A 115,343-nucleotide genomic window follows, 5' to 3' on the forward strand; every position below is an offset into this window, starting at 1 on the left:
GGAGGGCACAATGAAGGTGACCACCTCTCCGGCACCGCTGAGGAGCGATCCCTATGCCAACGCCTCACGCAACACCGACCGCTCTGACCGGGATCGGCGTGAGCCCTGGGCTGGCGGCCGGGCCCGTCGCCCGGATGGCTCCCGGCATCCAGGAGCCTGCTATCGAGACCCTGGACCCCGGCCGCCAGACCGAGCACGAGTGCGAGCGCGTCGCCGAGGCTGCCCAGACCGTCAAGGCCGGTCTGGAGGCCTCCGCGGCCGAGGCCAAGGGTGAGGCACGCACCTTGCTGGAGATGACGGCGCAGATGGCGGCCGACCCCACCCTGACCTCAACCGCCCAGGCGCTCATCCGTGAGCGCCAGCTGGTACCCGAGCGCGCCGTGTGGGAGGCCGCGGGGACGCTCTCAGACATGCTGGAGTCCCTGGGCGGCTACATGGCCGAGCGCACGCGGGACGTCGCCGACGTACGGGACCGTATCGTCGCGGTCCTGACCGGCTCCCCCGTGCCCGGTGTCCCACGCCTGCCCGAGCCCTTCGTCCTGGTCGCCGAGGACCTGGCCCCGGCGGACACAGCGCTGCTGGACCCCGAGAAGGTCGTCGCCTTCATCACCTCCGAGGGAGGCCCGACCTCCCACACCGCCATTCTCGCCCGCGCGCTGGGTATCCCCGCGATCGTGGGGACCGGCACCCAGGTGACTGACGCCCTGACGGAGGGAGCCACGGTCCTGGTGGACGGCACCAAGGGCACCATCACGATCTCCCCCAGCCAGGACGAGCTCGACCGTGCCCGGGAGCTGGCGAGCCGCGTACGCGAGTTCAAGGGCGACGGCGCCACCAAGGACGGTCACGAGGTCCAGCTCCTGGCCAACGTCGGCGACGCCGCCGGAGCCCGTGCCGCAGCCGAGGCCGGAGCCATGGGGATCGGGCTGTTCCGCACCGAGTTCTGCTTCCTGGACCAGCCTGAGGAACCCACCGTCGACGCCCAGGTGGAGGCCTACCGCGGGGTGCTGGAGGCCTTCCCGGGCAAGAAGGTCGTGGTACGCACCCTGGACGCGGGAGCGGACAAGCCCCTGCCCTTCCTCACCGACGCCACGGAGGCCAACCCGGCGCTGGGCGTACGCGCCTACCGCACGACCCGCCGCGACCCCGAGGTGCTCGACCACCAGCTGGAGGCCCTGGCCAAGGCTGAGGCCCTGACCGAGGCCAAGGTCTGGGTCATGGCACCGATGATCTCGACCGCCCAGGAGGCCAGGGCCTTCACGGACAAGGCACGGTCCTACGGCCTGAGGACCGCAGGCATGATGATCGAGGTCCCCTCGGCCGCCCTCATGGCGGACAAGATGTTCGAGCACGCTGACTTCGCCTCGGTGGGCACGAACGACCTCACCCAGTACGTCATGGCAGCCGACCGCCTCCTGTCCTCCCTGGCGGACCTGTCCACGGCCTGGCAGCCCGCGGTCCTGCGGCTGATCGCCACCGCCTGCCAGGGAGCCGAGCCCCACGGCCGCCCCGTAGGCGTGTGCGGCGAGGCGGCAGCCGACCCGGCCCTCGCCGTCGTGCTCGTGGGCCTGGGCGTTGCCAGCCTGTCCATGACGGCACGCGCGCTGCCGGACGTCGACGCCGTCCTGAAGTCCGTCACCCTGGCTGAGTGCCAGCGCGTCGCGTCCCTCGCCGTCGGCTCAGCCACTGCCGAGCAGGCGCGCGAGGCGGTACGCGCTGAGCTGCCCGTCCTGGAGGAGCTGGGTCTGTGACTCACTCGCGCCCACAGCCTGGAACCTGCCCCGTGACCTCCCCCTACCCGGTACCGCCAGCCGCCGAGGAGCCGCTGGGGTCAGTCACGCGCGTGCTGGCGCTCAGCCCCGTCCCCGCCGCCAGCGAGGACCAGGAGAGGGCTGACGCCTTTACCGCGGGCTCGCTGCCCCAGCTGTCGGGGAGGGTGTACGGAGGCCAGGTCGTGGCGCAGGGGCTGCTGGCCGCTGCGGCGACCGTGGTCCCTGACGAGGACGGCCCGCGCCTGCCGCACTCGGTCCACGCCTCCTTCATGCGCGGGGGCCAGCCGGACGAGCCCATCCGCTTCGAGGTCGAGCGCCTGCGCGACGGTCGCTCCTTCACTCAGCGCCGCACTACCGCCCTCCAGCAGGGCAAGGCCATCCTGTCCATGATCACCTCCTTCCAGGAGACCCAGCCCGGCACCGCGGTCCAGCTGGAGGCCCCCGAGGTCCCAGGCCCCGAGGAGCTGCGTAGCGCCCTGGAGATCTTCCGGACCATCAACCACCCGGTCGCCAAGTTCCTGGGGCGCACCGCAGCCTTCGACCTGCGCCACGTGGAGGACAACCTCTACCTGCGCCCGGCCGCCGAGCGCTCGGGGCGCCAGCACCTGTGGGCCCGCGCCCGCGGCACGGTTCCCTCCAGCGCCTCACAGACCGTCCACCGCGCTCTGCTGGCCTACATGTGCGACCAGATCATGCTGGAGCCGGCGCTGCGCAGCCAGGGCCTGTGCTGGCAGACCCCGCAGATGAGCCTGGCGACCCTCGACCACGCCCAGTGGTTCCACCGCGACGTCGACGTCAACGACTGGCTGCTCTTCGTCCAGGACTCTCCCACCTCCCAGGGTGGGCGGGCCATGGCCCGGGCCGAGGTCTTCAGCTCCACGGGGCAGCTGGTCTCCACCATCGCCCAGGAGGGCATGATCCGCACCCCTGGCCCCGAGGCCACGGACCAGGCCGGTCACGGCCGCTGGGCGATCCGCCTGGACGACGGCGCTGGCGCAGACCCTCACGTAGGCTAGGCAGCGGAACCGCACCCGAGGACGCAGCCTGCGCTGCGCCGTCGGAACGCGCGCGAGGCACGCCGCTGCCTCGACCCCGCAACGACACGAAAGGCGTACCTCCCCCGTGGCTGAGTACATCTACCAGATGATCCGGGCCCGCAAGGCCCACGGAGACAAGGTCATCCTCGACGACGTCTCCATGTCCTTCTTCCCCGGCGCCAAGATCGGCATGGTCGGCCCCAACGGTGCCGGTAAGTCCTCGATCCTCAAGATCATGGCCGGCCTGGACCAGCCGTCCAACGGTGAGGCCCGACTGACCCCGGGCTACACGGTGGGCATCCTCCTCCAGGAGCCACCGCTCAACGAGGACAAGACCGTGCTGGGCAACGTCGAGGAGGGCGTGGCCGAGATCAAGGGCAAGCTCGACCGCTTCAACGAGATCTCCGCCCAGATGGCCGATCCCGACGCAGACTTCGACGCCCTCATGGAGGAGATGGGCAGGCTCCAGACCGAGATCGACGCCGCGAACGCCTGGGACCTGGACTCCCAGCTCGAGCAGGCCATGGACGCCCTGCGCTGCCCGCCGCCGGACGCCGAGGTCAAGCACCTGTCCGGTGGTGAGCGCCGCCGCGTGGCCCTGTGCAAGCTGCTGCTGGAGGCCCCGGACCTGCTGCTGCTGGACGAGCCCACCAACCACCTGGACGCCGAGAGCGTGCTGTGGCTGGAGCAGCACCTGTCCACCTACAAGGGCGCCGTCATCGCCGTCACCCACGACCGCTACTTCCTCGACCACGTGGCCGAGTGGATCGCCGAGGTCGACCGCGGTCACCTCTACCCCTACGAGGGCAACTACTCCACCTACCTGGAGACCAAGGAGAAGCGCCTGGAGGTCCAGGGCAAGAAGGACGCCAAGCTCGCCAAGCGCCTCAAGGAGGAGCTGGAGTGGGTACGTTCGTCCGCCAAGGGACGTCAGGCCAAGTCCAAGGCACGTCTGGCCCGCTACGAGGAGATGGCGGCCGAGGCCGAGCGCACCCGCAAGCTCGACTTCGAGGAGATCCAGATCCCGCCGGGCCCGCGCCTGGGCAACATGGTGCTGGAGGCCAAGCACATCTCCAAGGGCTTCGACGGGCGCACGCTCATCGACGACCTGTCCTTCACGCTGCCGCGTAACGGTATCGTGGGCATCGTCGGTCCTAACGGCGTGGGTAAGACGACCCTGTTCAAGACCATCGTGGGCCTGGAGCCGCTGGACGAGGGTGAGCTGAAGATCGGGCAGACGGTCAAGCTCTCCTACGTCGACCAGAACCGCGCCGGAATCGACCCCAGGAAGACTCTGTGGGAGGTCGTCTCCGACGGTCTGGACTACATCCAGGTCGGCAACGTGGAGATGCCCTCACGCGCCTACGTGGCCTCCTTCGGCTTCAAGGGCGCCGACCAGCAGAAGCCTGCCGGCGTGCTCTCCGGCGGTGAGCGCAACCGCCTCAACCTGGCACTGACCCTCAAGCAGGGCGGCAACCTCATCCTCCTGGACGAGCCGACCAACGACCTGGACGTCGAGACGCTCTCCAGCCTGGAGAACGCTCTGCTGGAGTTCCCTGGCTGTGCCGTCGTCATCACCCACGACCGCTGGTTCCTCGACCGCGTGGCGACCCACATCCTGGCCTGGGAGGGTACTGAGGAGAACCCGGCCTCCTGGTACTGGTTCGAGGGCAACTTCGCCTCCTACGAGGAGAACAAGGTGTCGCGCCTGGGCGCTGACGCCGCTCGCCCGCACCGGGTCACCTACCGGAAGCTGACGAGGGACTGAGGCCTCCCCGGACAGTCATGACGACGGCGCCGCCCACCTTTGCTGGAAGGTGAGCGGCGCCGTCGTCGTAGGACTCTGCGTCGCTCTCGCTCGTGAACAGTCGCCCTAGGTGCTGCCCGCGTGGAAAGCGACGGTTGAGGCGCGAGAGCGACGCCCGGCCGGTCGTGACCGACCGGGCGGGAGGGCTCAGTCCTCCTCAGCCTGCTCCTGCTGCTTGCGCCAGCGGATGCCGGCGTCGATGAAGCCGTCGATGTCGCCGTCAAAGACCGAGTCCGGGTTGCCGACCTCATAGCTGGTCCGCAGGTCCTTGACCATCTGGTAGGGGTTGAGCACGTAGGAGCGCATCTGGTCCCCCCACGAGGCCTTGACGTCCCCGGCCAGCTCCTTCTTCTTGGCGTCCTCCTCCTGCTGCTTGAGCAGCAGCAGGCGCGACTGCAGCACGCGCATGGCGGCGGCGCGGTTCTGGATCTGGGACTTCTCGTCCTGCATCGAGACCACCAGGCCTGTGGGCAGGTGGGTGATGCGCACGGCCGAGTCGGTAGTATTGACGGACTGGCCTCCGGGTCCGGAGGAACGGAAGACGTCGATACGGATGTCAGTCTCTGGGACCTCGATGTGGTCCGTGGACTCGATGAGCGGGATCACCTCGACCGCAGCGAAGGAGGTCTGGCGCCGTCCCTGGTTGTCGAAGGGGCTGATGCGTACCAGGCGGTGGGTCCCGCCCTCCACGCTGAGCGTGCCGTAGGCGTAGGGGGCGTGGACCTCGAAGGTCACCGACTTCAGGCCTGCCTCCTCGGCGTAGGAGGTGTCCAGGACCTTGGTGGCGTAGTCGTGACGCTCGGCCCAGCGCAGGTACATGCGTAGCAGCATCTCCGCGAAGTCCGCGGCGTCCACACCACCCGCACCCGAGCGGATGGTGACGACGGCGTCGCGCTGGTCGTACTCGCCGCTCAGCAGCGTGCGGATCTCCAGCTCAGACAGGTCCTTGGAGATCGCGTCCAGGTCCGACTCCGCCTCGGCCAGCAGCTCGGCGGCGTCATCGCCCTCCTCCTCCCCAGCCATCTCGACCATGGCCTCAAGGTCGTCGATACGCGAGCCAAGGTCCTCCACGCGCTTGAGGTCCGCCTGGGCGTGGGACAGGTTGGAGGTCACCACCTGGGCGGCGTCAGGGTCGTCCCACAGGTCCGGTGCCGCCGCCTGCTCGGAGAGCTCGGCAATGCGTGCGCGCAGCGCCTGCGGGTCAGTCACCGCCTCGATAGAGGCGTGAGTGTGTCGGAGTCGCTCGATCTCTGCAGGAAAGTCTGTGGCCACGGAGCCGAGTCTACGGCAGAGCAGTACGACGCCGTCTCCCAGGCCCTCGTACCCGTTCTAGCCCAGTTCCAGCGCCTGGGCCTGGGCGAGCAGAAGGTCAAGGACCGCACGGGTAGCGGCGCTGGGATCGGTTCTCGTGGAGCGGTGGCGCACCACGAGCTGACGCGTGCCCAGCCCAGGCAGACGCACCACGCTCACGCCCTCGGGAACCTGGCCGGACATGACCGCCAGCTCAGGAAGGAGCGCGTAACCGAGCCCGAAGCTGACCATCGCCAGGACGACGTCGTAGTCGTACCCGACGTGATGGGTGCTCAGCGGCGTCCCCAGCTGACGCGACAGACGCACCAGCGCCTCAGCACCGGCAGTAGCGGGGTCCAGGTCGATCCAGGTCGCCCGCACCAGGTCCGACAGCGTCGAGGGCGCGGGCTGCTCCGGAGGCACGACGACGAGCCAGGACTCGTCCAGCAACGGCACGTCCGTCATCGCCCTGGGGGCGCTGGCCAGCGACTGGACATCACGCTCAAGCAGGACCAGGTCGAGCTCACCGCGTCGCAGCCGCGCCAGTCCCGCCCGCTCCTCGGTCTCCTCGATCGTGAGGTGGAGTCCGGGGTGGCTGGCCACGACCTGGCCGGCCATAGGCAGAAGGAGGGCCCGGATCGCCGTGGCGAAGGAACCGATGCGCACCCGACCGGTCGGCGTGGACTCGTCCAGCTCCGCCAGCTCGCGGCGCGCCGAGGCGAGCTCGTCCTCAAGACGCTCCGCCGTCTCCGCCAGGATGCGTCCCGCCTCGGTCAGGACCGAGCCGGAAGGTGTGCGATCCAGCACATGCGTTCCGACCTCCTTCTCCAGCAGCTTGATCTGCTGACTGACGGCCGAAGGTGACAAGTGTTGAGATTCCGCGGCTGCCACGATGCCGCCGGAGCGATGGACGGCCAGCAGGAGGGCCAGTCGGTGCGCAGAGAGGTCCACAGCAGCCTCGCTTCAGTTCTACTTCATGCCGGATACAAATACCTTAGATTGAACTGTAGTCATTCGCAGGACAGGATCATCCTGTGACTGACGTGATCCCCACCCTGATCGCCGTCGGCGGCTGGATCGGTGCCGCCGAGTTCCTCCTGGCCTACTTCATGGTCTCCAAGGGACGCATCGCCGGCGACTCCCTGAGGTACCAGGCCCTCAACCTCTCCGCCTCGGTGCTGCTGCTCATCAACTGCGCACACACCGGCGCCTGGCCCAGCGCCATCGCCAACGTCTTCTACGTCTTCGTCGGTATCAACATCCTCCTGACCGTCAAGCGTGCCTACATCGCCCAGCTCGCTCGACAGCACAGCGACGACCTGCGCGCACGCCTGCACCGCCGCGAGCACAGCGACCTCAGCCTCCGCCAGGCCTAGTCCCAGGGAGGCGCTCGCACGCAGTCACCCTCAGCCTCCCGCCCCACCTCCCCACCAGCCCGCCGCTGACGTGTCAAGCAGCCAGAGCAGCACCGTCACAGCCAGCAGCGCCGTGCGACGCTCCCGCTCACGCAGGTCCGCTGCCTCCGGCCAGCGCGTCACCGACGACGCGCAGCGCTCCTCCCCTACGGTGGGGGTATGTCGACCACGCCTAACGACCCCACCCAGCCGTCTCGCGAGGCAGCACCTGAGCCACCCCAGGACTCCTCGGACGAGAAGGCCTCTGCCGGGCGTCCTCAGGCAACGGCTCCTAGCGCCCCGCAGGGCTCCGACGCCACCGGCGTCATGAGCCCGAGACCCGCCCTGACCTTGGCCGCCATGGCCGCCGTCGCGGTACCTGGTCTGGACCCCGCGCGCCTGGCGCTGCCTCAGAAGACCACCTCCTCCCTGCACACCGTCGGCGTCGTCGACTCACGTGGCCGCCACTGGGAGGTCGTGCAGGCACTGTCAGACGCAGCCGGCGCCTCCCTCGACGCCGAGGCCGAGGTACTGCGACGAGTCGCACGCAGCCACGACGCCGGCGCCGTCTCCTTCGACGTCTCCCGGCCGGCCGGCTCGTTACGTCGCGAGGGCCTGCACGTCCAGGTCCGCTCCCACATCGAGGGCAGGCCCATCGCCGTCGACTCCCTGCGTCCGGGCCCTGGCCTGTCGGCGGGACTAGGCAAGGCCCTGGGCGAGATCCACGAGCTGGAGACCACCGTGGTCTCCGAGGCGGGACTTCCGGTGTACGACGCTGAGGAGGTTCGCTCCACCTGGCTCACCCTCCTCGACGACGTGGCCGCCACCGGAAAGGTCCCGTCCCCGCTGCTCTCTCGGTGGGAGCAGGTCCTTGACGACACCGCTCTGTGGCGGTTCCGCCCGACCGTGGTCCACGGAGACCTGGCTGAGGAGAACGTGCTCACAGCCGGTGGCGCCGTCGTGGCGGTCCAGGGGCTGTCCCAGATCCACGTCGGCGACCCGGCGGAGGACCTGGCGTGGGTGTACTCCACCGCCCCGGTGGACTGTCTGGACTCGATCGAGGCCGCCTACGACCTGGCACGTACCGAGGGCGTGGACAAGCACCTGCGCGACCGGGCTGAGCTGGTCAGTGAGATGAGCCTGGCCAAGTGGCTGCTGCACGGTGTACGCAGCCAGAGCCAGGACATCATCGATGACGCTGTCTCCATGCTTGCCGACCTGCTGGACCAGGTCGGTGACGAGCCACTGGTCGAGCCCCATGAGCCGGTCCTGGCCTCGGTACCCGGCGCCCGCACGAGCGCAGGACCAGATGAGGCGACCAGCGAGATCACGATGGTCTCCTCTCCCTCTTCGGCTACGAGCCCGGACAGTCCGGACCTGGACGCTCTGCCTGGGGTCGGGGCGTCACCTGCCCCCGAGGCAGACAGGGCTGTGAACGCGGACCAGACCCCGACCACGGACATGGCCGCGGTGGTGCCGCTCACTGGCCGAGAGACTGCTCAAGACTGAGCGCCTGAGTCAGCGTCTCCATCGTCAGCAGCTCCTGGGAGCTGAGCTCGTCCACCTGCCCCCCGGGGAAGTCGACATAGGCATAGGCGGCCCTCACCGAGCTGGCGTCGATACCGTGCGAGGCGGCCCACACGTGCACGTAGACACTGAGCTGGTCCACGGGCACGTGGTGCCGCCCTGTCTTCCAGTCCACGATGAGCCAGGCACCCGGTTCGTCATCGCGTGCTCCCTCCTTGTGGAAGACGGCGTCGATCCGACAGCGCAGCGTCACTCCAGCGACGACCAGCTCCCGCTCAACCTCCGTGTCGCAGAGGGTGTATCCCTCCAGCAGCGGCAGGTTCTCGGCCGTCATGAGCCAGCGCTCCAGCTTCTGGCGGTCCTGGGGGGAGACGGTGTCCGGGACGCCTGCTTCCTCCAGGGAGAACAACGCCGAGCTGCGGGACAGACGCTGGGCCACGGCGTCGTGGAAGACCGTGCCCAGTCGCGCTGACGGGCTTGGCCGCGGTGGCAGAGGCCTGCGCAGGTGCACGGCCAGCTGCTGGGGGTCCCGCCTCAGCGTGTCAAGCTGGGTGGCTGCAAGGTGCGCAGGCAAGCGCAGCTGACGAGGACTGACGGCGTTCCTGTCCCGCTCGGCCAGAAGAAGCTGTGCCTCCTGCTGCCAGCGCGCGACAAGCGCCGCCACGGACTCGGCCGGTGCAGCTCCCGGTGCGGCCGGCGGCGCCGAAGCCGGCTCCGGTACGGCAGCACCTGCCACGGGGCCGGGTGGTGACCCGGCACGGCCCGACGCGACTGGCCTGGCCGAGGAGGTCACCGACTCCTGCGGCGCCGTCGGCCACACGACCCGTGAGGTGGCAGTGAGCAGCCCGTTACCTCGACTCGTATCACGCTCGGTCCATCCCGGTCCGTAGGGCGTCACCAGCTCGCGCCTGCGCAGCTCGGCGAGGAAGCGACTCATGGGACGAGGGGTCGTGGAGGTCTTGGACACGTGCGAGCCGGTGAGAAGGAGGTCGTGACGGGCACGTGTCAGCGCCACGTACGCCAGTCGGCGTTCCTCCGCCACCGCGTAGCGCCCCAGCGCCAGGCAGTACCCGTCAATCATCTCCTTCACCTCGGTCTTGTCCACCTCAGGTGGCTCCAGCCTCGCCAAGGTGAAGGGCGGCAGGGTCGCGGCGTCCATGCGCAGCGGGTGGGGAAACTCGTCTGCCGCCGCCATCCAGGACTTGGAGCGCACCGAGAGGTCGTCACGTGGCTGTGTCGAGTAGAGAGGAAAGCCCTTCTCGTTCAGGCCGATGACAGCCACATGGTCCCACTCCAGCCCTTTGGAGGCGTGAACAGTCATGAGCTGGACCGCCCCAGGTTCCGGCTCGACCTCAGGTGCTGACAGTGCTCGCTCATGGGCCTCGGCCGCGTCCAGCCACTCCAGGAAGCTGGCCAGGGTCGGGGAGTCCAGGTCCCTGGAGAACTGCTCGGCGACCTCACGCAGGGCGTCCAGGCCCCGGCGCCCACGACGGTCCCCCACCCTGGCCGCTACCTCGATGTCCAGGTCGAGCGTCTGCTCCGCCAGGGTCACCAGCTCGGCCAGAGGAAGGCGAAGCGCGCGGCGCACCCGTCTGAGCTGTCTGGCCAGGCGATCAGCCAGACGGGTCCCAGCAGGACTGAGCCCGGCCACCGTGACTCCCTCCACCCCCTGTGGGTGCCTGTCCGCGCTGCGTGCTACCGCCTCCAGGGCCTCAGCGAGCACGGGCTGGTCCGTGTCCTGAGCAGAGTCAGAGTCCACGGAGCCATCTGGGAGCACGGCGTCGCCCTGGGACGACCGGGTCTGGCGACGCGCGTAACGGTAGAGGGCAGCCAGGTCCCTCGCCCCGATGCCACCGGCAGTCAGCAGCCGCACCAACCAGTCACCACGTTCTGGGTCTGCGGCCACGGTGAGCAGCGCTCGGACGTCCGCGACCTCCGGAATCATGAGCATCCCGCCGATGCCTACGACCTCGTACGGAATCGACCGGTCCCGCAGGGCCTGCGCCACCGGCGCGAGCGCGTCCCGGGTACGACTGAGTACCGCCAGCTGCGCCTGAGGGTTCCATCGTTGCTCCAGGAAGTCTGCGACGACCTCTGCCTCCTCCAACGGGTCGGCAAGGTAGGCCCCCAGGACCGAGCCCGGAGCCAGGCCTGCCTCGGCAGGCCGGGGCCGGAGCTGGGCGACCGGGATCTGCGGGCCAGGTCCGTCACCAGGCTGCGGCGTGTGAGAGCGCAGAGGACCCGACAGCACGTTGGCAGCCTCCAGCACGGTGCGGTCGTTGCGCCATGCCGTCGACAGCGGCAGGACCGGAGCGGCTTTCCTGCGGTCCGCACCTGCCTGTACGGCTGCGCAGCCCGCCGGGTTGAAGGCGAGGTGGAACTCGTCCAGAGCGGCAGCACTGGCACCTCGCCAACCGTAGATGGCCTGGTTGGGGTCTCCGACGGCGGTCACCCCACCTCCTGCGAAAAGACGGGACAGCAACCGGACCTGTGCCGTGGACGTGTCCTGGAACTCATCCAGCAGCACCGCCCGGTACTGCTGGGACAGGGCCTGCACCACCTCCTGCGACCCCGGGGCCGTCAGTACCTTGTAGGCAAGGACGATCTGGTCGCCAAAGGTCAGCAGCCCCTGAGAGCTCTTGGTGTCCCGGTACTCCTGGACCAGGTCCAGCAGCGCCACACGCGTCTTCATCGCCGTGTCGAATCCCTTGAGCGCCGTCTTGAGACCACGTACCTGAGCCAGCGACTCGAAGAGCTGGTCCAGGTCGTGCATCTGCTCACGCGCCTGCTCCACCTCCAGGAGGTTCTCGCACAACGCGGAGTCAAGCCCTAGCACGAGCTCGGTGACCCGTGCGGGAGAGTCCAGCGGGAGAGGCTCCGTGCGCCGCTCGACGATACCGGCGACCACCTGCCATGCCCGTGCCTCCGTGATCAGGGTGGCGTCCGGGTCCACACCGATGCGCAGTCCGTGGTCACGCACGATCGTGCCTGCGAAGGAGTTGTAGGTTGCGATCGTCGGCTCCGCACCGTCCTCCTGGGGGCCGGCGATCCCCGAGCCCGCCAAGGAGCCTAGGCGCGTGCTGATGCGCTGAGCCAGCTCGCCTGCTGCCTTACGCGTGAAGGTCAGACCAAGCACCTCGTGGGGCTCCACCTGACCGCTGGCGACGAGGTAGACCACTCGCTGGCTCATCGTTGCGGTCTTGCCGCTCCCTGCCCCTGCGACCACCAGCAACGGCGACAGGGGGTGGGCAATGACCTCAGCCTGCTCTGCAGTGGGTTCGTCGATGCCCAGGGCCTGGGCGAGTGACACCGGGGTCAGTGCCGGCAAGGTCTGGGCCTGCCCGGTAGCTTCAGGGGTCATCATGCGAGGTTCCTCCGTCCCTCAGGTACCGCGGGGCACGCGCTCTTGACCGAGCAGAAACGACAGTGAGCGCCGACGCGCGCCTCAAAGTGGCTGCCGGAGGCGTCACGAGCAGCGCAGGCCACCAGCTCCGCGGCCCAGTCCTCGCCGCTCTCAGGGTCAGGAGACGCCGCGAGCGCCGCTCCGGCGGGATAGACGCGGGTGTCACCGTAGCGATCCGCTTCCTCACCCAGGACGACCAGCCCGGCGCCCGTCACCTCGTACCCGAGTGCGGCCAGCGCCATGCGGTAGGTGGCCAGCTGGGCGTTGCGTGCCGCCTCCCCCGCTGGCCTGCGCCCGGTCTTGAGGTCCATGACGCGCACACGGGTGCCGTGCGCCGGTGGCAGGAGCTCGGGCGCGTCAGGAGCGCACAGGGACGAGTCCTCACCGTCGTCCAGCTCAATCCTGTCGACTCGTCCCACCAGACGCACGCCGATCTCGGACTGGCCACGAGCAGCACCCTCCTGCGGCCCACCCGCGCCCGGATCCGTAGGCAGAGGAAGATCAAGCTCGACGTCAACACGCTTCTCTACCGCAACCGGTCCCGGCACCGTACCGAGATAGGCGTCCAGACGGTCGATCACGTCATGGGCGCGGCGGGCCTGGAGCTGTTCCAGCCAGGTCAACGGCTCGGCCAGCTGTGGCATCTGCTCCGTGAGGAGGTCGTGGAGCACCTGCCCGCGCAAGCCCTCTCGCTGAGCCCGCTCAGCGACTGCGTGGACGATCGTTCCCAGGGCCTGCTGGCTGGAGGCTCCGTTGTCCCCGCCGTGACGCTGGAGGAACCAGCGCAAGGGACAGGTCGCTACGTTGTCGACGTCAGAAGGACTGACCCTCACCCGTTGACCCGTTGCGACCAACGGGTCCACCGAGGTTACCGGCGCACCTGACCACCACTGGGAGTCCGCCTGCACCACACCGGCCTGCGCCAGCTGGTTAAGAATCTCGCCAGCCACGCACCCGGCCTGGCGCTGCTCAGCAGTGGCCTGAGGCAGGCCGCCAGCCGTCACCGCGTGCCGCAGCTCGCCGGTCAGTCCACGCAGGGTCAGCTCACCTACGTCCGGGCTGGTGAGGACCTCCCCGTCTGCGTTCGCAACCTGCGCCCCTGCGCTACGAGCAACTTCCAGGAAGAAGGAGGAGGGCGAGTGCTCCTCGTCCTGGCAGGACGTGACGAGGAGACGACGCGTCGCGCGCGTCAGCGACGCCAGGAGCATCCGTCTCTCGTCACCACGCACCTGTGCCCGAGCCGCCACCGTGTCCGCCTGGGCCACGCGCAGGCCCTCAGGGTCACGCGGAAGCCGGTCCGTCACCGCCTCGACCAGAAGACCCGCACGCGTCAGGGAGTCACGTAACCGAAGATCCGGCCACTGGTCCCGGTTCAGCCCCGTGACCGCCACGACCTCCCACTCTCGTCCCGCGGCGGCTGCCGGTGTCAGCACGCTCACGCCCTCGGGCCTGACACCTGTAGGAGCCACGGAGTCCGACGGGACGACCTCGCTGGCGAGCTCGCGAAGGAACACCGACGCGTCCTGGCCGGGATGGCGTTCAGCCCATACCTCAGCACGCTTGAACAGTGCCGTCACGACGTCGAGATCGTGCTCCGCAGCCTCGGCCAGCACCGCTTCCCCCGCCCCTTCAGAGGAACCCAGAGCCACCTCACGCCACCGCTGGGCACAGCCTGAGGCCTCCCACGCCGCCCACAACAGCTCTTCCACGTCGACCCTCGGCAGGTCAAGGCCCTCCAGGTCAAGGCCTTCGTCCGTGGCTGCAGGATCCTTGTCCTCCTGCCCTGCGCCGGTCTGCGCGCCCTCAACGACCGCACGAGCCGCCTCGACGACACGAGCAGCCCTCTCGATGCTCCGAGCCGGACCAGCCAGGGCCTCCTGCGCGAGCTCCTGGCTCAGTACCCGTGCCTCCTCAGTGCTGGTGACGAGGGACAGGAGAGACTCCTCTGCGTCGCGTCGCGGGAAGGCTGCCCGCAGACGCCGACGCACACGACGCAGGTCCAACGCGCTCAGGCCGATCAACGGGCTGGTCAGCAGCGCCAGGACTGCCTCCCGCTGGGCGGGCTGGCTCCGGTCCCCCAACCGGCCGGCCAGTGCCGCCTCAGCCACGCCCAGGAGCGCAGCCGCTGCCGGTTCGGCACGTAGCAGCACCGCTGGCGTGGATGCCGACAGCGGCACACCGCGTCGGCGCAGCTCACGCGCCACGGACTGCGCGGCACCGCTGGAACGGACGATCACGGCCATCTGCTCCCAGCCGGTGGCGTGCAGGACGTGCTCCGCCCTCAGCAGGCGGGCTACGTGTGCCGTCTCCTGGGAGACCGAGGAGGCTATGAGCGCCGTCACCCCACTGACGGCGGCCTCAGCCTGAGACGACGTCCTCGTCTGCCCCACTCCCTGGGAGGTGGCCCCTGCCTGCTGCGGACGACGGTGGGCAGGAGCGCCGACGACCGGCACCCGGTCCGCCTGGTCCTGCCACACACGAGCCAGTGCCTCATCACCGCGGTAGCGGGTGGTGAGCGTCATCCGTGCGGCTGCCAGGCCTGAGCGGTCCTCCGCCTCCACGAGCAGGCTCGGGGTACCGCCGCGGAAGGTCTCGACAGCGCAGTCAGGATCGCCCAGGACCACGACCTGGCTGCGTCGCCCGGAGGCGTCCGGTGACGCCAGGCAGGCAAGAAGCCGGGCAGTGGCTGCGGTGCAGTCCTGGTAGTCGTCCACGACGACCAGGTCAGGAACAGGAGGCGGGACCTGGACGCCGTCCTCCTCCCAGCGCTCCAGAGCCTCTCGGGCGCGGTCCTGGATCCGTGCCGAGTCCATCTTGCGGGTCTGGGATCGCCTCGAGGCGCTCGCACGTCCCTGAGCGTCCCAGGCCCGTAGCAGCGGTACCGCCTGCCTCCATATCTCCACGTCCAGCTCCTGGGCGAGCTCAGCGAGCTCAGGAGCACCGATCCCCAGCTCCCCGGCACGCGCGAGCAGGCTGCGCAGCTCGGAGCGGAATGCGCGTGAGGACACCGCCTGCGCAGGCAGCGGCTGCCAGTCGTCAGGGTGCAGCATCTGCGCCAGGGCGGCGTCCTCCTCCGCACCGACCAGCAGGACGGGAGCCGGCAGCGGGTCCTGGCGAGCTGTCAGCGAGGTACTCAGCACCATGAAGGCAAAGGACCCCGGGGTACGCACGCGCACGGCGCCACCTCCCTGGCCCGCCAGCAGCTGGGCGGCGCGCTGGCGCAGGACCTCTGCCCGAGCGCGGGTGGGCGCGAGGACCAACGGCTCCCTGCCTTGCGCCACGGCCTCGACCAGGAGCCTGAGGGCCAGGGTGGACTTCCCGGTGCCCGCGGCTCCTAGCACCACGAGATTGGCACCGCTACGGACCTGTTCGGTGACCTGACTGGTCTGCTCGTCAGGTTCCGGCAGGGGCTGCGGCGGCAGGGGTGGCAGGAGCCGGATCGGCTCGGTAGCGAGGTCCTCGGACATGGGGCCATCTCATCACGACCCACCGACACCAATTCCGTCCTCAGGCCCGTCACCTCCCTCAGTCCTGCCGACCACGCTCCGCGCGTCCCGTCCGCGTGAGGCGAAAACCACCCGTCGACGTCCCGGGATCACAGTCCTGGTTCCGCCTCTCCCTTAGGATCCCTGGCGACACCGTCAGGCGGCTCCACGCCTACTGGCACCCCGCCACAGCGCCGGTGCCCCGTCGTCCACCATGAGGAGTACCTATGCAGGTCACCATCGGAATCAAGCACTCCGGCCGCGAGCTCGCCCTGGAGACCTCCGCCAGCCAGGACGAGGTCCTGGCGTCCCTGGCAGGTGCCGCCACCCAGGACGTCACCCTGACCGACGACAAGGGCCGCAAGGTCTTTGTCCCCGCCGGCTCCCTCGCCTACGTCGAGCTGGGCGAGGCCGCTCCCCGACGCGTCGGCTTCGGTATCTGAGCCCGGCGCCCCGCAGCACCGCGATCGTCCAGGTCGCGCGTGCGACCGTCGTGCCGTCCCAGGGCGGGCTGCGCACCTCCAGAGCGCGCAGCCCGCCCTGGTCTTATGAAGCGGGCACGACACATGTATGACACACCACACCCACTAGTCTTCTGGCACCCTTATCCACCCAACCCAAAGGCATCCCTGTGAGATCTTCATACCGTTGCGGGCTCGCAGCGGTGGTGTCCCTGGCGCTCCTGGCGCCGGTCTCAGCCACCGCGAGCGCCGTCCCCGTCGCACCTCCACCGTCGACCGTCTCCGTCTCGGCCTCCTCGGAGCAGCGAGTCAACGTCGTGGTCCTTCTCAAGAACCAGCCCGCTGCACCCTCTCAGGGGCAGGAGAGGACCAACGTCGCTGACCAGGACACGCTGCTGGCCGCCTGGTCCGATCAGTACGGCCTGAGCGTGGAGCGTCAGTTCGGCTACCTGGTCAACGGCTTCTCTGCCTCCATGCCGGCTGGCAGGATGCTGGCTCTCGCCCAGGAGCCCACAGTCGCCTCGGTCAAGATCGAGCGCGTCTACGACCACGTCGAGACCGGCGCCGCGCCTGACCTCGCTGACGCCGAGAGCCTGGAGCTCACTCCGTCCCAGCACTCCGCACGCGTGGCGCAGGGGGTGCCGACGGCGCTCAAGGACTACGGCACGGACGGCACCGGGACCGTGGTCGCGATCATCGACTCTGGCATCGACCCGGAGCACCAGGACATGCGCCTGGACTCCAGCGCCCGGGACAAGGTCAAGATCACGACCGTCAACCCCGCCGCCGAGGGCCACTTCAACGAGAAGGTCCCGACCGGCTACAACTACGCCGACGAGAGCTACGTCGTCAAGGACGCCACCAAGGACCAGCACGGCATGCACGTGGCCGGCATCGTGGCGGCCAACGGCTCGCTCGACGGCGAGAGCGCCGAGCAGGCCTGGGCCAAGGGCCGCCTGGACGGCGTCGCCCCCAACGCCCAGCTGCTGGCGATGAAGGTCTTCTCCAACTCCGGCGGCGGCGCCCGCGACGCGGACATCATCGCCGCCATCGAGGACTCCGTGAAGCTGGGCGCTGACGTGCTCAACCTCTCCCTGGGATCTCCCAACGGCCTCAACGACACCTCGGACGGCACCTACCGTGCCCTTGCCAAGGCACGCCAGGCCGGCGCCATCGTGGACATCGCCGCCGGCAACGCCGGCCTCAACTTCTCCTCCGACGAGTCGACCTCTGACCTGCTGGGCCTCCTGGACGACGCCACGCTGGGCTCCCCCTCCTCCAACGCCGACGCCTTCACGATCGCCTCGATCGAGAACACCACGGTGACCCAGCCCCAGGCCTACGGGATCATCGACGGCACCGAGCAGGGCATGCTCTACTCCCTGCAGACCGGCACGGCTGACGGCCAGAACCACCCGCTGGTTGACGTGGGCCTGGGCCGGGCCGAGGACTACACCGAGGGCCAGGACCTGGCCGGCGCCTACGCGCTGGTCGAGCGCGGCGAGATCAGCTTCGCTGACAAGTTCAGCAACGCCGTCGAGCACGGTGCTGGTGGTGTCCTGGTCTTCAACAGCGCCGCCGGCGGCGATGAGCTCCTGTCGATGGCCGGGATCGACTCCTACACGCTCCCCGGTGGCTCGGTCCCCCGCAGCAGCGCCCTGGAGCTTCGCCAGGCGATCCAGGACGGCAAGACAGTCCAGGTCCGCCTGACCTCCGAGGTCCTGGTCTCGGACAACGAGAAGGCCCTCACGCCCTCCTCCTTCACCTCGTGGGGGCCGACGCCGTCGCTGGACTTCAAGCCCCAGCTCGCCGGCATCGGTGGCGAGGTCTACTCCACTCTCAACGACAACCGGTACGGCACGAAGTCGGGCACCTCGATGGCTACCCCGAACGTGTCGGGCATGGCCTCGCTCATGGTGGAGGAGTACGCCGAGCGCTTCCCCTCCCTGTCCGCAGCCCAGCGCGCTGAGCTCATCCGTGTGGCGCTGATGAACACCGCGCGGGTTCCTGCTGACGAGCAGGGGGTCCCCTACGCTCCTCGCCAGGTCGGTGCGGGTCTGGCCCAGGTGGACAAGGCCCTGGCCACCGGTGTCTACGCCACCGTTGAGGACCAGCCTGACCAGGCCGCTGTCGCCCTGCGCCAGGTTGACGGCCCGCGCTCCTTCACCGTGACCCTCACCAACCGCTCGGACAAGGACGTGAGCTACACCGTCCCTGCCCAGAAGGTGGTGGGCGAGTCCAACGAGGCGGGCGCGCAGACCACGACGCACGTCTCCTCCGAGTCCCTGGTCGCAGACGCCTCCGCCGTCACGGTCCCGGCCGGCGGCACGGCGACGCTCACCTTCACGCTGACCCCGGACACCTCCTCGACGCACTACGTCGAGGGCTGGGCCAGCCTGGTCTCCGCCACTGACGGAGCCCCGGACCTGTCCGTGCCCTACCTGGGCCTGGTGGGCGACTGGAACGCCGAGGCGATCGTGCGGGCACCGGGCGACCCCCTGCCCGCCTCCTACGACTCCAACGCCTCGACCACCGGCCTGGTTGCCACCTGGGGCGGCTTGACCGTGCCGCTCAGCTCTGCGCTCGGTGACTACGCGGTCTCCCCCAACGGCGACGGTGACATGGACGTCGTCGCCCCGAGCCTGGTGCTGATGCGCAACGCCTCGGACGCCGAGTACGAGGTCGTCGACTCCTCCGGCCAGGTCCTCAAGGTCATCGGTCAGGAGCAGGGACTGCGACGCTCCACCGGCTCCGAGGTCGCGGTGGCCGAGGAGCCCAGCACCTACGTCGCCACCACCCAGACCTTCGACGGCACCGTGTGGGACCCGGCCGCAGCCGAGCACGTCCGCGTGCCCGACGGCGAGTACACCTTCCGGGTGCGCACGCGCCTGAGCCCGGACTACCCGTGGCAGACCGTCGAGATGCCCTTCACCGTCGACGCCACCGCCCCGGTCCTCACCTTCGGCACGCTCCAGGACGGCCTCCTGCCCATCACGGTCACCGAGACCGGGTCAGGCCTGCTCGGTACGCCCACGGTGACCGGCCCCGACGGCAAGGACCTGACGGTCACCGAGACCGGTGGAAACACCTTCACCGCCGAGGTCCCGCAGGGCACGCCCTACGTCACCGCCTCGGTGGTGGACCGAGGCTTCAACCTCGCCGTCGCCACCGCCATCCTGGCGCCGGGCACCCACCTGGTGGTCCCTGACGCCCAGAGCCTGTCCTCCTCCGTCGTAGGCACCGCCTCCCCGCTGGTGTCCGACGGGCAGCTGCACCTGCAGGCCTTCGTCTCCTCCGACGTCGACCACCTCACCGTGGCCGGCAAGGACGTCGAGGTAGCCGACGGGCGCGCCAACGCCTTCGTCCCGCTGGCCGAGGGCGCGCAGGAGATCGAGGTCGTGGCCTACGGCGCGGACGGTACGGTCCTCCAGACCCTGACCATCCCGGTCACCTACGACTCCCAGGCACCGGTCCTCACCGTCACCGGGGTGCTGGACGAGGACGGCGCCCTCGCCCTCGCGCAGGACGGGACCGTCACCGTCACGGGCTCAGTCAGTGACGAGCGCGCCGGCGCCACGCTGTCGGTGACCGTGGCCGGCAAGGAGGTCGAGGTCGGCCCTGACGGCACCTTCTCCACCACCTTCACTCCTGCGGAGGACCTGGTGGCCGTGCCCGTCGTCGCCTCCGACGGCGCGAACACGACCTCGCAGAGCCTGCCGATCGCGGGCCGGGGCCAGGGGACCGAGCCGGCCTTCACCGCTCCCTCCTTCAACGGCAGCTGCCAGCGCCTGACGGCCTGCTTCGTCTCCTCCTCGGACGCCGGGGCCACCGCTACCAGCTACACCCTGAGCGGCTCGATGGGTGACGCCTCGGTCATCCGCCTGACCCCGGCCAGCCGCTTCGGGGAGGACGGCAGCCCCGTCAACCCGCTGCCCCTCGAGGCCAGGGACCGTGGTGACGGCACCTTCTCCCTCGACCTGCCCACGCAGCCGGGTATCAACCAGTTCCGTCTGGAGGTGCTCGACGCCGAGGGCAAGGTGGTGCCCGGTTACGACCACGCCTTCTTCCTCTACCTCGACGTCGCCATGCCAACGCTCAGCTTCACCACCCCCACGCTGTACGACGGCGTCCTGTACACCAGGGACAGCTCCGTCACCTTCGCCGGCAGCGCTGAGGACGACGGCTGGGGCTACAAGCTGGGCATCAACGACTCCTCCGTGGTCGAGGTCTACAACGGCTCCGGGACGGGCCCTGAGTCCAACAAGCGTGAGTTCTCCCGGGACGTCGCGGTCGCTGACGGTGACATCCTGCTCATCGAGGCCAGCGACTCGATGGGCAACACCTTGGCCGGCGGCATCCCGGTCGTCGTCGACGCCCAGGCCCCGGACGCCACGATCCAGACGGTCCGCGAGGGCGAGACCGTCTCGGACAAGCGGGTCCTCACGGTCTCCGCCACCGACCAGCACCTGGCGACCGCGCAGGTCACCGTCGACGGCCAGGTCGTCGACACCCTGTCCACGGACGCCGCGAGCAAGGCCGGAACCGTTCAGGGCGTCCTCGCCCCTGCGGGCCAGGACGCGCAGGCACAGGCTCGCAACGAGGCTGACCAGGACGGGCAGGAGGTCGCTGCGGCGGCTCCCGCGGTCCTGACGACCCAGGTCGCCACCGCTGACCTGGCGCTGGGACGTCACACGGTCTCAGTCACCGCCCGTGACCTGGCAGGTAACGAGACGACGCGGACCATCAGCTTCGTCGTCGACCTGCCTGCCCAGATCGAGGGTGCTGACTCCCTGTCCCTGACCGTCAACCGCGCCGACCTGGGCGACCAGGAGCTGCTGGCCGCCAAGGTCCTGTCCGCGTACAGGGCCACCGACGACGGCGCCGTGCTGGCTGACGGCAGCGTGGCGGGTGCCAGCGCCACCGCGCTGTCCCTGGCAGCGGGCACGGTGCTGACCGAGGGCAGGCAGCAGGTGACGGTCGTGGCCACGGATGCTGCTGGTCGTACGGTCACGCGCACGGTCACGGTCACTATCGACCTGGAGATCCTGACGCTGCGCGACGGCAAGGTCACGGCAACCGGCTCCTTCCGCCGCGACGACGCCCTGAGCGCGACGCTGACTGAGGACCGCCTCGTGGTGTCCAACCGTGAGGGCCTGGCGCCGGTCGACGCCGTCATCACCGTCCCCGTGGTAGAGGGAACCAGTGTGTGGCACCTCCTGGCCGACGGCCGTCAGGTCCCGGTGGCCGCGACCTGGGCCGACGGCGTGCTGACCTTCTCCGGTCCGTCGCGGGCGACCTACCTGCTCGTGGCGCCGAAGGCGTCGGACCAGTCCGGGACAGGTACCTCGGGCTCACGTACCGACGGCCAGCAGGGAGAGGCGGCCCCCGGAGTCAGCAGCGTCTCCCCCACCGGTGGCTCCTCGTCGCGCGCCGGCGGTGCCTTGTCACGCACCGGCGCCGACTCAGCGCCGCTGGTCCTGACCTCCGCGATGGTGCTCGCCGTGGGCGTACTCCTGGCCGCACGCCGTCGCCGTCGGGCCTAGGCCACAGCGGCTGGGGAGGGGCGCTGCTCCTCCCCACCCGCCCCTAGCGGCTGGACGACGTGGCGCCCGCCCCTGCAGCAGGGGCGGGCGCCACGTCGTCTGCTGAGGTCAGCCAGCCTCACACGCGCAGGCCGATACCGCGCATGCGGCGGACCGCTCCCTGGGACAGGGTCTCGTGCAGGTCCTCCCGGTCCGCCGGGCCCTCCAGCAGGGAGGGGAAGGTGGCGAGCACGCCCAGGAGGGTGCCGATCTCCTCGCCGACCACGCGCCTGCCCCACAGTCCCAGGCGTCCGGCCAGCTGGGGGTCTGCCTCGATCCCCGGTAGCAGCTGGGCCACCGCGAGGGACTCGAAGGAGCCCTCGCCGACGACCTGGGACAGAGGCCCGCCCAGGTCCTCAGGCGCTCCCGAGGCCAGCGCCTGGCAGAAGTCGGAGAGCAGGCCCAGGCTCAGGTAGGTCTTGAGCAGGCGCTCAGCCCAGTCGGCCGGACGCAGACGCTCGTCGAAGTCGCCCAGGGACCCGCGGAACAAGTCCGCCAGGGACGCGGCCTGCCACCCCTGCTGCGCGCACAGGGAGTCGACCTTGGCGAAGGAGTCCACCCGGTGGGCAGCCATCCGCAGCAGGTCCACGCGCAGCGCCATCGAGGGCGCCTTGTCCGAGTCCTTGGCGTGCCGGATGCTCGCCACGGTGGCAGCGTAGGCGACCACGCCCAGGACAGCCGGGACGTAGCCGGTGGACTGTCGGGCAGGAGCAGGCGATGAGGCGTCAGTCATGGACACAGCCTAGGGCGCCACGCGTCCCCGTGAGTTCGCCCACGCCGCCGCCGTGGAACAGCCTCCTGCAGGGACGGGGCCGACTGGTGACGGCTAAGGTGGCCCTGTCCACGGTTGCCCGGTCGTCCAGCAGCCACGCCCCGCCGGCTCAACGCCTTGAGCGGAGCAGATTCACGATCGGCTGCCATCTACGTCAGGCCGCCTCCGCCGTCGCCCACCTGCCTCCTACCAGGCAGGAGCTGGCACGGCTGACGCACCCCGTGCCGCAGGGCGGCACGAGCACGCACGCGGCCGATCAGACCGAAGGAACGTCGTGAGCGACGACATCACCACTCCTGACACCATCTCCGAGCCCGTGACCGGCTCTACCGACGAGCAGGCCAGCTCCGGCGTCATCGAGACCTCACAGGCCCACGCCCCCGTCCTGGACGAGGCCACCCCTGACATCACTGACGAGGGGGCCCAGACGGACCTGGGTGCCAAGACCTTTGCCGACTTCGACGTCGAGCCTGAGATCACCCAGGCCCTGGCAGACAAGGGGATCATCCACCCCTTCCCGATCCAGGCCCTGACCCTGCCGGTCGCGCTGGACGGGCGTGACGTCATCGGCCAGGCCAAGACCGGAACGGGCAAGACCCTCGGCTTCGGCATCCCGCTGCTCATGGATACCCTGGGCCCCGGCGAGGAGGGCTGGGACGAGGACCCCGCCTCAGGCTCCCCGCAGGCCCTGGTGGTCCTGCCCACCCGCGAGCTGGCCAAGCAGGTGGCCACTGAGCTGGCCCAGGCCGCCGCCCGACGTACCGTACGTATCGTCCAGGTCTACGGCGGTCGCGCCTACGAGCCGCAGATCGAGGCCCTGGAGAAGGGAGCCGAGGTGGTCGTGGGAACCCCGGGCCGCCTCATCGACCTCATGGAGCGCGGCGTGCTCTCGCTGGAGCACGTGACCACGGTGGTGCTGGACGAGGCTGACGAGATGCTTGACCTCGGCTTCCTGCCCGACGTGGAGAAGATCCTGGCTCGTACCCGGCCCGACCGCCAGACCATGCTCTTCAGCGCCACGATGCCAGGCGCCGTCGTCGCGCTGGCACGCCGCTACATGTCCAAGCCGACCCACATCCGCGCCCAGGACCCGGGCGACGAGTCGATGACCGTCACGAGCGTCAAGCAGGTGGTCTACCGCACCCACGCCCTGAACAAGGTCGAGGTCGTCTCGCGCATCCTCCAGGCACGCGGACGTGGGCGGACGATCATCTTCACCCGCACCAAGCGCACCGCCGCCCGCGTGGCCGAGGACCTCGGCTCACGAGGCTTTGCCACGGCCGCCCTGCACGGGGACCTGGGCCAGGGCGCGCGTGAGCAGGCGCTGCGGGCCTTCCGCCACGGCAAGGTCGACGTCCTGGTGGCCACGGACGTGGCCGCCCGCGGTATCGACGTCGACGACGTCACCCACGTCATCAACTACCAGTGCCCCGAGGACGAGAAGATCTACGTCCACCGCATCGGTCGTACCGGCCGCGCCGGACACTCGGGTACCGCCGTCACCTTCGTGGACTGGGACGACGTCCCTCGCTGGCGCCTGATCGCCAAGGCCCTGGGCCTGCCGGTCGAGGAGCCTGTGGAGACCTACCACACCAGCGACCACCTCTTCAGCGACCTGGACGTCCCCGAGGGAGTCACCGGCACCCTGCCCAAGGACCAGCGCACGCTGGCCGGGCTGGCCGCTGAGGAGATCGAGGACCTGGGCGAGACCGGTCGGCGTGCCCGCGAGGGCGGGCGCGGCTCCCGCTCTGGCGGCCGGAGCGGGCGCGGGTCCCGCTCAGGCTCACGCGGCTCCTCCCGCAGCCGTCGTGGCGGTGTCTCCGCGGGGGAGGGAGAGGAGACGACGTCGAGGCGGCGCGCCTCCGGCTCCCAGCGCACGCCTCGCACGCGCACCCGCAAACGCACCCACGGTGGTCGTACCGACCGACCGGCTGCCGAGGACTGACCCGTTCCCACGGCGGACTCACCGCGACTCACCGCTGGGCGGGGTGTCAGAAGTGCTGGTGGAACCAGGCGAGAATCCCGTCCCCCATCATCTGCACCGCGATCGCGGCCAGGAGCAGCCCGAAGATCCGGGTGAGCACACGGATGCCCGACTCCCCCAGCACGCGGTGCAGAGGCAGAGAGAAACGCAGCGAGAGCCAGATGACGACGTGGCACGCCACGAGCGCCGCGACGATACTGACCCAGCCGACCACCGGCGTGCTGGCCGAGTCCACGGCGACCATCGCGGCGACGATCGCACCGGGGCCGGCCAGCAGGGGCGTGCCCAGCGGGACCAGGGCCGCGTTGGCCGTCACCGCGTCCGGGTCCGGGTTCTCGTCAGCGCGGTCCGTCAGCAGCTCCAGGGCCACCAGCAGCAGGAGCAGGCCTCCGGAGAACTGCAGGGCCGGCACGGAGATGCCCAGGAAGGTAAGGATGTAGCGGCCGAACAGCGCGAAGGCCACGATGACCACGAAGGAGACCAGGGTGGCCTGACGTGCCGAGGCCTTGCGCTGGGCGTCGGTCTGGCGGCTGGTCAGGGACAGGAAGATCGGCACCGCCCCCAACGGGTCCTGAATGACCAGGATCGTGGTGAAGGAGGTAGCGAACAGGGACAGGCTGAAGATCGAGTCGAGCATGCGGGGTCTGGCGATCCTTTCCTAGGTGACGGATGACAGGCAGCGTAGACGCTCCCGGCGTGACCGGCCATCTCTGGCACAGCCGCAGACCTTGACCTCGTCAGGGAGTCAGGAGCGGCAGGCTGCCCTCGTCCACGACCTGCTCCAGCAGCTCGGGTGGCATGAGGTTCTCCCCCAGCCTGTTCGGCTTTCCCTCCCCGTGGTAGTCCGAGGCCCCTGAGCAGGCCAGTCCCAGACGGAGTGCCAGGACACGCGCCTGCTCACGCTGGGCGGCGTCATGGTCACGGTGGTCCACCTCCAGCGCCGCCAGCCCGGCCTCTGCCATGCGCGCGAAGGTCTCGTCAGGGACGAGACGGCGCTGACGCCCTCCAGCACGCGGGTGGGCGGCCACAGGCACGCCACCGGCTGCCCGGACCAGCTCACAGGCACGCACCGGGTCCAGCGCCCAGTGGCCGACGTAGTAGGGACTGTCCGTGGCCAGCGGACCGGCGAAGGCAGCCGAGCGATCCGGGAAGGACCCGGCGGCGACCAACGCGTCGGCGATGTGCGGGCGTCCGATCGTGACGGCCTGCGAGGCCTGCGCCACCACATCCTCCCAGGTGACGGGATAGTCCTCGCTCAGGCGCTCGACGATGCTCCTGGCACGGCCCTCCCGTGAGGCTCGCGCGTGCTCGAAGGCCTCCTCCAGGCCTGGGGCCTCGGGATCGGGCAGGTACGCCAGCAGGTGGAGGGTGACACCACGGTCCATGCAGGAGATCTCGATCCCTCGCAGCAGGCTCACCCCGGCCACAGACACAGCCGCTGCCGCCTCGGCCCAGCCGGCCGTCGTGTCGTGGTCGGTCAGGCCGACGACGTCGAGACCTGCCCTGGCCGCAGCCGCCATGAGCCCGGCCGGGGAGTCGGTGCCGTCAGAGCACGCGGAGTGGGTATGAGGATCGATGCGCACCCGTGCAGTCTAGGAGGCGCCCCTGGCGTCCCGGCAGCCTAGACAGGCTGCGTCCCGGTGGCTGGCAGTGACAGGATGAGGCTATGAACGACACCCAGAACACCCCGGCCCCGGCCCAGGAGGAGCCCCAGTCCCTGGCCCAGCGCGGCAGCAACCGCTCACGTCAGCCCACCAACCAGGCCTTCCGCGACTTCATCGGCTCCGGATGGGGGCCGCGCCCGGCCGAGCTGCCCCCGCTCAGTGAGGCGGCTGCCTGGGCGGCCAAGCGTCAGGCGGCGCTAGGCGCCAGGTTCCTCGGCGAGCGCCTGGTCATCCCCGCCGGGCCTCTCAAGACCCGCAACAACGACTGCGACTACCGCTTCCGCCCGCACTCGGCCTTCGCCCACCTGGCCGGTACCGGCACGGACTTCGAGCCTGACGCCGTCCTGGTCCTGGACCCGCTGACCACGCCCGGTCAGGCCCCGGCTGCCGGCGAGGCCACGCACGAGGCGGTGATCTACTTCCGTCCCCGCGCCTCACGTACCAGTGAGGAGTTCTACGCCGACCCCCGCTATGGCGAGCTGTGGGTCGGGGTACGCCCCTCGATCCAGGAGGTGGAGGCCGCCACCGGCATCCGCGCCGCCCACATCGACACCCTCGGTGACGCGCTGGCCAAGGACGCGGGAGTCGACGGCGTCCAGCTGCGTGTCATCGCTGAGGCTGACGCCGCTGTCACCGCACTGGTGGACCAGGTCCGTCAGGCCGCCGGGCTCGCCAGTGGTCAGGAGGCCACACAGGTCGACGACGCCCTGGCCGAGGCAGCCAGCGAGCTGCGCCTGGTCAAGGACGCCTGGGAGGTGGCCGAGCTGCAGAAGGCCGTAGACGCGACCAGGGCCGGCTTCGACGACCTCATCCGCTCCATCCCCCGTGCCACCGGCCACTGGCGCGGCGAGCGCGTGCTGGAGGGTGCCTTCGGCGCCAAGGCTCGTGAGGAGGGCAACGGCCTGGGCTACGAGACCATCGCCGCCGCCGGTAACCACGCCAACACCCTGCACTGGATCGGCAACGACGGTGCCGTGCGCCCGGGTGAGCTCGTGCTCGTGGACGCAGGCGTCGAGGTGGACTCCCTCTACACCGCTGACGTCACCCGCACCATTCCGGTCGACGGCCGCTTCACCGAGCCTCAGCGCCGGGTCTACGAGGCAGTCCTTGAGGCCGCCGACGCCGCCTTCGCTCGCGCCAGCGAGCCGGGCTGTCGCTTCCGCGACGTCCACACCGCAGCCATGCAGGTCATCGCCGCCAAGATCGAGCAGTGGGGCCTGCTGCCTGAGGGCGTGAGCGCCGAGGACTCGCTGTCTGCTGACGGCCAGTACCACCGCCGCTGGATGGTCCACGGCACGAGCCACCACCTGGGGCTGGACGTCCACGACTGCGCCCAGGCGCGCCGAGAGATGTCGATGGACGCAGAGCTGGCCCCGGGCATGGTCTTCACGATCGAGCCTGGCCTGTACTTCCGCGCTGACGACCTCCTGGTCCCGGAGGAGCTGCGCGGCATCGGGGTCCGGATCGAGGACGACGTCGTCGTACGCGCTGGCGGCACGGTCGAGTACCTCACCGCCGGGGTGCCGCGCACCGCGGACGAGGTCGAGGCCTGGGTGAGCGGCCTCATCGCCGGCTGAGAACACGCCTTCCGCCCGTGAGAACGCGGCTGTGGCGTGGGATCGAGCCCGCCTGGCTCGATCCCACGCCACAGCCGCGTTCTCGTGTCTTCGGCCCACCGATAGTGTCGTGCCATGACGACGACGCACACGCACGACCACGCCCAGGGTGCCGGCCGTACCCGCCTGGTGATCGCGTTGGCCCTGACGTCCACGGTGCTGGTCGGCGAGGCGCTGGTGGGGTGGCTCAGCGGCTCGCTGTCCCTGCTGGCCGACGCCGGTCACATGGCGACCGACTCCGCCGGCCTCGTCGTCGCCCTCCTGGCGGCGCACCTGGCCACCCGCCCCTCCACGGACCGTTCCACCTGGGGCATGCGGCGCAGCGAGGTGCTGGGGGCGGCGCTCCAGGCAGGCATGCTGAGCCTGGTCGGCGTCACTGTCGCGGTGCGTGCCGTGGTCAGCCTAGCCCGGCCGGAGGCCATCGAGCCTGCAGGGATGCTCGTCATGGGCGTGACAGGCCTGGGCGCGAACGTGGCCAGCCTCCTGGTCCTCGCCGGAGGTCGCGGCGCCAGCCTCAACATGCGCGCAGCCTTCCTGGAGGTGGTCGGTGACACCCTGGGCTCGCTCGGCGTCGTCGTCGCGGGCGTGGTCATCCACCTCACCGGCTGGGTCCAGGCTGACGCCGTCGCCTCCCTGCTCATCGCCGCCCTCATCGTGCCTCGTGCCGTGACGCTCCTGCGAGCCGCAGGCAGCGTGCTCATGGACTTCACCCCTACCGAGCTCGACCTGGCTGAGGTCCGCGCGCACCTGCTGCAGATGCCCGAGGTCCTCACCGTCCATGATCTCCACGCCTGGCGGGTGGCCAGCGACCTGCCGGTCCTGACCGCTCACGTCGTCGTCACCAGCTCCTGCCTGGACGCCGGGCGCTACGACGACCTGCTGGACGCCCTGCAGCGCTGCGTCGCCGACCACTTCCCGATCCGCATCACGCACGCCACCTTCCAGATCGAGCCCGCGGCCCACAGCCAGCACGAGGCGCACGGATGCTGCTGAGAAGGTGCCAGGCGCCAGCCGAGCAGCAACCAGACCGGCGTAGGCCAGCGCCCTCTGGTCAGTCCTCCAGGTGACGACGTGCGTAGGCCAGCGCCCCGGCCAGGCCCTCGCGGCGCTCGTCCTCGCTCATGCCGCGGGTACCGACCTCGACGACCACCTGGCCCCCGCGATCAGCGAACCCGGTACGTGTGAGGTAGCGCAGGAGCCCGGCGCAGTCCTGGTTGCCTTGCCCAGGCATGAGGTGGTCGTCGCGAAAGCCCGGCATCCCGTCAGTCAGGTGCACGTGCCTCAGCGTCGGGCCGAGGGAGCGTGCCATCGCCAGGGCGTCACAGCCGGAGGTAGCGGCGTGGGACACGTCGAGAGTCACTGACCGGTACCCCTGGCCCACCGGGTCCCACGTCGGGGAGTAGGCCTGGAAGTCCCGGCTGGAGTGCGGGTCGCGCGGGCGCCAGGTGAACATGTTCTCCACGGCGTAGAAGACCCCGTCGGCCTGCTCACGCTGGTCGATGCCGCGCACGAAGGAACGCGCGTAGCGCGTCTGCCAGAAGAAGGGCGGATGAAGCACGACCGTCGGCGCACCCAGGGCACGTGCCAGCTCGGCCGAGCGGTCGATCTTGCGCCAGGGGTCCACCCCGAACACCGAGCGTGTGAGCAGCAGGGTCGGTGCGTGCACGGCCAGCACCGGCTGGTCGTAGCGCTGGGTCAGACGCGCGAGCACCTCCGGGTCCTGGGTGGAGCGTTCGGACCACACCATGACCTCAACGCCGTCGTAGCCGAGCTCAGCCGCCAGGCGGAAGGTGCTCTCCACCCTGGCCAGCGGGCACGAGGCTGTGGACAGGCCGACCGGCGTCCTCATCGGCCTTCCCGGCCTCTCACGCTCCAGCGCTCAGGCCTGCGCCGACGGCGTACCTGAGCCGGTAGCGCCCTCGCCCTGCGCAGGAGCGGCCTCATGCTCCGCAGAGGCGGCCTCCTCCCGCGGGGCGGCGACGGACTCCTCAGCCGCCAGGTCACGCAGCTGGTCCTGGTCGCTCACGCGCACGCCGAAGCGGGGCTGCTCGTCCGGACGCGAACCAAAGGCCGTCGGCGCACCGTCGCGAGCGGCCTGGCGCGCCGCACGGCGCTCCTGGGCGCGACGAGCCGCCTCGCCGCCTCGGGTGAGGTTGCCCGGCAGACTGGCCAGCGCGCGGGCTGCGTCCGGCGCGTGCTGCGCGGCGATGATGGAGTAGCGCGAGGCGATGACGGCGCTGGTGGAGGTGAAGTCGCGCTTGCCCCGTGTCATGGCGTAGCCGATGACCTGGAACAGCGTCCCCCACACCACGCCCATGATGACGGCGGAGGCGATCAGCGCCGCACCACCCATCTGGCTGGGACCGACCAGCGCCAGGAGCGCACCGAAGAAGAGGCCGAGCCACAGGCCCGAGGCCGCGCCGGAGACGATCGCCCGCCCCCAGCTCATCCGTCCGGTGATGTTCTCCACCTGCCGCAGATCGGTCCCGATGATGGCCAGGTGCTGGACGGGGAAGCCCTCGTCGCTCAGGGCGTCGACGGCGTGCTGGGCCTCGGCGTAGGTCGAGAAGGAGGCGACCTCCTCCCCCGGTGGCATCGTTCGACCGCGCAGTGCGCGGGAGATCTGTGGGCTCGGGCTTCCGATGGGCTGGCTCATGACCGTATGGTCGCACGCTCGCCCCCGCCTGGCAGCGGCGGGCCGGACATTCACGCTGCTGGCGCATACTGTGTGCTTGTGGAGAACACGATGGCACGCACCACCCCGCGCAGCAGCACCACCAGGGTCTACGTCGCCCGCCTGGTGGGTACCACCGTCTTCGACCCCCTGGGAGACGCGGTAGGCAAGGTCCACGACGTCGTCGTCCTCATCCGTCTGCGCGGGGAGCCCCGGGCGGTCGGCTTCGTCATCGACGTGTCGGGACGCCGCCGGGTCTTCCTCCCCCTGTCCCGAGTCACCGCGATCGAGCCGGGCGCCGTCATCACCACCGGGCTGGTCAACCTCCGTCGCTTCTCCCAGCGCAAGGTCGAGACGCTCGTGGTCGGCGAGCTGCTCGACCGCGTGGTCACGCTGCGCGACGGCACGGGCAAGGTGACTGTCCGCGACGTCGCCATCGAGCGTGACCGCAACAAGGACTGGAAGGTCACCCGCCTGTTCGTCCAGCGTGGCTCCTCCGGGCCCCTGGGGCTGCGGCGGGGTGAGACCCTGACCCTGCGCCCCGAGGACGTCACCGGGCTGGCCGGCTCGGTCGACCAGCAGGGGGCGACGGCGCTGCTGGCCACGATGGAGGACCTCAAGCCGGCCGACCTCGCTGACGTCCTGTCTGACCTGCCGCTGGCCCGCCAGGTCGAGGTCGCGGCCGAGCTGGACGACGAGCGCCTGGCGGACGCCGTCGAGGAGCTCAGCGACGACGACGCCGTCGCCCTCATCTCCGCTCTGGAGGTCTCCCGTGCGGCCGACGTCCTGGACGCGATGCAGCCCGACGACGCCGCCGACCTCATGGCTGAGCTCCCGGCCCCGCAGGCCACCGTCCTGCTCGACCTCATGGAGCCTGAGGAGGCCGAGGACGTGCGGCGTCTGATGACCTATGACGAGTACACCGCCGGTGGCCTCATGACCACCGAGCCCATCATCCTGCCCCCCGAGGCCAGCGTCGCCCAGTTCCTGGCTCACGCCCGCAAGGCGGAGATCCCCCCGGCGCTGGCCAGCGTCGCCTTCGTGTGCCGCCCGCCGCTGGAGACGCCGACCGGCCAGTTCCTGGGGATGGTCCACCTCCAACGCGCCCTGCGCGAGCGCCCCCAGCGCCTGGTGGGCTCGATCCTGGACCAGGACCTGGACAAGGTCCATCCCGAGGACTCCATCGGTACCGTGACCCGCCTGCTGGCCACCTACAACCTCACGGCACTGCCAGTCCTGGACGACGCCGGGCGGCTGCTCGGCGCGGTCTCCGTGGACGACGTGCTCGACCACCTCATGCCCGACGACTGGCGTGAGGCCGATGATGACGTGACTGACGAGATGATTGAGAGGAGCGCCAATGCCTGAGCCTCTTGACCAGCCCCTGCCCAAGGGCCGTGCCCGCTGGATGCGGTGGACCAACCCCGCCCGCGGATCCGCCTCGCGCTCAGACACCTCCGGGCGGGTGGCGGAGGCGATCGCGCGCTTCTCCGGCACCCCGACCTTCCTCATCTGGCTGACCGTCTTCGTGGCGGTGTGGATGATCTGGAACACCTACGGCCCGGCCAGCCTGCGCTTTGACAAGGCGGAGCTGGGGTTCACGGCGCTGACCCTCATGCTCTCCCTGCAGGCCTCCTACTCAGCGCCCCTGATCCTGCTGGCCCAGAACCGCCAGGACGACCGTGACCGCGTCACGGCCGAGCAGGACCGCCAGCGCAGCGAGTCCAACCTCCAGGACACCGAGTTCCTCACCCGTGAGATCGCGGCGCTCCGCCTGGCGATGAACGACGTCGCCACACGTGACTTCGTACGCGGGGAGCTGCGCGACATGCTCGAGGAGATCGTAGCTGAGGAGAGGCGCGGGCGCGAGGAGATCGTCGCTGAGGTCACCGAGGTGGTCGAGGAGCTCTCAGAGGAGGAGCGCGAGTAACCGGGTAACGCTGTCCCTACCTGCACGCGGCGCCGTCCTCACCTCCGGGGGACCACACTGTGATGAGGGCGGCCTACAGCGGCAGCGACCTCAGGGCGCTGAGCACTGCCTGGGCGTAGACCTGGCCCCCCTCGGGGCCGGGGTGGACCTGGTCCTGGGCCAGCATCTGCAGGCTCGGGGTGATCGCAGCATCCCAGTCCGCCACAGACACCTGCTCAGGGTGGGCCGCGGCAAAGTCCCGGATCGCCTGGTTGGCCTCGGGGATCCACGTGGTGCGCGCCGGGCCGTAGCCAGTGACCAGGACCAGACGACGCTCGTCGCCCAGGTAGTCGAGCAAGCCGTCGAGCTGGTCCTGCCCCACGGTTCCGTTGGTCGCCAGGGCCACGACCACGTAGGGACGTGCCCCGTACTGAGTGTCCATCTCCTGCAAGGTCGGCACCGCGGCGTAGAACGAGCGTGAGACCTCGGCGTCGATGACGATCCCCGGCAAGGCATCCTCCAGCCCCGGGGCGGCGGCCAGGGTCACCGAGTCGCCCACCGCTACCACCTGGTCCCCCGTGATCTCAGCGGCAGGCGACGGCGTGGCTGTGGGTGAGGGCTTCGCCGTCGTCGTCTCCTGGGTGGCCGAGGCCTTGGAGGAGGCCAGGGCCCGTGCACCGGAGGCGATCGCCTCCTCGGCACTGGAGTGACGGGGCTGGGCGGCAAAGGCCAGGGCCACGAGCAGCGCCATGGCGGTGACCGCCCCGGACATGGCCAGCACCGAGCGCGGGCCGGCGTGAGCAGCCCCTCGCAGCCATCCCACCAGCCCCTTGCGCCGGATCGGCGTCTCGACGTAGCGGTAGGACAGCTCGGCCACCACCAGGGTCAGCGCCATGACGATCCCTGCCACCACCCACGGGTTGGAAGAGGGCGGCATCGAGTAGAAGGCCAGCACCCAGATCGGCCAGTGCCACAGGTACAGGCCGTAGGAGCGCTGCCCCAGCCAGGTCATCGGCCGGGCTTCCAGCAGCGTCGTCAGCCACCGGGCGGGCCCGGGGCGCTCGCTGACCTCGGCAGTCACAGCCTGGATGACGGCCACGGCGCTGACCGAGGCGGCCACCAGCCACAGAGTCGTGACGACCGGTGACCCTCCGGCCTGGCCACCATCGTCTCCCAGGAAGGCACAGGTCACGAGTGCCACCAGCCCCAGCCAGCCCAGCAGCCCGCGGCCGAGCCTCTCACCCGTGCCGACCTCGCGCTCCTCACCGGCCTGGGCGTCCGTGGCCTGCCCGTGCCACATGGCTAGCGCCGCCCCGAGCATGAGGCCGAAGGCGTGGGTGTCGGTGCCCATGTAGACCCGGGAGGGTGAGGCCCCGGCCAGTGACAGGCCCACGGCGGCCGCTGCGGACACCGCGGCCAGCCCCAGGCACACCCAGGCCCCCAGGCGTGTGCGTCCACGGTCCGTGCCGCCCCGCAGCACCGCGATCACGACGAAGGGCCACAGGAGGTAGAACTGCTCCTCCACCGCCAGGGACCACACGTTGGTCAGCAGCAGCGGCTGAGCCAGGTCAAAGTAGGACGAGCCGGCCGCGATCTCGACCCAGTTGTAGACCAGGGTCGCAGCCCCCAGGACCTGGCGGCGTACCCCCAGCAGCACGTCTCCGCCCAGGATGGCGGCGAGTGAGACCACGACCACGACCGCGATGAGCAGGGCCGGCACGATCCTGCGCAGGCGTCGCGCCCAGAAGCGTCGCAGGTCGATGCGGCCGCTCGCCCGGCGCTGGGTGACCAGGAGGCTGGTGATGAGGAAGCCGGAGATGACGAAGAAGGCATCCACCCCGACCATCCCGCCTGGCATGAGGCCAGGCAGGAGGTGGTAGACGAGCACCAGGACGACGGCGACGGCACGCAGCCCGTCCAGCCCCGCCACCCGACGGACCGACCGCCCAGCGGCCGACGACGGCGCCGCCCCGGCACGGCTGGGACGCGGTTGCTGGCGCAGGAAAGAGGACATAGGCGGGTATCTCTCTGGCATCAGGGTCCCGGGGCCGGGACCTGCCACAGCCTAGGCAGTCCCCGCGCCCGCTCCAGGTTACGACATGGTGACACACGCGCTACGTGCTCCTCACCACGGTCAGGACAGTGCTCGTCCTACATAGGATGGGACCATGTCGATCATCCCAACACAGGACCAGGTGCACCAGGCGCTCGGACGCGTCATCGACCCTGAGATCCGTCAGCCCATCACCGACCTCGGCATGGTGGAGTCCATCGAGATCAGTGACGCGGGCGTCGTGACCGTCAGTATCCTGCTGACCGTGGCCGGCTGCCCGCTCAAGGACACCATCACCGCAGACACCCGCAAGGAGGTGGGTGCCCTGGAGGGCGTCACCGACGTCCAGGTGCGTATGGGTGTCATGAACGACGAGCAGCGTGCCGCCCTGCGCAACCACCTGCGCGGAGGGGCGGCCGAGCCGGAGATCCCCTTCTCCAAGCCCGGCAGCCTCACGCGCGTCTACGCGGTGACCTCCGGCAAGGGAGGGGTGGGCAAGTCCTCGGTGACGGCCAACCTGGCCGCTGCCATGGCCGCCCAGGGGCTGTCCGTCGGTGTCGTGGACGCCGACATCTACGGCTTCTCCATCCCGCGCATGCTGGGCGTGGACCAGGTTCCCACGCAGCTGGACGGCATGATCGTCCCGCCGGTGGCCCATGACGTGAAGGTCATCTCTATCGGTATGTTCGTCGAGGACAAGCAGCCGGTGGTCTGGCGCGGCCCCATGCTGCACCGAGCTGTCCAGCAGTTCCTCTCCGACGTCTTCTGGGGAGACCTGGACGTCCTCCTGCTCGACCTGCCGCCCGGTACCGGCGACGTCACCATCTCGGTGGCCCAGCTGCTGCCGGGCGCCGAGATCCTCGTGGTGACCACGCCGCAGACCGCTGCCGCCGAGGTGGCCGAGCGCACCGGTCTCATCGCCACCCAGACCAAGCAGAAGGTCGTGGGGGTCATCGAGAACATGTCCTACATGCCCCAGCCCGACGGCTCGCGCCTGGAGATCTTCGGCTCTGGTGGCGGGCAGGCGGTCAGCCAGTCGCTGTCTCAGACCCTGGGCTACGAGGTGCCGCTCCTGGCGCAGCTTCCGCTGGACATCAGGCTGCGCGAGGGCTCTGACGTGGGTGTGCCGGCCACGATCGTCCAGGACGGCAAGCCTGCCGCCGACGCCCCGGCAGCGCTGGAGCTGACGAAGGTGGCTCAGCAGCTGGGCCACAAGCAGCGTGGGCTGTCAGGCATGAAGCTCGGTATCAGCCCCGTGGGCTGAGCGGCGGCTCGCAGGTACGGGGAGGGACCGACCACCATGGTGGTCGGTCCCTCCCCGTACCTGCGAGCCGGGCTCCGTGGCGCACGCGACGACGACGTCGAGCCTTCTGGAACCGGCTCGGCGGCTCACTCGACGACGGCGCTGGCCGCCTCCCGGCGCGTGCGCGCGGCGGCGTTGGCCGCACGCACGATCTCACGCGGGGAGAGAGGGCGTGCAGGAGAAGCGGCGTCCTCGGCCACGAGGGTCGAGGGGACCTCAGCCAGGCCGGAGACGCCGTCCGTCACGTCCGTCACGGCGTCACCCATGTCCGCGACTGCCTCGGTCACGGTGTCCACGGCGTCGGTGAGCAGCTCACGGCGGCTGGTCTCCTCAGCCGGATCCATCCCTGCAGCAGGCTCGTCAGCGATATCGGGCTCGTCCTGCTCCTGCTGGTGCTGCTGCTCCTGGGCGGCAGGCTCAGGAGCCTCCTGCGGATCCAGGCCCTCCCCTGGTTCCTCGACGTCGTCGCCGGTCCCCTCCTGTGCAGGCGCAGGCTCCAGGTCCTCGGCCGTCTCGGGTACGGTCTCGTCCTGGTCGTCGGCTGAGGCCGCGGCCACCGCCTCGCGCTCAGCCGTCCCGGCGTCCGGCGTCACCGTCTGCTCAGCCTCCGCGACGGTCTGCTCGCCAGCGTCAGCAGGCGCCTGGTCACCGCCGAGGGCGTCCTGCTGGCTGTCAGTCTGCGTCTCAGGCTGCGGGGAAGCCTGGGCGCCGGCCCTGCTCTCCTCCTTGGCCTGCCGGGTCTCCTGCGCCTTGTCCTCGATCATCTCGGACAGCGACTTCTTCGAGCGGGGTCGGGCGTCCTGCGAGATCGCCGCGGCTGCGTCGTCGGAGGTCTTCCTGGCGGTGGACAGGACCGACTCAAAGGGGTTGGTCAGGTCCTTGCGGATGGCGTCCAGGTCCTCACCCAGCGCGTCACGCACGATCTTGCGCGGGTCGTAGTTGCGCGGGTCCAGGTCCTTGAGGCTGAGGTCGCCGAGCTCAGGCCCGACCTCCTCGGCGATCTGCTCCTTGGCGTTGTCGATGAACAGCCGCAGCTGACGCACCAGCTGCGTGAGCTTGCTGGTGTACTCGGGAAGCCGCTGCGGCCCCACGACGATCACAATGACGAGCAGGAGGACAATGAACTCGCCGCCGGAGATGCCAAACACGGTTGCCAGTATATGGAGGACGGGTGCTGATCACGTTATCGGTCCGGCTCCGGCCGGCGGCGAGAGGCCGGCTGCGCCGCGGGACGGAGCCGGCCACCGGACCGGAGGCTGATTTCCCGTCCAAGGCGGTCTGAGTCCCTGCCAGGACCTGGAACAATAGGCTTCGTACCAGCCCTACCCCAGGGCCGGCGAACAGAGGGAGAGGACACCGATGAGTGCCGACAAGACGCTGAGCTGGTCCTACACCGAGGAGTTCCCCCTCGAGGACGAGCTGACCAACCAGGCGCGTCTGCGCGGCCTGGAGCTTGGCACCTCTCCGGTCTCCCCCGCCACGGGCGCCGCGCTGCGGATGCTGGCGGCCTCGGTCGCGGCACGCTCCGTCGCCGAGATCGGGACGGGGACGGGGACCTCCGGGCTGTGGCTGCTGGCAGGGATGGGACCTGACGGCGTGCTCACCACCATCGACGTCGAGCCTGAGCTCCAGCGGGAGGCCCGCCGGGCCTTCGACGCCGCCGGCTACGCCAGCTCGCGCACGCGCGTGATCCAGGGCCGGGCCTCCGACGTCATGCCTCGCATGGCACCGCGCTCCTACGACATGGTCGTGCTGGACGTCAGCCCGGAGGAGTCCGTCGCGCTGGCTGGGCAGGCCTTGCGGATGCTGCGCGTGGGCGGGGTCCTGGCGGTCACCCGAGCACTGTGGAACGACCACGTCGCAGACCCGGCTCGCCGTGACGCCACCACGGTGGCCGCGAGGGAGCTGGGCAAGGCCCTTCGCGAGAACGAGGCGCTGTCCACCAGCCTCCTGCCGGTAGGAGACGGCCTGCTGGTGGCTGTACGGCGGGCCTGAGACCAGGGCCGACGGTTCTCTAGGCACAGCGAAGGGCCGGGTCCCTGGGGACCCGGCCCTGTCTGCCAGTGGTTCCTCGCGGAGCCTGGCCGTGTCAGATCTTGACCGAGCTCAGAGCCTCCTGGAGCTCACGGATCTCATCGGGCGTGATCTCGACCACGAGGCGGCCGCCGCCCTCCAGCGGGACCCGCATGATGATGGAGCGTCCCTCCTTGACAACCTCGAGGGGACCGTCTCCGGTCCTGGGCTTCATGGCAGCCATGTGCTCCCCTTTCACGTGCATACACGCGGATCCTTACCGCGCGACCCCGCCCATTCTACGACATGGGGCGGATCCGGACCTCGTAAAGGTGGTGCAATCCACTCGCTTCCCGACCTGGCGTCCTCGGCAAGGGAGGTCGAGGCTCAGGCCCGGTCCGCGAGCGGGGCACGGCCTCCTCGCACGCGGCGGGCCGCCCCCACCACGTAGTCAACCGCCTGGGCCGCGGTGTCCACCAGGTGGAAGAGCTCCGGGTCACCGGGGGAGATCACGCCCTCGTCCACGAGGGTGCCGCGCAGCCAGTCCACCAGGCCGCCCCAGAACTGCCGGCCGACCAGCACGACCGGGAAGCCGGCCACCTTGTGGGTCTGGACGAGGGTGAGGGCCTCGAAGAGCTCGTCCATGGTGCCGAAGCCGCCCGGCATGACGACGAAGCCGTCGGAGTACTTGACGAACATAGTCTTGCGGGCGAAGAAGTAGCGGAAGTTGACACCCAGGTCGACGTAGTCGTTCATCCCCTGCTCGTGCGGCAGCTCGATACCCAGCCCCACGGAGACGCCGCCCGCCTGGTGCGCCCCCTTGTTCGCCGCCTCCATGATCCCGGGACCACCACCCGTGATGACGGCGTAGCCCGCGCGGGCGATCCCGGCTCCCACCTGCTCAGCCAGGGCGTAGGCCGGGGCCTCAGGCCTGGTCCGCGCCGAGCCGAAGACGCTGATGGCAGGGCCGAGCTCCGCCAGGGCCCCGAAGCCCTCAACGAACTCAGCCTGGATGCGCATGACCCGCCACGGGTCCTTGTGCAGCCAGTCGGTGTCGTCGCGGCTGGACAGCAGCCGGGTGTCAGTGGTCTGGGAGGGGATCTGGGTACCGCGCAGCAGCACCGGGCCCTTGCGGTAGGACTCTCTCTTGCTCATGGCCCTGATCCTGCCCCACTTCGCGCCGCCCGTGGAGGCCGGCGCACCCCGGATACCGGCAAACACTGGGTGAACACCTGGCGCTGAGCCGTTCGACGTCGGCGGGTCGCAGGCTGGCCGCCCTGCCCTGAGACGAATGGTCGCACGGGCAGTGGCGCCCGGTATCGTCCGAGCCGTGAACGAGGAGCAGCGCATCCTGCGCGAGGACGACCCGCAGCACGAGGTACTCCTGGCGCAGGGCTGGACCGTGGCTTCCCGGTCCTGGGGCGCCAGGCTGGTCCTGGAGGACGACGCCGACCTGTCGAGGCTGGTCGAGGCCGTAGCCGCCGTCCAGGAGTCCGGGTACGTCCTGCACCGGCTGACCAGTGACGACCTGCCCGCACTGTCCCGTCTGGACGAGCGCGTGGCGCCCGACTTCCCAGACACCCCGGCGTCCCGCCACGAGCAGGTACCCGACGACCTCGGCCCCCGGCTGGACGAGGGCAGCGCACTGGGGTTCCTGGCAGCGACCGCACAGGGCGAGGCCGTGGCCTACACCTGGATGGACCGCCTGCCCGACCGGTGGGAGGTCGACCGGACAGGAGTGGCTCCCTCCCACCGCCGCCGAGGCCTGGCTACGGCCGTCAAGGCCGCTTGCATCCTGGCGACCTACGCATCAGGGGCCAGACGCTGGGGCACAGGAGGCGCTGCGGTGAACACCGGCTCGCTAGCGATGAACCGGGCTCTTGGATTCGTCCTGGAGCCCGAGTGGCATACTCTGGTGCCGCCGGGAACCGCGTAGCCCTTGGAGCTCCTGGCCCGCTCAGCGCACGTGAAGCTGGCGAGCAGCCTCAGTGATCGTCCCGGACAGCGAGGGATAGACGCTGAAGGCACTCATCACCTGCTCGACCGTCAGACGGTGGGTCACGGCCAGGGTCACGGCCAGGACGTGCTCGCTGGCAGCCCGGCCCACAATCACCCCTCCCAGCACCTCGCCACTGCGACGCTGGGAGAAGAGCTTGACGAAGCCCTCGGTCAGCCCGGACATCTTGGCCCGTGGGTTGCGGGCCAGCGGCACGGTCGTGGACACGGCGTCGCAGGCCTCGGCCTCGTCCTCACCGATGCCGATCGAGGCGATCTCCGGCACGGTGAAGACCGCCTGGGCCACGGTCCCCACCTCCAGAGGGGACACAGCGTCCCCCAGGGCGTGCCGCATAGCGATCCGCCCCTGCATCGCTGCGACCGAGGCCAGGGGCAGGACCCCCGTGCAGTCACCCGCGGCGTAGACCCGGTAGGCGGTGGTGCGTGAGACCCGGTCGACCTTGACGTGCCCGGAGCCCGTCAGCTCGACTCCCGCCTCAGCCAGCCCCAGGTCCTGGGTCGCGGGGACCGCTCCCACGGCCATGAGGCAGTGCGAGCCGGAGACGACCCTGCCGTCAGCCAGCTCAACCTCGACGTGCTCACCGCCAGGCCCGCCCTCGGCGTGGTCCCTGACGACCCTGGCGGCCACAGCCCGGGAGCCGGAGAGCACCTGCATGCCACGAGCACGGAAACGGCCCTCCACCAGCTCGGCGGCGTCGGCGTCGACCGTCGGCAGCACGCGCTCGCGGCTGGAGACGAGAGTGACCCGGCTCCCTAGCGCCAGGTAGGCGCCCGCCAGCTCGGCCCCGGTCACGCCGGACCCCACGACGACGAGCTGCTCGGGCAGCTCGTCGAGGTCGTAGAGCTGGGTCCAGGTCAGGACACGTCGTCCGTCAGGCTCGGCCGCCGCCAGGCGCCGGGGACGGGCACCGGTGGCGATCAGGACCACGTCGGCGTGGAGGTCGCGAGGCTCGCTGCAGCAGGCGGGAGCGTCCGCATCCTGCGGCCCCGCGCCCAGCCACGGCCCGGGCGCCGGAAGGACCTGGACCGTACGCGTACCGGTCTCGTCCAGCCCGCCCAGGCGGGCGCGGCCGTGAATGACCTCAATGCCCTTCTGGGCCATGCGAAGGGTCAGGTCGTGTGACTGCTCGCTCGCCAGCTGTCGTACACGGGCGTTGAGCGCCGCCATCTCGACCCGGTCAGCGTCCCTCCCTCCTGGCAGGGACAGCGACTCCGCCGTCGCCACGAGCGTCTTGGAGGGCACGACGTCGGTCAGCACGGCTGAGCCGCCCAGGCCCCGGTCCTCCACGAGCCTGACGTGGGCCCCGAGCTGTGCCGCAACGAGCGCCGCCTCGTAGCCCCCGGGGCCGCCACCGATGATGACGACGCGCTGGCCGCGCCTGACTGGTGAGGCGTCGTCGGGACGGGCGGTAGCAGCAGCGGTGCTCACACCTCCATGATGCCCGAGCCCTTGGTCCCAGGTGCCGGTTCGGCCCGACGAGCTTCAGCCGCACCGCCGTCGCCCCTGGCCAACCTTGTGTCTGGTACCACGCATGACAGCCATCACGAAGCCCACGGAAGCACGCGGCAGAACGGTAGCGTCATCTGCCATGAGTCAGTCTCCCGTGAGCTCCTCCCTCCCGCCTGTCGACACCGATGCCGTCACCGCCTGGATCAACGAGGACCCGGACGAGGCCACACGTGCTGAGCTGAGCCGCCTGCTCGGTGCCCACCAGGCCGGTGACGCCTCTGCGACCACGGAGCTCGCTGACGCCTTCTCCGCCCCCCTCCAGTTCGGCACCGCGGGTCTACGCGGCCGGCTCGGCGGTGGCCCCAACCGCATGAACCGCGTCATCGTCATCCGCGCAGCAGCCGGCCTGGCCGCCTACCTGCGCGAGCGGCTCGGCGAGGGCTTCACGGTGGTCATCGGGTACGACGCCCGCCACAATTCGGATGTCTTTGCCCGCGACACCGCCAGCGTGGTCACCGGCGCCGGCGGGCGCGCCATCCTCTTCGACCGCTCCTGCCCCACTCCGGCTCTCGCCTTCGCGCTGCGCGACCTGGGCTACGACGCCGGCGTCATGGTCACGGCCTCGCACAACCCTCCTCAGGACAACGGCTACAAGGTCTACCTCGGCGGCCGAGCCGTGACGGACGCAGGGCAGGGCGCACAGATCGTCCCGCCCTACGACGCCGAGATCGCCACGAGGATCGCCGCTGTCGGCTCGCTGTCCGAGGTGCCGATGCCCCAGTCAGGCTGGGACACCGTCGGCGAGGAGGTCCTGGCGGAGTACACCCAGACCGCTGCGCGCGCGGCTCGCATGGGGGCTGCCGCGCCGCTGAGGATCGTGCTCACCGCGATGCACGGGGTGGGCGGGCAGGTCTGCCGGGAGGCCCTTCAGCAGGCTGGATTTGAGGACGTCGTCGTGGTGCCTGAGCAGCTCGACCCGGACCCCGACTTCCCCACGGTCACCTTCCCCAACCCGGAGGAGCCCGGAGCGCTCGACCTCGCCCTGGCCCTGGCCCGCGAGGTCGGTGCTGACCTCGTCCTGGCCAACGACCCTGACGCGGACCGTTGCTCGGCCGCGATCCCGGACGAGCACGCCGCCGGAGGCTGGCGCCAGCTCACCGGTGACGAGGTGGGCTCGGTGCTGGGAGAGCAGGCGGCCGAGCTGGCGGCCTTCACAGGAACCGGGGTCCTGGCCAACTCCATCGTCTCCTCGCGCCTGCTGCGCAAGATCGCCCAGGCTCACGGACTGGGCCACCGCAACGCCCTGACGGGGTTCAAGTGGATCAGTCGCGTGCCGGGCCTCGTCTTCGGCTACGAGGAGGCACTGGGGTACTGCGTCGACCCTGAGCACGTGCGCGACAAGGACGGTATCTCGGCCTCGGTGCGCCTGGCAGTGCTCGCCTCGGTCCTCAAGCAGCAGGGACGCACGATCACCGACCTGCTCGACCGCCTCGCCCGCGAGCACGGCCTGTACGCCACGAGCCCGCTGAGCGTGAGGGTGGAGGACCTGTCCTTCATCACCGACGCCATGGAGAGGCTGCGGGCTGGCGGGGCCCCGGCCAGGCTCGCTGGCTCACCGGTCGTGGACGTCTTCGACCTGCTCGACGGCGCCTCGGACGGCAACGGTGGCCAGCTTCCTCCCACCAACGGCCTCATCTTCAAGACCGCGGCAGACGACCGCGTCGTGGTGCGCCCCTCAGGTACCGAGCCCAAGCTCAAGTGCTACTGCGAGGTCGTCATCCCCGTCGAGGTCGACGAGCCGGTGGAGGTCGCCCGCCGTACGGCCGCAGAGCGGCTGGAGGCTATCAAGGCTGACCTGCGCGGGGTGCTGGGGATCTGACCCGGCGCCACCGCGTCTTCCCGCTACCGGCCAGGAACCTGGCCCAGCACCGTCAGCGACGCACACCCCCAGGCCCCGGCACACGATTCACCATCCGCCTACTGGCCTGATGAGTACCGACCGGGTACGGCCCACGAGCGCCGAGACCACGTAGGCAAGGGCACACAGCACAGCAATGACACCCCCTGCGCTCAGGCCGTGCCCCACCGCGAGAGCAAGTCCTGCCACGCTTGTGGCACCACCGAGCAGCGCCGATCCCCAGACGAGGGCGTCAAGGGATCTCACCCACTGCCACAACGTCGCAGCCGGGGCCGCGATCAGGGCGATGGGCAGGATCGTCCCGACAGCAGGTACCAGCGCTCCGATGGTCAGGCACACCAGGACCATGACGCATGTCTCCGCCACTGCTGGGCGCATACCCGCGGCCCGCTCACTGACCGGATCGAAGGAGGCACTGGCGATGTGGTGCCCAGCCAGTGCATAGAGGGCCAGGGCCAGCACCAGGACAGCGGTGGTGATCGCGAGGTCACTACGGCTGGTATTCATGACTGATCCCGTCAGGAAGGTGTCGACCTTGAGGGGAAGAGGGGCGAACCACGTACTCAGAAAGTGCCCGGCGGCAAAACCTACTGACAGTACGGCGCCGGCAGCCGCCTGCGAGGACAGCCCGGAGGCCGAGGACAGCCAACGCGTGAGGACTGCCATCAGAGCACAGGCCAGGACAGCCCCCAGGACCAGAGCCAGGCGAAGAGCCTCATAGCCGACCCGTCCGCCACCAACCTGCTGCCCCACCCAGGCAGCCACGACGACGCCGCACACACCGCCGGGAAAAGTCGCGTGAGTCAAGGACTCGGTGGTGAACACCCGTCGTGACGCGACAGCCAGTGCACCCACGCCTCCGGCGAGCATCCCCATCAGGAGGCACTCGAGGGCGGGCAGCAACAGGAGCTCGAGACTGACACTCATCCTTGCCCTTCCATGCCACCGTCCATGACGAGGGCGGGCAACCCGGTGCCCGCCGGCCCAACCGCCCTGCACGCCGGCGCAGCCACCGGTCTTCCTCGTCGGTTCGTCCAGCGGCTCACCCATCGGGACCAGGCCGCCGCGGTGACAAGCACAAGTGCCATCACCAGGATGATCGTCGCCTGTGGCGACACTGGCCTTGAGGCCGGGACGGTGATGAGCACCAGGCCCACCATTCCGCTGAGAAGTCCGGTCATGGCCGCGATGAGGAAGAGGGACCGCACGCTCCTTCCCAGCAGACGTCCGGTGGCGGCTGGCAGGACCACATAGCCGATCACCAGCAGGGTTCCCACCGCGGTCGCACCACTGACCACCACGGCCGCAACCGCGATGTTGAGGACGAGGTCAAGCCACCCCGGCCTGAGGCCGCTGGCACGAGCGGCCGTCGCATCGAAAGCCAGGCACACCTGCTCCTTCCAGGTCAGGAGCACCACAGCTGCTCCGATGGCGCAGGTCACGAGCGCCTGGACAAGGCGCGCATCGGTCACCTCCAGCAGCCTGCCGAACATCAGGGCCTCAAGCTGCCCCGACCTGTCCCCCACCGCCAGCAGCACGACGAGCCCGGCGGAGAAGAACGAGGTGAGGACAACCGCTGTGCCTGCCTCGGAGGACTCCCTCCGTGCACGCGAACCGATCCAGGTCAGTACCACGGCAGCTCCCAGCCCCACCACAAAGGCCGTCGGGACGATGCCCGAGCTCCCGTGCCAGGCCAGCCCCAGCACGATACCGGGAAAGACGGCGTGCACCAACGCCTCCACCTGGAACTCAGCGCACCGGAGGTTGACCAGCGTGCCCACCAAGGCGCAGGTCAGGCTCAGGACCACCACGAGGACCAGTGCCCGCAGCAGATAGGGGGCGGAGGCAAAGGTGCTGACGACCGGCCAGGACCAGACGTCTCCGGGCACCATGGCAGCCACCGGGGACGTCACAGACACAGGCAGGCCTTCCAGGAGACCACTGACTGTGCTCATCCTGCGATCACCGCGCCTGGGCCGTAGGCCTGCTGGATCATCTCAGGCACCAGGACCTCCTCGCGAGGTCCGAAGCCAATCTGCCGGCCGCGCAGCAGCGCGACCTGCTCACAGGACTCGCGGGCCAGGACCAGGTCATGGGTCGAGACCACCACACCAACCCCTTGCGACTTGAGCCCAGCCAGGATCTCCAGCAGAGCGTCCCGGTTGGGCTGGTCCAGGCCGTTAAAGGGCTCATCGAGTAGGACGAGGACCGGGTCACTGGCCAGGCAGCGGGCCAGCAGGACCCTCTGCTGCTGGCCGCCAGACAGCTCGCCAAAACGGCGCCCCTCCAAGCCGTTGAGCCCGACGGCCTCCAACGCGCTCAGGCAGCGATCACGCTCGCGCCTGCCGGGACGGCGTCCCAGCCCCAGTGAGGGGAAGGTCCCCATGAGCACGACCCCCATGGCCGTGACAGGAAATCCCTGATCCAGGTCACTGACCTGCGGGACGTAGCCGACAGAGCCCGGACGCGCACGGCCAGCAGGGGCGTGGGCCACCTCCACCCGTCCCGTGGGGACATGCACCATCCCCAGCAGTCCTCGCAGCAGTGTCGTCTTGCCCGAGCCGTTGGGGCCGATCAGGGCGAGACCCTCTCCTGCCTCCAGCTGCCCTGTCACCGCTTCCAGGGCTACCCGTCGTCCGTAGGCGAAGGAGGCCTCCTCCAGCCTCAGGACGGGGCTATGCACTGGATGCCGCGCCGTCTCTCGGCGACGACGCCCCTCATCTCCTTGCCATCGCCTTCTCATGGCTCAAGGGTGTTCTGTGGCGCCCACGGCTGGAGGTCCTGAGGAAGGTCGGCTGGGGTGCCGCCCCAGGCGGTGGTGAGGTTGGTGACGTTGTGGAGGATCGATCCGATGTAGGTCTCACCGTCGGAGCCTGGCTCTCCCAGTGAGTCCCCGTACAGGGCCTCGTCCCCGATGACGGCCCTGACCCCAGCCACCTCGGCGACCTTCTGAACCGACCTGGGGTTGTTGGACGTCTCAGCAAAGATGGCAACCGCCCCGCTGTGGCGCACGGCGTCGACGGTCTGCTGGATCTTGTGCGCCGTGGCGTCCTGCTGAGCGTTGAAGTCGCTCAGGGCCGCCCCTTCGAAGCGCACGTCGTAGTCTGTGGCGAAGTAGCCGAAGGCATCGTGGGACGTGAAGAGCACCCTCCTGTCGCTCGCGACGGTATCCAGGCTCTGACGCACCCACTGGTCGAGCGCCTCCAGCCGCTGAGTGTAGGTCTCGACGTGCTGGCGCAAGGTCTGCGCCCCTGAAGGCGCCATGCGCTCCAGAGCCGCGCCGATATTGGCCACCTGGACCATCGCACCGCGGGGCGAGGTCCACACGTGCGGGTCATAGCGGAACTCCGGCTCACTGTCCCCACCCTCGGGTACGAATGGCCACTGACGTACCTTGACAGCCGTCTCACCCCGGTCGACGGAGTAGGCCAGTCCCTTCTCCCTCTCCTTCTGGGCGGCAAGGTCATCGATGTCTGCCGCCCCGAGCACCCCTGAGGTCACGACCATCGTCCCTGCAAAGCCTGTCGCGACGACGGCGTCATCGAGGAAGTGCTCCAGGTCAACCCCGGAGACGAGGAAGAGGTCCGCCTGGGCCAGGGCCCGCGACTGAGGTGCAGTCATCTCGTGCTCGTGCGCCGAGGCATTGGCGGCGAGCAGGCACGTCAGCTCCAGATGGACTGAGGCCTTGCTCGGCGGGGCCCCCAGCTGCGTGACAGTGCCATCGGCCCCCGTGCGGGTGACGGCAAGGTCGTCACCACCGCTGGCCAGCTGAGTGACATAGTCGGCAATCTGAGTGGTCGATGCCACCACGGTGAGGCGACTTGGAGAAGAATCCGCCGATTTCCCGGCAGTGGCAGGGCTGCGGTCACAGGCGGCCAGGGACAGAGCACAGGCGCCGCCGAGAACGGCAAGGGCACGGCGAGAGCAATGGAACGTAGGTCTCATGGCATCCGATCATAGTTTCGGGTATCCGAAATTTACAAGGGAGAGCCTGATCCCATTCATAGGACTATCGAATCACCCATATCCTGCTGTGACGACAACGGTCCCCCGGCTGCCTCAGAGGCAACCGGGGGACCTACTCACTCATCAGCGCCGCGAGTCCAGCCCGCTGACACACTCACCTGCTCAGGACTCCAGGCCCTCCAGGACGGCGGCCGTCGCGGACACACCCAGACGGCTGGCGCCAGCCCTCACCATGGCGACTGCGGTCTGCGCGTCACGGATACCGCCCGAGGCCTTGACCCCCAGGCGGTCGCCCACGGTGGCCCGCATGAGCTCCACCGCGTGGACGCTGGCGCCTCCAGCCGGGTGAAAACCGGTTGAGGTCTTGACGAAGTCAGCCCCTGCCCGCTCCGAGGCCTGACACACCGCCACGATCTCCTCGTCGCTCAGTGCCGCGGACTCGATGATGACCTTGAGCAGCGCCTGGCCCACCGCCTCCTTGACCGCGCGGACGTCGGCCTCGACGCCGTCGTAGTCGTGCTCCTTGACCAGCCTGAGGTTGACGACCATGTCGACCTCGTCCGCGCCCTTGGCCACCGCGTCAGCCGCCTCGGACGCCTTGACGGCCGTGGCGTGCGCGCCCGAGGGGAAGCCACAGACCGTGGCCACGCGCAGGCCCTGCGGGACCTGGACCGGCAGCTGGCTCGGTGAGACGCACACCGAGTAGGTACCGAGCTCAGCCCCCTGGGCGACGAGCGCGGCCACCTGCTCAGTGGTGGCCTCGGGCTTGAGAAGCGTGTGGTCGATGATGGCGGCGATCTCGGCGCGGGTGGTCATGTGGGGATCCTTTCGATCGGTAAGGCGGGAGGAGGAAGGACCAGGGCCCTGTCTGCCACAGGCAGGTGCTGGGCCCAGCCTAGGAGCCTCAGTACCCGGCAGCCAGACGGACGAGCTCTCGGCACACCCGATAGCTGGCCTCAAGGCTCGGTAGCGGCAGGAACTCTGCCGCGGAGTGGAAGTTGTGGGCGCCGGTAAAGACGTTAGGAGTGAAGATCCCCTTGGTAGACAGCCACGAGCCGTCCGTCCCGCCGCGCATCGCCAGAGGAATCGGCGTGATCCCGAGCCGGTCCAGAGCCGTGTAGACGTGGGTCAGGGCCTTCTCGTTGTCTGCCGTGCGCGCGTCAGCGAGGTTGGCGTAGACGTCGTCAACCTCCATCGACACCACCGCCCGCGGGTGCGCCGCCGCCACCTCGTTCACCACCGCGCGCAGCTCGGCCTTGCGCGTCTCGTAGCCCTGCCGGTCGTGGTCGCGTACGGAGACGGTGAGCACGCAGCCGGACTGGTTGCCGCGGACGTCATGGACCCACGTGTAGCCCTGACGTCCCTGCGTGCACTCGGGCGTCTGGGCCGGGTCCAGACGGGCGACGACCTCGTGGGCGATGAGGATGGGGTTGACCAGGATCCCCTTGGCGCTCATCGGGTGCGCGGACACACCCTGGACACGGATCGTGACGGTAGCGGCGTTGAAGGTCTCCTCCACCACCTCGCCGACCTGGCAGGAGTCCAGGGTGTAGGCCCACTGGACCGGGAAGCGCCCCAGATCCATGGTACGCACGCCACGCAGCCCGATCTCCTCGTCCGGGACGAAGGAGAGGTAGACGTCCCCGCGCGGCTCGGCCGCGCACCCCTCCCGGCGGGCGGCCGCGTCGTCGGCGAGCAGGTCGGCGGCCAGCTGCATGACGGTGGACACTCCTGCCTTGTCGTCCGCACCGAGCACGCTCGTGCCGTCGGACACCAGGATCCGCTGCCCGGAGTACCGGGCGAGCTCCGGGTGCTCAGCGAGCAGGATCCGCCGCTCGACGCCGTCGGCCCCGGTCCCCTGGACCAGGTCCCCTCCGCTGTAGTCCACCACCCTGGCACGCACCTGCGGCTCCAGCCCGGCGTCCACGGTGTCGAGGTGGGTGCAGAACCCGATCGCCGGAGCCCCTGGCTGCGTGCCAGGTACCAGCGCCGTGACGACAGCGGTGTCCGAGACGTGGACGTCTGCGGCTCCGGCCGATCGGAGCTCTACGGCCAGCATGTCCGCCAGGACCTGCTGGCCGGGCGTGGAGGGAATGACGTGCGCAGAGGCATCCGACTGGGAGGTGACTGCGCTGTACCGCAGGAAGCGCTCAGCGAGCGCGTCCTGGAGGGCTGGTCCGGCGGCCTGGACCATCACACCAGCCGGTCCAGGACGACACCGGCGTCGCGGCGAGCCCTTGCCGTCTCGGCGGCCGACGACCCGGGGTCGGAGATGACGATCCCCCCGGCCAGGGCCTGGATCGCACGCGTGAACCGTTCGGGGGTCGCGGTGTGGAGGGTCAGCAGCGGCTGCCCCTTGCGCACCGTGTCACCGGGCTTGGCGTGCATCTCGACCCCGGCCACGGCCTGGACCGGGTCCTCCTTACGCGCCCGGCCGGCTCCCAGGCGCCAGGCGGCCACGCCGACGGCGAGCGCGTCCAGTCGCGTGAGCACGCCGTCGTCCGGGGCGGTGACCTCCTCCGTCTCCTCAGCCACCGGCAACGGGGCGTCCGGGTCGCCGTCCTGGCGCCGGATCATCTCGCGCCACACGTCCATAGCACGTCCGTCAGCCAGCGCCCCACGCAGCTCGTCCTCGCTGACCGGGCGGCCTGCGGCGTCGAGCATCTCGCTGGCCAGTGCCACGGTGAGGTCGACGACGTCGGCCGGGCCTCCACCGCTGAGCACCTCCAGGCTCTCGCGTACCTCCAGCGCGTTGCCGGCAGTGCGGCCCAGCGGGGTGGACATGTCTGTCAGCAGGGCACGGGTGGCGACCCCGGCGTCCTTGCCCAGGGTCACCATGGTCTCGGCCAGCTCGCGGGCCTGGTCCAGGTCCTTCATGAAGGCGCCAGACCCCACCTTGACGTCCAGGACGAGGGCGCCGGTCCCCTCGGCGATCTTCTTGCTCATGATCGAGGAGGCGATCAGAGGCACGCAGGAGACGGTTCCGGTGGTGTCTCGCAGGGCGTAGAGCTTCTTGTCCGCCGGGGCCAGTCCCGCCCCCGCAGCGCACACGACGGCGCCGGGGCCGGAGGAGGAGAGCATGTCCATGATCTCGTCGTTGCTCAGCGCCGCGCGCCACCCGGGAACCGACTCCAGCTTGTCCAGGGTGCCGCCGGTGTGGCCCAGGCCACGGCCCGAGAGCTGGGGCACGCTCACGCCGAAGACGGCGACGAGCGGAGCCAGCGGCAGGGTGATCTTGTCCCCCACCCCGCCGGTGGAGTGCTTGTCCGCGGTAGGCCGGTCGAGGCTGGAGAAGTCCATCCGCTCGCCCGAGCGGATCATGGCCTGGGTCCAGCGGGCGGTCTCAGAGCGTTCCATGCCGTTGAGGTAGATCGCCATCGCCAGGGCGCTCATCTGCTCCTCAGCCACGACACCGCGGGTGTAGGCGTCGACGACCCAGTCGATCTGAGCGTCGGTCAGACGGTGGTGGTCACGCTTGGCTGCGATGACGTCAACGGCATCGAAGGGCTCGACAGCGGTACGAGCAGGCTGGGTGGTCATGGACGGCTCCTAGTGGTCCAGTGGTGCGGAAGGCGGGACAGGCAGGGCGGGACGCCTCCGGCAGCGGCCCGCGCTCGGTCTGTCACGGGCGTCGTCAGGAGCAACGGCTCCCTCGACCTGGGCCATGTCCTGGACGGTGAACCGGCCAGGTAGGACCTCGTCGATACTCATACGGCCACCGGGCATCGCCAGCACCATGTCCGGGTGGGCGTGCTCGGCCAGGACCTGACGGCACCGTCCGCACGGGGCGCAGGCCTCACCGCGCCCGTCCACGCATGCGAAGGCGACCAGCCGCCCGCCACCGGTGCGAACGAGCTCGCAGACCAGCCCGCACTCCGCGCACAGGGTGACGCCGTAGCCCGCGTTCTCGACGTTGCAGCCCGAGACGTAGCGACCGTCGTCCGTCAGTGCAGCGGCACCGACCCGGAAGCGAGAGTAGGGGGCGTAGGCGTGCTCCATCGCCTCGACGGCGAGCTCGTGCAGACGCGACCAGGTGGCCTCGTCGACGTCACCCGGGACGTAGGAGTCTGGTGCAGCGTGCTCAGTCATCCTGTCCTCCTCCACCGTGGGCGTCCCTGGCCCGCAGTGGAACACCGAAGATACACCCCCAGCGCTCGTGGGGCGTCTCCGCCTCACGCTGTCCTGTCCCTGCTGCGCGCCTGATACCGCCGATAAGAGCCGTCCCGCTCGCCTCCTTGAGGAGGCGAGCGGGACGCAACGGTCTCAGGAGCAGGTCCCTGGGACACCGATCACGGGTAGGGCACGCCCTCCGCGGCAGGGGCGCGGACCTTGCCGACGTACCCCGCCACCGCCAGGATGGTGACGACGTAGGGGATCATGAGGATGAAGTTCGCCGGAATCGGCGAGCCGACAACGGACAGCGTCTGTCCCACGGCGGTGGCAAAGCCGAAGAGCAGGGCGGCGTACAAGGTGCCCACCGGGTTCCACGCACCCAGGATCATCGCGGCCAGGGCGATGAAGCCGTTGCCCGCGGACATCTCCTTGGTGAAGGCCAGGCCCGAGCCCACCGTGAAGAAGGCGCCACCGAGTCCTGCCAGCGCGCCCCCCAGCATGAGGTTGTTGACGCGGGTACGCATGACCTTGATGCCGACCGTGTCCGCGGCCTTGGGGTGCTCACCCACGGCGCGCATCCGCAGCCCCCAGCGGGAGTGGAAGAGCATGAAGGACAGGACCGCGACCGCGACGTACATGAGGTAGACCAGGATCGTCTGGCGGAAGAGCACCGGACCGAGGACGGGCACCTGTGCCAGGACCGGGATCGAGATCACCGGCAGACGCGTGGCGCTGTTGAGGGTCGCGGCGTTGTCAGTCAGGACCGTGGAGAAGAAGAAGCCGGTCAGCCCCGTGACCAGCACGTTGAGCACGACGCCGACGACGATCTGGTTGACCCGGTAGCGCAGTCCGAACAGCGCCAGCAGCAGGGCGACGAGCACACCGGCCAACGGCGCGGCGCACATCCCGATCCAGGGGTTCCTCGTGACCGAGGCGACCACGGCGCCAAGGAAGGCTCCCCCCAGCAGCTGGCCCTCGATGGCGATGTTGATGGTTCCGGATCGCTCTCCGACGACGCCGGACAGGCCTCCGAAGACCAGCGGGACGGACAGCGCGAGCGCGGAGGACAGGATCGTCACCAGCGGGATGACGGTGTCCCGTCCGGCGCCGGCCCAGGTCAGGAAGGAGACGATGAAGGCCAGGCCCAGCAGGACGCTCGCCCAGGCAGGTACCGTCGCACGAGCCAGTGCCCGGCGGACGATGACGGCGGTCGCTGCTGCAGCCAGGACCGCCATAGCGGCGATGACGCCTCTCGCTCCCAGCTCCAGGACCGGGATGACGACGAAGTCTGTCGAGGTCGACAGCTGGAAGCGGGTGGAGCCGTGCGAGGCCAGGGCCATGAGCACGGTGAGCAGGGTGACGATGCCACCGGTCACCGGCATCTTGAGGGCCACCGGCTGCGTGATCTCGGCGGCCTTGGAGGCAACGGACGGCTGTGTCGCGGTCAGGGCAGTCATGGATCAGGCCTCCTGGGTCGCGGTCGTCGAGGCGGCGTCGGTGGAGGGCGAGGAGCCGGCCTCGCGGCGCGAGCGCTTCCAGGACCCGGGTGCCGGCAGGTGGTAGATCGCACGCACCAGCGGAGGCGCGGCGATGAAGAGCACGATGGTGGACTGAAGGACCAGGACGATATCGATCGGTGTACCGGTGGCGGCCTGCATCGTCGTACCGCCTGCCGTGAGGGCGCCGAAGAGCAGGCCGGCCAGCACCGTGCCCAGAGGCTTGGAGCGTCCCAGCAGCGCCACCGTCATGGCGTCGAAGCCGACCGACCCGGCGATCGAGGTGGTCAGGTAGTGCTGGGTGCCGAGCACAGGACCGGAGGCTGCCAGGCCGCACAGGGCCCCGGAGACCAGCATGACCAGCACCGTGACACGAGGGACCGAGATACCGGCAGTCCGTGCGGCCTCAGGGTTGAGACCCGTCGCACGGAACTGGAAGCCGATCTCACTGCGCTCCAGCAGCCACCACACGAACACGGCAGCTGCCAGCGCCACGAGGAAGCCCAGGTGGAGGCGGAAGGAGTCACCCAGCAGCCTGGGGTACTGGGCACCTGCCAGGATCGGCAGCGACTTGGGGTTGGCGTTACCCTCCCCGATAAAGGCGTCGGTCGTCAGGGCGTGCGAGAGCAGGAACAAGGCGATGGAGTTGAGCATGATGGTCGTGATGACCTCGCTCGCTCCGGTCAGGGCCTTGAGGAGGCCTGGGATCGCACCCCACAGCAGGCCGCCCAGGACGCAGCCCAGCACAGCAGCCAGCAGCGCCAGTCCCGCGGGCAGGTGCCAGGTGAAGCCGACGTAGCCACCCACCACGGCACCCAGGATGATCTGGCCCTGCCCACCCACGTTGAACAGGCCGGCACGGAAGGCTACCGCCATACCCAGTCCCGCCAGGATGAGAGGGGTCGCCACCGTGAGCGTCTCGGTCAGGGGCCGCCACATGCGGGCCGGGGTACTGGCCTGCCAGTCGAAGAGACCACCACGCACGAGCGCGGTATAGGCCTCGGTCAGGGAGGTACCGACGGCGCCGAGGAGGTCCGAGGGCCGGGCGAAGAAGTACCCGGCGCTGGTGCGTACGTCAGGGTCAGCGACGAGGATGAGGACCGAGCCTACGATCATCGCCGTCAGGACGGCCAGGACTCCCATCAGCCCGTTGGACTCGGCGATCTGTCGCAGGAGGCCAGGCCTGGCCTGGGTCTGCTTGGTGGGGGTGGTCACGGTGCTCTCGCTCATCACTTCTCCTCTCCGGCAACAGCGTGCGCGGCGGCAGAGGCCTCGTCCTCCTGGGCGCGGGCCGTGGCCTCCTCCAGGGGGACGCCGGCCATCATCAGGCCCAGGATCGAGCGTGGTGTGTCAGGCGGCACGATGCCGACCACCCGGCCGCGGTACATCACGGCGATGCGGTCAGACAGGGCGTAGACCTCGTCCAGCTCGGAGGAGATGATGAGGACGGCTGTCCCCCGGTCCCGCTCAGCAACGATGCGTTGGTGGACGAACTCGATGGATCCCACGTCCAGACCCCGGGTGGGCTGGGAGGCCACGAGCACCGTGAGCGGCCGGGAGAGCTCGCGCGCAAGAATCGCCTTCTGCTGGTTACCTCCCGACAGCGTGGAGATCGGGTCAGCCACGTCCGTGACGCGCACGTCAAACTCCTCGCGCAGCGCCTCAGCGTGAGCACGGACCTTGGCCGGGCTGATCGAGGGCCCCAAGCCGAACGCGGGATCGTCGTAACGATCGAGGATCATGTTCTCGGCCACGGAGAAGCCAGCGATCATGCCGTCGGTCGAGCGGTCCTCCGGGACAAATCCGAGCCCCGCCCCCAGCCGCCGGTGGACGTCAAGGCTGGTGACGTCCCGGCCGCCAAAGGAGACCGTGCCAGTGGACGGACGGTGCAGGCCCAGGATGACCTCGCTGAGCTCGGTCTGCCCGTTGCCCTGGACCCCGGCCACACCCAGGATCTCGCCGTCGTGCACAGTGAGGTTGACCTCGTCGAGCAGGACCGTGCCGTCCTGGACGAGGCTGAGGTCACGCAGCTCCAGGCCAGGCTCACCAGGACGTGCCGGCTCCTTGTCCACGGACAACGAGACCTCGTGGCCCACCATAAGGCTGGCCAGCTCGGTCTGGGAGGCCGTGGGAGAGGCGGTGCCCACCACCTTGCCGCGGCGGATCACCGTGATCGTGTCCGCGATCTCGCGGACCTCGCGCAGCTTGTGGGTGATGAAGACGATCGAGGTGCCCGCAGCCTTCAGGTCCCGCATGATCGCGATCAGCTCGTCGGTCTCCTGCGGGGTGAGCACCGCCGTCGGCTCATCAAGGATGAGCACCTTGGCATCGCGTGACAGCGCCTTGATGATCTCCACGCGCTGCTGGACACCGACCGGCAGGTCCTCGATGTAGGCCCCGGGATCCACGTCGAAGCCAAAACGCTCAGAAATCTGCCGGACCTTGGCGGCTGCGGCGCGCGCGTCAATGATGCCCCCGCCCCTGCCCACCGGCTCGTACCCCAGCGCCACCGACTCGGCCACGGTGAACACGGGCACCAGCATGAAGTGCTGGTGGACCATGCCGATCCCGGCCGCCACGGCCTGACCGGGCCCGGAGAACGTCACCGGCTCGCCGTCGATGAGGATCTGGCCGTCGTCGGGCTGGTAGAGCCCGTACAGCACGTTCATGAGAGTGGACTTGCCAGCACCGTTCTCGCCCAGCAGGGCGTGGATCTGGCCGGGTTCCACCGTGATGTTGATGTGGTCGTTGGCCACGAGAGATCCGAAGACCTTCGTGATCCCACGGAGCTCCAGCTGCACGTGTGCTCGCTTCCGTCGGGGCTGACGCCGGGAGGGGACGAATGAAATATAGAGCCTCGCGGCTGCCTGTGCACTGACGCCGTCGGCCCGGGCAGGCCGACGGCGTCAGCGTCACTCGTACGTGATCACACCTGGGGCACGGTCACGAGGACCGGATCACCCGGTGGTGATCAGGAGGGGTCGTAGGCGGTGGACACGTCCAGGGAGCCGTCAACGATCTGCTTCTGGATCTCCTCGATCTTGCTCTTGACCTCAGCCGGGACCTTGGAGTCCCAGTCGTGGAAGGGGGCGATGGACACGCCGTCATTGGCCAGGGTGCCGATGAAGGGGGCAGAGCTGAACTTGCCGTCCTTGGCCTCCTTGACGGTGTCGTACACGGCAGTACCGATCTCCTTGACCACCGAGGTCACCATGTACTGGCCACCGTCGGTAGAGTTGAAGCCGTCGGCGTCCACCCACACGATGCCGTTGGTGTCCGCGCTGGCGGCCTTGACGGCAGCCAGGGTGCCCAGGCCCACCGGGCCGGCGACCGGCATGATGATGTCCGCGCCCTGGGACAGGAACTGCTCGGTCAGCTGCTGGCCCTTGGTGGTGTTGGAGAAGTCACCGACGAAGGACCCGCCTGTCGGGTTGGCCGGGTCCCAGCCCAGCACCTTGACGGAGGCGGAATTGTCCTCGTTGTACTTCTCAACGCCCTTGGCGAAGCCCTCCATGAAGATCTGGACGGTCGGGATCGCCATGCCGCCGTAGGTGGCGACGGTGCCGGTCTTCGTGGTGCCGGCAGCCGCGTAGCCAGCGAGGTAGGCGGCCTCGGCGGTGTTGAAGATCAGCGGCTTGGCGTTGTCGTACTCCACCGTGCTGCCGTCTGCGTCGGTGAAGGTGGAGTCGATGAGGGCGAACTTGATGTCCGGGTTGGCCTTGGCAGCGTCACCCAGGTCCTTGGCCAGGTTGAAGCCGACGCCGATGATGAGGTTGCAGCTCTGCTGGATCAAGGAGTCGACATTGGTCGGGTAGTCAGCAGCGTCGGTGGACTCCACGGCGACCGTGGCCACGCCCAGCTCGGACTTGGCCTTGTCCAGGCCCTCCTTGCCGGACTGGTTGAAGGACTGGTCATCAAAGCCACCCTCGTCAGAGACCATGCAGGCCTTGAAGTCAGAGGCGGCGTCCGCGGCCATGGAGCTGTCGGAGGAGGCGGAGTCGGAGGGGGCCGAGCCGCAGGCAGCCAGGCTCAGCGAAGCGGCCAGGCCCAAGGCGAGAACGGAGTATGTCTTCTTCATCACAGTTGCGATCTCCAGGGGAGGTTGGGATGTCACATCAGGCCGCCGGCTCACGGACCAGGCGGCGCACCGCACCAGGATAAACGCTCCGTGTGCGCGCCCGACACCTGCTGGACATCTTCCCGACAGATTCCCAGCAAGCGCGCGGACCGCGCAGAGGGGCGGTCCGGTCTAGAGCAGCTCCTCGCGCCCGGCCTCCTTGAGACGGTCGACCACGCCCTTGACCTCCTGAGCGTGGTCCGGCGTCGTGACCAGAAGAGCATCGGGAGTGTCGACGACGACGAGACCGGGCACGCCCAGCAGCGTCACCTTCCGGCCCGTGGTCGAGGCGACCAGCGAACCGTCGCTGGCCCAGGCCTCCACGTCTGTCTCCTGGCCAGAGACGGCCAGCGCGTCAAGCACCGCGACACCGGCCGCCGGCCCCTGCTCACGCGCGGGGACGAGCTCGGCCAGGGCGTCGAAGCCACCGACGTCGTCCCATCCCATCGAGGCCGGGACCACGGCCACTCCCCCGGCGGCCGCCACGGGCTCGGCGATGGCGTGGTCGATGGCGATCTTCTCCAGCCCCGGCCACTGCCTCGCAAGGACCTCCTCGCGCTGAGGCGAGTCCCAGGACCCGGCGATCTCCTCGATCCCGGCCGCGAGCGCCGGGCGCTGGTGAGCCAGGTGGTCCAGCAGCACGCCGGCACGTGCCACGAACATCCCCGCGTTCCACCGGTAGCTGCCGCTAGCGAGGTACCGCGCTGCCGTAGCGGCGTCAGGCTTCTCGGTGAAGCCCAGGACGCGTCGTCCCTCAGGGGCTCCGGCCACCTCGATCGGCTCACCGGCGTGGATGTAGCCGAAGGCGGTGGAGGGGCCGGTGGCCTCAATGCCGATGGTGACCACCCAGCCCTCCTGGGCCAGGACCGCCGCCTGGCGTACGGCACCGGTGAATGCCGCCTCGTCGGCGATGACCTGGTCCGCAGCGAAGGAGCCCACGAGGGCGTCACGGCCGTGCCGGCTGGCGATGACGGCTGCGGCCAGCCCGATCGCGGCCATCGAGTCACGCGGGCTCGGCTCGGCCAGGAGGTTCGTGGCCGGGACCTGGGGCAGCTGGGCGGCAACGGCGTCCAGGTGGGCGACGCCGGTCACCACGGTGACCGAGTCGGCCACAGGCTCCAGGCGCGATACCGTGCCCTGCAGGAGGCTGCGACCAGTACCGGTGAGGTCGAGGAGGAACTTCGGGCGGCTGCGGCGGCTCAGCGGCCACAGACGGGTCCCGGCCCCGCCTGCCGGGATGATCACGTGGATACGGGGGGCGCTCTGGTGCTCAGTCACGGCCCCCAGCGTAGGCGACCGGCGGGCTAGAGCTGGCGGTAACGGGCCAGGTGCGCCTCCGCCTTGTCCTGAGCCCGACGGTAGCGCCACAGGGCCAGCCGCGCCCTGAACCCCTTCTTGCCCCCGAGCTCAGGCTCAGGCTTGTCCAGCGCCACAGGAGGCACGTAGTCAGGGTGGGCAGTGGTGTCCACCTCCAGGGCACCGGTCAGTGACTGGCGTGGCCAGGCCAAGGTGCTGGGCACCGACAAGGTGACATAGTTCGGCCTCTGGCTGGCACGGACCTCATCAGGGTGATTGATGGCCTGGGGACGGGGAGGGTTGGCCATCCAGGCGCAGACGTAGAGGACTACACGGCTTGCCAGGTGAAGCCACAGGATCAGGACCACCAGGGCGGCGAAGGAGGCCAGCATCGGGTTCTTCGACGCCGAGCCGACCGCTCCGGTCCCCAGCTGGCGCAGCACGCCGAAGACCAGGCCTCCCAGGGCTGCCCCGACCATCATGTCCCTGCGCGGGACCCGAGGACCGGACAGACGGATGATGAGCGCCAGGACGCCGGCGTCGATGAGGAAGGACAGGGCGAGCGTCAGCAGACGCACGCCGGTTCCGGACAGCCAGTCGGGGAGGAAGCCCATCGCCCCGGCCACCGCCCCGGTGAGCACCGAGGCCAGGGCCGTGGCCACCACCGCCACCATGATGACGAGGAAGCCAGCGAGGTTGGCCAGCTGGTTGACCACAGGGTTGTGCGGCAGGGTGACGATGCCGAACATGGCACGCACGCCGTTCTTGAGCGCGCCCATGAGTCCCATCGCGGAGTAGAGCAGGGTGAGCGCTCCAATGACGGAGCCAAGGTTAAGGGCTGAGTCCAGGGTGAGCTGATCGATACTGACCAGACCATCACCGCTGCCGTCGTCGACGACTCCAGGCAGCATGGAGTCGATGGCCTCAAGCGCAGCCTCCTTCATCGCAGGGTGGCGGCCGATGGTCGCCATGAGGACGCTGACGCCGATCGCCAGGCCCGCGAAGACGGAGAACAGGCCCGTGTAGGCGATACCTCCTGCCAGCAGCCCGCCACGGACGTTGCTGTAGCGGGCCAGCATGCGCCCGGACCGGCTGCGGTTCCACAGCTCCAGTACCGCCTGGAGGCGGGCCGTCACTGCGCCCAGCCCGCCCTCGCCCTGGTGCTCCTGGTCTGCCTGTGCCGTGGGTTCGTCCTCCTGGTGGTCCTGGGAACGGGCAAGTCGGCTGTCCTGGGCACGAGTGGTGTCCATCGAGAGTCTCCTGGGAGGTGTGTGAGGGGCACGACCCGTCTGGGGCCATCAGCATGTCGCTCCTCCAGCCTAGCGCGGTGGTCCGGGCGGCGCGCTTGGCGCGCGGCGGGCGGCGGGACCGCACAGCGCCCCAGGCACGTCTGGCAGGATGGAGCCATGTCCTACGAGAGCACATCCGCCGCCCACGACCCCGTCTTCTCGCCCGCGCTGTCTGCCGACGAGGGCGTCGCCGCTGCCACTGACCTGTTCCGCGAGGCCTTTGGCTGTGAGCCCGACGGCGTGTGGTACGCCCCCGGCCGCGTCAACGTCATCGGCGAGCACACGGACTACAACGGCGGCCTGGCCCTGCCCATCGCCCTGCCGCACCGCGCGCACATGGCTCTGCGACGCCGCGAGGACCGCACCATCCGGCTGGTCTCGCCCCAGACCCGGGAGACGATCGACGTCCTGGACCTCGACCAGATCGGTCCCAAGGGCACCCCGGGCGAGGTCCGGCACTGGAACGCCTACGTCGCCGGCGTGGCCTGGGCGCTGGAGCAGGACGGGCTGGGGCCGGTCTCCGGCTTTGACGCGGCCCTGTACTCCTGCGTGCCGCTGGGTGGTGGGCTGTCCTCCTCTGCCGCGCTGGAGGCAGCCACCGTCGTCGCCCTGGACGAGGTCAATGACCTCGGCCTGGCCGGTAGCGCTCAGGACCCTGACGACGCCGGCCGCGCCCGGCTCGTGAGCTCCTGCGTACGAGCGGAGAACGAGATGGCTGGCGCTCCCACCGGAGGGATGGACCAGTCGGCCTCCCTGCGCTGCCAGGAGGGCCACGCCCTGGAGCTGGACTGCCGTACCGGAGAGGTGGCCCAGGTTCCTCTGGACCTGGCAGGCTCCGGGCTCGCGCTGCTGGTCATCGACACCAAGGCCAAGCACTCGCTCGTCGACGGCCAGTACGGCGCTCGCCGAGCCGCCTGCGAGAAGGCCGCCTCGATCCTGGGGGTGGACCTGCTGGTTGAGGTCACGCCCGAGGACCTTCCCCAGGCGCTTGAGCGCCTTGCGGCCAGTGGCGAGGACGGTCGCGAGCTGGTCAGGCGCACGCGCCACGTGGTCACCGAGATCCAGCGGACCAAGGACCTGGTGTCCCTGCTCAGCGACGGTCGTGCGCTCACCGGGGACAAGCTGGCCCGGGTCGGCGCGCTGCTGGACGCCTCCCACGACTCGCTGCGTGACGACTACGAGTGCACCTGTCCCGAGCTCGACGTCGCCGTCGACGCCGCACGCGCGGCAGGCGCGCACGGAGCGCGGATGACCGGGGGAGGCTTCGGCGGCTCGGCCATCGCGCTGGTGGACGCTGGGGCTGTTGAGCAGGTGGCGCGCGCCGTCGTCGAGGCCTACGCGCGTGAGGGCTTCGGCTCCCCCGCCTTCCTGGACGCCGTCCCCTCCGCGCCGGCGGGCCGCCTGGCCTGATCTCCAGCCAGCCCCCAGGCCCGTGGGTCGCAGGCCGCCCCTGAGGCGTCCCTGAGGCCCACGGGTCTGTGCGTCAGGGACAGCTTCCTCCTTGAGGAGGACCTCAGACGGCGGCAGGCCTCCCTATGCTGCTGCTCGATCCCGTCCCCTCTTACCCTCGGTGGAGGCACCCGTGAAGCGCTACGTCCTTCCCGCCCTCAAGATCCTCATCGCCCTGGTGATCGCCGTGGCGTTGACCAAGATCGCCTTCTTCCCCAGCCAGAAGGAGGGCACCGCTGCCGGCCCGACGCCGGGCTTCTCCGTAGGGACGCAGACCACGACGGTGACGGTGGGGGACATCGCCAACACCATTGACGTCAAGGGACAGATCGTTGAGGACGCTGCGCTGGAGGCGCAGGCGACCCTGGAGGGCGTGGTCGAGGGCTTCTCCGTGGACAAGGGAGCCACCGTCACCCAGGGCGAGCCGCTGCTGACGATCCGCAGGACCGAGCCCCAGGAGCCCCGGATCGTCGAGGACCCGGCTGAGGACGCCCCACGCGAGATACCTCAACCGGACAAGGTCACGCGCGCCGTCGTCTACGCCCCGGCCACCGGCGTGGTCTCCTTCAACGTCATCAAGGACCAGCAGACCAACGTCGGCATGGTGGTGGCCACCGTCTCCCCCGGCACCTTCTCCGCCACCGGCACTATCACCCCCTCCCAGCAGTACCAGCTGACCAACGCCCCCACCACCGCCCAGCTGACCCTTGAGGGTGGCCCGGCGCCATTTGAGTGCCAGGGCCTGAGCATCGGCACGAAGGCCAGGACCTCGACGACGACGGACCCGTCCTCCGGCGACGTCACCACGACCACCGGCGACGGCACGAGCGTGGAGGTGCGCTGCCCTGTTCCTGGGGACCAGAAGGTCTTCCCCGGTCTGCCAGTGACGATCGGTATCGACGCTGGCTCGGCGACCGGGGCGCTGCTCGTACCCGTGACCGCCGTCGAGGGATCGACGACCCAGGGCAACGTCTGGGTCGTCACCGATCCCGAGGCTCCTGAGAAGGCCGAGAAGCGCGAGGTCGCGCTCGGTATCAACGACGGCGTGAGCATCCAGGTCACCGAGGGGCTGGCCGAGGGTGAGGAGATCCTCCTCTTCGTCCCGGGCAAGGACATCACACGCACCGGTGAACCGAACACCTGCGACGAGTACGCCTGCTACGACGAGAACGGGCAGGAGTACCTGTGACCACCTCCGTCCTGACTCCCTCCTCACCACCTGCCAGTGGTGAGCCCTTGCTGAGCCTGCGCGGGATCGCCCGTACCTTTGAGGTGCCCGACGCCAATCCGCTCCACATCCTCACCGACGTCAACCTCGACGTCCACCCCGGCGAGCACGTGGCCATCGTCGGGCGCTCAGGAACCGGCAAGTCCACGCTACTCAACATCCTGGGACTCATCGACCAGGCCAGCGCTGGCAGCTACCTCCTCGACGGCGAGGACACCGCCACGCTGGGAGAGTCCCGCCGGGCACACCTGCGCGGACGCACCTTTGGCTTCGTCTTCCAGACATTCAACCTCATCCCGGGCCTGACGACGACGGAGAACGTCGCCGCCCCGCTGCTCTACGACCGGGGGCTGGCCTTCTGGGGCCGCAACGCCCGCGCCGAGGAGCTGCTAGCAGCAGTAGGCCTGGAGGACAAGATCGGCGGGTCGATCAACCGCCTTTCCGGAGGAGAGCAGCAGCGTGTGGCCATCGCCCGGGCGCTGGCCCGCAAGCCACGGATCATCCTGGCTGACGAACCCACTGGTGCCCTGGACGTGGACACCGGTGCCTCGGTGATGAGCCTGCTGGAGTCCCAGTGCGCCCACACCGGTGCGGCGCTCATCATCATCACTCATGATCTGGCCGTGGCCAGCCGGGCGCGCACGCAGTACCGGCTGGAGGAAGGCCGCCTGACGCCCATCAGCGTGGAGCATCGCACCCACGGGTCCCTCCAGACCCTGGAGGAGGTACCAGCGTGAACGGGTTTCTCACTGGCGTGGCCGGCGCCCTGGTTGAGGCCTGGGCCCAGCTGCGCATCGGCAAGCTGCGCGTCATGCTCTCCCTCATCGGGGTGGCCGTGGCTGTGGCGGCGATGACCTTCATCATCGCCTTCGGGCAGGTCTCCTCCGCGGTGCAGCAGGAGCTGGTGGAGAAGTGGGCCGGGCGTCCGGGCACCGTGGAGATCATGGTCTCTCCCGTCTCCGACACGGGCGACGGCGCCGCCGCAGGCGGTCCCGACCTCGCCGCCAGGGCGGGAGGGGAGACCAGTCCTGGACGCTCAGGCGATGACGCCCGGGCACGGGTAGCCGCGGCTCGCGAAGACTTTGTCAACCGCTACGACATTACGAGGTGGGCCACGAGCTACCACCAGAAACTGCGCCTGAGCCTGGGTGACGGACCGGCCGCGGTGTCCGCCACGGTGGTCTCCGCCGGCTACGGCCTCATCCACCCCACCCAGATCACCCAGGGCCGGTGGCTGTCCGCGCAGGACGCCGACGACCTGTCCCCCAGCATCGTCGTCTCCCGCTCACTACTCACCCGGCTGGGGATCGAGGAGCTGACCGGGCCTGTCCAGGTCACCGGCCTGGCGCCGATGAGGGCCACCTACACGATCGTGGGGGTGCTGCCAGCCGACCCCAGCAGCGGCCAGTACTGCCCGCCCGGGATCGGCGGGACATGCCACGAGGAGCTGACGGCCTTCGTCCTGGCTGAGCCCTTCGAGAGGCTCTTGCCGGCCACCGTCGAGCACGATGAGCCGGTCCTTGAGGTGTGGGCGGGTGCCGGTCGCTCCCAGGAGATGACTGAGCTGGCCACGACCTATTTTGATGGCGTCTTTGGGCGCGGGGCCACCAGCGTCTATGACAACGACTTCTCCCAGTCCGAGGACTTCAACCGGATCTTCACCCTCTCGGTGACCGGGGCCGGCGTGTTCATCATGCTCCTGGGCGCCCTGGGACTGATCAACATCTCCCTGGTCACCGTGCGCCAGCGCATCCACGAGATCGGCGTGCGCCGATCCTTCGGGGCCACCAACCGGCGCATCTTCTTCTCCATCATGCTGGAGTCCGTGGTGGCCACGGTGGTGGCTGGCGTGGTGGGCATCATCATCGCCATCATCGCGATGCGTGTGGTCCCGCTGGAGACCCTGATGCAGACCGAGATCACGAACCAGCCCCCCTTCCCGATGTCCGCCGCCTTCATCGGCCTGGCGGCAGCCAGCGGGGTCGGCGCCCTGGCAGGTATCATCCCGGCCATCGTGGCGGTGCGGATCCGGCCGATCGACGCCATCCGGATCTAGCCAGCACCTCCTGCCCAACCGGGACCGGTGAGCCACTGGCCTGAGGCAGAGATGCTACCGCTCAGCCCCAGTCCTCCCGCAGGAGGCTTGAGGCGGCACGACGCCGCGTGTAACCGACCGCAGCGACGCCTGCGCCGGCCAGGCACAGGGGCATGGAGAGGAGCCACAGCGCTGCGGCGGCCTCGCCGTCGAGCGCCCAGGAGGCGAGGACCGGGAACAGGGCCGCGGCGAGCATGATCGTCAGGCCGGTGATGAGCAGGCGCCTGCCACGGGCCTGGTGACGGTGGGCACGCTCCAGGTCCGTCTCCGCCTCCGCAGCAGCGCTGATCTCGTCCACCATCACCGTCTCCTACCTTCAGCGCCCTGGGAACAGCACAATCCTACGTCCCGCTTGACCCGGCGCGAGGCTGACAGCCACGTACCCTGGTCATATGCGAATCGCGACTGTCAACGTCAACGGCATCCGTGCTGCCGCCCGCAAGGGCATGGGAGCGTGGCTGGAGTCCTCAGCACCTGACGTCCTGCTACTGCAGGAGGTGCGGGCGGACGAGCAGACGGCTGCCGCCCTCCTGCCCGGCTACTCCTCCCTCATCTGGCCCTGCCGGGTCAAGGGTCGCGCAGGAGTGGGTGTGGCCGTCCGTGAGGGTGGGCCTGTCCTCCTGGGGCAGTCGCGGTACGGCGTCGCCGGAGGGGGCGAGGAGCCGGACGTGGACTCTGGACGCTGGCTGGAGGTGGACCTGCTGCCTGCCGAGGGCGGGGACGGTCCTTCTCCGGTCCTCACGGTCATCTCCGCCTACCTTCACTCAGGCCAGATCGGCACTGAGAAGATGGACCAGAAGTACGCCCACCTGGCGCTGGTCGACACCCGCATGGCCCAGCTCCTGGCAGACGCTGAGGCGAACGGCCCACAGGTCGTCATGGCGGGCGACCTCAACGTGGTGCGCAGCGAGCGAGACATCAAGAACTGGAAGTCGAACCACAACAAGGTCGCCGGCGTCCTCGACGAGGAGATCGCGCACCTGGAGGGCTGGTTCGCCTCCGGGTGGGTGGACGTAGCCCGTCACCTGGAACCTGACGCTCAGGGGCCCTACACCTGGTGGTCTCAGCGGGGCAAGGCCTTCGACAACAACGCCGGCTGGCGTCTCGACTACCAGGTCGCTACCCCGGCCCTGGCTATCAAGGCTGCGAGCGCCGTCGTCGACCGCGCCGCCTCCTATGCCGAGCGCTGGAGCGACCACGCACCGCTCGTGGTGGAGTACGAGCGCTGAGGATCCACGCCTGACGGAGCCAGGCCGACGACCGGTCCTGGCCCGCTGAGACCGGGTAGGCCACGAGAGGAGGGACTGGGATGAGGATCGTCCTGGCGCTGGGCGGCAACGCCCTGCTCCCGCGTGGTGCCGCACCAGACACCGCCATCCAGGTGGCCAAGGTGCGCCTGGCCGTGGCGGCGCTGCTACCGCTCGCCACGCACCACGAGCTGGTCATCACCCACGGCAACGGACCTCAGGTGGGACTGCTCGCTGCGGCCACGGCCTCCTCGGAGCTGCCCGCAAACGTCTACCCGCTGGACACTCTCGTGGCCCAGACCCAGGGCATGATCGGTTTCTGGATCACACAGGCGCTGTCTGACGCCTTGCCAGGGCGCGCGGTGGCGGGGCTGCTCACACGCACCCTCGTGGACCCTGCTGACCCGGCGATGGCCCGTCCTAACAAGTTCGTCGGTGCGGTGCTCAGCGAGGAGGAGTCACGGTTGCTGGCCGCAGAGCACGGCTGGACGATGGCACGCGACGGCGAGCACTGGCGTCGCGTAGTCCCCTCCCCCACGCCCCGCTCCGTCCTGGAGGCCGACGTCGTGGATCGGCTCCTGGACCAGGGGGCCGTGGTGGTGTGCACCGGTGGCGGGGGCGTGGCCGTGCGCTCGTGGGAGGACGGTACGCACGAGGGCGTCGAGGCGGTGGTGGACAAGGACCTGGCCTCGGCGGTGCTGGCCGAGCAGATCGGGGCCGAGCTGCTCATCGTGCTGACCGACGTGCCCGGGGTGGTCGAGGGCTACGGGACCCCCGAGGCACGACTGCTGGAGGAGGTCACGCCGGCCCGGCTCCGTTCCCTCGGCCTGCCGGAAGGGTCCATGGGACCTAAGGCTGAGGCCTGCGCCTCCTTCGTCGAGCGCACCGGCGGGCGCGCTGTCATCGGGGCGCTGGGCCAGGCAGCCCAGATCGTGGCGGGCAGGGCAGGGACCCAGGTGGTACCGGGCTGATCCTGCCCGGGCCGTTCCAGCCGGATGGAGGAGCAGCACCGACAGGACGGAGGCGCTGTCGTCCCCTGAGTGGGTGACGACGGCGCCTCCTGGTACCTGGTACCGCTCAGGCCTGGCGCTCGGCCGTCTCGACGACGTTAGCCAGCAGCAGGGCACGGGTCATGGGGCCCACTCCCCCGGGGTTCGGCGAGAGCCACGAGGCGACCTGGTCGACGCCGTCGGCCACGTCCCCCATGATGCGGCCCTTGCCCGTGGAGGGGTCCACCACGCGGCTGACTCCCACGTCCAGGACCACGGCGCCGGGCTTGACCATGTCAGGACTGATGATCCCGGCCGAGCCCGCGGCGGCGATGACGACGTCAGCGCGGCGCACGTGCCCAGCCAGGTCCGCGGTGCCGGTGTGGCAGACGTCGACGGTGGCGTTGACGTCCTTGCGCATGAGCAGCAGGCCGATCGAGCGGCCCACGGTCACGCCTCGACCGACGACGCACACGTCCTTGCCCGCCAGCTCGATCCCGTGACGGGTGCTGAGCTCGATGCAGGCGCGCGGGGTGCACGGCAGCGGCGAGGTGATCGGCTCCGAGCCACGCAGGACCAGGCGCCCGAGGTTGGTCGGGTGCAGACCGTCGGCGTCCTTGTCCGGGTCGATGCGCTCCAGGATGGCGTTGGTGTCCACGTCCTTGGGGAGCGGCAGCTGGACGATGTAGCCGGTGCAGGCAGGATCGGTGTTCAGGCGGTCCACCGCCTCCTCGATCTCCGTCTGGGTAGCGGTCGCCGGCAGGTCCACGCGGATGGAGGCGATACCGACCTCGGCGCAGTCGGCGTGCTTGCCAGCCACGTACTTGACGCTGCCCGGGTCCTCGCCCACCAGGACGGTCCCGAGCCCCGGGGTGATACCGCGGGCACGCAGGGCGTCCACCCGCTCCTTGAGCTCGGTCTTGATCGCGGCCGCTGTCGCCTTGCCGTCCAGGACCTGGGCGGTGCCGGTCCAGGGGGCCCTCACTGGTCCAGCCCCGGGTAGAGCGGGAAGGCCTCGGTCAGGGCCTGGACACGGGCACGCAGGCCAGCGAGCAGCTCGTCGTCGGCCTTGCCCGCGGCACCAGCGACCAGAGCGGAAGCGATGACGTCCGCGACCTCAGTGAACTCGGTGGCGCCGAAGCCGCGTGTCGCCAGCGCCGGGGTACCGATGCGCAGGCCCGAGGTGACGCGGGCCGGACGCGGGTCGAAGGGGACCGCGTTGCGGTTGACGGTGATGCCAGCGGCGTGGAGGAGGTCCTCAGCCTGCTGGCCGTCCAGGGCGGAGTCTCGCAGGTCGACGAGGACCAGGTGGACGTCCGTGCCGCCGGTGACCAGCGTGATGCCAGCCTTCGCGACGTCCTCACGCAGCAGACGCTCGGCGAGGATCGCCGCGCCCTCGACGGTGCGGCGCTGACGGTCCTTGAACTCCTCGGTGCCGGCCACCTTCATGGCCACGGCCTTGGCGGCCACGACGTGCATGAGCGGGCCGCCCTGCTGGCCGGGGAAGACCGCGGAGCTGAGCTTCTTGCCCAGCTCCTCGCCGCGCGAGGAGATGATCATGCCCGAGCGCGGGCCGCCCAGGGTCTTGTGGACCGTGGTGGATACGACGTCGGCGTAGGGGACGGGGCTGGGGTGCAGGTCCGCGGCGACGAGGCCGGCGAAGTGAGCCATGTCCGTCCACAGGGAGGCACCGACCTCGTCCGCGATCGAGCGGAAGGCCTCGAAGTCGAGGTGGCGGGGGTAGGCCGACCAGCCGGCGATGATGACCCTGGGGCGCTCGCGCAGGGCGGCCTGGCGCACCTGGTCCATCTCGATGCGGTGGGTGCGCTCGTCCACGCCGTAGGCGGTGGCGTTGTACAGGCGGCCTGAGAAGTTGATCTTCATGCCGTGGGTGAGGTGGCCGCCGTGGGGCAGGGCGAGGCCGAGGATCGTGTCACCCGGCTGGGCCAGGGCGTGGAGGACGGCGGCGTTGGCCTGGGCGCCGGAGTGCGGCTGGACGTTGGCGTAGTCGCCACCGAAGACCTTGAGGGCACGTTCGATGGCGAGCGACTCGGCGACGTCGACGACCTCGCAGCCACCGTAGTAGCGCTTGCCGGGGTAGCCCTCGGCGTACTTGTTGGTCAGGACCGAGCCCTGGGCCTGGAGGACCGCGCGGGGAACAAAGTTCTCCGAGGCGATCATCTCCAGGGTCTCGCGCTGGCGGGCGAGCTCGCCGTCCAGGACGGCGGCGATCTCCGGGTCGAGCTCGACCAGCGGCATGGCGTTGAGTGAGGTGGCGGCAGGACCAGTCATGGTTCTCCTCGGTGCGTTGTCTGAGCGCGGCGTACCGCGCGGGGCGTCGACCTCGGCCCAGGCGGGCGACCAGGTACAGGTGCGCGCTCGTGGCCGGATACGGCAGGCCAGCAGCGAGGCTGGTGGGCGGTCAGGCCGTGAGCACGATCGCCGCTCCCCGGTGGTGGTCCACCCGAACGCCAGTCACGACGACGGGGACATCGTAACGCCCCAGGGTGTCGATGAGGCGGACCAGGGCAAAAATCCCCGCTTACGGGGGGGCCGGGCTCCGACACGAGAAAAACCGACACGGCTCTCAGCATCCCGGTAGTACCACCACGACGAGCACGCTGAACCCGTCAGCGCACGGAACGCCACGACGCACCCAGCGTCAGCGCCACAACCTCACACGCTTCCCACACGGAAGCACTCCCCGCCAGAACACTTCAGATCACGCAGCCTCAGCCTCTGTTCCGAGACAGCAGCGTCCTCGTCCTCACGCATCTCCTGCGGTGAGTCGACAGCCATACAGGCAGGCTACCAAGCCTGCCCACCTCTCGGACCTGGAGTACCGCTGTCGGGCCCCATCGCTAGGCTCTGGTCATGAGCGCCACCCCGACTCCCGCTACACCTGCAACGACGGCAGCCTCTGCCTCCTCCCCCGCCGCAGGTGACACCCAGCACCTGGTCCTCACCCTGTCCTGCCCTGACCGTCCAGGTATCGTCCACGCGGTCACCGGGGCCCTGGCCCGTCGCGGCGGCAACATCACTGAGTCCCAGCAGTTCGGTGACGCCGAGTCCAGCCTGTTCTTCATGCGCGTGGCCGTGCTGACCCGAGTTCCCCGCACCGAGCTTGAGGCGGACATCACTGAGCTCGCCGCCACCTATGAGATGCGCTGGTCCCTGGACGAGGCCGACCGCCCCGTCCGTACCCTTCTCATGGTCTCCAAGGAGGGTCACTGCCTGTCTGACCTGCTCTTCCGTGCCAAGAGCCAGGGACTGCCCATCGACGTCGTCGGCGTGGTCGGCAACCACGAGACCCTGCGTGACGTCGCTGAGTTCTACGGCGTCCCCTTCCACCACGTCCCGGTCACGAAGGACACCAAGGCAGAGGCTGAGGCCGCGCTCCTGTCGCTGGTGGACTCCCTGGAGGTCGAGCTCGTGGTGCTGGCCCGCTACATGCAGATCCTCTCCCCTGCCCTGTGCGAGACCCTCCACGGCAACGTCATCAACATCCACCACTCCTTCCTGCCCTCCTTCAAGGGCGCCAAGCCCTACCAGCAGGCTCACGAGCGCGGAGTCAAGCTCATCGGCGCCACGGCCCACTACGTCACCCCGGACCTGGACGAGGGACCCATCATCGAGCAGGACGTCACCCGCGCCTCACACACCGACTCCGCCCTTCAGCTCCAGCGCAAGGGTCAGGACGTCGAGCGCCGTGTGCTCGCCCAGGCTGTCAAGTGGCACGCCGAGCACCGGGTGCTGCTCAACGGCCACCGCACGGTCGTCTTCGCCTGAGCCCTCAAAGACAGCAGACGACGGCGCAGCCAGCCTGCGTCGTCGTCTCCTATCGCGCTGACACTCGCCGCGTCACAGGGCTGACGAACGCTCCTTGGCCTGGGAGCATAAGGCCATGGCTCATGACGACCCGACCACGCCCCTCGGCCCGAGCGCCAGCGAGCTCCTGGCACGCGCCACACACCACGCCGACGCCTTTGTCCCCGTCGCCCGCAGAGCACGCGTTGCCGTCGTCGTCTGCATGGACAACCGGATCCACCCGGCGGCCCTCCTCGGCCTGGACGACGGCGACGCCTACATCATCCGCAACGCCGGCGGCATCCTGACCGACGACGTCCGCCGGTCCCTGGCCGTGGCACAGCACGCGCTAGGCGTAAAGGAGATCATCCTTATCCACCACACCAACTGCGGCATGGAGGGCCTAGAGGACCAGGCCTTTGCCAGCCAGCTCGCTGACACCGCCGGAATCCGCCCCACGTGGCGCCCCGGCGGCTTCGCCAGTGCCGAGGCGGACGTGCGCGAGATGCTGGCCGCTCTCGCCTCAGACCCGCATATCCCAGCAGGTGAGCGCGCCCGGGGCTTCGTCTACAACCTCACCACCGGGAGGCTGAACGAGGTCAGTCGCTGACGACGGCGCCGCGGCGCACCACGGTCACGGGCCTCAGATCTGCGTCCGTGACCACGACGTCACCCCAGCACCCAGCCTCCAGCGCGCCGATACTGTCGTCACCGATAACGCGTGCCGGCTGGACCGAGGCGCTGTAGACCGCGTCCAGCAGGTCCACCCCGCCCTTCCACGTGGTCCGTACGACGTCGATGAGGTGCGCGGTCCCACCGGCGATAGCACCGCCGTCGCTCAGGCGTGCCACGCCGTCGGCCACCGTCACAGGCTGGGAACCCAGGACGTAGTCGCCGTCCGCCATCCCGGCAGCAGCCATGGCGTCAGTGATAAGGACGATATTCCCCTTGCCGACCAGTTCAAAGACCTCACGCACGATCTGCGGGGACAGGTGCACGCCGTCGCCGATGAGCTCAACGACGCAGTGCCAGTTCGCGGCGCCGGCCAGGAAGGAGGGCACCGGCCCGGGCTTGCGGTGGTGAATGGGACGCATACCGTTGAACAGGTGGGTGACCGTCGGCAGTCCCGAGCGCACCGGCTCGCCTGCCACCAGCCGTGCCTGGATGCGGGCCTCGGCGTCTGCCAGTGCCTCACGCACCGGCCCGGCCTCAGAGTCGGTGTGGCCGAAGGAGGGCAGCGCGCCGCCGGTCAGCAGAGCCTCAATAACGCCGTCGTCTCCAGTGACACCGGGCTTCTCCGGGGCGATCGTCATGGTCACCACGTGCCCGCGGCCAAGCTCCAGCAGCTCGCGGGTCAGGGCCGTGTCCGGGTCGGTGATGTAGGTGGGGTCCTGGGCTCCGCAGCGCTCAACCGAGACGAAGGGGCCCTCGAAGTGGATACCGGCGATCTCGCCTTCCTCGGCGAGGTCGGCCAGGAGCCGGGTACGTTCCTTAAGGACCTCACCACTGGCCGTCACGCAGGAGGTCACGAGGCTGGTGGTCCCGTGGCGACGGTGCTCCATGACCGCCGTCATCGCCTGCTCGCGGGTGGTGGCGTTGGGGAAGGACTGTCCGCCGCCGCCGTGGCAGTGAACATCAACGAGGCCGGGCAGGAGGTAGCCACCGTCGGGAGCGGGAGTCGCCGCAGCCACGGCCTGGCCGAAACCTGCGCGGTCTGCGCCGGCCACCTCCCCGACCCAGGCGATGTGGTGGTCGGTGAGGACGAGCGCGCCGTCCTCAATGATCTCGAAGGGGGTGATGACTCGGCCGGTGAAAGCGACAGTGCTCATGGGCCGATCATACGGCGTTCCCTTCACCCTATGACCAGTCCCGCCCCCAAGGTGCCCGGTCATTGACTGACACGGTTGACTGCCACGGTCCTTATCAGGGTCGGTAAGCCGTTACCGGGTCATCCCACCACACCGGCGAGTCGAACCTCCATCCGGTCGATCGCGCGCTCGACCCCTGCCTCCAACCTCCCGGAGCGCCGGGCTCCCTCAGCCCAGATCAGTCCCTGTCCGACCGGGCGTACCGCAACCACCCGACCACGGTCGACGAGGATCGGTCGGAACATGCCGTTCATCGACGGACAGATGAGTCTCTCCCCCGCAGCGTCGGTCAGGCACACACGATCCTTGTAGCCCACGTGCAGCTCGTCGAAGGAGGCCAGGAACAGCGTGCCCTGAGCGGCCGTACGAGCCTGGGCCAACAGGTCCGGCAGGTCGGCACGCATATAGAGAACCTCCCCCTCACGTCGCTGCAACGACGACGAGGCAGCACCAACCGCGCCTGCCTGCCTCTCCAGCACACGCACCCGACCTCGGTCCCCGCCCTCCGCCACGGCACGCACGAGGGGCACCAGTCCACGCTCGCTGGCACGGTCCTCGCCGGAGCCAAAGTCCACAGCGTTGCTCAGCTCGACGGCGTCCTCCAGAGCCCGGCGGCTCTCACCAACGGGCAACGTGGTCCAACGAGCAAGGTCCGCCGCGCTGACCGGGCCGTGGCTCGTGGCGTAGCGCCGCGCGATCTCCGCCAGCGCAGCGCGGTGCCCCTCAGTGCCACGAGCACAGCCTCCACTGCCACCAGGACCGGTACCGGCGTGGGGCAGACGCGTGGCGTCAGTGACAAGGTGCTCGTTGCCTCGGCGCGGCCCCTGAACCAGCACGCCTGTGACGTGGAGAGCGAGGATGAGGTGACGGCGGGCGTATCCCTCCGGCATCCCTGCCGCCACCAGCAGGCTCAGCACACCCTCGTCCCGCCACGCCGCCATCAGCTCGGCACGGGAAAGACCCTGCCGACCGTCCTGGCGAGCAGTCTCCAGAGCCGCTAGCGCCGTGCTCCCGGCCCGCCCGAGAACCGCTTCGGTGAAGCCGTACCTCTGACGGTCTGCTTCCATCCAGGTGTCCATACGGTGAGCGAGAGCCGTGCGCACCCAGTGGTGGTCAGCCGCGGTCGTGATGTGCACCGTGCCGCGCATCGGCCAGGAACGGACCAGAGCGCCAGTCTCGAAGGCGGTGTCCACGTCCGTCCGCGTCAGCCCCACCGGCACCCGGGACAGCACCGCGTGCGGCACCGCCGAGGGCTGCTGGCCCTGGACGGCGAGCTGGCGACGTACCGCCTCCACCGGGTCAGGCGCTTGGCTCTGAGGAACCAGACCCTGAGCCACGATCCGCAGCAGGGACTTCTCACGTGGTGAGGTCTGCGCGACCGTCCTCTGACGGGTGGAGGCACCCTTCATCGTTGCCATCGAGCTCCCTTACCTTGAGCCAGGTCGTGCCTGTGCCCTGTACGGACGAGGTCAGAACAGCCGTGAGGTGGGATCGTCCATCCCGCGCATGGCGTCGTAGTCCAGCACCAGGCACTGGATACCACGGTCCTCCGCCAGGACCCGGGCCTGCGGCTTGATCTGCTGGGCGGCAAAGACTCCGCGGACCGGGGTCAGCAGCGGGTCGCGGTCGAGCATGTCGAGGTAGCGGGTCAGCTGCTCCACGCCGTCGATCCCGCCCACACGTTTGACCTCGACCGCGACCGCCCTGCCCTCGCCGTCGCGCACGAGCAGGTCCACCGGGCCGATCGGAGTGGGGTATTCCCGGCGCACCAGGCGGCAGCCAGGGCCGATGAGCTCGGTCTGCTCGGCCAGCAGCTCCTGCAGGTGGGCCTCAACCCCGTCCTTAGTCAGTCCTGGATCCACCCCCAGATCCATGGACTCATCCGAAAAGACCTCGAACAGGCGGATGACCAGACGGTCGTCAGACTTCGTGGCCGTGACCTCCCAGCGTCGGGCGACACCAGTCTCTGCATCTTCCTCATCCACCTCCACCTCCGTCAGGCGTGCCGGCGGGCTCATCCAGTTCAGTGGTTTGTAGGAGCCACCGTCTGAGTGGACGAGCACCGAGCCGTCAGCCTTGACCATGATGAGTCGCTTGGCGCGGGGCAGGTGGGCGTCCAGACGCCCGGAGTAGTCCACGGAGCAGGAGGCAATGACAACACGCACCAACCCAGCCTACCGGGAGGGCAGTCACCGGCATGACGAAGGGCCCGAGTGCCTGGATATCACCTCAGCACGATGGGCAGACTCAGCGCACCGGCTCATAGACCGTCCCCTCAAGATCCCGCATCTGCTTCTCCACGCTCGCTGCCAAGGCTGGATCGTCCACGCGCAGGCCGAGCTCGACGTTGCGCTCCTCGGCGCTGTAGGAGAAGTTCGCGCTGCCTACAAGCAGGAACCGGTGGTCCACACTCAGGAACTTTGCGTGGCTCGTCACCGGCCACTCACCCTCACCTGGGGCCCGCGTGCGCAGAACAACGGCGCCCGGAAGCCTTCGCGCCATCTCATCACTACTCAGTGCCCGTGTGCTCCGTGATCCTCCCCCAGATCTTGCTACGGCACCAGGACTCCGGACGACGCGGCCGCCTCGTTGCACGAACTTGCCGTCAGCCGCCTGAGTATCGACGTACAGCCGAACCGCCACGCCTGGCCGTTCCCGCACGAGCGTCATCAGCGCTGTCCACAGCGAGGAGGTGGGCTGAAGGTTGTAGGTAGCGCAGACCACCGACGTCATCGCACTGCCCACCATGCCAAAGACATCTCCTGTCAGGGCACCCGCGCCCAACAAACCCGCAGGCGCCGTCCACACCGGCTCAGCCATGCGCATCCTGCTCGCAGCCCCGGCTACGGCAGTCAGCACGGCCTCACTACGCTCACGCTCTCGGGGCCCAAGTCCAGCCGCCTCGAACAGCTCCCGGGCCCGAATGCGACGCTCAGCCGGAACGACGACGAGCGCCTGGCTGAGCGTCGCACCGGCGGCCAGACGTGTGGCGACCCCCTCGGCCTCGGTGCCGGTGAGAAAGGCGCCGAGCATCCGCAAGGGCTTGCGATCAGCCGATGGCATGCGACAGCCCTGCCTCACCCGAGCCGGACATTGCGAAAGAACGCCAGATCCGCAGAAGCCACCGTTCTGCCGTCTACCGTGTAGTTCCCGGCCAGTGGGACAACGAAACACCGGTCAAGGAACCGGTTGGCCCGCTCGCAGGAGGTCTCCGAGACCATCGTGCAGCAGTGGCAGGCGGCGCCGTGAAGGAAGTCCTCGGGATCCTGCGGCACACGCCTGGCGCACACCGGGTCGGAGGAGCAGCGCATCATTCCGGCCAACGCGGCATCGACCACGTGGGCGAGCCGGTCGGGCGCGGACAGGGCGACAAGCCCGCCGAGCGTCCCGTCGGAGTCAGAGGCCGTCGTCGTCAGCAGCATCCCAGCCGCTGCGGGCCGCGACTTACTCGCCACCCAGGCGTAGATGCGTTCAGAGATCGAAGCGGCACCATAGCCCGACGACATCGCCATCTCCCGGATCAGCGCATGGGCGAGCGTGTGCACCAGCCAGTAGCGCGGCGGCACGAAGCGCTCATCAGGGTTGATCTCCTTGGCGGTTTCTGAGAAGCGCCGCTCCACGTTCCGTCGGTGAGCCTCCCGATGCGCCTTCCACAGCGGACTGGCGAGCACCCGCGTCTCCCAGGCGGCAACCGCCTCCTCATCAAGCTGGAGGAAGATCCCCTCACCGCGGTCCTCCGTGGCGGGCACCCAGGTCGGGCGGCCACCCCGGGCAAGAGGCACGAGCCGCGCCCCGGTGTCATCGATGCGGTCGAAGTCGTCAATGCGGGTGAAGCCGAGGACGGCGTTGACCTTCCTCAGCCGGTCGACGGCGAGGACCCGGCTGATCCCATCCGGCATCGCTCCGAGCGGGCGGGGCGACACCACAAGCCCGCTGGCAGGGTCCTCATGCCGTTCCCCCGAAGGCTCCTGCTGGAGGTAGTTCCACTCAGGGACGAGGAGGTCCACCGGGTCCCACTCCTCACGGCGGCGCAGCCGGGCCTCCTCGCTCTCAGCCGGAGCCGCGAGCTTCCTCAGCAGGCCGATGAGCTCGGCGTCGCTGAGGTCGAGCAGGCCCACAGCATCCGCGTCACCGCGCTTGAGGAGCATCCGGGCCATGGACACGTCCTCCCCGACGGCCTCACGGTCCTCCCCGAGTGCCCTGCTGAGCGCCGCCACTCGGTCCCGCTCAACCTCGGCGGGGTCGAGCCTGGGCATGTCGATGATGGACTGGGTGGTGGCGAACCAGAGGTTGGAGGCGCCCACGAGCATGACCCTGGGCTCGGCCTGGCACCCCTGGGGGTCGAAGACTCCCAGATGCGGGTGGCGTCCGCGGCAGCGCGGCAGCCGGCTGCGTCCCTCCTCACCCTGGGCCTGAGACATGGGGCGGCTGGCCCCGCAGGCCCGGCAAGAAATGATCGCGGTGGCTCCGCGCTGAGAAGTGTCGCGCATCTCCAGCTCGGGATTGGGGGCCTTGGTGCAGTGCGCCCCCTCATGCACCCACCAGTCGTAGGGGAACTCGTCGAGGTGGCCGGCCGGGCAGGCCAGCAGATAGCGCGCCGGCACGCATGGAGACCGGCGCTTCCCGCGCTTTTGCCCCGCCGATCCCGTAGAGCGTGAGCCAGATGGACGCCGACCATGCCCGGGGCAGTCGAGGTGCTCGAAGACGGCCTGGTCCGGACGGTAGGGGTGGGTGTTGGAGTACCCGGCGACGAAGCGGCTGACCGGCGCGAGCAGATCGCAGCCGGTGCAGCGCAGCCACTGGGGGAAGATCCTCGCGGGCACGCCCAGGTCATCGCCCTCGCGGCGCCGTCCTGGCCGGGTGGGCTGCCAGGGGAAGCGCCGCAGCTCACCGACCTGGTGGCCGAGCATGAGCTGAACGGTCTCCAGGAGGCGGGGCGCGTGGATGGTGACGGGCGCGGAGTCCCGACGCCGCCAGATGCGCTCCCAATCATCCAGGCCGGCGGGCATGACCGTGAAGTGCGGCAGGTCGATGACGGCACCGGGCCCGTAGGTGTATAGCAGAGCCGTGGGCCTGGCGGAGCCGACCTTCGCGTAGTTCTTCTTCGCCTGATCGGCCGCGAGCCGGTCACCATCACCCAGCGGGTCGACGGCGGTCAGATCGCCCTCGATGATGGTGGCGTCAGGATCGTTCCCCTGCGCGATGTCCTGGCTCACTGCCCCTCCTCCTGCTCGGTGCCGTCAGTGCTCGCGGGGTCCTGCCTCCGCCAGGCCGGTCCGTCCTCCACGGAGCGATCCACGAGACGGCTGGTATCGGGGGAGACGAGCAGGTTGATCTCCGGCTGCACCTCCCGCATTGAGCCGGCGACGGCGAACGGCACCTCGCCTCTCTGGGGGGCGTGACCGCCACCGGACTCCGCCGAGCGCAGGAGCGCGAAGAAACGCGCATCGTCCGCGCCGCGCTCGTAAACGAGCGCGCCACCCCGTGTGGTGACGTCGTTCCTGCGACGCTCCCATTCGCTGAGACGGGCCTTGAGGCGATGACCCGCATATCGGGCAGCGCCTTCGCCTCCTGCGGACAGCACCCGACGGTCAAGGGTCTCCACAAGCGCCTCAAGCGCATCCCGTTGATCCGACACATTCCCGGCGTCGTGCTCCGGGTTGAGTCCCCTAGGAACGGCCGCCTGGGTGACGCGGGCGGCGGCGACGAGCGCCCCGTCGAGGCCACGGTCCACGGCGGTCACTGAGAACGGCGTGACGGACAGCGGCTCGACGCGGGCGTAGAAGGTCTCGTGGAAGTGCCGGAACTGCTCATAGTGGGCAAGGTCCCTCGGGCGCGCCCAGTTGCCCAGCGTGACGACGAGCCCGGGGCGGCTCGCGTCGCGGCCGACTCGGGAAGTCGCCTGGATGTACTCGGCGGTGTTCTTGGGCTGCCCGACGACGAGCATGAGGCCGAGCCGGGACACATCCACCCCCACCTGGAGCATGGAGGTCGCCAGGACCACGTCGTAGGGGTTGGCCGCCGCCTGCCGGCGTGGGACGCTCTTGCCAGCAAGGGTCGCCGCCATGGCCGCGTCCTTCGCGGCCGTGGAGTCAAAATCGGGATCGAAGGTGAGTCCCATGCGGTCGAGGGTGGCGGTGATGTCGGCCGAGGAGATCCGGGAGGTGAGCTCGCCCAGGTGCAGGGCGCCGAAGTCCGTGCCCCGGCGGCGCGGCAGGCGCGAGTCTCGGCCGGGCTTGGCCAGGCCGGTCTGGATGTCGTCCTGGACGTAGCGGGCCATGCCGGCGAGCTCACGGGTGGCGGAGAAGTAGCCGACGAGCGTCATGTAGGGGTCGGCCGCCTTGCCGACGCGGTCGAGGAGCAGCTGGGCGCCGGCCATGAGTACCTGGGTCACCTGGATCTCGGCGGCGGTCAGGCGCACCCCCGTGGTAGACAGGCCCACGTACAGGCGCCCCGGGTGCTCCGCGTCCACAGGAGTGACTCGGGAGAAGAACGTGTCCGAGGCGTCGAGCACCTGGGGCGGGAAGATGGTGAGGTCACGGCCGTAGAGGAGCCGGACCTGGTCGGCGGCCTTGCGGACGGTCGCGGAGGAGGCGACGAGCAGCGGGGCGGCCGGGTGCCCGTCAGGGGCGGTCCAGGCGCACATGACATCGACGGCGGTCTCGAACAGGCCGACGGTGGTGCCCAGCGCCCCGGTGATGAGGTGGAGCTCGTCCTGGATGATGAGGTCCGGCGGCCGGAGCCTCACAGCGGGCCGGATAGTGGCGGGCCGAAGGCCTCCTTTGGCCTGGTGTCGCCCGTTGTCCGCCAGGGTGCAGCCCGCGTAGTCCGACTTTCCGCGGTGATCGAGGCCAGGGACGTAGCCGTGGCGCTCGCAGCGGCGGGCGACGTGCCCGAAGAGCGTGGCGGCGTGCCCCTCGCGGGCGAGCCGGGCGAGCTTGTCCACAGTGGCGATGACAAAGGCGGGGACCAGTCGGTAGATCTCCTCGTCCGTTGTCAGCACGGGCAGGCCGTCGGGGATGTTGTCGTCGCCGGCGGAGAAGGGGCAGTCCCCGTAGGGGTCGGGGCAGCGCACGACGACGCGCTCCGCCACGTTGTCCACGGTCACGTCGTTCGGGGTCAGGGGCAGGCCGCACCAGGGGCAGTGGCCGAGCTGGAGGGCGGAGAAGCGGCGGCCGGCACCGCTGCCTGGCTGGTCGCGCAGGCGCTTGAGCTCCTCGGCGGCCTCGCTCACGCGTTTGGGGGAGACGCTCGTGCCGACCCACAGGCCGATGCGGAAGGGCTCACTGCCCCAGGTGGCGGGGTCCTCGCGGCGGACGAGCTCGGCGGCGCACACGAGGGTGGTGGCGCGCTGAAACTGCTGGGAGGTGAGCAGGCGCAGCGTGTAGCGCATGAGGACGGTGACGCCGGCACGCCCGTCGATCGGCCCGTCCGGGGTCTCTAGGAGTCCCTGGCGGCGGCGGATGGCGAAGGCGTAGGCGGCCAGCCCCAGGTAGGCCTCGGTCTTTCCGCCACCGGTGGGGAAGAAGAGGAGTTCGACGGTGGCGAGGTCCCCGGCGCGCCGCTCGGCCGCCGGGTCCGTGAGGGCGGGCAACTGCATGAGGATGAAGGCGAGCTGGAAGACGCGCCAGTGGTGCGGGTAGCCGCCCGCGAGGACGCGCGCCTCGGCCTCGCGGACGCTGAGGCTCTGGTCGGCTGCACGCAGGGCGGCGATCTGTGAGTAGACGCGCTGGTCAGCCATGACCCGGTTCATGAAGGCGAAGCAGCGGCGGGCCTCAGCCCCCTCTGGAGTGTCGGCGGTGAGGTGGTCGAGGCCCTCGGCAAGCTGGTCCAGGACCTGGCGGGCCTCGGCGAGCGCCTCCTCGGCCGTCTGTCGCAGGTGATCGGGCAGATTCGCGGCCACTGCCGCCTGCTCCTTCAGCCAGACGCTGTAGGCGGTGACCATAGGCTTCAAGGCGTCGCGCAGCGCGGTGGGGCTGTCCGGGTTGGCGGACACAGTGGCCAGTGCGCGCATATCAAGGAGGGCGCCGGGGACGTCCGCGGCGGTGGTCTGGGGAGTCTCGACCGCGGGGATCCAGGTGGTGCGGACCTGGACGGCGAGACGGGGCGCCTCCTCGCCGGGGCTGGTGGGCGCCAGGCTCCAGTCGGCGGAGCAGGTACGGCCGACGGCGAATTCGAGTCGGTCGCGGTACTGGAGGTCCAGGCGGGCCTCCTCGCTGCCGGGATGCGGCCGTGGTCCGGAACCCAGGGCTGGCGGGAGCATCGGGTCGTGGACGGGGAGGAAGACGGCGCGGCCGCCCGCGTCCACGTCGATGCGGGTCTGGAACATCCAGGCCTCGGTGGGGATGCGCCTCGGGGTGGTGCGGTCATTGCACAGGGCGAGCTCAACAAGGTATCGGCCCGCGGACTCATCGAGGTAGGAGTCGATGCGCAGGGTGACCTCCCCTTCGAGGAGCCGGTCTTCGGTCGTGCCTGGAGTCAGAGTGGCCAGTTCAAGGCGAATGCTGTGCTCGTGGGGAATGCGGCGGTAACGGGTTCCCCCGTCGGCAGCAGCCGGGCCGGTGTCGCGTACTGCTGAGGTGGGCTCATAGGTGCCCCAGCTGACGTGAACACTGAGAGCATCGAGGTCGGCGGGGACCTGGAAGCGCAGGCCCATGGAGGCCGGGATCATGAGCCCACGACGGACGGGCTCATCATCAGTGTCCTCGCCCCGGTCCTCCTCCGCGGTGGCACCTAGCGTGTCCTTCTCCGCACCGGTGACGGGGACACCGGTGGAGGCCGCCGCGTCCAGCGGGTCAATGCCCTCGGAGCTGTCACCTGAAGCATCGGCGTCCGGACTCTCACCAGCGCCGCGCAGGCGAGTGGGGGCGATGCGCCCGAGGAGGTAGCGCTGACTGGGCTGGGTCGAGAGGACCTCCCGGTCGCCCTCGGCGGGGCCGAGGAGCTCGCGGCGCAGCACCTCCAGGAGCCCGGCCCTGGCCGAGGCGGAGGTGGCGGAGGGTGCCTCGTCGAAGACGTAGGCGGTGCCGTCGTGAGGCGTGGCGCTCCCAGTAGCCGAGTGGGTGGAGGTGCGGGGCGGTGTGGTCTTAGACATCGAGGGTCTCCTCCTGGACGGGAGCGACACTGCGCTTCCGACGCTGCGTCTTCGCGGGCTGCGCGGGTGCCTGGGCGGCGGCGCGGCGGTGGTTCTCCTCCAGCAGCCTGTCGAGCAGCTCGACGCGGGCGGCCGGGGAGACTGTCCAACGGGTCATCTTCCGGTAGGTGTGGAAGCCGTGATCCAAGGGAACATCTCCCCAGCCGTAGGCGGCGGCCACTGCCTCGTCGAGCTCGCGGTGGATCTGGCGCAGGCGGTCCACGTCCGGGTCCACGCCGGGCGCGAGGTCCGGGTCATTGACGAGGTTGTAGAGCTTGGTGAGGCCAAGGTCCCGGCGCAGCATCATCTCCCGGCGCTGCGTATCCAAGGCGCGGCCAACCGTCTCCAAGGCCTCGGTGGGCTCGGGGCGAGGGAAGGTCTCGAAAACGTCCGACGGCGTGTAGCGAGGATCGCCCCGCATTCCGGAGCCGTTCTTGATCGCCCAAGTTTGGTGCAGGGAGGAGGACAGCACCGCCTGCTCGCTGTATGAGTTCGTCGCGAAGACGACGATCTGCTCGCTCGTCACAGAACCCGTTGGGATGCGCACGGGAATGACTGTTTTGCTCACGCGCGCCATGACCAGCGCCTCGCCGAGCTCAGCAATAGCCCGCCGCAAGGCCGGTGCCCATGCAGCGAAGCGCCACCAATAATCGCGGCGGTAATCGATCTTGACGATATCGCGCTGCGGCTTGACATCCCGGACCACTCTCGCGAACGGCGTGGCATAGAGTTCAGCCTCATCTCGTGAACGCATACCGAAGTCAATAACCCATCGGGAGGCTGAGCAGTCGGGGCGGGAATTGAGGTCCTCGCCGTTGAGGTAGGGAAAGAGCACCTCGGCGTTGCGCGGGTCCTGCTCGATCCAGGCCTGCGCTTCCCCTGGCTCCAGGATGAATCCCTTGCCGAGGACGTAACAGCCGATGAAGGCGATGTCGGCGTTCTCAACGAGCTGCTCGGGCACGCCGCTCACGCGCCCCTCAGGTTCTAGGAGAGTGCTGATGCGGGCCACTGGCGTACCGTCGCACACGCGCACCGCCTCGTCCGCAACGTGACCCCGGGTACCCCAGACAGCGGCGTATTCGAGGTTAGCGCTCTTGGCCGGCCAGGTGCGGGACTGGATGGCGCGGGTGATGGTGAAGCCATCCTCGATCATGCGGTCGAGCCCCACCTCACGGGTGTCCCCCTGGGCGAGCGTGTTCGTCGCAATGAGCCCGAGCGTTCCTGTTGGTCTTAGGAGGCTGAAGGCGCGGAGGAAGAAATAGGCCACGAGGTCCGCGCTCCCCCGCTGCCCAGAAGCCAGGACGTAGACGAACCAGGCACGGATGTTCTCGCCCATGGCGCCAGTGAGTTTCTGCCCGCCCAGGAAGGGCGGGTTCCCCACAATCGCATCAAATCCACCGCGTTCCATGACCTCGGGAACGGCGAGCGGCCAGTGCAGGCAGTGCCAGCGCTCGTAGTCCGTCTCCACCATCGGGGTCAGCCCACGCTCAAGGATGGTTTCCAGCATCTCCGCGTCTGCCTCGCCCTCAGGCGGGAAAGCACGGCCGAGAGCGACAGCCAGGTCCCCGTAGGCCTCGTTCAGCCTCTTACCGGGCTTCGCACCAACCGCCGGATCCAGTCCCACGGCCACCACGGCGTCGGCCACGCGCTCCAGGAGCCGCAGGTTCTCCTCGTTGTCCCGCTGGAGCCGCTGCTTCGTCGTCGTCGAGCGGGCCGGATCCGCGTCATCTACCTCGGAGGCCAGGGCACGGCGCCGCTCCCGCACCTGCGTCAGGACCGCATCGATATCCAGGGCAGGCGCGTAGTCGCCTGTACGGTCGAGCTCGAAGAGCCGCGTCGCAGGAGCCTCAGCGGGGTCAATGTGCTGGGACCGCAGCTGGCGCAGGTCGGTGACCCCCAGCAGCGAGTTGCCCACGAAGACCTTGTCGTCCACGAAGCTGAAGGGCTTGTCCTTGTCCAGGGAGACGAGCCACAGGGAGAGCTTGCACATCTCCACGGCCATCTCATTGATGTCTACCCCGTACAGGCAGCGGGCCACCACCTGCCGCAGGGCGCGGCTGCGCACCTCGTTAGGCGAGCTCGTGTGGTTCCTCACGGCCTCCTCGCGGGTCCAGGCCTCCACCAGGTGGTCGGCGAGGAAGCGGGCCGCGGCCACGAGGAAGGCGCCCGAGCCACAGGCGATGTCCGCCACGTGCAGGCCGAGGATGTGGTCCGAGCTCAGCAGCCGCCAGGCCGAGCGGTCGTTCGTCTGGTGCGGGCCCGGGTTGAAGACCAGCGGCTCCAGAGCGTGGCGCACCACCTCCTCGGCCAGCGCGCGGGGCGTGTAGTGGGCACCAGCGTTGCGCCGCGATGGGGTCTCGGTCACGACTAGGCCACCGGCCTCGATGACGACCGGCCGGCCGCGCAGGTCACGGCGGATCGCACCGATCCACGGCCGCAGGGCCTCGCGCAGCTGCGCGTCCGGGGTGACGGCCAGCAGAGCCCGTTCAACCTCCGCCTGATCTCTCGCATCCCCGGATCGCAAGGCCTTGGCCAGGGCCCCCTTCGTAGGTGGTTTCGCTGCGCTCTGGTTCTCCTTGAGCCAGGCGATGACGGCCTCGGCAAGGTCGGCGTCGTCAGCGTGGTCCTCGGCCAGGTCCTCCAGGAGACTCAGGGGCACCTCCGGCTCCGCCCCATCAGTGCCAATGAGGCCCAGTACTGTCTCCTGGACGCGCGTGCACGTATAACCGAGCAGGCCCTCGTAGATATAGCCGATCTGCTCGACGTCAATGTCCCGGAAAGACAGACGGCGCATCTCTTGTCCCTTACCAATCCAGGCTGTCTGGAGCGAGCGCAGCACGTGCAGCATGACCCGGTCGGAGACCGCCAGGATCAGAGCACCACTGGCGTCCGTCGCCGTGAGGAAGGGGAAGCGGGAAGAATCAAAGAGAGAGCCACCGTAGGCGGGGATCCGCATGTCCTCGGCGTTGACGCCCCCGTACAGAGCCCGGGAACTCGCTAGCAGCCGGTGCCAGGTGAGGCTCGTGCCATCCATGGACTCTTCGCCCTCGTCCCGGGCTCGTGCCTCCAGCTCATCCAGGACTCCCACCAGACCATAACTGCCGGTGTAGAGGGACTGCGCGGGTAGGAGTCCACGCTCTTCAGCGAAGAGCAGGAAGACGGCACGCATCATGACGGTGACGACCGCCTCATAGACCTCGTGGGCGTCCTCGGACAGCGGGTGAGACCGGTCACCCACCTCGACGTTGAGAGCAGCCTCAGACACAGCAGTGACCACCAGCTCAACTGCCCGGCGCACCTGCGTGCCCAGAGCCTCCGTCACTTCCTCCGCCGCGAGGATGGAATCCTCGAAGAGGGCAGGTAGCCGATTCTTGACCTCCCCGCCTAGAAGGCGGCGCACGGATAAGAGCTCGCAAAAGGCATCACAGGTATCCGGCTCCTCCACCCACGTCTGGCAGTCCACGATGCCCGAGGCCACCGCCCCGCCCGGTGGAGCGCTCACCAGCGCCCACCAGCGCCCGTCCGTCACCACGCCGATCGAACAGGTCGAGTCCCGGCAGCGCAGCATAGCTGCTATCCGGTCAATGAAGTTGGCCGCCCATCCGTCGTCGCCCACAGCCCGCAGTGAGTCCACCGGATCAGTGACGAGCACGAGGGCACCAACCCCCTCCCCATGGGCCAAGGCGCCGCTCGGCGTCACCGTCACCGAGGACAAGCCGTCGGAGACCACCCGATAGACCTCACCGAGGGCCGGGCAGTCCGTCGCACTCACATAGTCGCTACCCCAGCCGATGACATCAGTGAGGACCGCAGACACCCAGGCATCGCGCGCTTGGCGGTAGTCAGCCAACGCCCGATGTGAGTCCCGGTCACTGTCCCAGGCATCCCAGGCACGGTCAAAGGAGGGCTTCACGGCACGCAGGACCGCCCGGCGGGCCCGGTTCAGCGAGGGCATCCCCTGCGGATACAGCCCTGTCATGACCGGGACGGACAGGAATGGCCCGTCAGTATCCACCAGCTCAAGCCACTCTCGATGCTGCTGCGCTACTGACCGAGTGGTGCTGCCCCTCGTGTTCGCACCGCAACCCCGCCCCATCATCGTTCGCCGGCCTGCTCCACGCCCCGGATTCATGACTGCGCCTCCCACGCTACCGCGTCCTCCTCAGTGACAGCCAGCACCAAGGCCACGGGCGAGACGTAGGGCCGCACGTCCTGGTAACGCAGCGCCATCGCCTCAGCCTCGCGCGCTTCCTCGCCGTCCAGGTCGACCAGGCGGTCCTCCATGGCGCGCACGTCCCGGGCGCGCTGGTGACGCTGATCCTCCGCCCACAAGGCAAGCATTCCCTGCTGCTCGCGCTCCTCGGCGCGCAGACGCTCCAAGGAGTCAGTGAGGTTGGCACGGAAGGCCGCGAAGATATCGTGGACGCGCTGGGCATCAGCCTGCTGGCGCTCCTCAAGGTTGGCAGTCACCCTGTCCTGGAGGGTCGCCGCCCGCCGTTCCGTCTCCTCCACGAGCCGGGCACGCAGGTGCCCGTCGTCGTTCCACACGTTGGTGAGGTGGCGCCGCACCTGTGGTCCCGCCAGCCGGTAACCGTCCGGATCCAGGGCACGATCGAGCACACGGGAGAGCGCGTCCTCAGCAACGCGGTGTCCGCGCAGCCGCACCCCGGTGATGAAAACCTCCTCGTGCAGCCGCAGGCCCCCGCGCCCCACGAGGACCAGGCGGGACAAGGATGCGGCGCAGGAGTGCTCCAGGCCAGGCAGCACAACTGCTGTGACCCGGCTCATCTGGGAGTGCGGGCTGAAGAGGTTCGCCCGCAGGGTGCGGGTCGCCTTGCGCATGAGTGCATGACCCAGGTGAACGTGGACGATCCCAGGTACACGCCTGGCCTCCTCGTCGAAGGTGATCGGCCGCAGCCGCCCCGGCGCCAGACGGGTGTCGAGGCCCACCAAGGCGTCCTGCCAGGAGCGCCCCAGAGTCGACACAGCGAAGACCGCCGCATCGGTGTCCTCACTGCCAACCTCCGTCAGAAGCGGCTGATGCGTCAGGCGCAGTGCCTCATCGACCACCCGCCGGGCCGCCGAGGGTGTCAAGTGCATTCGCTCCTTGCGGCTCTCATACCTCGCCGCGAGTGCCGTCAGCTGCTGGTTGAGCGTGGCCGAGCCGGCCAGGGCCTGCGTGATGGCCTGCTCGTCGCGCCCCTGCGCTGAGGCCTTGCGCAGGGCGCGCCCGAGGAACTGCGTGGTCACCTCCTCGTCGATGAGCGGGTTGATGGCACCCAGGTCCTGGGTCTCGGTGGCGATCTTCTCCGCGAGCCGCCCCAGGAAGTCCTGGTGGCCCGCGTACAGGCCGGTTCGGCCTGTGGGAGCGAGGTAGTAGATCTCCGGGACCTCGCGCTGACCGTAGCGGTCGATGCGCCCCACCCGCTGCTCCAGCCGAGATGGGTTGAAGGGGACGTCGAAGTTCACCAGGCGGTGGCAGTAGTCTTGAAGGTCGATGCCTTCGCCGGCGGCGTCAGTGGCCACGAGGACGCGCACATCCTCCTCGGTGGGGCTCGCGGAGAAGCGCGCCCGAACCTCCTCACGCTCCTCCGCCGACGTCGATCCCCGGATCACCTCCAGGCGCTCGCCGTAGCCCTGCTGGCGCAGCACGGAGACGATCCAGTCCAGGGTGTCCGCGTACTCGGTGAAGACGACCACCCGCTCATTCGTCCACGTCCTGCCGTCAGGCCGGCAGACGGCGTCGAGGAAGGAGAGGAGGGCCTCCAGACGGGAGTCGGGGCGGGACTGATAGCCCCGGGCCCAGGCGGCCAGGTCCTCAAGCTGACCACGCGTGGCGGCCGACAGCGGGTTCGAGGCGCGAGTAGCCAGGAGCGTATCCATCTCCGGCTGAGCAGCCAGTCCCTCCTCCTCATCGGACTGGCCGGAGCCCATAACCTCCGTGTAGTAGTCGTCGTCCAGGTCGTCGAAACCGTCCAGACCGCCGCCGGGGACCGACTGGTCGAGGTATCCCTCAAGCGTCCGCGCGAAGGCCCAGGGGCTAGACAGGAAGCGCTTCTTGAGCAGGAGTGCGGCGATGTCCAGGTGCCTGTGCCCCTGCGAGCGCCCAGATTCCCGCAGGAGGCCGTCGAGGGTGGCGTAGACCTGCTCCTCATCCGGCGAGGCGTCATAGGCGAGCACCTTGACCTCGCGGTGGCGAAAGTCCTTCTCCTTAATTTGCGTCTTCAGACGCCTCACCGTCACCTCGTCCAGGGCGGTGGCATCAATGTCCGCGCCGCGAGCGAAGCGGCGTGGGTCGATCATCTCCAGCAGAGCAGAGAAGGATTCGGTGTACCCGTTGTGGGGTGTGGCAGACAGGAAGAGACGGTGTTCGCAGCTGTCCGCCAGACGCCTCAGTGCCCGGGTCCGCTGGGAGTCGACCGCGTAGCCTCGAGTATCACGCCCCCCCCCCGCAGTTGTCGGCGCCGCCGGGGCCACATGGTGCGCCTCATCGACGACGAGCACATCGAAAGCGTAGGAGCGAGCCGTACCAGACCGGGCGGCGTCAGACAGGACCTCACGCAAGAGCCGTTGGGCGCGCATGCCGGGCAGCCAGGCCATGGAGACGATGACGCGCGGGTGGAGGCGCAGTGGGTTGGCGGCCAGCCCATAGGTGCGCCGGTCGGCAGCCATGCGGGCCGAGTCCACAATGACGAAGTCGAGACCGAACTTCTCACGCATCTCATCGCGCCACTTCAGAGCCAGGCTCGGCGGGCACACGATGATGACCGAGCGTGCGCGGTGGCGCAGCAACAGCTCCTGGATCACCAGCCCCGCCTCGATCGTCTTGCCCAGGCCAACATCATCAGCCAGCAGGAGGTTGGTGCGTGGGGCTGCCAGCGCCCGGCGTAGGGGCTCAAGCTGGTAGGGCTCCAGGGTGGCGCCGGAACGGAAGGGGGCCTGGAAGGCCTTCGGGTCGGCTGAGGTGACGGCACCCCAGCGCACAGCGTCAACGAAGGCACCAAGAGTCTCGGGCGAGTCGAAGGCGTCCGCGTCAATGGACTCAGCTAGACCGCGGTCCGGCACCACCGACTGCCCGACCTCCAGTTCCCAGACCACGGTGAGCTCCTCACCCATACGGTCCTCATCGAGAGACTGTAGATCGACGACGTGCTCGAGGCGAGAAACGCCGTCGTCGGCAGGACTGCGGGGAAGGCCCTGCTCCGCAACGTTGGTCACCGCCCACACGGAGCCTCGGACCTGAACGACCTGTCCGGTCTGAGGGACCTCAGGGGCACGCGATGGCGAGGTGATCTGGGGCACGAGGATTATCTCCGGTCGCCTGGAGCAGTGATTCGCGCGGTACGAGCCGCCACGCGGTCGCGTTATTCTAACGCGACCGCGGTGTTATAGCACACCACTCAGGCGCTTATGGGCAGGCCTCATCCAGGCCCCGACACCCCAGGTGACGTGAATGCACCGGTACTTTCTTAGAACAGCCGCGGCTGAGCGGGCGCGGCCGACTCCAGCCAGGCCACGAGCGCCGAGTGCGAGTCCTCCAGCATCCCCAGGTCATAACGGACCTGTCCAACCTGACAGGCCACGTCCACCACCCGGCCGCCTGCTCCACGCCTGCGGGCGTCAGCCAGCACCATATCCTGGCGCGGTATGCAGAGCTTTGGGCGCCAGGACAAGGACACGAGCCGGTACCACTCCACCGCCTCGTCCCCGAAGCAGGCCACCCCGCTCATCCAACGCCGGTCACCGGGACGGCGCAACGCGCACTCGAAGGAGCCGACCTGGCCAGCCAGCAGCCGTACCCGCAGCAGGATGAGGGCAACGAGCACCAGTGCAGCCGCGAGGACCGCGATCACGCACCAGCCCGCCGTCGTCATCTCAGTCCAGGTCCTGAGAGTCGGTCTCAACAATCTCCTCGTGGATGAGGTCGATGTCAGACTCGTCGCCCGTGATCTCGTCCCCGACGCGGTCAGCCGCCACGGTAACCACGTCGTGGTCCACCGAGCAGAAGCCACCGGCGACCTCGACGCTCTCGGTGGTCTCCTGCATCGTCACCACACGCACCGTGCCACGCCCGAGCAAGGCCAGGATCGGCTGGCGGCCGGGAAGGACCCCCAGCTCGCCGTCAACCAGCGGGACCGAGGCGCTTCGTGCAGGACCCTGCCAGATCCTCCCGCCGCGTCGGGAGACGATCGCGACACTCAGCTCACGTGCTCCTGACATGGTCACTTCTCAGCGAGCTCAGCGGCACGACGCTCGAGGTCCTCGATGCCACCGATGTTGTAGAAGGCCTGCTCCGGAACGTGGTCGTAGTCGCCATCGGCGATGCGCCTGAAGGCCTCAATGGTCTCAGCCAGCGGCACCGTCGAGCCGGGAACGCCGGTGAACTTCTCGGCCATGTAGGTGTTCTGGGACAGGAACTGCTCGATACGGCGGGCACGGTTGACCGTGACCTTGTCCTCCTCGCTCAGCTCGTCAACGCCGAGGATGGCGATGATGTCCTGGAGCTCCTTGTTCTTCTGCAGGATCGACTTCACGCGGGTGGCGACCTCGTAGTGCTCCTCACCCACGAACTGGGGAGCGAGCAAGCGTGAGGAGGATGCCAGCGGATCCACAGCCGGGTAGATACCGCGCGAGGCGATCTCGCGGGAGAGCTCGGTGGTCGCGTCCAGGTGGGCGAAGGTCGTGGCCGGGGCCGGGTCTGTGTAGTCATCAGCGGGCACGTAGATCGCCTGCAGCGAGGTGATCGAGTGTCCGCCGGCGGAGGTGATGCGCTCCTGGAGCTGGCCCATCTCGTCCGCCAGGTTCGGCTGGTAGCCCACGGCGGAGGGCATGCGTCCCAGTAGCGTGGAGACCTCGGAGCCGGCCTGGGTGAAACGGAAGATGTTGTCGATGAACAGCAGCACGTCCTGGTTCTGGACGTCGCGGAAGTACTCCGCCATCGTCAGCGCGGACAGGGCCACACGCAGACGCGTGCCCGGCGGCTCGTCCATCTGTCCGAACACGAGTGCGGTCTTGTCGAAGACTCCCGCCTCGTCCATCTCGACAATGAGGTCGTTACCCTCACGGGTACGCTCACCCACACCGGCAAAGACCGAGACACCGCCGTGGTTCTGGGCCACTCGCTGGATCATCTCCTGGATGAGGACCGTCTTGCCCACGCCCGCGCCACCGAACAGACCGATCTTGCCACCCTGGACGTAGGGGGTGAGCAGGTCGATGACCTTGATACCGGTCTCGAACATCTGTTCCTTGGCCTCAAGCTGATCGAAGGCCGGGGGCTGGCGGTGGATGGGCCAGCGCTCGGTCACCTCCAGCTTCTCACCCGGGGCGAGGTTGAGGACCTCACCGGTGACGTTGAAGACGTGGCCCCTGGTCACGTCACCCACGGGGACCGTGATGGGGGCGCCGGTGTCACGGACCTCGGAGCCACGCACGAGCCCATCGGTGGGCTTGAGCGAGATGGTGCGCACAATGTTGTCGCCTAGGTGCTGGGCGACCTCCAGCGTGATCTCATGGTCCTCATCGCCCTCACCGGTGGCCTTGATGGTCACCTTGAGGGCGTTGTACATCTCTGGGATGGCATCGGGCGGGAACTCGACGTCGACGACGGCGCCGATGATCCGCGTAATGCGTCCGGTCCCGGGGGTCGCCTCCGGGGCGGTGGTGGTCTCGTCAGCCATGATGCGTTCTTCCGTGTCCGTGTCTGGCAGTGGTCTGTGGGGCTAGATGGGCTCGGCCGGTGGTTACTCGGCTGCCAGTGCGTCAGCACCCGAGACGATCTCTGAGATCTCCTGGGTGATGTCGCCCTGGCGTGCCTGGTTAGCGAGCCTGGTGTAGGTGTTGATGAGGTCCTCGGCGTTGTCCGTGGCGGTGTGCATGGCCTGCTGGCGGCTGGCCAGCTCCGAGGCCGCGGCCTGGAGCAGGGCGTTGCGGATGCGGCTGCGCACGTATCGGGTCAGCAGCGCGTCCAGCACCAGCTCGGCCGAGGGCTCGAACTCGTAGATCGGAGCCGCTCCGGTGGACTCCGCCCGTATTTTCTCAGTGCCGGCGACGATGTCGTCGCGGTTGAGCTTGCCCGGTCCATCGACGTCGACGACGGTGAGGGGCAGCATCCGGCGGACCTCGGCGACCTGGGAGACCATGGAGACGTAGCGGGTGAAGACGATGTAGACCTCACCAACGCCTCCTTCCTCACCGGGAGCCAGGAAGCGCTCTAGCAGCTCCTGGGCGATCTCCTCGATCATCTCCTCGCTGGGGCGGTCCGACTCCCCGGTCCACGACTGCGCGACCTCACGGCCGCGGAAGGAGAAGTAGGACAGCGCCCGGCGCCCTGCAGTGAAGACCACCGGCTCCTTGCCCTCCTCAAGGAGCTGGTCGAGGAGCCTCTCGGACTCACGCAGGACAGTGGCCGAGTAGGCGCCCGCCATGCCGCGGTCCGAGGTGACGACGAGCACGGCCACCCGCGCGGTGTCCGTGCGCTCCTGGGTGATCGGGTGGTCGAGGCTGGAGTGGGTGCCAACAGCGGCCACCGCCTGGCTCAGGGCGTGGTCGTAGGGCCCTGCCTCCTGGGCGTTGCGGCGCGCGGCGCCGATCCGGGAGGAGGCGATGAGCTCCATCGCCTTAAAGACCTTCTGAAGGGTCTGGGTGGACCGGATCCGCTGCTTGTAGACGCGCTGGTTGCCTGCCACGTCAGCCCCTCTTGAGCACGATCTGCTCGCTCGTGCGCTCAGCCGGGGCCTCGTCCTCGGCAGCAGCGACCCCGCCGGTCAGCAGGCGGTCTCCGGCCGCGTAGGAGCTGCGGAAGGCCTCGACCTCGGACTTGAGCTGCGCCTCAGTCTCCTCGGAAAGCTGGCCGGAGGTGCGGATGGTCTCCAGCACTGAGGAGCCGCGGCGCAAGTGGCTCAGCAGCGCGGCCTCGAAGGGTAGGACCTCGCTAACCTCCAGGTCGTCGAGGTACCCGTTGGTCCCGGTCCACACGCTGACGACCTGCTCTTCAACCGGGTAGGGCGTGAACTGGGGCTGCTTGAGCAGCTCCATGAGCCGCTCGCCGCGGGTCAGCTGCTGACGCGTGGCAGCGTCCAGGTCTGAGGCGAACATGGCGAAGGCCTGCATCGAGCGGTACTGCGCGAGCGTGAGCTTGAGCGTGCCGGCCACCTTCTTCATCGCCTTGATCTGGGCCGCGCCACCCACACGGGACACCGAGATGCCCACGTCGACGGCGGGGCGCTGGTCAGCGTTGAACAGGTCGGACTGCAGGAAGATCTGCCCGTCGGTGATGGAGATGACGTTGGTCGGGATGTAGGCCGAGACGTCGTTGGCCTTGGTCTCGATAATCGGCAGGCCGGTCATCGAGCCGGCGCCGAGCTCGTCAGAGAGCTTGGCGCAGCGCTCCAGCAGACGCGAGTGCAGGTAGAAGACGTCACCGGGGTAGGCCTCGCGGCCCGGCGGACGGCGCAGCAGCAGCGAGACCGCTCGGTAGGCCTCGGCCTGCTTGGACAGGTCATCGAAGATGATGAGCACGTGCTTGCCCGCGTACATCCAGTGCTGGCCGATGGCTGAGCCGGTGTAGGGCGACAGGTACTTGAATCCCGCGGGGTCCGAGGCCGGGGAGGCGATGATGGTCGTGTACTCCAGGGCGCCGCGCTCCTCCAGCGTGGCGCGCACCGAGGCGATGGTCGAGCCCTTCTGGCCGGTGGCCACGTAGATGCAGCGCACCTGCTTGTCAGGGTCACCGGAGTCCCAGGCAGCCTTCTGGTTGAGGATGGTGTCCAGGGCGATGGCCGTCTTACCGGTCTTGCGGTCACCGATGATGAGCTGACGCTGACCACGACCGATCGGGATCATCGAGTCAATGGCCTTCAGACCCGTCTGCAGCGGCTCGTGCACCGACTTACGAGCCATGACGCCAGGGGCCTGGAGCTCCAGGGCGCGCCGACCCTCGGAGGCGATCTCGCCCAGACCGTCAATCGGTCGGCCCAGGGGGTCCACCACGCGTCCCAGGTAGCCGTCACCGACGGGAACCGAGAGCACCTCGCCGGTGCGGCGAACCGTCTGGCCCTCGTCGATCCCAGTGAAGTCGCCCAGGACGACGACGCCGATCTGGCGCTCATCCAGGTTCATCGCCAGGCCCGCAGTGCCGTCCTCGAAGGTCAGCAGCTCGTTGGCCATGACGCCAGGCAGGCCTTCGACGTGCGCGATGCCGTCTGCGGCGAAGACGACGTGCCCGACCTCCTCAGCAGCCACCTCGGCGGGCTTGTAGGACTCGACGAACTCGTCGAGCGCGGAGCGGATCTCCTCCGGCCTGATGGTCAGGTCTGCCATCTGTCGTCTCCTTAGGGTGGTGGAACCGGTCCGCTGGGGACCGCACGTGTGTGGTGCGAGCGGCGTCAGGACGCCAGAGCCGTCCGCAGGTCGTGAATGGAAGAGCTCACGGTGGAGTCGAAGACGATGTCTCCGGCGGTGATCTTGACCCCACCGACGACTGCCGGATCGACCATCGTGTTGAGCTCGACGTCGCTGCCTAGCCGCCGGCGCAGGATTGCGGTCAGCCGCTCCTCCTGGGCCACCGTCATCGGCACAGCAGTCACGACGTCCGCAATGACGCGTGACTGTATGGCTGCCGCCAGCTCGGTGACGCGGCGCAGGTTGCGCGGGACCCCGCCCTGCGCCCGGTGCCGCACGCACCAGGTCAGCAGGCTCATTGCCGGGGCTGACAAGCGTGAGGCGAACAGCGAGTGGGCCAGGCGCACACGGTCATCGGTCGTCGTGCGCCGCGAGGGCTCCAGGGCCTGACGCAGCTCGCGGTTGGAGGTGATGACCTCGGTGACGGCGAAGAGCTCCTGCTCAACGTCTCCTACCGTGCCGCCCGAGCGCGCGCCGGCCAGGACCGCGGCGATGCCGAGGTCGTGGAGTGCGGTGACTAAGTCCGCCGGTCGGGACCAGCGCCCATGTACGAGCGCCTGGAAGAGCTCGACGACGCGGTCATCGACCTTGCCCTCGAACAAGCGCCGAGCCAGCGCAGCCTTGTCCGCAGGCTCACGACCAGGGTCTGTCAGCGGCCCTGTGAGCCGGTGACGGGCAACCTGGTGCGCCACGGACAGAATCTGCTCGCCGAGCTCCTGGCCCTGCGCCCCCGCTAAGGCGAGCACAGGCTCCCAGGCCTCGCGGGCGGCCTGCCTGGAGGCTGCGGTTCCGGTGTTCACCGAGCCTCCCCGCGGGCAGCGGCCTGCGCGGCGGCGTCAGTATCCGCCTCCAGGCTGTCCAGGAAGCGGTCAATAACCCGTGAGGACGCGGCGGCGTCGCTCAGCTGCTCACCGACGATCTTCTCGGCCAGCGAGGTCGCCAGGAGACCGACGTCGGAGCGCAGAGAGATCTGCGCGGCCTGCTTGTCTGCCAGGATCTGACGCTGGGCTACCTCAAGCGCGCGACCGGACTCAGCCTGTGCCTCGGTGCGTGCCTGGGCGACGATGGCGCGGGCCTCGTCCTGGGCCTGACCACGGATCTGGGCGGCCTCACGGCGCGCCTCCTCAACCAGACGGGCGGCTTGGAGCTCGGCGTCGTGCTGGTCCGCCTTGGCCTTGTCCGCCAGGGCGAGACCCTCTTCGATCGTGCGGGTGCGCTCATCCATAACCTCGGTGAACCGAGGCAGGGCGTACTTGAGCAGCACAACAGCGATGAGGAGGAAGGCGACCGTTCCCCAGACCAGGTCCGGCAGGTGGGGGATGAACAGCCAGATGCCCTCGGGTGCACCGCTCGCCGGCAGCACTGCGGCGATCCCGAGCGGGCTCGCGGAGGTGATGGTCACGGCGAGCCTCAGATCAGAAGACGAAGCCGGCGGCGAAGCCGAGCAGACCCAGGGCCTCGATGAGGGCGGCACCAATGAACATGTTGGTACGCAGGGCCCCGGCGACCTCAGGCTGGCGGGCGGTGCCCTCCTGGGTCTTGGCGACGACCATGCCGATGCCGAGCGCCGGGCCGAGGGTGGCCAGGCCGTAACCGATGGTCGCGATGCTTCCGGTCATTGTGGTTCTCCTTGTGTGGTGGCGGCGTCGAGACGCCTGAAACAGATGGGCGAACCCGCCCGAGGGCGAGAAGGTCAGTTGTAGAGGGGCGCGGGACTCAGTGCATGTGCACCGAGGAGTCGATGTAGACAGCGGTCAGCAGGGTGAAGATGTAGGCCTGCAGGGCGGCGATGAAGGCCTCCAGCAGCAGGAAGGCGATACCTGCGGCCAGAGTGACCACGCCGATGGCCTTGAGCTCGGCCGAGGCGTAGACGAACAGCGCGTTCGTACCCACGAAGCACAGGGCCAGCAGCAGGTGCCCGGAGATCATGTTCGCCATGAGTCGGATGGTCAGGGTCAGGGGCCGCAGCACCAGGTTGGACAGGAACTCGATCGGGATGATGAGCGGGGCCAGGAAGCCGGGGACACCCGAGGGCAGGAGCGTGCCCCTGATGTAGTGCCCCACGCCGTTGGTGCGGACACCGGCATAGATGAAGACGACGTAGGAGACCACCGCGAAGATAAGCGGCATCGCCACCACACCGGTGGAGGCGATCTGCAGGCCGGGGATGACACCGGAGATGTTAAGGAAGAGGATCCCCAGGAACATCGTGGTCAGGATCGGGGCGTAGCGCGCGCCGTAGGTCTTGCCGAGGATCTCGTCCGCGATGTTCTTGCGCACGAACTCGATAAGCAGCTCCAGGACGTTCTGGAAGCGTCCGGGCACCGTCTTGGCCCGAGCGGCACCGATGCCAAAGAGCAGGACCAAGGCGATCGCCATGACCATCCGCACCATCATGACGCGGTTGAGCTCAAAGGGCGTACCCAGGAAGGCGAAGGCCGGTGGGAAGAAGTCATCCAGGGACGGTGGCTCAAAGCCGCCCTCCGACGCCACGAGGGTGCCACCCCCTTGTCCGGGTACTCCGGGTACGCGTAGCACCAGGCTCGCTGCGAGCGATGCGCTCGAGATCACCGGACCTCCTTGGACGATGGGCCGCGCCCCGGTGCGGGCGCTCCTGCGCGTCAGCCTAGCTCAAAATCACAGGCCTAAAGTCACACCCACGCTCAGGTCCGAGAGCCAGGGGCTCTCAGCTCCACCGTCAGCGCCCGCCCCCGGGCCAGGCCGACGACCTCGACCGCCGTGACCGCGAGGAGAATCACAGCCAGGGGGACGAGGAACCAGCCCTTGGAGAAGCTGTCCTTGTAGGGCCCGGCCAGCACGACGACCACGACCATGACCATGATCTTCGCGGCGAAGGAGAGCATGACGCCCCCGGAGGCCAGCAACGGGAAGCGGTCCCAGGGAACCGCCAAGGCAGCTGCGGTGATGAGGGTCAGCACTGCCCCGGCACCCGTCCCCCAGGCGGCTCCAGCCCAGGCAGGCCCGCCAGCCATGGCACCTCCTGCCAGCGCCAGCGCAGCCAGCACGAGGCCGACGCCGAGCACCCGCCAGGCGGTTCGGCGGAAGACCTCCTGGTGGCTGACAGGGCCGGTGGGCGCAGTCGGGACGGACGTGGTCCTCATAAGCGGTCCTCAGGTCGCAGACGACGGGTCGTGACACGCCGCCTCCACGCCTGGCGCAGGCCCGGCATGAGGTCGACGGTCAGGAGCACGGTAACCACCAGCGCGATCCCGGCTCCTGGCAGCACCCAGCGCAGCGGGAAGAAGGCCATCGCCGCTACGGAGTAGGAGGCCACAGCGGCCCACAGGTACATCACCAGCACCGCCCGCCGGTGGGAGTGCCCGGCAGCCAGGAGCCGGTGGTGCATGTGCATGCGGTCAGGGTGGAAAGGGCTGTGTCCCGCTCTGGTCCGCCGCACGATAGCCATGATCATGTCCGTCAGCGGCAGCAGGAGCACGGCCAGCGGCAGCAGGATCGGCAGGAAGACCGGCAGCGCGGTCTGGCCTGCAAAGGCGCCAGGGTCGATCTGGCCGGTGACGATGATCGTGGCTGCGGCCGAGAGCAGCCCCAGCTGCATCGAGCCGGAGTCCCCCATAAAGATCTTTGCCGGGTGGAAGTTGTGTGGCAGGAACCCAAGGCAGATTCCCAGCAGCGCCGCCACGACCGTGGCCGCCAACGAGGTGTAGGAGCCCGGCGAGGTCATGCGCGTGAGCACGTAGACGTAGGCGAAGAAGGCACTGGCTCCGATCCCGATGATGCCGGCCGCCAACCCGTCCAGCCCGTCGACGAAGTTGACGGCGTTGATCGCCGCGACCACGACGAGCACGGTGGAGACCAGTGACAGGCGCGAGGAGCCGATGGTCAGTCCCCCGATGGGGAAGGTGATGAGCTGGACCCCCTGCCAGGCCATGAGACCGCCCGCCAGCATCTGCCCGGAGAGCTTGGCCAGCCAGTCCAGGTCCCACAGGTCGTCGATGACGCCGAGGACGCACACCAGTCCTGCCCCCAGCACCACGGCCCAGGCCGACCGGTCAATGACGCCCCCGAGGAAGGGCACGCTGGAGGCCACCGCCATCGCGGTAGCGAAGCCGACGAACATCGCCACGCCTCCCAGCCGGGGAATCGGCGTGGAGTGCACGTCCCTGGCGCGCACGGGCGTGAGCGCGTGGGTGACGAGAGCGACGTGCCGGACCACCGGGACCGTCAGGTAGGTGACGGCCGTCGCGATGAGCATGATGAGCAGGTAGAGCCTCACGGGCGCCGGGCCTCGCTATCGGCTGTCATCGGGGCGGCACCCGCCCGTGCCAGGACGGGGTCGAGGACGGCAGCGAGCTGGCTGGCCGGGAGCACGCCGTCACGGATGACGACGGGATCCAGCGCGTGGCCCCCAGCCAGCGAGATGATCGTGGAGGGGACGGGGCCAGGGGTGGCTCCGCCGTCGAGCAGGAGGATGTCCTCCTCACCACGGCTCTCTGGGGCGGCGTCGGGTGAGTCTGCCTCGCGCACGCGACCAGGGAAGGCAGCCTTCCCCCCGGCCGCGTCGGCTGCCGGGGGCTGGCCGGTGTGGTTGGCGCTGGTAACCGCCATCGGGCCGGTGTCGCGTAGCAGCTCCAGGGCGAGGGGGTGGTCCGGCATGCGCACAGCGATCGTGCCGCCGGTCTCCCCCAGGTCCCAGCCCAGGTCTGAAGCGGCGTCGAGGATGATGGTCAGGGCTCCGGGCCAGAAGGCCTCCATCAGCGCCTGCGCCGTCGGGGGGACGGCTGCGACGACGCCGTCAAGCTGCTCCGGTCCGGCCACGAGGACAGGTGGGGGCATCTGGCGCCCACGCCCCTTGGCCTCCAGCAGGTGCGCGACGGCGGCAGCGTCGGAGGCGAGGGTACCGATGCCGTAGACGGTGTCAGTCGGGATGATGACGAGCCCGCCGTCACGCACGTGTGCGACAACGGTGCTCAGGGGCCGGTCCTCGTTCACGTCCGACATCCTCCCACGATCCTGCCCGCGCCTGGCGACCGCCTCACACGATGCGCCGCGCGGCGGCCCAGCGGGTGAGCTCGTTGCGGTTTGAGAGCTGAAGCTTGCGCAGCACCGCAGACACGTGCGTCTCAACCGTCTTGACCGAGATGAAGAGCTCGCAGGCACACTCCTTGTAGGTGTAGCCGCGGGCGATGAGCCGCATGACCTCGCGCTCACGCGCGGACAGACGGTCCAGCTCGGAGTCGGCCACGGCTACCTCTCCCGCCCCGGCGCCGAAGGCGTCCAGGACGAAACCCGCAAGCCTCGGGGAGAAGGCAGCGTCCCCTGCAGCCACACGTCGCACCGCCTGGGCCAGGTCCTCGGTGGAGATGGCCTTGGTGACGTATCCACGAGCGCCGGCGCGGATGACGCCGACCACGTCCTCCGAGGCGTCGGAGACGCTCAGCGCCAGGAAACGGGTGGCGGGGACGTCGTGACAGGAGGCCACGACCTCCGCTCCTCCCCCGCCGTTGCCGCCAGGCAGGTGGACGTCAAGAAGGACGACGTCGGGTACGAGCGCGTGGACCGCCGCGACCGCGCCCTCGACGTCGTCCGCCTCAGCGACCACCTCGAGGTCGGCAGCGTGCGAGGTCAGCTCAGCACGAACACCGGCACGGACCAGGGCGTGGTCGTCCACGACGAGAACGCGCAGGCGGGAGGGAGCCTCGTCGTCGACGCCGTTCTGGGAGACGGGAGCGGTGGAAGAGGAGGAGGTCGGGGCCATCATGATCCTGAGGATACGGAGGTGGGACGGGTTGTGGAGGATGCGGGAACCGGCGAGGCCAGCGTCAGCTGGACCTCAGTGCCCTGCTCCAGGCGGCGGATCCTGGCCTCGCCCCCGTGGCGAGACATGCGGGCGATGATCGACTCCCGCACGCCGTGGCGGTCGGAGGCGATGTCGTCAAGGTCAAAGCCTGGCCCGCGGTCACGCACGAAGACCTCCAGGCTCTCCGCCGTGATCTCGGCATAGACGCTGACCGGCGCAGCACCGTGACGCACAGCGTTGGACAAGGCCTCACGGGCCGCGGCCACGACGACCTCGGTCTCACGGTCCGGAGCACGGTCCCCAACGACGACGAGGCCGATCCCCACGCCATAACGGTCCTCTGTCTCCCCCACCAGGTCCCGCACGGCGTCCGCCACCGAGGTCCCCGCCTCCGGGCGGTCGGTGTAGAGCCAGGCACGCAGCTCTCTCTCCTGGGAGCGGGCCAGGCGTGCAACCGTCTCGGGCTCGTCGGCGCGCTTGCGGATGAGTGTGAGGGTCTGCAGGACGGAGTCGTGGAGGTGGGCTGCGATGTCAGCACGCTCTGCCTGTCGTACCTCGGCGGCCCGGGCCTGGTTCATGGCCCGGGTGGTCTGCAGCCACACCGGTGCCAGAACCAGCGCCACACAGATCACCAGCGCCCCGCCTGTCAGGGCCCCGGTGAGCAGGACGCGCGGAGGGGTGTCCGCCCCCAGGACGAGCAGGATGCCGACGGCAGCCAGGACGACACCACCCGCCAGCCGCAGAACGGCACCGCGGTCACGCTCAGGCCCGGTGACGGCGTCAACCTGGGACCAGGACAGGGCCGCCCCCGCCATGATGACGAGGGCCGGCAGCAGCCACTGCCCGGCCGGGAGGTAGCCAGCCCGCCACACGGTGACGAGCAGCGCAGCGAGCACGAGCGCTCCCCCACCGAGCAACGTGGTGGCGTTGGCGGACAGACGTGACGTACCGTCAGAAGGGGTCTGCAGTCGCGAGGCGAGCCGGGCACGCGCTGGCGGGACCTGGCCGGTGGCCTCAGCCCAGGGATCTCCTGCAGGCACGAAGGCCCACAGCAGGAGGTAGAGCAGAAGACCGGATCCGCCGATGCAGGCCGCCAGCACCATCACCAGCCGCGTCCCTGCTACCGGCAGCCCCAGGTGCGCGGACAGGCCGGCACAGACCCCGCCAACCACGCGGCGCGGAGTCTGCCTGGGCAGGTCTCTTCCTTCAGCACCGGGGACCACGGCTGGCCTGGAGGCACGCAAGGGGCGGCGCAGCGGCAGGCGCATGGAGGCGCGTCGTGGCGTGACCGTCGTCGTCATGGCTCCATCGTGGCACGCGGGTCGGACAGAAACTTCTCCCGGAGCCAGGAACCAGGGTTGAGAGGGAGGGGGATCAGGGGCCGTTCAGGGTCTCCCCTCATCGCGCCGCAACGGGTGCGACGCGGAGCATAGAGCCATGAGCAATCCTGAGCAGCCCTCCCAGGCTCCCCACGACCCCACCCTGGACGCGGCGCAGGCTGGTTCCCGGCCTGGCACCGAGCCGGGCACCGCCTCCACGCAACCGCCATCTGGACCTTCGGGGCAGGACCAGCAGACTGAGGCCGGCTTCCAGTCGGGCCCCGGCTTCCAGTCGGGCCCCGGCTACCAGGCGGACTCTGGCTACCAGGCCCCGCAGCCAGACCCCACCGGCTACCAGTACCAGGCTCCTGGAGGCCCACGTCCCACCGACCGCTTCTTTGACTCGGTGCGGCGCACCGGTCTGGTGCGGACCGAGCAGCGGTGGGTCGGTGGCGTGGCCGGCGGGCTGGCGCGTCGTCTCGACGTCGATCCCGTCCTCGTGCGCTGCGTGTGGGCCGTGCTGTGCGTCTTCACCGGCGTCGGGCTCATCATCTACGGGCTGGGCTGGGCTCTCATGCCTGAGGAGCGCGACGGGCGCATCCATGTCCAGCAGGCTCTGGACGGCGACGTCGACGCCGGGCTGGCCGGTGCGATCGCTGCCGTCGTGGCAGGGATCGCGTTGAGTGACCGCGGCTTGCTACCCGGGTGGTTCTTCGGCGAGGGCCTCGGTCACCTGGTCGCCGGCCTGGCCTGGCTCGGCCTCAACGTCGCGGTCGTGTGCCTGGTCGTCTGGGCCGTGGCCAGGGCGGTGCGGCGACGGCGCGAGCGCCGTCAGGCTCAGGCCGCCGGAACAGCGCCAGGACAGGTGCCTCCGCGCGACCCGACGGCGGGGCAGACTCCATGGCCCGCAGCCGCGCCGCAGCCTGCGCCGACCCCGTCGGCCGCACAGCCACCGGCAGGCACCGGTGCTCCAGCCGCCACAGATCCCGCCTCTGCCGCCGATCCTGCCGCCGGCTGGCCTGGACCGGTAGGGGCCGCTCAGCCCGCGCCGTCGGCGCCCCGCTACTCCTACCCGAGCACGCCAACGGCGGCCTCCGTTCCCGTACGCCCTATCCAGCCGGTCCAGCCGCCGCGTCCCCCCAAGCCGCGAGCTCCCGGGCCTGGCCGCACGGTCTCGCTCATGGTCCTCGGTCTGATGCTGCTCGCCCTGGCAGCCAGCGTCCTGGGTGTATCGACTGGCACGCTGGGCCTGCTCGGCGCCGGACTCGTGGCTGCGGGCGCCGTCGTCGGCCTCCTGGGGCTAGGGGTGACCGTCAGCGCGCTGCGAGGTCGGCGTGGTGGCTGGATGACCGGCTTCGGTTGGCTAGCGGCGCTGGTGTGCGTTCCTGTGCTGGTGCTGGGAACCATGATGCCCACAGGATCAGTGGAGGGCTCGGTCGAGCTGCGGCCGGTAGTCCACACTGTCACCGAGCCCATGCTCCAGGCTGCCGCCAGCACACCGGAGAAGGTCCTGGACCTAGGTAGCTACGGCGCTGCAGACGTCACGATCGACCTCACCAGGCTCAGCGACGGCCCCTACCCGGTCACTCGGATGAAGGTCACCACAGGAACCGGCGTCGTCCGGGTCGTGAGCAAGCAGACCCAGAGCATCGAGCTCAACGCCTCGACCAGCTTCGGCAAGGTCTACGGAGAGAATCCAGGACGCTGGAGCGCCCAGGGCGCAGTGGCGGCCCCGACGATCCTGTCATGGCCAGAGTCCTACGACGTGTCCGGCGAGCGGCTACTGGGCACCGGGATCTATGACACTGACATGTGGTCGAGCCACGTGACGCTGCGCTCGCAGAAGGCGAGCGAGACGGAGGCTGAGCTCACTATCGATGCCACCGTCGGGCTCGGCGCGATTCTGGTCCAAGAGCAGCGGGCGGGCGAGGTGTCATGGTCGGGCTACATGATGGACGGCTACTGGATCGTCGACTCGTGGACGGACGCCCAGGGCGAGCAGCACGCTAGCGATGACCTGCCGGTCCCAGGCATGACGCACCCTGCGGTCTCGTCAGCCCAGGCCCACGAGTGCCTGACACGGGTCAAGGCCGTCTCAGCCAAGGCCTCCAGCGACCAGGGAGAGCCCTCCTCCTACGAGGAGCCCGACGGCTGGGTCACTCTGGACAGTCTCAACGGGCTGAGCCCCACCGGCATGACCGCAATGGCCAGCTGCCTCGACCACGTCATCGATACCGGCTCTGTGCCCGAGGAGGAGAACCTCTCAGCCAGTGTGATGCCCTCAGCCACCCCGGTCCCGTCACACAGTGGTCCCACCGCCCCAGGTGGTGAGCCCACCGAGTCCGCCCAGCCCGGTGCGTGAGCCCCATCTCCTCATCCCGGGAAGAGCTCACAGCATGGACCATCTCCCGGCACCAACAAGGCACCTCATCCCATCGTCTCAGCAACCGTTACCAGGAGAAGAAGCCATGACCTCCCCCAACCAGCCTCTGTCTGCCCCCTCACCTGCCGACCTGCCCACCACCGTCATGACACCGGCGGAGGCCAAGGTGGCCGCTGAGGAGACGGCCCCGCTCCCGTCCCCGCTCACCAGCGACGAGGACGCGGCCACGACGGTCCTTCCTGGAGCGTCTCAGACCCAGGCGCTGTCCACAGCCGGTACCTCCGTCCCCCAGGCACAGGAAGGGTGGTCCATGCCTGCCACGGATGACGAGATCGCTCCAACCGACCCGCTGGAGGCAATCCGCTCCACGCGCCCCTGGCCTGGCGAACACAGCGCCGACGAGGTCACGCGCGCGTCCGGGACCTCCGCCTCCAGCACTGAGCAGGCGCTCGGCCTCGGCGCGGATCGGCAGGACCCCGACGCCGTGTGGTCCGCGTCCACGCTGGCGAGGGATCCCGAGGCCGACCAGCCTGCTCGCCGCCCCGGCCCGCGCCCAGGCACCCTCCTGTGGGGCCTCATCCTCGCCACGATCGGAGTCGTGCTGCTGGCCACGGGGCTGGGACTGCGGATCGACCCGGTCAGCGCCGCGATCGTCCTGCTGGCAGCGGCCGGGGCGGCGCTACTCGTCATCGCGCTCATGTCCAGACGCCGGCCTGCGCGCTGACGCTGCTTTCCTTCGGCCCGGCGGGTCGTCTTAGGCCCTGGACAGTCGGTTCCCACGTTCCCGGCACAGGAACCGACTGTCCAGGGCCTGAAGCGACGACGGCGCAGGACGAAGCCCTCGGGTCCGGTCTCCCGGACCCGAGGGCCTGTGTCACTGAGGTGCTCGACGTGGGTTCCCAGGCCCACGGAACGTTCCTCCTTCACCGAAGCGACCGCCCCGAACTCCCTAGTACTCGCGGCAGTCTCGGTCCAGGCCGGTCATCAGGTTCCCCAACCCTCACAGCCTGTTCCGTCCGGCGGTGACTCGTATGTAACCCGCTCACCCTGAACACTCACCCCCTGGCAACCTGAAAAATCCATGGGAATATGCCTCGTCATCAGACGGCCGGTGACGAGGGACGAGCCACTCCGTCCTTCCCCGTCCTTGTTCCCTGATTCGCTCCTAGCAGTACCGGCCCCATCCCAGAACCTCCTCCCCTAGCCTGGCGACGGCGCCGCACCGCGCGCCCCAACGTCCCGCATCTGCGGAAGGATCCCGATGATCACCACCCTGGCTGGCACCACGCCACTGGCTGACAACGCCCAGATGCCGATGATCGGCTACGGCACCTGGCAGGTCACCGACGCCGCCCAGGCCACGGCCGGCGTCAAGGAGGCCATCGCTGCCGGCTACCGTCACATCGACACCGCCGCCGTCTACGGCAACGAGGAGGCCGTGGGCCGCGGCATCGCCGAGGGCCTGGCCGAGGCAGGCCTGAGCCGCGAGGACCTGTTCGTCACCACCAAGCTGTGGAACGACCACCGCGGTCACGACGCGGCGCTGGTCGGGATCGAGGAGTCCCTGTCCCGTCTGGGCCTGGACTACGTCGACCTCTACCTCATCCACTGGCCCGCCAACTCCCGCCAGCACCCGCAGGACTGGCGCGCCCTCAACGCCTCCACCTGGTCCGGCATGGAGGAGATCTACGCCTCCGGCCGCGCCCGGGCGATCGGCGTCTCCAACTTCACCCGCAAGCACCTGGAGGCGCTCCTGGATGACGCCAGCGTGGCCCCCATGGTCAACCAGATCGAGCTGCACCCCGGCTTCGGCCAGTGGGACGCAGCTGAGTGCTCCAAGGCCAACGGCCTGGCCGTCGAGGCCTGGAGCCCGCTGGGCTCCGGCCGTGTCCTGAGCGATCCTGCGCTGGGCGCCGTCGCCGCCGAGCTCGGACGCACTCCGGCCCAGGTGGCCCTGCGCTGGCTGCTGCAGCAGGACATCGCCATCCTGCCCAAGTCCGTCACGCCCGAGCGCATCCGCTCCAACGCCGAGCTGTTCGACTTCGAGCTCAGCCCTGCCCAGATGGAGGCCGTGCGCACCGTCGTCGACGACACCGAGCACGCCGACCCCGACCAGGTCGACTTCTGAGGATCGCCAGCACCCCACCGCACCTAGCTGACGGAACGGGGCCTGGTGGTCGGGAGCAGCGTCTGCTCCCGACCACCAGGCCCCGTTCGCATCACCAGGACCGTGAGCGTACCAAGGCTCAGCCCTGGTAGACGATCCGCTCCTTCATCTCCTCCACGGCCGCGTCCCCGAGGTAGAAGCGCACCATCTCCAGCCCCAGGTCCACGGCCGTCGCCATGCCGCGGCTCGTCAGCAGCTGACCGTCGACGACGACGCTCGCCTCACTGACCTGCGCCCCGTGGTCGGCCAGTACCTGGACGACGCTCGGATTCGCCGTCGCCCGTCGTCCCTCCAGCAGCCCCAGCTCGGCCAGGATCGAGGGCGCCGCGCAGATCGCCGCCACCGGGCGGTCCGCACGCACACGCTGGGTGACCAGCTCACGTACCCGCGCGTCAGCCTTGAGGTTCGGGGTGCCCGGGATCCCTCCAGGCAGGAAGATCATGTCGTAGGACTCCAGGTCGGCCTCGGACAGATCGTCCAGGGTCGTGCTGCAGCTGAGCACGACCTGGTGGGAGCTCGTCACCTGCCGCGAGTCCGTGACCGAGATGAGGTCAGCCGGGATACCGGCGCGGAACAGGATGTCCAGCGGTGCCAGCGCCTCGACCTCCTCCAGCCCCGGGGCCACGAGCACCGCGACCTTCTTGCCCGTCGTCGCCTTGAGACCAGCCATCGTCTCGCGTCCTTTCCTCAGAGCGTTCGTGGTCACCGCTGACACTACGCTCCCGTGTGACAGGCAGCCGCTCACTCCGCCCGCAGCGCCTCAACCGGGTCCTCCTTGGCCGCCCGCCCTGAGGGCAGGATGCCGGCAACGAGCGTGAGTCCCACCGAGATCGCCACGAGCACGGCTCCCGCCGTCGCCGACAGGTGGGCGATCGGGTAGACATGGAACCGGGCCTGGACAAAGGCGTTGACCGGGAGCGAGACGAGCAGCGTGATCCCCACGCCCATCAGGCCCGCAATGAGCCCCTCGATCACCGTCTCAGCGTTGAAGACGTGCCTCACGTCTGACTTCGAGGCGCCGATCGCCCGCAGGATGCCGATCTCCTTCTTCCGCTCCAGCACCGAGATGTAGGTGATGATCGCGATCATGATGCTGGAGACCACCAGTGAGATCGCCACGAAGGCGATGAGCATCCAGGTGATGATGGTGACGATCCGCGTCACCGAGCTCATGAGCGTGCCCACGAGGTCGGTGTAGGTGATGACCTTGGCGTCCTGCCCGGCCGCGGCAGCCCGGTCGTTGTAGTCGTCCAGAATCGTCTTGACGGCGTCCTTGTCCGCGAAGCTTGTGGGGTAGATGTCGATCTGGGAGGGACGGGACTCCTCCGCCCACCCCAGCAAGGCGAGGTTGCCCTCGTAGGTGGGCACCGTCGTCGTCATGAGGGTGGCCAGGAGGGCAGCGAGGTCGTCCTGGTCCATCGTGGGCTGGAAGGCCTGGGCAAGGGCCGAGCCGTCCACGCTCACGGCACTGGCCAGCGAGGCGGCAAGCCCCTCCATCGCGCTGCTGAGCTGAGCGGCGACCTGGGTCTGGAGCGAGGTCATCATCTGTGTCATCGCCCCGCCCACGCTGGCCTCAAGCGAGGAGGCCAGCTGGCTGCCCACCTGCGAGGCCACCGCCCCGGCCAGGTCGGCCGAGACCTGCGAGGCGATCTCCTCCACCGAGGGGTCCTTGCCCAGCGCCTCGATGAGCCGCTGGGTCAGCAGCGCGCTGTCGATCACCTGGTCCGAGCCAGCCGCCTGCGCAAGCTGCTCACTCACCTCGGGCTGGGCGAGGTAGGCCTGGGCCAGCCTCGCCCAGTCGCGCTCGGGCGCGCCGTCGCCGTCGGAGTCCTCACCCGGCTGGGAGGCGACGTAGTCCGTGAAGCCCTGGAGCAACGAGCCCGCCACTCCTGCCAGGTACTGCCCCGCACCGTCCTTGATCACGCCGTCCTCCAGGGCCGAGGCGACGACGGCGCCGTAGTCGATCTGCCCCAGCTGCGGGTAGCGGGTGGCCAGGTCCGCCAGGTCCAGGTCGCTCACGTCCAGGCCCGACAGGTCCACCTGGTCCGCCAGCGCTCCCAGGTCCAGGCCCGACAGGTCCACCTCGCTGAGGTCCAGGGCACCGGCGTCCAGGTCCGGCAGGCTCAGCGACCCCAGGTCCAGGCCTGTCAGGTCCGCCTGCAGGGCGCTGGGATCGATCTGGAAGGCGGCCTTGAGCCTCTCGCCGTCGATGGTGAACAGCGAGGACATGTCCAGCTCGCCGGCGCCTGCTCCCTGGGCGAGCTCGGCGAAGGTCCGTCCGGTAAAGACGTCGGTGTCCGGGTGGTCGAGCTGGGAGCGCACGATCTGGGAGCCAGCCGCCTCACGTACCACCTGGCGGGTCAGCTCCGGGGTGTAGGCGACACCGGGGTGGAGGGTGGTGGTGTCGTCCTTCGCGCGCACCACCCCCACCACGCGCAGCTGCTGCCCCGCGGCGACCGCCTGGCGCATAACCTCCGCCTGGTCCGACCGGTCGGTCCACACCCGGTGCTCGGCGTCATAGGCGTACCGCGCCGACGCAGGCACCAGGGAGAAGGTCCGCCCGAGCACGTCGGCGTAGGAGTACGTACGCACGGCCGGCTCGCCGGTCGCCGTCGCTGCGGCGCTCAGCCCGGCCGACGGCGTGGGCGAGCCTGCGCCGTCGGCCCCCGCCGTACTCGCGGCGGTCGGAGAGGCGCCGGCCGACCCGGCCCCGATCTGCACGGCCCGACCGGCCATGAAGTCAGTCATCATCGACTGCAGCTCAGCGTGCGGGCGCAGGCCCAGGGTGTACTCGTACAGGTTGTCCAGCGTTCCCCGCTGGCTCGTGACCACGACCAGCTCGCTGGCCGATCGCGGCCAGTGCCCGGCGACGACGTCGTACTGGTCCTCGTACAGCGCGCTGGTCTCAGGGAGCTGGTGGAAGGCGTCGAAGGAGGTCATCGCTGACAGCGGGCTGTCCCCCATGGCCGAGGTCATCGGGCTCATCGCCTGGTCCGGGGAGACACGCACAGCGCCGTCAGAGGTGTCCGTGAGGTAGATCTGGGGCGTGACGTCGTAGGAGTACTCGATGGCTGCCACGTGCTCGGCCACGCCCGAGCCGGCAGAGTCCAGGAAGGTCTTGAGCGAGGCGAGGTCGTTGGCGGTGGTCGACTCCATGGTGGAGGTGACTCCCTCAGTCATAAGGATCTCACCGTCCTTAGCCTCGGCCCGCTCGCCCTCGCCGGCGCGCATGAGGCCGGCCAGGTCCATGCCCGTGGACTGGATGGACAGCGGGTAGGAGGTCAGGGCCTCCTCCTCGGTGCGCGCGATGTAGCCGTTGACTCCGTTGGCCAGGGCCAGGATGAGGGCGATCCCGATGATGCCGATCGACCCCGCGAAGGAGGTCATGATCGTGCGGCCCTTCTTGGTCATGAGGTTGTTGAAGGACAGCGACAGCGCTGTCAGCGCCCCCATACGCGTGCGTCGGACCTCCTTGGCCTCGCGCGCGTCCTCGGCAGCAGCCTCGTACGGGTCGGAGTCGGCGACCACGCGGCCGTCAGCCAGCTCGACGATCCGCGTGGCGTACTCGTGAGCGAGCTCGGGGTTGTGGGTGACCATGATGACCAGGCGGTCGGCAGCGACCTGGCGCAGCAGGTCCATCACCTGCACCGAGGTCGCCGAGTCCAGGGCGCCGGTCGGCTCGTCCGCCAGCAGGATCTCGGGATCGTTGACCAGTGCGCGGGCGATCGCCACGCGCTGCATCTGGCCGCCGGAGAGCTGGCTGGGACGCTTGTGCACGTGATCGGCCAGCCCCACCGAGTCCAGCGCCGCCAGGGCCCGCTCACGCCGCTGCGCCCGAGGGACGCCGGAGAGGGTCAGGGCGAGCTCGACGTTGGCCAGCACGCTCTGGTGCGGGATGAGGTTGTAGGCCTGGAAGACGAAGCCGATGCGGTTGTTGCGGTAGGCGTCCCAGTCCCGGTCCTTGTAGTCACGCGTGGAGATACCGTCGATGACGAGGTCACCGGAGTCGAAGTGGTCCAGCCCGCCGATGACGTTGAGCATCGTGGTCTTGCCGCTACCGGACTGGCCCAGGACCGCGACGAGCTCGTTGTCCCGGAAGGAGACGCTGACCGCGTCCAGGGCGGTCTGGGTGAGGGTCGCGGTGCGGTAGGCCTTGGTGACGTCGTGGAGCGCGAGCATGTGACCTTCCAGGACAGTGAGGTAGTGGGGGCGTCAGGCGAGCGGGCAAGGCCTGGTCCGCGAGCGCGATCCCGCCCGCAGACGGCGCACGTGGCATGGCCTGCGAGCACAGGCCGTGTGTCCTGCTGCGCAGCCGCGTGAGCGTAACCCGCCGACGCGTCCCGTCACGAGAGCGATTCACCACCAGCGAGCGAGGTCCCGTCCACGCCCTCGTGCCTCAGCAGCCACGCCTTGCGCTCGGGGCCGCCGGCGTAGCCCGTCAAGGCCCCGTCGGCCCCGAGCACCCGGTGACACGGGACGACGACGGACACAGGGTTGCGTCCGACGGCGCCTCCCACCGCACGTGCCGAGGTAGGCCGTCCCAGGACCGTCTCCAGCCGCGTCGCGATCTGGCCGTAGGTACGTGTCTGTCCTCGCGGGATGGCACGCAGCTGGTCCCAGACCCGGAGCTGGAAGTCGGTACCAGCCGGCGCGAGCAGCGGAGGCTCGCCCGGGTCAGTACCTGCGAAGGTGGCGTCCAGCCATGCGCGCGCGGCAGCGAGCACGGCCGGCTCGCCGTCGTCCCCCGGGCTGACCAGGGCAGCGTCGTCGGGCAGTCCGGCGCGGTCATGAGCCTGGCCGTCGAACCAGACGCCGGTCAGCGCTCCCGTAGCCGGCAGGCCGGTGCCGGTGGCCGCCGCCAGCGTCATCGGCCCCAGGGGTGAGGAGTAGGCCTGGACGTACATGGAGCGGGAGGAGGCGCCGGAGGTCATACCCCGATCCTGCCACCCGCTCCGGCACGTACCCATGGCTACGACGCCGTAGCCGCGATCTCACGCTTCACAAGCGCGGTCCCAGCCGCGCCTCGGGCTCGCCAGTCCCTCAGTCCTGAAGCTCGGCGAGCACCTGCGCCGTCGTCACCACGCGGGAGTCGAAGACGCGTGAGAAGTACTCCAGGCCGCCGTCCTGGGTACCGACGAGGAAGCTCGCGGTGGCGTCGGCCGGCACGATGGTGCGATAGCCCAGGTAGTAGGCGCTAGCCAGGGTGTGCAGGACGCAGATGTTGGTGTCGAAGCCGACGACGACGAGCACGTCCCGCCCCAGCTCGCGCAGGGTCAGGTCAAGGTCCGTGCCCACGAAGGCTGAGTAGCGGCGCTTGGGGACCAGGTAGTCCGCGTCCGTGACCTGGAAGGCGTCCAGGGGCCTGGAGTCCTCGGTCCCGCGCACGGAGTGCGCACCCCACAGCTCTGTCTCCAGGTCGTTGCCGGGCAGGTGGTTGTCGCAGGCGAACAGGACCGGGACCCCGGCAGCACGCGCTGCCTGTGCCAGGACGACGGCGTTGGCCGCCATCTCTCGCAGCGGCTCGATCACCTCGCCCGATCCTCCCAGGACGTCGACGACGACCAGGGCCGCGCGAGAGACGTCGATACCGGTCGACTGCTGCCAGGTCGTGGGCTGAGGCTGCGGGAGTGCCATGATGGTCCTTTCACGAGGTGTCTTGACACTAGCAGGAGCCCGTCCCTGCCTCTCGCCTCACACGTCGTGGCGGGTACTGACCGTACCTGGCTCGTCACAGGCCTGGCTCCTACCGTGGGGCCGTTCACCTGGTTCAGACCGCTGAAGGAAGCCCGATGAAGACCACTGTCCTCGTCTTTCACCCCAGCCTCTCCTCCTCACGCGTCAACGCGCGCCTGGCACGCGCTGCGCAGGCTACCGACGACGTCGAGGTCCGCTACCTCTACGACCTCTACCCCGACTCCCGCATCGACGTCGAGGCCGAGCAGCGCGTCCTGGAGGCGGCCGACCGTATCGTCTGGCAGTTCCCGATGTACTGGTACTCCTCCCCCGCCCTGCTCAAGCAGTGGGAGGACGACGTGCTGACCTACGGCTGGGCCTACGGGTCCACCGGCACCGCCCTGCACGGCAAGGAGCTGGCCGTGGCCGTCTCTCCGGGAGCAGCTGCCGAGCGCTACACGCCCACCGGCCAGTACGGCGTCACCGTCGACCAGCTGCTGCTGCCCTTCGCCACCACCAGCCGGCTCATCGGCACCCGGTTCACTGAGCCCTTCGTCACGCCCGGGGCCATGCAGATCAGCGACGCCGACCTGGAGCACCAGGCCGAGGCCTACCGTTCCTGGCTGACCGCCCCCGCCCGTTGACGCCGAACGCGTGTGAGCGCGACCTGGCGAGGAAGAACCTCTTCACCCGGTCGCGCTCACGCACGCTCACCCCACCGAGCGCCGGACCGGCGGCCGGCCCCGCAGTCCCAGGTCAGCGCCCGACCAGCTGCCAGACCATGCGCACCACACGCGCAGCCTGCGTGGCCAGCTCCTCGCGGCTGAGGGCCACGATCGCGCCCTCCTCACCACGCAGGGCAGCCAGGACCGCCTGACGGTCGTTCTCGCAGCCCGGCATGAACAGCTCGTTACCGGCCTTGATGGTCGCCGGAGCCGTTGCGCGCGGGTACCTGGCGTCCGTACGCGTCATCCCGTCCACGACCCAGTCCGTCATGACCAGACCCTGGTAGCCCCACTCCTGGCGCAGGATCGTCTCCAGCAGCTCGGCGCTCTCGGAGGTGTGCACGCCGTTGACCAGGTTGTAGGAGGTCATGAGGGCGTGGGGCTGAGCCTCACGCACCACGATCTCGAAGGACCGCAGGTACAGCTCGCGCGCAGCACGCTGGGAGACGCGGCTGTTGGAGTTCAGACGGTTGGTCTCCTGGTTGTTGAAAGCGAAGTGCTTGACCGTCACGCCGCGACCGGCGTGGGCCTGGACACCGCGGGTGATGCCGGCAGCCACGCGACCGGCCAGCAGCGGGTCCTCGCTCATGTACTCGAAGTTGCGCCCGCACAGGATCGTGCGGTGGAGGTTGAAGGCTGGGGCGAGCCACAGGTGCGCTCCGAAGTGCTCCATCTCCGCGCCCACGACGTCGCCATAGGAGCCCGCGAGCTCGGGGTTCCAGGTCTGGGCGACCGCCGTGCCGATCGGGATCGCGGTGGCCCACTGCTCGAAGGTGCGTTCGGGCACACGCGGCGCGATGCTCGGGTCCACGCCCAGCGCCGCCAGCGACTCCTCGTCCAGGAGCTCGGCGAACAGGCCCTCGAAGGCCGCTCCCACCGCGAAGGGCCCCTCGGCGTCCACACCGACCTTCGAGGCCAGGCGCAGGCCGGCAGGCCCGTCAGGCATGACCAGGGTGCCCAGCCCCTCCAGACGGGTGGTGGTCTGGCCGGCCGCACCCACGAGGTCCTCGCTCGCCTGGCCGATGACCGACTGCTTGTCCGCGGAGTCGTGGTACTGGCCGAGCACGAGGTAGCTCAGCTCGTCGTCGGACAGGCCGCCCACGTACTCCAGCGCCTCGCCCAGGTCCACGCTCCTGCCTGCGTCCTCGCGGCGCAGGTCAGCGGCCTGGACCGTGAGGCGCGGGGCGTCGTCGGGGACGACGACGGCGACCGGCTGCTCAGGACGCCAGTCAGTGAAGCCGGGGTCGCCGAGCACGTCGTGCACCTTGCGCACGAGAGCGGTCTGGGCGAGCTCGACGACGCCGGCCACCTTCGTGGCCCGGCTGGAGGAGCCTACGCGCACGACGTAGTCGCCGGCCTCCAGGACAGTGGCGACCTTGGCGGCGTCGTAGGAGGCCAGGTCGGCCAGGTCGAAGCGCAGGGCCAGCTCCTGGCTCTCGCCGGCGGCCAGCTCCTGGGTCTTGGCGAAGGTGGCCAGGGCCTGGAAGGGCTGGTCGATCTCTCCTACAGGCACGGAGACGTAGACCTGGACGACCTCCTTGCCCGCGCGCGAGCCGGTGTTGGTGACGCTCGTGGTCACGACGACGTCGCCGCCGTCGACGGCCAGGGTGGCGCCACCGATCTCGAAGGTCGTGTAGCCCAGCCCGTGGCCGAAGGGGAAGATCGGCTCCTTGCCCACCGAGTCGAGGTAGCGGTAACCGACGTAGACGCCCTCGGTGTAGCGGGTGTCGTCCGGGTCGCCGAAGTCCCCGGCGTCCGGGTAGCCGCCCCAGGCCGCCCAGGTCGTGGACAGGTGGCCGGAGGGGTAGGACCGGCCCGTCAGGACGTCGGCGAAGACGTCACCGGTGACGGCACCGAGCTGGGAGAGCAGGAGGATGTTGGGCAGGTCCGCCACAGGACTGAGGTCGACGACGCCGCCGACGTTGAGGACCAGGAGGAAGCGCTCGAAGCACGAGGCCAGCGTCTTGATGTCGCGGACCTCGGAGTCGGACAGCAGCACGTCACCTGGCACGGGCTTGCGGTCGTTGCCCTCTCCGGAGTCACGGGACAGGACGTAGACGGCGGTCTCTCCCTCCGCCTCCAGCGGAAGGTCGTAGGTGGGAGCCGGCTCGACGGCACCCATCCCGAACATGATCGCCGGGACGCCGGCAGCCTTGGCCTGCTTCTTCAGGTCAGCGACGAAGGCGACGTGGTTGGCGTCAGCCACCTCGTCGTAGGCGTCCAGCCAGGCCTTGGTCGTGATCTCGAAGCCGGCGTCCTCCAGCCCTTCCTCGACCGTGACGACGTGGCGGGAGTTGACGTCACCCGAGCCGGTACCGCCCTTGACGGTGCGTCGCGCACCGGCGCCAAACAGGGCGATCTTGCCCGGAGCGGCCAGGGGGAAGCTGCCGTCACTGGCCAGCAGCACCACGGACTCGGGGGCACCGGCCCTCACGGTCGCCAGGTGGTCGATCTCGTACTGCTCCATCGCGTTGCTCCTTTGCAGGGGGATCCGGTCGCCCAGACGGGCGGCGCTGTTGCGTCCGGCACTAACCTCCCCCATTTTTGCCGATCGGTCAATAGGGGTGGGGAGTTTTCAGGACGCGCCTCAAGAGCTCCGGCTCAGCGCCAGAACCGTGGTTTGGCGTACTGGATCGGGGTATACAACAGCACATATACCCCGGTCCAGTACGCCAAACCACGGTCTAGACGACGGCGGACGTCCCACCAGCCAGCGCCTTCTCACCCGGGCGGGCCAGCGGGCCGACGAGCTCGTGAGCACGGTAAGGCTCCTCCATGAAGGCGATCTCCTCCTCACTGAGAGTGAGGTCCAGGGCACGCACCGCGTCGTCGACCCGGCTCGGGCGCGAGCAGCCCACGATCGGCGCCGCCACGCCCTTGGCCCACAGCCAGGCCAGCGCGACGTCGGCCATCGCCGTCTCGTGGTCGGAGGCGATCTGCTGCACTCGCTCGATGATCGGCATGTCCAGCTCGCGGGCAGAGTCGTACTTGGCGCGCATCGTGGCGTCCGTGGTCGAGCGGGAGGAGGTCGAGTCCCAGGTCGGACGGGTCAGGTGCCCTGAGGCCAGCGGGCTGTAGGGAGTCAGGCTCATCCCGTACTTCTGGGTTACCGGGATCATCTCACGCTCGTCCTCGCGGTAGAGCAGGTTGTAGTGGTTCTGCATGCTGGCGAACCGGGTCCACCCGCGCTCGTCGGCCACCACCTGCATGGAGTGGAGCTGGTAGGCGTACATCGCGCTGGCGCCCAGGGCCCGCACACGCCCGTCGCGCACCAGCCGGTCCAGCGCCTCCATGGTCTCCTCCACCGGCGTGGAGTAGTCGAAGCGGTGGATGATGTAGAGGTCAAGGTAGTCCGTGCCCAGGCGCTCCAGGGTGCCGGTGACCTCGCGCTCGATCGCCCCAGCGGACAGGTGACCGTCGTTGAAGTAGACCTTGGACGCCAGGACGACGTCCTCGCGGGCCACGCCCAGGTTCCTCAGCGACTGGCCGATGAAGCTCTCCGAGGTGCCGTGGGCGTATGCGTTGGCAGTGTCGATGAAGTTGACGCCAAGCTCCAAGGCTCGGGCGATGACCTCCTGAGTGGCAGGCTGGTCGATGACCCACTGGTGGGTGTCGGGGAAGACCTCACCGAAGCTCATCCCACCGATACACAGGCGAGGGATCGTGATGTCA

87 protein-coding genes and 1 pseudogene (1 of these 88 running past the window's edge) are annotated in these 115,343 nt (G+C 69.4%); 28 read left to right on the forward strand and 60 right to left on the reverse strand.

Annotated elements, in window-relative coordinates:
* The first annotated feature begins 53 nt into the window (after positions 1-53).
* The 3 genes from ptsP (at position 54) to ettA (ending at position 4,577) form a co-directional block, all read left to right on the forward strand.
* Positions 54-1,751 carry a phosphoenolpyruvate--protein phosphotransferase gene (gene ptsP / locus HRL51_RS08205; protein ID WP_172120224.1) on the forward strand — a complete coding sequence of 566 codons (1,698 nt, stop codon included), beginning with the start codon at positions 54-56 and terminating at the stop codon, positions 1,749-1,751.
* Between the two features lie 32 nt (positions 1,752-1,783).
* The gene (locus tag HRL51_RS08210; RefSeq protein WP_172120225.1) at positions 1,784-2,788 is read left to right on the forward strand and encodes an acyl-CoA thioesterase; all 1,005 of its coding nucleotides are present in this window, start codon (positions 1,784-1,786) and stop codon (positions 2,786-2,788) included.
* Positions 2,789-2,894: 106 nt separating this feature from the next.
* Positions 2,895-4,577, forward strand: coding sequence for an energy-dependent translational throttle protein EttA (ettA, locus tag HRL51_RS08215; RefSeq protein WP_172120226.1), 1,683 nt, complete (start codon positions 2,895-2,897; stop codon positions 4,575-4,577).
* A 186-nt stretch (positions 4,578-4,763) separates the two neighbouring features.
* On the opposite strand, the gene prfB is transcribed toward ettA, so the two are convergent.
* Both prfB and HRL51_RS08225 read right to left on the reverse strand, forming a co-directional pair.
* Entirely contained in the window at positions 4,764-5,888 is a 1,125-nt protein-coding gene (gene prfB / locus HRL51_RS08220) for a peptide chain release factor 2 (protein WP_172120227.1), read from the reverse strand.
* Between the two features lie 57 nt (positions 5,889-5,945).
* On the reverse strand, positions 5,946-6,857 hold the full coding sequence (locus tag HRL51_RS08225; protein WP_172120228.1) for a LysR family transcriptional regulator: 912 nt from the start codon (positions 6,855-6,857) through the stop codon (positions 5,946-5,948).
* 83 nt (positions 6,858-6,940) lie between these two features.
* On the opposite strand from HRL51_RS08225, the gene HRL51_RS08230 reads away from it, so the two are divergent.
* Positions 6,941-7,282, forward strand: a complete 342-nt coding sequence (locus HRL51_RS08230; RefSeq protein WP_172120229.1) for a CBU_0592 family membrane protein — start codon at positions 6,941-6,943, stop codon at positions 7,280-7,282.
* A 198-nt stretch (positions 7,283-7,480) separates the two neighbouring features.
* Positions 7,481-8,809 (forward strand): phosphotransferase, encoded by a 1,329-nt coding sequence (locus HRL51_RS08235; protein ID WP_172191221.1) that lies wholly within the window; start codon positions 7,481-7,483, stop codon positions 8,807-8,809.
* Here the strand turns inward: HRL51_RS08235 and HRL51_RS08240 are convergent.
* Together HRL51_RS08240 and HRL51_RS08245 are read right to left on the reverse strand one after the other, a co-directional pair.
* Positions 8,781-12,188: an ATP-dependent helicase gene (locus HRL51_RS08240; protein ID WP_425321755.1), complete on the reverse strand. Its 3,408-nt coding sequence runs from the start codon at positions 12,186-12,188 to the stop codon at positions 8,781-8,783. The two genes, HRL51_RS08235 and HRL51_RS08240, sit on opposite strands and share 29 nt — an antisense overlap.
* Positions 12,188-15,697 (reverse strand): PD-(D/E)XK nuclease family protein, encoded by a 3,510-nt coding sequence (locus tag HRL51_RS08245; protein WP_172191225.1) that lies wholly within the window; start codon positions 15,695-15,697, stop codon positions 12,188-12,190. The genes HRL51_RS08240 and HRL51_RS08245 overlap by 1 nt, the downstream gene beginning before the upstream one ends.
* 245 nt (positions 15,698-15,942) lie before the next feature.
* Here HRL51_RS08245 and HRL51_RS08250 point away from each other — a divergent pair, with 245 nt between their 5' ends.
* Positions 15,943-16,158, forward strand: coding sequence for a DUF3107 domain-containing protein (locus tag HRL51_RS08250; RefSeq protein WP_172120233.1), 216 nt, complete (start codon positions 15,943-15,945; stop codon positions 16,156-16,158).
* 188 nt (positions 16,159-16,346) lie between these two features.
* The gene (locus tag HRL51_RS08255) at positions 16,347-21,719 is read left to right on the forward strand and encodes a S8 family serine peptidase (RefSeq protein ID WP_172191227.1); all 5,373 of its coding nucleotides are present in this window, start codon (positions 16,347-16,349) and stop codon (positions 21,717-21,719) included.
* 118 nt (positions 21,720-21,837) lie between these two features.
* Here the strand turns inward: HRL51_RS08255 and HRL51_RS08260 are convergent, their stop codons facing one another.
* On the reverse strand, positions 21,838-22,491 hold the full coding sequence (locus tag HRL51_RS08260; protein WP_172191229.1) for a ferritin-like fold-containing protein: 654 nt from the start codon (positions 22,489-22,491) through the stop codon (positions 21,838-21,840).
* A 313-nt stretch (positions 22,492-22,804) separates the two neighbouring features.
* On the opposite strand from HRL51_RS08260, the gene HRL51_RS08265 reads away from it, so the two are divergent.
* Positions 22,805-24,475 carry a DEAD/DEAH box helicase gene (locus tag HRL51_RS08265; protein ID WP_172191231.1) on the forward strand — a complete coding sequence of 557 codons (1,671 nt, stop codon included), beginning with the start codon at positions 22,805-22,807 and terminating at the stop codon, positions 24,473-24,475.
* A 46-nt stretch (positions 24,476-24,521) separates the two neighbouring features.
* On the opposite strand, the gene HRL51_RS08270 is transcribed toward HRL51_RS08265, so the two are convergent.
* Together HRL51_RS08270 and HRL51_RS08275 are read right to left on the reverse strand one after the other, a co-directional pair.
* Positions 24,522-25,151, reverse strand: a complete 630-nt coding sequence (locus HRL51_RS08270) for a MarC family protein (protein WP_172120237.1) — start codon at positions 25,149-25,151, stop codon at positions 24,522-24,524.
* A 100-nt stretch (positions 25,152-25,251) separates the two neighbouring features.
* Entirely contained in the window at positions 25,252-26,097 is an 846-nt protein-coding gene (locus HRL51_RS08275; RefSeq protein ID WP_172191233.1) for a PHP domain-containing protein, read from the reverse strand.
* An 83-nt stretch (positions 26,098-26,180) separates the two neighbouring features.
* Between HRL51_RS08275 and HRL51_RS08280 the strand changes: the two genes are divergently transcribed.
* Both HRL51_RS08280 and HRL51_RS08285 read left to right on the forward strand, forming a co-directional pair.
* Complete coding sequence (locus HRL51_RS08280) at positions 26,181-27,755, forward strand: aminopeptidase P family protein (RefSeq protein WP_172191235.1); 1,575 nt, start codon at positions 26,181-26,183, stop codon at positions 27,753-27,755.
* 114 nt (positions 27,756-27,869) lie between these two features.
* Entirely contained in the window at positions 27,870-28,787 is a 918-nt protein-coding gene (locus tag HRL51_RS08285; RefSeq protein ID WP_172191237.1) for a cation diffusion facilitator family transporter, read from the forward strand.
* Between the two features lie 58 nt (positions 28,788-28,845).
* On the opposite strand, the gene HRL51_RS08290 is transcribed toward HRL51_RS08285, so the two are convergent.
* Positions 28,846-29,643, reverse strand: coding sequence for a sugar phosphate isomerase/epimerase family protein (locus HRL51_RS08290; RefSeq protein WP_172191239.1), 798 nt, complete (start codon positions 29,641-29,643; stop codon positions 28,846-28,848).
* A 30-nt stretch (positions 29,644-29,673) separates the two neighbouring features.
* Positions 29,674-30,450, reverse strand: coding sequence for a YflT domain-containing protein (locus tag HRL51_RS08295; RefSeq protein WP_244960141.1), 777 nt, complete (start codon positions 30,448-30,450; stop codon positions 29,674-29,676).
* Positions 30,451-30,540: 90 nt separating this feature from the next.
* Here HRL51_RS08295 and HRL51_RS08300 point away from each other — a divergent pair, with 90 nt between their 5' ends.
* Both HRL51_RS08300 and HRL51_RS08305 read left to right on the forward strand, forming a co-directional pair.
* Positions 30,541-31,836 (forward strand): magnesium transporter MgtE N-terminal domain-containing protein, encoded by a 1,296-nt coding sequence (locus HRL51_RS08300; protein ID WP_172120244.1) that lies wholly within the window; start codon positions 30,541-30,543, stop codon positions 31,834-31,836.
* On the forward strand, positions 31,829-32,398 hold the full coding sequence (locus HRL51_RS08305) for a DUF1003 domain-containing protein (RefSeq protein WP_172120245.1): 570 nt from the start codon (positions 31,829-31,831) through the stop codon (positions 32,396-32,398). Before HRL51_RS08300 ends, HRL51_RS08305 begins: the two co-directional genes overlap by 8 nt.
* A 73-nt stretch (positions 32,399-32,471) precedes the next feature.
* On the opposite strand, the gene HRL51_RS08310 is transcribed toward HRL51_RS08305, so the two are convergent.
* Positions 32,472-34,391, reverse strand: coding sequence for an acyltransferase family protein (locus tag HRL51_RS08310; protein ID WP_172191241.1), 1,920 nt, complete (start codon positions 34,389-34,391; stop codon positions 32,472-32,474).
* A 154-nt stretch (positions 34,392-34,545) separates the two neighbouring features.
* Here HRL51_RS08310 and HRL51_RS08315 point away from each other — a divergent pair, with 154 nt between their 5' ends.
* Positions 34,546-35,694: a P-loop NTPase gene (locus HRL51_RS08315; RefSeq protein WP_172191243.1), complete on the forward strand. Its 1,149-nt coding sequence runs from the start codon at positions 34,546-34,548 to the stop codon at positions 35,692-35,694.
* A 125-nt stretch (positions 35,695-35,819) separates the two neighbouring features.
* Here the strand turns inward: HRL51_RS08315 and HRL51_RS11770 are convergent, their stop codons facing one another.
* On the reverse strand, positions 35,820-36,881 hold the full coding sequence (locus HRL51_RS11770; RefSeq protein WP_244960142.1) for a twin-arginine translocase TatA/TatE family subunit: 1,062 nt from the start codon (positions 36,879-36,881) through the stop codon (positions 35,820-35,822).
* Positions 36,882-37,092: 211 nt separating this feature from the next.
* Here HRL51_RS11770 and HRL51_RS08325 point away from each other — a divergent pair, with 211 nt between their 5' ends.
* Positions 37,093-37,728, forward strand: a complete 636-nt coding sequence (locus tag HRL51_RS08325) for an O-methyltransferase (protein ID WP_172120249.1) — start codon at positions 37,093-37,095, stop codon at positions 37,726-37,728.
* Between the two features lie 94 nt (positions 37,729-37,822).
* On the opposite strand, the gene HRL51_RS08330 is transcribed toward HRL51_RS08325, so the two are convergent.
* Positions 37,823-37,990, reverse strand: coding sequence for a DUF3117 domain-containing protein (locus HRL51_RS08330; protein WP_172120250.1), 168 nt, complete (start codon positions 37,988-37,990; stop codon positions 37,823-37,825).
* 143 nt (positions 37,991-38,133) lie between these two features.
* Entirely contained in the window at positions 38,134-38,901 is a 768-nt protein-coding gene (locus tag HRL51_RS08335) for an LOG family protein (RefSeq protein ID WP_172120251.1), read from the reverse strand.
* Between the two features lie 175 nt (positions 38,902-39,076).
* On the opposite strand from HRL51_RS08335, the gene HRL51_RS08340 reads away from it, so the two are divergent.
* On the forward strand, positions 39,077-39,682 hold the full coding sequence (locus HRL51_RS08340) for a GNAT family N-acetyltransferase (RefSeq protein ID WP_172191245.1): 606 nt from the start codon (positions 39,077-39,079) through the stop codon (positions 39,680-39,682).
* 21 nt (positions 39,683-39,703) lie between these two features.
* On the opposite strand, the gene HRL51_RS08345 is transcribed toward HRL51_RS08340, so the two are convergent.
* Complete coding sequence (locus HRL51_RS08345; RefSeq protein WP_172191247.1) at positions 39,704-41,191, reverse strand: NAD(P)H-quinone dehydrogenase; 1,488 nt, start codon at positions 41,189-41,191, stop codon at positions 39,704-39,706.
* 160 nt (positions 41,192-41,351) lie between these two features.
* On the opposite strand from HRL51_RS08345, the gene HRL51_RS08350 reads away from it, so the two are divergent.
* Positions 41,352-43,091 (forward strand): phospho-sugar mutase, encoded by a 1,740-nt coding sequence (locus tag HRL51_RS08350; RefSeq protein WP_172191249.1) that lies wholly within the window; start codon positions 41,352-41,354, stop codon positions 43,089-43,091.
* Positions 43,092-43,178: 87 nt separating this feature from the next.
* Here HRL51_RS08350 and HRL51_RS08355 read toward each other — a convergent pair whose 3' ends face one another.
* The 14 genes and pseudogenes from HRL51_RS08355 to HRL51_RS08420 all read right to left on the reverse strand — a co-directional run bounded on the left by HRL51_RS08355 (position 43,179) and on the right by HRL51_RS08420 (position 59,368).
* Entirely contained in the window at positions 43,179-44,057 is an 879-nt protein-coding gene (locus HRL51_RS08355) for a metal ABC transporter permease (protein WP_172191251.1), read from the reverse strand.
* On the reverse strand, positions 44,054-45,049 hold the full coding sequence (locus HRL51_RS08360; RefSeq protein ID WP_244960143.1) for a metal ABC transporter permease: 996 nt from the start codon (positions 45,047-45,049) through the stop codon (positions 44,054-44,056). Before HRL51_RS08360 ends, HRL51_RS08355 begins: the two co-directional genes overlap by 4 nt.
* A gap of 32 nt (positions 45,050-45,081) precedes the next feature.
* Positions 45,082-45,873 carry a metal ABC transporter ATP-binding protein gene (locus HRL51_RS08365; protein ID WP_172191255.1) on the reverse strand — a complete coding sequence of 264 codons (792 nt, stop codon included), beginning with the start codon at positions 45,871-45,873 and terminating at the stop codon, positions 45,082-45,084.
* Complete coding sequence (locus HRL51_RS08370; protein ID WP_172191258.1) at positions 45,870-47,075, reverse strand: metal ABC transporter substrate-binding protein; 1,206 nt, start codon at positions 47,073-47,075, stop codon at positions 45,870-45,872. Before HRL51_RS08370 ends, HRL51_RS08365 begins: the two co-directional genes overlap by 4 nt.
* A 183-nt stretch (positions 47,076-47,258) precedes the next feature.
* Positions 47,259-47,912: a deoxyribose-phosphate aldolase gene (deoC, locus tag HRL51_RS08375; protein WP_172191260.1), complete on the reverse strand. Its 654-nt coding sequence runs from the start codon at positions 47,910-47,912 to the stop codon at positions 47,259-47,261.
* An 88-nt stretch (positions 47,913-48,000) separates the two neighbouring features.
* Positions 48,001-49,290 carry a peptidase T gene (locus HRL51_RS08380; RefSeq protein WP_172191956.1) on the reverse strand — a complete coding sequence of 430 codons (1,290 nt, stop codon included), beginning with the start codon at positions 49,288-49,290 and terminating at the stop codon, positions 48,001-48,003.
* Complete coding sequence (locus HRL51_RS08385; protein ID WP_172191262.1) at positions 49,290-50,636, reverse strand: thymidine phosphorylase; 1,347 nt, start codon at positions 50,634-50,636, stop codon at positions 49,290-49,292. The genes HRL51_RS08380 and HRL51_RS08385 overlap by 1 nt, the downstream gene beginning before the upstream one ends.
* Before the next feature lie 108 nt (positions 50,637-50,744).
* Positions 50,745-51,185, reverse strand: a pseudogene (locus HRL51_RS08390) (cytidine deaminase); the annotation flags it as partial.
* Between the two features lie 200 nt (positions 51,186-51,385).
* A complete protein-coding gene (locus tag HRL51_RS08395) occupies positions 51,386-52,666 on the reverse strand; it encodes an ABC transporter permease (RefSeq protein ID WP_172120262.1) in 1,281 nt (426 codons plus the stop codon).
* Between the two features lie 3 nt (positions 52,667-52,669).
* A complete protein-coding gene (locus tag HRL51_RS08400; protein ID WP_172120263.1) occupies positions 52,670-53,935 on the reverse strand; it encodes an ABC transporter permease in 1,266 nt (421 codons plus the stop codon).
* A complete protein-coding gene (locus tag HRL51_RS08405) occupies positions 53,935-55,506 on the reverse strand; it encodes an ABC transporter ATP-binding protein (RefSeq protein WP_172120264.1) in 1,572 nt (523 codons plus the stop codon). The genes HRL51_RS08400 and HRL51_RS08405 overlap by 1 nt, the downstream gene beginning before the upstream one ends.
* Before the next feature lie 170 nt (positions 55,507-55,676).
* Positions 55,677-56,783: a BMP family lipoprotein gene (locus HRL51_RS08410; protein WP_172120265.1), complete on the reverse strand. Its 1,107-nt coding sequence runs from the start codon at positions 56,781-56,783 to the stop codon at positions 55,677-55,679.
* A 171-nt stretch (positions 56,784-56,954) separates the two neighbouring features.
* Positions 56,955-58,100, reverse strand: a complete 1,146-nt coding sequence (locus HRL51_RS08415) for a mannose-1-phosphate guanylyltransferase (protein ID WP_172120266.1) — start codon at positions 58,098-58,100, stop codon at positions 56,955-56,957.
* Positions 58,101-58,126: 26 nt separating this feature from the next.
* Complete coding sequence (locus HRL51_RS08420; RefSeq protein ID WP_216666267.1) at positions 58,127-59,368, reverse strand: YihY/virulence factor BrkB family protein; 1,242 nt, start codon at positions 59,366-59,368, stop codon at positions 58,127-58,129.
* A 156-nt stretch (positions 59,369-59,524) separates the two neighbouring features.
* Between HRL51_RS08420 and galK the strand changes: the two genes are divergently transcribed.
* From galK to HRL51_RS08440, 4 genes are all read left to right on the forward strand, one after another.
* The gene (galK, locus tag HRL51_RS08425) at positions 59,525-60,817 is read left to right on the forward strand and encodes a galactokinase (protein WP_172120267.1); all 1,293 of its coding nucleotides are present in this window, start codon (positions 59,525-59,527) and stop codon (positions 60,815-60,817) included.
* Between the two features lie 172 nt (positions 60,818-60,989).
* On the forward strand, positions 60,990-62,045 hold the full coding sequence (locus HRL51_RS08430) for an efflux RND transporter periplasmic adaptor subunit (RefSeq protein WP_244960145.1): 1,056 nt from the start codon (positions 60,990-60,992) through the stop codon (positions 62,043-62,045).
* A complete protein-coding gene (locus HRL51_RS08435; RefSeq protein WP_244960146.1) occupies positions 62,042-62,821 on the forward strand; it encodes an ABC transporter ATP-binding protein in 780 nt (259 codons plus the stop codon). The genes HRL51_RS08430 and HRL51_RS08435 overlap by 4 nt, the downstream gene beginning before the upstream one ends.
* A complete protein-coding gene (locus HRL51_RS08440; protein ID WP_172120269.1) occupies positions 62,818-64,140 on the forward strand; it encodes an ABC transporter permease in 1,323 nt (440 codons plus the stop codon). Before HRL51_RS08435 ends, HRL51_RS08440 begins: the two co-directional genes overlap by 4 nt.
* A gap of 61 nt (positions 64,141-64,201) precedes the next feature.
* Here the strand turns inward: HRL51_RS08440 and HRL51_RS08445 are convergent, their stop codons facing one another.
* Complete coding sequence (locus HRL51_RS08445) at positions 64,202-64,480, reverse strand: hypothetical protein (protein WP_172120270.1); 279 nt, start codon at positions 64,478-64,480, stop codon at positions 64,202-64,204.
* A gap of 91 nt (positions 64,481-64,571) precedes the next feature.
* On the opposite strand from HRL51_RS08445, the gene HRL51_RS08450 reads away from it, so the two are divergent.
* Together HRL51_RS08450 and HRL51_RS08455 are read left to right on the forward strand one after the other, a co-directional pair.
* On the forward strand, positions 64,572-65,408 hold the full coding sequence (locus HRL51_RS08450; protein WP_172120271.1) for an exodeoxyribonuclease III: 837 nt from the start codon (positions 64,572-64,574) through the stop codon (positions 65,406-65,408).
* A gap of 80 nt (positions 65,409-65,488) precedes the next feature.
* Positions 65,489-66,397, forward strand: a complete 909-nt coding sequence (locus tag HRL51_RS08455) for a carbamate kinase (protein WP_172191264.1) — start codon at positions 65,489-65,491, stop codon at positions 66,395-66,397.
* A 106-nt stretch (positions 66,398-66,503) separates the two neighbouring features.
* Here the strand turns inward: HRL51_RS08455 and HRL51_RS08460 are convergent, their stop codons facing one another.
* The 3 genes from HRL51_RS08460 to HRL51_RS11895 all read right to left on the reverse strand — a co-directional run bounded on the left by HRL51_RS08460 (position 66,504) and on the right by HRL51_RS11895 (position 69,214).
* Positions 66,504-67,400, reverse strand: coding sequence for a bifunctional methylenetetrahydrofolate dehydrogenase/methenyltetrahydrofolate cyclohydrolase (locus tag HRL51_RS08460; protein WP_172191266.1), 897 nt, complete (start codon positions 67,398-67,400; stop codon positions 66,504-66,506).
* Complete coding sequence (glyA, locus tag HRL51_RS08465; RefSeq protein WP_280528694.1) at positions 67,397-68,707, reverse strand: serine hydroxymethyltransferase; 1,311 nt, start codon at positions 68,705-68,707, stop codon at positions 67,397-67,399. Before glyA ends, HRL51_RS08460 begins: the two co-directional genes overlap by 4 nt.
* A gap of 384 nt (positions 68,708-69,091) precedes the next feature.
* Positions 69,092-69,214 carry a hypothetical protein gene (locus HRL51_RS11895; protein ID WP_280528695.1) on the reverse strand — a complete coding sequence of 41 codons (123 nt, stop codon included), beginning with the start codon at positions 69,212-69,214 and terminating at the stop codon, positions 69,092-69,094.
* 75 nt (positions 69,215-69,289) lie between these two features.
* Here HRL51_RS11895 and purU point away from each other — a divergent pair, with 75 nt between their 5' ends.
* On the forward strand, positions 69,290-70,204 hold the full coding sequence (purU, locus tag HRL51_RS08470) for a formyltetrahydrofolate deformylase (RefSeq protein WP_235954212.1): 915 nt from the start codon (positions 69,290-69,292) through the stop codon (positions 70,202-70,204).
* A gap of 115 nt (positions 70,205-70,319) precedes the next feature.
* Positions 70,320-70,832 (forward strand): beta-class carbonic anhydrase, encoded by a 513-nt coding sequence (locus HRL51_RS08475; protein WP_172120274.1) that lies wholly within the window; start codon positions 70,320-70,322, stop codon positions 70,830-70,832.
* On the opposite strand, the gene HRL51_RS08480 is transcribed toward HRL51_RS08475, so the two are convergent.
* The 22 genes from HRL51_RS08480 to HRL51_RS08585 form a co-directional block, all read right to left on the reverse strand.
* Complete coding sequence (locus tag HRL51_RS08480; RefSeq protein ID WP_172191268.1) at positions 70,822-72,051, reverse strand: N-acetylglucosamine-6-phosphate deacetylase; 1,230 nt, start codon at positions 72,049-72,051, stop codon at positions 70,822-70,824. The two genes, HRL51_RS08475 and HRL51_RS08480, sit on opposite strands and share 11 nt — an antisense overlap.
* Before the next feature lie 119 nt (positions 72,052-72,170).
* Positions 72,171-73,499: a DNA glycosylase AlkZ-like family protein gene (locus HRL51_RS08485; protein ID WP_172191960.1), complete on the reverse strand. Its 1,329-nt coding sequence runs from the start codon at positions 73,497-73,499 to the stop codon at positions 72,171-72,173.
* A gap of 60 nt (positions 73,500-73,559) precedes the next feature.
* On the reverse strand, positions 73,560-74,255 hold the full coding sequence (gene nucS, locus HRL51_RS08490) for an endonuclease NucS (RefSeq protein ID WP_172191270.1): 696 nt from the start codon (positions 74,253-74,255) through the stop codon (positions 73,560-73,562).
* A gap of 82 nt (positions 74,256-74,337) precedes the next feature.
* Positions 74,338-75,153, reverse strand: a complete 816-nt coding sequence (locus tag HRL51_RS08495) for a phospholipase D-like domain-containing protein (RefSeq protein WP_172191272.1) — start codon at positions 75,151-75,153, stop codon at positions 74,338-74,340.
* A 14-nt stretch (positions 75,154-75,167) separates the two neighbouring features.
* Positions 75,168-77,306 (reverse strand): DUF1998 domain-containing protein, encoded by a 2,139-nt coding sequence (drmB, locus tag HRL51_RS08500; RefSeq protein WP_218957623.1) that lies wholly within the window; start codon positions 77,304-77,306, stop codon positions 75,168-75,170.
* On the reverse strand, positions 77,303-81,184 hold the full coding sequence (gene drmA / locus HRL51_RS08505) for a DISARM system helicase DrmA (RefSeq protein WP_172191274.1): 3,882 nt from the start codon (positions 81,182-81,184) through the stop codon (positions 77,303-77,305). Before drmA ends, drmB begins: the two co-directional genes overlap by 4 nt.
* Positions 81,177-85,178 carry an Eco57I restriction-modification methylase domain-containing protein gene (locus HRL51_RS08510; protein WP_244960147.1) on the reverse strand — a complete coding sequence of 1,334 codons (4,002 nt, stop codon included), beginning with the start codon at positions 85,176-85,178 and terminating at the stop codon, positions 81,177-81,179. Before HRL51_RS08510 ends, drmA begins: the two co-directional genes overlap by 8 nt.
* 173 nt (positions 85,179-85,351) lie before the next feature.
* Positions 85,352-88,591: a DISARM system SNF2-like helicase DrmD gene (gene drmD, locus HRL51_RS08515; protein ID WP_218957675.1), complete on the reverse strand. Its 3,240-nt coding sequence runs from the start codon at positions 88,589-88,591 to the stop codon at positions 85,352-85,354.
* A gap of 101 nt (positions 88,592-88,692) precedes the next feature.
* Complete coding sequence (locus HRL51_RS08520; protein ID WP_172120279.1) at positions 88,693-89,097, reverse strand: DUF2550 family protein; 405 nt, start codon at positions 89,095-89,097, stop codon at positions 88,693-88,695.
* 1 nt (position 89,098) lies between these two features.
* Positions 89,099-89,443 (reverse strand): F0F1 ATP synthase subunit delta/epsilon, encoded by a 345-nt coding sequence (locus HRL51_RS08525; RefSeq protein WP_172120280.1) that lies wholly within the window; start codon positions 89,441-89,443, stop codon positions 89,099-89,101.
* 2 nt (positions 89,444-89,445) lie between these two features.
* Complete coding sequence (gene atpD, locus HRL51_RS08530) at positions 89,446-90,903, reverse strand: F0F1 ATP synthase subunit beta (protein WP_172120281.1); 1,458 nt, start codon at positions 90,901-90,903, stop codon at positions 89,446-89,448.
* Between the two features lie 63 nt (positions 90,904-90,966).
* Positions 90,967-91,911 (reverse strand): F0F1 ATP synthase subunit gamma, encoded by a 945-nt coding sequence (locus HRL51_RS08535; protein ID WP_172191276.1) that lies wholly within the window; start codon positions 91,909-91,911, stop codon positions 90,967-90,969.
* 1 nt (position 91,912) lies between these two features.
* Positions 91,913-93,544 (reverse strand): F0F1 ATP synthase subunit alpha, encoded by a 1,632-nt coding sequence (atpA, locus tag HRL51_RS08540; RefSeq protein ID WP_172120283.1) that lies wholly within the window; start codon positions 93,542-93,544, stop codon positions 91,913-91,915.
* 65 nt (positions 93,545-93,609) lie between these two features.
* Positions 93,610-94,425 (reverse strand): ATP synthase F1 subunit delta, encoded by an 816-nt coding sequence (gene atpH / locus HRL51_RS08545; RefSeq protein WP_172191278.1) that lies wholly within the window; start codon positions 94,423-94,425, stop codon positions 93,610-93,612.
* The gene (locus HRL51_RS08550) at positions 94,422-95,027 is read right to left on the reverse strand and encodes a F0F1 ATP synthase subunit B (protein WP_413228077.1); all 606 of its coding nucleotides are present in this window, start codon (positions 95,025-95,027) and stop codon (positions 94,422-94,424) included. Before HRL51_RS08550 ends, atpH begins: the two co-directional genes overlap by 4 nt.
* A gap of 13 nt (positions 95,028-95,040) precedes the next feature.
* Complete coding sequence (gene atpE / locus HRL51_RS08555; protein WP_172120285.1) at positions 95,041-95,244, reverse strand: ATP synthase F0 subunit C; 204 nt, start codon at positions 95,242-95,244, stop codon at positions 95,041-95,043.
* A gap of 97 nt (positions 95,245-95,341) precedes the next feature.
* Complete coding sequence (gene atpB / locus HRL51_RS08560; RefSeq protein WP_413228078.1) at positions 95,342-96,196, reverse strand: F0F1 ATP synthase subunit A; 855 nt, start codon at positions 96,194-96,196, stop codon at positions 95,342-95,344.
* A 92-nt stretch (positions 96,197-96,288) separates the two neighbouring features.
* Positions 96,289-96,747: a hypothetical protein gene (locus HRL51_RS08565; RefSeq protein ID WP_235954214.1), complete on the reverse strand. Its 459-nt coding sequence runs from the start codon at positions 96,745-96,747 to the stop codon at positions 96,289-96,291.
* Positions 96,744-97,880 carry an MraY family glycosyltransferase gene (locus HRL51_RS08570; RefSeq protein WP_172191281.1) on the reverse strand — a complete coding sequence of 379 codons (1,137 nt, stop codon included), beginning with the start codon at positions 97,878-97,880 and terminating at the stop codon, positions 96,744-96,746. The genes HRL51_RS08565 and HRL51_RS08570 overlap by 4 nt, the downstream gene beginning before the upstream one ends.
* Positions 97,877-98,605, reverse strand: a complete 729-nt coding sequence (locus tag HRL51_RS08575) for an L-threonylcarbamoyladenylate synthase (protein WP_172191283.1) — start codon at positions 98,603-98,605, stop codon at positions 97,877-97,879. The genes HRL51_RS08570 and HRL51_RS08575 overlap by 4 nt, the downstream gene beginning before the upstream one ends.
* A gap of 34 nt (positions 98,606-98,639) precedes the next feature.
* The gene (locus HRL51_RS08580) at positions 98,640-99,362 is read right to left on the reverse strand and encodes a response regulator (RefSeq protein ID WP_244960293.1); all 723 of its coding nucleotides are present in this window, start codon (positions 99,360-99,362) and stop codon (positions 98,640-98,642) included.
* A complete protein-coding gene (locus tag HRL51_RS08585; RefSeq protein WP_244960149.1) occupies positions 99,362-100,705 on the reverse strand; it encodes a PspC domain-containing protein in 1,344 nt (447 codons plus the stop codon). Before HRL51_RS08585 ends, HRL51_RS08580 begins: the two co-directional genes overlap by 1 nt.
* Positions 100,706-100,841: 136 nt before the next feature.
* Here HRL51_RS08585 and HRL51_RS08590 point away from each other — a divergent pair, with 136 nt between their 5' ends.
* From HRL51_RS08590 to HRL51_RS08600, 3 genes are all read left to right on the forward strand, one after another.
* Positions 100,842-103,085 carry a PspC domain-containing protein gene (locus tag HRL51_RS08590; protein ID WP_172191285.1) on the forward strand — a complete coding sequence of 748 codons (2,244 nt, stop codon included), beginning with the start codon at positions 100,842-100,844 and terminating at the stop codon, positions 103,083-103,085.
* 106 nt (positions 103,086-103,191) lie between these two features.
* Positions 103,192-103,830 (forward strand): hypothetical protein, encoded by a 639-nt coding sequence (locus HRL51_RS08595; RefSeq protein WP_172191287.1) that lies wholly within the window; start codon positions 103,192-103,194, stop codon positions 103,828-103,830.
* Between the two features lie 537 nt (positions 103,831-104,367).
* On the forward strand, positions 104,368-105,234 hold the full coding sequence (locus tag HRL51_RS08600; RefSeq protein WP_172191289.1) for an aldo/keto reductase: 867 nt from the start codon (positions 104,368-104,370) through the stop codon (positions 105,232-105,234).
* Positions 105,235-105,352: 118 nt separating this feature from the next.
* Here HRL51_RS08600 and HRL51_RS08605 read toward each other — a convergent pair whose 3' ends face one another.
* The 4 genes from HRL51_RS08605 to HRL51_RS08620 form a co-directional block, all read right to left on the reverse strand.
* Positions 105,353-105,943, reverse strand: coding sequence for a DJ-1 family glyoxalase III (locus HRL51_RS08605; RefSeq protein WP_172191968.1), 591 nt, complete (start codon positions 105,941-105,943; stop codon positions 105,353-105,355).
* A gap of 71 nt (positions 105,944-106,014) precedes the next feature.
* Positions 106,015-109,452 (reverse strand): ABC transporter ATP-binding protein/permease, encoded by a 3,438-nt coding sequence (locus tag HRL51_RS08610; RefSeq protein ID WP_172191291.1) that lies wholly within the window; start codon positions 109,450-109,452, stop codon positions 106,015-106,017.
* Positions 109,453-109,616: 164 nt separating this feature from the next.
* The gene (locus HRL51_RS08615; RefSeq protein WP_172191293.1) at positions 109,617-110,204 is read right to left on the reverse strand and encodes a methylated-DNA--[protein]-cysteine S-methyltransferase; all 588 of its coding nucleotides are present in this window, start codon (positions 110,202-110,204) and stop codon (positions 109,617-109,619) included.
* Positions 110,205-110,313: 109 nt separating this feature from the next.
* Positions 110,314-110,907, reverse strand: coding sequence for a cysteine hydrolase family protein (locus HRL51_RS08620; RefSeq protein WP_172120294.1), 594 nt, complete (start codon positions 110,905-110,907; stop codon positions 110,314-110,316).
* Positions 110,908-111,062: 155 nt separating this feature from the next.
* Here HRL51_RS08620 and HRL51_RS08625 point away from each other — a divergent pair, with 155 nt between their 5' ends.
* On the forward strand, positions 111,063-111,590 hold the full coding sequence (locus HRL51_RS08625) for an NAD(P)H-dependent oxidoreductase (protein WP_172191295.1): 528 nt from the start codon (positions 111,063-111,065) through the stop codon (positions 111,588-111,590).
* A gap of 112 nt (positions 111,591-111,702) precedes the next feature.
* Here HRL51_RS08625 and HRL51_RS08630 read toward each other — a convergent pair whose 3' ends face one another.
* Both HRL51_RS08630 and HRL51_RS08635 read right to left on the reverse strand, forming a co-directional pair.
* Complete coding sequence (locus HRL51_RS08630) at positions 111,703-114,138, reverse strand: glycoside hydrolase family 3 protein (RefSeq protein ID WP_172191297.1); 2,436 nt, start codon at positions 114,136-114,138, stop codon at positions 111,703-111,705.
* Between the two features lie 217 nt (positions 114,139-114,355).
* Positions 114,356-115,343, reverse strand: partial view of an aldo/keto reductase gene (locus HRL51_RS08635; RefSeq protein ID WP_172191299.1) — the 3' portion only. 26 nt of this gene lie beyond the right edge of the window; only the last 988 of its 1,014 coding nucleotides appear in the window; the start codon falls outside the window, past its right edge; it ends in the stop codon at positions 114,356-114,358.

The sequence above is a fragment of the Actinomyces faecalis genome (assembly GCF_013184985.2).
In the GTDB taxonomy this organism is placed as follows: domain Bacteria; phylum Actinomycetota; class Actinomycetes; order Actinomycetales; family Actinomycetaceae; genus Actinomyces; species Actinomyces faecalis.

What these genes read in the sequence shown, in the direction of transcription:
- purU (WP_235954212.1), top strand. Translation starts at nt 69,290, where the DNA reads ATGAGCGCCACCCCGACTCCCGCTACACCTGCAACGACGGCAGCCTCT.
- HRL51_RS08600 (WP_172191289.1), top strand. Translation starts at nt 104,368, where the DNA reads ATGATCACCACCCTGGCTGGCACCACGCCACTGGCTGACAACGCCCAG.
- ptsP (WP_172120224.1), top strand. Translation starts at nt 54, where the DNA reads ATGCCAACGCCTCACGCAACACCGACCGCTCTGACCGGGATCGGCGTG.
- HRL51_RS08590 (WP_172191285.1), top strand. Translation starts at nt 100,842, where the DNA reads ATGAGCAATCCTGAGCAGCCCTCCCAGGCTCCCCACGACCCCACCCTG.
- HRL51_RS08420 (WP_216666267.1), bottom strand. Translation starts at nt 59,368, where the DNA reads ATGGACACCACTCGTGCCCAGGACAGCCGACTTGCCCGTTCCCAGGAC.
- HRL51_RS08445 (WP_172120270.1), bottom strand. Translation starts at nt 64,480, where the DNA reads ATGGTGGACGAGATCAGCGCTGCTGCGGAGGCGGAGACGGACCTGGAG.
- HRL51_RS11895 (WP_280528695.1), bottom strand. Translation starts at nt 69,214, where the DNA reads ATGGCTGTCGACTCACCGCAGGAGATGCGTGAGGACGAGGACGCTGCT.
- HRL51_RS08525 (WP_172120280.1), bottom strand. Translation starts at nt 89,443, where the DNA reads ATGTCAGGAGCACGTGAGCTGAGTGTCGCGATCGTCTCCCGACGCGGC.
- HRL51_RS08260 (WP_172191229.1), bottom strand. Translation starts at nt 22,491, where the DNA reads ATGACTGACGCCTCATCGCCTGCTCCTGCCCGACAGTCCACCGGCTAC.
- drmA (WP_172191274.1), bottom strand. Translation starts at nt 81,184, where the DNA reads ATGTCTAAGACCACACCGCCCCGCACCTCCACCCACTCGGCTACTGGG.
- HRL51_RS08365 (WP_172191255.1), bottom strand. Translation starts at nt 45,873, where the DNA reads ATGAGAAGGCGATGGCAAGGAGATGAGGGGCGTCGTCGCCGAGAGACG.
- HRL51_RS08235 (WP_172191221.1), top strand. Translation starts at nt 7,481, where the DNA reads ATGTCGACCACGCCTAACGACCCCACCCAGCCGTCTCGCGAGGCAGCA.
- HRL51_RS08480 (WP_172191268.1), bottom strand. Translation starts at nt 72,051, where the DNA reads ATGAGCACTGTCGCTTTCACCGGCCGAGTCATCACCCCCTTCGAGATC.
- HRL51_RS08330 (WP_172120250.1), bottom strand. Translation starts at nt 37,990, where the DNA reads ATGGCTGCCATGAAGCCCAGGACCGGAGACGGTCCCCTCGAGGTTGTC.
- HRL51_RS08285 (WP_172191237.1), top strand. Translation starts at nt 27,870, where the DNA reads ATGACGACGACGCACACGCACGACCACGCCCAGGGTGCCGGCCGTACC.
- HRL51_RS08615 (WP_172191293.1), bottom strand. Translation starts at nt 110,204, where the DNA reads ATGACCTCCGGCGCCTCCTCCCGCTCCATGTACGTCCAGGCCTACTCC.
- HRL51_RS08335 (WP_172120251.1), bottom strand. Translation starts at nt 38,901, where the DNA reads ATGAGCAAGAGAGAGTCCTACCGCAAGGGCCCGGTGCTGCTGCGCGGT.
- HRL51_RS08580 (WP_244960293.1), bottom strand. Translation starts at nt 99,362, where the DNA reads ATGGCCCCGACCTCCTCCTCTTCCACCGCTCCCGTCTCCCAGAACGGC.
- glyA (WP_280528694.1), bottom strand. Translation starts at nt 68,707, where the DNA reads ATGACTGGTCCTGCCGCCACCTCACTCAACGCCATGCCGCTGGTCGAG.
- HRL51_RS08400 (WP_172120263.1), bottom strand. Translation starts at nt 53,935, where the DNA reads ATGAGCGAGAGCACCGTGACCACCCCCACCAAGCAGACCCAGGCCAGG.
- HRL51_RS08630 (WP_172191297.1), bottom strand. Translation starts at nt 114,138, where the DNA reads ATGGAGCAGTACGAGATCGACCACCTGGCGACCGTGAGGGCCGGTGCC.
- deoC (WP_172191260.1), bottom strand. Translation starts at nt 47,912, where the DNA reads ATGACCACCCGCGCCGAGATCGCCGCCATCATCGACCACACGCTTCTC.
- HRL51_RS08240 (WP_425321755.1), bottom strand. Translation starts at nt 12,188, where the DNA reads ATGACCCCTGAAGCTACCGGGCAGGCCCAGACCTTGCCGGCACTGACC.
- galK (WP_172120267.1), top strand. Translation starts at nt 59,525, where the DNA reads ATGTCCTACGAGAGCACATCCGCCGCCCACGACCCCGTCTTCTCGCCC.
- HRL51_RS08595 (WP_172191287.1), top strand. Translation starts at nt 103,192, where the DNA reads ATGACCTCCCCCAACCAGCCTCTGTCTGCCCCCTCACCTGCCGACCTG.
- HRL51_RS08370 (WP_172191258.1), bottom strand. Translation starts at nt 47,075, where the DNA reads ATGAGACCTACGTTCCATTGCTCTCGCCGTGCCCTTGCCGTTCTCGGC.
- HRL51_RS08625 (WP_172191295.1), top strand. Translation starts at nt 111,063, where the DNA reads ATGAAGACCACTGTCCTCGTCTTTCACCCCAGCCTCTCCTCCTCACGC.
- HRL51_RS08395 (WP_172120262.1), bottom strand. Translation starts at nt 52,666, where the DNA reads ATGACTGCCCTGACCGCGACACAGCCGTCCGTTGCCTCCAAGGCCGCC.
- HRL51_RS08605 (WP_172191968.1), bottom strand. Translation starts at nt 105,943, where the DNA reads ATGGCTGGTCTCAAGGCGACGACGGGCAAGAAGGTCGCGGTGCTCGTG.
- HRL51_RS08565 (WP_235954214.1), bottom strand. Translation starts at nt 96,747, where the DNA reads ATGAGGACCACGTCCGTCCCGACTGCGCCCACCGGCCCTGTCAGCCAC.
- HRL51_RS08350 (WP_172191249.1), top strand. Translation starts at nt 41,352, where the DNA reads ATGAGTCAGTCTCCCGTGAGCTCCTCCCTCCCGCCTGTCGACACCGAT.
- HRL51_RS08280 (WP_172191235.1), top strand. Translation starts at nt 26,181, where the DNA reads ATGAACGACACCCAGAACACCCCGGCCCCGGCCCAGGAGGAGCCCCAG.
- HRL51_RS08300 (WP_172120244.1), top strand. Translation starts at nt 30,541, where the DNA reads ATGGCACGCACCACCCCGCGCAGCAGCACCACCAGGGTCTACGTCGCC.
- HRL51_RS08290 (WP_172191239.1), bottom strand. Translation starts at nt 29,643, where the DNA reads ATGAGGACGCCGGTCGGCCTGTCCACAGCCTCGTGCCCGCTGGCCAGG.
- HRL51_RS08475 (WP_172120274.1), top strand. Translation starts at nt 70,320, where the DNA reads ATGGCTCATGACGACCCGACCACGCCCCTCGGCCCGAGCGCCAGCGAG.
- HRL51_RS08450 (WP_172120271.1), top strand. Translation starts at nt 64,572, where the DNA reads ATGCGAATCGCGACTGTCAACGTCAACGGCATCCGTGCTGCCGCCCGC.
- HRL51_RS08380 (WP_172191956.1), bottom strand. Translation starts at nt 49,290, where the DNA reads ATGGTCCAGGCCGCCGGACCAGCCCTCCAGGACGCGCTCGCTGAGCGC.
- HRL51_RS08245 (WP_172191225.1), bottom strand. Translation starts at nt 15,697, where the DNA reads ATGTCCGAGGACCTCGCTACCGAGCCGATCCGGCTCCTGCCACCCCTG.
- HRL51_RS08310 (WP_172191241.1), bottom strand. Translation starts at nt 34,391, where the DNA reads ATGTCCTCTTTCCTGCGCCAGCAACCGCGTCCCAGCCGTGCCGGGGCG.
- HRL51_RS08510 (WP_244960147.1), bottom strand. Translation starts at nt 85,178, where the DNA reads ATGCCCTCGCTGAACCGGGCCCGCCGGGCGGTCCTGCGTGCCGTGAAG.
- HRL51_RS08325 (WP_172120249.1), top strand. Translation starts at nt 37,093, where the DNA reads ATGAGTGCCGACAAGACGCTGAGCTGGTCCTACACCGAGGAGTTCCCC.
- HRL51_RS08620 (WP_172120294.1), bottom strand. Translation starts at nt 110,907, where the DNA reads ATGGCACTCCCGCAGCCTCAGCCCACGACCTGGCAGCAGTCGACCGGT.
- atpA (WP_172120283.1), bottom strand. Translation starts at nt 93,544, where the DNA reads ATGGCAGACCTGACCATCAGGCCGGAGGAGATCCGCTCCGCGCTCGAC.
- HRL51_RS08270 (WP_172120237.1), bottom strand. Translation starts at nt 25,151, where the DNA reads ATGCTCGACTCGATCTTCAGCCTGTCCCTGTTCGCTACCTCCTTCACC.
- HRL51_RS08485 (WP_172191960.1), bottom strand. Translation starts at nt 73,499, where the DNA reads ATGAAGGGTGCCTCCACCCGTCAGAGGACGGTCGCGCAGACCTCACCA.
- HRL51_RS08455 (WP_172191264.1), top strand. Translation starts at nt 65,489, where the DNA reads ATGAGGATCGTCCTGGCGCTGGGCGGCAACGCCCTGCTCCCGCGTGGT.
- HRL51_RS08520 (WP_172120279.1), bottom strand. Translation starts at nt 89,097, where the DNA reads ATGACGACGGCGGGCTGGTGCGTGATCGCGGTCCTCGCGGCTGCACTG.
- HRL51_RS08305 (WP_172120245.1), top strand. Translation starts at nt 31,829, where the DNA reads ATGCCTGAGCCTCTTGACCAGCCCCTGCCCAAGGGCCGTGCCCGCTGG.
- HRL51_RS08385 (WP_172191262.1), bottom strand. Translation starts at nt 50,636, where the DNA reads ATGACCACCCAGCCTGCTCGTACCGCTGTCGAGCCCTTCGATGCCGTT.
- HRL51_RS08315 (WP_172191243.1), top strand. Translation starts at nt 34,546, where the DNA reads ATGTCGATCATCCCAACACAGGACCAGGTGCACCAGGCGCTCGGACGC.
- HRL51_RS08585 (WP_244960149.1), bottom strand. Translation starts at nt 100,705, where the DNA reads ATGACGACGACGGTCACGCCACGACGCGCCTCCATGCGCCTGCCGCTG.
- HRL51_RS08610 (WP_172191291.1), bottom strand. Translation starts at nt 109,452, where the DNA reads ATGCTCGCGCTCCACGACGTCACCAAGGCCTACCGCACCGCGACCCTC.
- HRL51_RS08495 (WP_172191272.1), bottom strand. Translation starts at nt 75,153, where the DNA reads ATGCCATCGGCTGATCGCAAGCCCTTGCGGATGCTCGGCGCCTTTCTC.
- HRL51_RS08410 (WP_172120265.1), bottom strand. Translation starts at nt 56,783, where the DNA reads ATGAAGAAGACATACTCCGTTCTCGCCTTGGGCCTGGCCGCTTCGCTG.
- HRL51_RS08250 (WP_172120233.1), top strand. Translation starts at nt 15,943, where the DNA reads ATGCAGGTCACCATCGGAATCAAGCACTCCGGCCGCGAGCTCGCCCTG.
- atpE (WP_172120285.1), bottom strand. Translation starts at nt 95,244, where the DNA reads ATGACCGGAAGCATCGCGACCATCGGTTACGGCCTGGCCACCCTCGGC.
- HRL51_RS08575 (WP_172191283.1), bottom strand. Translation starts at nt 98,605, where the DNA reads ATGTCGGACGTGAACGAGGACCGGCCCCTGAGCACCGTTGTCGCACAC.
- HRL51_RS08355 (WP_172191251.1), bottom strand. Translation starts at nt 44,057, where the DNA reads ATGAGTGTCAGTCTCGAGCTCCTGTTGCTGCCCGCCCTCGAGTGCCTC.
- HRL51_RS08295 (WP_244960141.1), bottom strand. Translation starts at nt 30,450, where the DNA reads ATGAGCCAGCCCATCGGAAGCCCGAGCCCACAGATCTCCCGCGCACTG.
- atpD (WP_172120281.1), bottom strand. Translation starts at nt 90,903, where the DNA reads ATGGCTGACGAGACCACCACCGCCCCGGAGGCGACCCCCGGGACCGGA.